Below are 115,343 nucleotides of genomic sequence, written 5' to 3'. Positions count from 1 at the left end.
TCCGAGAAGTATAATGTAATTCTGCATTTGGAAACTGCCATTCTGGTAAAAGTGTACGTAACACTTGAGAAACTTCTTTTTCGTGAACAATGGGTAGTAAAAACACTTGCTTTAGTTCATCGTCTTCTTCTTGTCCACTAGCAAGTAACAGCTCAACTGAAACTAATCCAAATAGTTTACGTAATACTTGCTGATTAATTTGCAGACCTTGAATTTTAGTTAAAGGAATTTTTTGTGTTTTACGTTCCAACAAGCCCCTTTCAAGGGTTAGTGTCTCTGGTTGGCGTGTCACACGAAAGCGATAATAAAAAATCATGTGTCTGATGATAGATAATGCTGACACTAAAAGCAACACACTACACCCAACAAGAAGTAACATTAGCCAGCCTGCTTGCAAAAATTGTTCTCCTACTGTCAATAACCACGTTGACCAACTAGCAGGTATAATCTGATCGACAAAAGCTAGAATTGCAAAAAAGGTAGCAAAAATACTTAGATTTGTTAAACTAAATACTAAAATTTGACTAGTTGTTACCTCGTAAACATTTATTTTCCTTGCTTCTCTCTGCTGATGGCGCAGTTCTTCTAATTGTTGAACGACTGTTTCTGGAACAGCAGTTAAAATCGCTTCTGCCTCTGTACTACTTCCGCCAGCTGTTTCAATCGTTATACGAACCACATGGAATGGTTTAAAGAAAAACCATTGTTGTTGCTTAAGCGTCTGGATACGCTCATAGGGAATAACTGTCTCTTTTTTATTCAAAACTCCTGTATAAACAATTAATGAATCGGTGGTCAATTGATAATAACGAGTTGCATATTGTAAACTAGCAACTCCACTTATTAATACAAACAATCCTATACTTAAATAAATCAAGGATACTTCACGCCAACCGACTAACGCTAAAATAATTGGTACAACGAAATTTTTTAATTGCTGAAAGAACTCTATAATCCATGAAAGTGGGTGATAACGTTGCTTTTTAGACATCTTCTTTTGCCACCTTTACCAATGCAATAATTTGATTTCTTAATTCTTGCGCTTCTTCAATGTCTAATCCTGCAATATGATGAGTAGTTGCTGCAGTATGAATTCTTAATTCAATCAAGTTTTCTTTTCGTAAAAATGGACCTTGCTCTGTTTCTATATGTTGAATACGATTAATCGGTACAAAAGTTGTCGAGCGAAAAAAATAGCCCTTTTGAAAAGCCAAATCTTCATTCGTAATTTCATAGCGATTAAAAGTATAACGATATGGTATCAGAATCAAGCTGATAATGGTGTGAATCATAATAAGACTGACACCACTAACACTAGCAATCAACCAATAGTTATTCCAAAAATCTAGCCAGTTTAAAATAAACCCACAACTAACAATACCCACTAGCAGAATGCTAGTCGTTACAAAAATAGTTTTACGCCAAACTCGTTTAATACGTAGAGGTAATTGTTTGGATAATAACACGTACATTTTTCCACCTACTTTTTATCATACATGCCACTTGGCCAATTTCTTTTCTATTAGTTCATTCATGGAATAGGTCGCATATAAATTGCCGTCATTGGTTCCACCTTGCATTCGTTTAGTGGAGAAAAGATGTCCGGCTTCTTCATAGACGTAATGTTCGACTGATTTAGCACGAATGGCATTCGTTGCCAACATCTGGCCCATTTGCGCACTGGGCCAAAATAAATCTTCTTTTCCTGAAAAAAGTAAGAGATTTCCTTTGAAAGTGGAGCTGTCAATTCTAGCTTCTGGCACTTGACGATTCGCTGTAAATTCATAGTCAAACATTTCTTTTAATAATGAACTTTTCCCGAAGTATTCTTTGAGTTTCATCCGCCAAGTAAAGCGGATAGTAGGTAACGGTTTGCCATGTAAAGTCCAAGCTGGTTGATAATCTTCTCCGGGATAAATAAATGCTGTTGGAGCTACTAACACAAGATTAGATACCACTTGGAAATGGTTTGCTAAGATAAAGGCTAATTCTGCACCACGTGATGCACCGACAATTGTCAGTGGATAAGAAGCCTCAAATTGTTCTGCAAATTGAATGACATGTGAAAAAAACTCTAACGGTACATGCGCCAATTTGGGAGGTAAAGATTCTTTGCCAAAGTAATAAATCGCTAAAACACGGTAACCTTTTTCGGCAATTTGATAGGCTTGTTCAAAGAGACATTCTCCTTCTGCCGTACCTAACGTAATGACTACGCCACGACGACTTTTCTCAGGTATAAAACAGTAACCTCGCACCGATTGATACGCTAATTTTTTGATTTCGACTTCCATTACACAAACCCCTTTAAACCCCACATTTTTAAACAACCGTTTTCATTTTATCAAATAACAAAGCCTTCTCGCAAGCTCTTCTCAAAGAAACAAAAAAACAGAGAATTTCTCCTCAAATTTTTTGTTTTTTTAAAATATTTCGCCCGATGATTGCTAATAATATACTGTTTGCTACAATCATGTAAAATAGCATATGATAGTTTCCACTCGTATCAATTAACCAACCTAGTAGAACTGGCACTTGACCACCAATCATATAACCAAAAGCCTGAATCATTCCCGTCCACACACTCGCTTCGCTTGGGGTCTTTGTATAAGTTAAGGGTAATAACATAGCAATTGGGAAATAGCCACCTGTACCTATCGCAAAGAAGCAAACAGCAAGCATAGCCGCGCTTAGATTGGAAATGGATAGAAAAAAAGCACCGCTAAGCATTGCCACCGAACACAAATATATCCAAAACTTCGGATTTCCTGTCCGATCCATTAATGCAGGAATCAAAAAACTGCAAGTCATTTGCACTGTAGTAAATGCTGTTAATAAAAAAACACTGTGATTGGATAAAACGACAGTATTGCGGAAAAATTCTGCAATCCACGTTAAAATACTATAAAACATGCCCGATTGTAAGGCGAAAAAAGCCACCATTTTCCAAGCTTGTAAATTTGCTAATGGAAATTTTACAGCAGTCACAGTTTGAATCGTTTCATCTTGTTTTTCTTTCGGTGAAAAAACAAGCCACAAAACAGCAATCACTACTGCCAACACTCCCCAAATGCCCAAAGCATTGGCCCACTCTCCTTCAAACCAACTTGTCATTTGAGGGACCATTCCGGAGGCAACCACTGACCCTAAGCCCATAGCTAAGGAATAAACCCCGATTAATAAACCTGCATGATTAGGAAATTCTTCTTTAATAAAACCCGATACTAATGGTCCAATAATCGCTACTGAAAAGCCAATAATAAATGCTGTACTCACTAAACCAATATATCCTGAAAAAAGCATGCGACTTAAGGTAGCCAAGCCTAAAATGAGTAAAAGTAAAAAAATACTCTGTCGTCGTCCAAAAATTTGTTGGACACGTCCAATGCCAAATGCAAATAATCCCATACAAAAAACGGGAATACTCGGTAGCAGACTCGCTTGAACATTGCTGATCGCTAAACTAGCTTTGATTTGGTTCATCACTGGTGGCACACTAGAAATTCCTAGACGTAAATTAAATGCTACAATAAAAATAAGCGCACTATTTTTTAAATATCCACGCATAATTACTCCTTTCGATTCATTCATCCTTGAATTTCAAGAAAATTCAAATTTTTTTATGTCTAGTATACCACAAAGAAACACTAGAATCTTAGCCAACTCTGATTCTAGTGTTTCTTTTTTAATACTCAATTACTGTTAAACTCCGTTGAAACTCTTCTAATAAATGACTTTCTTTGTAGCGATTAAAATCATCTTGATTTTTTCTCAACACGCCGCGCATTTTAGTTGGATTAAAGACTTCTGCCAATTGATTATTTAAAACAAACTCTCTCGTTAATTGCCATTCAAAATAATAACCAAACGGGCGGCAATGGTAATTGGTTGCCCCGATTAATTGGCTACCAAAACGACGATGCGTATGTCCAAAAATAACGTGTTCGATATTAGTAAATTCATTGAGCGTTTCACCAAATGCTTTTGAACCTAAAAAAGCATTCAAATGATTCCAACGAGCATATTTGCCTGTGTGTTGTACGATAAAATTTTCTTGCGGCACAAAATGTGTAGCTAAAACAATTTGTTTGTCTTTAGGAATGGTAGTTAAGACTTGATACAAACGCTCGCAAACGCGTTGGCTAATTTCTGGATCCGTTCCTTGACGTTGAATCATGCGATCATACCAAAACAAATTCTTTAAGCGAATGATTTCTTGTGTATCTTCCATATCTGAAAATTGATAATCGTACCAACCGTTTACACCTATTAAAATTTTTTGTTCCGATAAATCTAAGGTCTTAAAATTTAAAAAGAATGGATTCGCAAAATCCTCAAAATCTTGTTCTTGCGCAATATCCGCCATTTCATGATTGCCCCAATGAAACGTCGTAGGCATTGCTTCATTAAAGAAATCCACTACTGCCAAAGCGCGGTCTACTTTATTTGCGGTGTCACCGGCTAAATGCAAATGCGAAATCTGCTGCTCTTTTAAATAATTACGTAATTGGGCTAAATTCTCTATGCTTAGATGGTTGATATCAGCATGAAGATCCGTTACGATAGCTAATTTGTTCATTTATTTTTCCTTCTTTTAACTCAATTCGTTTCATCGGTACGTTGGCAGCTAACACCCCACTATCAGAGACTAGTTGCATCCGTTGATAGGCAGATTCAATACTGATTTTTGTTTCATTATCTAAATAGCGCTCAGAAGTTGATTTGATGTAAACTATTCCTAGTTCCGTCTCTACACGGTCATCATAAACAGCTAGTTCTGACTCAGGAAACTCTTTTGGTACAAATAATACGCGAAAATTAGGATATAACTGACAAGAGGCACCTGCTTCTACAAATGGTCCAATGGCGTCTTCAAAGTCTAATAAAATACGGTCACCTTCTTGACGAATCGCATTCATTTTTTCTTGAGCTTCTCTTGTTACCTGCAGTTTCATTTTTGTCGCCCCTTTCTTTGTTAAGCACTGGTAAAATTCCAGTTCCTTACTATAAGTATACGTCAAAATGAGTCTTCTTGGGTAGATTACGCTTCTACTGTTCTTTGGCCTTTTGCCACTGACTTTTCGTGATACCATATGTCACTATATCACTCACTTTGCCATAAATTTTTTTTGCTTCATAAATTGTGCTTTCTTTCGTCATGCCAATTTTTTCCATCACACGACCAGATTTAGGATTTTTTAAATCATGGACTGCAAAAATTCGGATCAACTGGAGTTTTTCAAAACCTAAAGCTAACAGAACATGCGCTGCTTCAGGAACCAAGCCTTGTCCCCAATAAGTTTTATTAAGGGTATAACCGATTTCAGCAGTACCTTCTTTTATATTTACTCGTAAATCAATCGTCCCAATCATTTTATGATTTTCTTTCAGCTCTAGCGCAAATTTTCCAAATGGATCAGCCATGAAAACAGACGCAATAATGGTTCGTGTTTCTTCAATTGTTTGATGAGTGGGGAAAACAAAAGTTGTCGTTTCTTCATCGCTCGCATATTCAAACATATCTTTCGCATCGGCTAAAGTTAGCGGACGTAAGCATAAACGCTCCGTCTCCAACACTTGATTTTCTGCAAAAACGACATAATGATTTTCTATTTGTTCCATGTGCTCGCCTCCTTGGTAATTTCTCTATTATAACGTATTTTATAAAAGGTACAACTGCTTGTGAATAAAACAACTTATTTTTAGGTTCTATGTTATAATAGACGAAACTAAATGCTTAGGAGGATGATGATGACCGACGAACTTCAAAAACACCTGGATAATGGTCTCTACGGCGTGCCATTACTCAAACCCGATGAGCAACGAAAATATTTAGGTACCTTTCGTGAGCGTTGCTATCTTAGTATGACCATTTCCCAAATGACCAAGCAACAAAATGAAGACTATCTCCGTAAACATCTGAAAGAGTATCCCAACAGCAAGATTTTAATTAACGGAAAAGTACCAGAAACAGTTCAACAGACGTATATTCAATTAGCCATGCAAGCGAATCTGCCGTTCACTGTTGTCGCTACAGCAGACCCTTATCAAAACGACAGGATTGGTTTACTGGTTGTTGCTAAAACAGCAGTCAACGAACAAACCATTGATATAGAAAAAAAAGTTACTGTTGCCCCTAGCCAAAAACAAGCAGCACCGAAGAAAGAAACATTTTGGCACAAACTTTTTCGTTAAAAGGAGGAATTGGTTATGTCCACACCATCATACAATGAATTAAAAAAGGAATTGGTTACTGCACTTGATATCCACATTGATTTATTAAAAGACACGTCCTTAATTGAACCTGAACATTTAGACGGTATTATGTTTATGATGCGTAGCTTTGGTTTCATGCTTGATCGTGCACCAAAAGTCTTGCTTGAAGAAGATCCTGAAGAAATGAATTTCTTAATGTTTCAATATTATAGTTTATTGAGTGAATTGAAACATAACTTGCTTTTAAATTATCCAAACACTACCTTGCAAAACCGACCATTAATTGACATTGTGCAAATTTTCCCGACAACCTATGAAAAAGATATGAAATTGTGGTGGGAACAATTAACAGGGTTGCACGTTGATGACAGCAAACAAACAATGTCTTTAGATATTGACTAAAAAAGAAAGCCGAATGCTCAAGCATTCGGCTTTCTTTTTATGGTTGATTATAAAGGAACAATTTCTAACCAAGCTTTATAATAATCCATGGTTTTTCCATTTCCTTCAGAGGCAGTAGCTAAATAACTAGCAATTACGCCTTTAATCGAAAAACCTTGTGCGTTCATAGCATTTTTATGTTCAATAAAATTATTTGAATCAAAGTTTTCGGCATCACAGGTTAATAAACACGTCACATAAAGAGGTGTTTGTTTCGGTTCACTTTTCCAAATTTCCTTCTTAGACGACTCCCCACTTACAGCTAACCCCATTTGAAATAATTCCTCTTCTTTTTCCTTATACAAAACAAAATTAGCTAGTTGTTGCAATTGAATTTGCATATCTTCGGCATTTAGAAGGTCAAACGGCACAATTTTTTTTATATTTATGGGTTCTTTTTCATATTGTTTCTCTTGTAAATGAAATAAGCTTTCTAGTTGTTCTTTTCTGCGAGCAATGCCGCGAAACTTTTTTTTGAGATGTTGTAATTCTTGTTGAACCTCGACTTCGGTATCTTCCAAAAGCGAATAGATTTCTTCTGGGCGCAAGCGATTAAAATTTTTCATTTTTTGAATCGGAATATTTAGATTGCGATAGAAAACGACATCTAATAATTCAATAATCGTTTGAATAGTATATTCTCGATAATCATTTTCATCATTGCGCTTCGCAGAAAAGATTTCCTTTTCTTCCCAGTAACGAATGGTTGATGTGGGGATTTGAAATAATTTTGCGATTTCTCCGATGGTATAGGTTTTTTCTTCCATAATGCACCGCCTTTTTCTTTTTAGTACAATGATAAAACTTTTCTCATTGACATTCAAGCTACTTGAAGGTTTAGAATAAAACTTGCGATTCTTGAAACGCTCCTCCTGCTTGATTTATTTCCTGATTTTCAAGCAATTACTAAAAAGAAAGAGAGTACTCACAATGAAACATCTAATATTATTTTTTTCAAAAAACAAAAAATTGAGTCTTTTAACCCTACTCAGTTTAATTATTCAAGTGTTAGGAACGTTAGCTGTTCCTTTTTTAATTGGTGAGCTTATCGATAGTGGTATTGCTTCCAACAATTATTCCTTAGTGATGAAAATCGGGGGGCAAATGCTAGCTGTCGCGTTAGCTGGTAGTGCTGCGGCGATTTACGGTAGTTATTTATCTGCCCGATTAGCTGCCTTATACGGCTATGAACTAAGACGTAATTTTTATCATAAAATTCAACTGTTATCGATTCAAGATGTGGAATCGTTTAATATCTCAAGCTTATTAACTCGAATGATGAACGACGTGACCAATATTCAACGTTCGATGGTAATGGCATTACAGTTGATTATTCCAGCTCCTATTATTTGTCTATTCGCCGTAGTGATGACAGCGATTCATTCACCTAAATTAGCTAGCATTCCTCTTTTGGCGATTGTCTTATATTTGCTTTCCGTGAACTATTTATTGAAAAAAGGCTTACCATTATCCCGCGAAATTCAAATTCGTTTAGATAAAATGATGGTGAAACTTAGAGAATTTTTCAACGGCATGATGATGATTCGAGCATTTGATAAGCAACATGTAGAAGAAACAAAACTCAATCAACGTTTTACAGATTATGCAGATAGCATGATTCGGGTGAATAAAATTTTTGCCTTCTTAACTCCAATTGCTTATTTATTAATGGGTTTGGTTTTTTCTTTAATTATTTGGTTTGGTGGTCTTCTAGTCGGCAGTGGACAGTTGCAAATTGGTGTTGTGACTGCGGTGATTGAATATTCTGTCCTGACCTTAGCTTATCTAATTGTGGCGGCAATGGTGATTGTCACTCTGCCTCGTTCCTTGGCTTCTCTGAATCGGGTGAATGAGGTGCTGGAAACAACACCAGAAATAATCACACAGGCAGATTCAGCAGCACCTTCTATCCAAGAGGGTGCGCCTTTTGTCCGTTTTCAACACGTAACTTTCGCTTATAACGGTGCTGAACCTGTGTTAAATGATATTTCTTTTGATATTTTGAAAGGAAAAACCACAGCGATTGTCGGCGGCACTGGTTCAGGTAAAAGTACCATTGCGAAAGTCCTACTCCATTTAACTACGATTCAAAAAGGACACATACTTATTGACGGACAAGAGTTAAAAACGATTCCGCAAGCCGACTTAATTCATAAAATTAGCTACGTCCCACAAAAAGCCTTTCTTTTTAGTGGCACAATCGCCAGTAATTTAAAAATGGGCTACGCTTCTGCTACAGATGAAATGATGGCGCAGGCTCTGGAAATTGCTCAAGCCACAGACTTCGTGTCTCAGCAAGATCAAGGTATTCATAGTTTTGTTGCCCAAGGAGGAACAAATTTTTCTGGGGGTCAAAAACAACGCTTGAGTATTGCTAGAGCGTTAGTCAAACCAGCACAACTTTATATTTTTGACGACAGTTTTTCAGCTCTTGACTATCAAACAGACGCTTTATTACGTCATTCTTTAGCAACGCAGATGCCTGAAGCAACTTTTTTAATTGTCGCACAACGATTAAGTACGATTAAAGATGCCGACCGAATTATTGTTCTAGATGAAGGTCGGATTGTTGGTCAAGGAACACATGAAGAGTTGTTAAAAAACAATCAAACCTATCAAGAATTCGCATTTTCTCAGGGAATAGATTTTAAAGGAGGAAACTCAGATGGAGATGACTCAAAAACATGGGAGTTTTAAACGCTTCGTTACTTTTATTAAGCCAGAACGGAAATATTTCTATCTTTTAGCTATTTGTAGTTTAATTAGTAATACTCTGGTGACAGTGATGCCGTTAATTATGGCTGTTGCCATTGATAATTTATTAGCGACGATTCAACGCGCATCGAGCACGCTAACTTTTTCGACAATCAAAGGGGTCTTGGGCTTCCCTGTGCTTATTTTGCTAGGAATTGCGATTATCAGTGCGATTTTTTCTTATTTGCAAGAAAAGATGATGGCCTCGCTCAGTGAGCAAATCACCTTACGTTTACGAAAAGAAATCTCACAAAAATTTAAAGTGCTCCCGATGTCCTTTTTTGATACACATCAAGTAGGAGATATTCTAAGTCGTACAACGAATGATATTAACCGCATTTCTGAAGTGCTTCTAACAGGAATTAATCAGTTATTTTCTTCGGTTGTCAATATTTCCTTAGGTCTAGCAATGTTGTTTTATATAGATTTGAAATTAACCGGGATTATCTTGTTGGTTATTGCTCTAGCTACGCTGGTAACAGGCTGGATTGCCAATAAAAACAAAATTTTAGCGGATAAAAATCAAGTTGAATTAGGAAATTTAAACAATCAAGTTGAAGAATTTTTCTCTGGGAATTTAGAAATAAAAGCCTTCCACAATCAACAATTGACAGCTGACATGCTTGATAAAACAAATAGACAGCATGCACAAGCCTTTCAAAATTCACAATTTTTTGACTTTGCGATTTATCCTGCGGTTCGTTTCATTAACCAACTCGCTTTTATTGTCAGTGCCATTCTTGGTGCGGGTATGGTCATTCAAGGATCGATGACCATCGGGATTATTCAAGCTTATCTTCAATACGTGAATCAAGTGTCTGAGCCTATCACTAATTTTTCTTATGTCATTAATGCCATTCAAAGCGCCATGGCATCCTTGGACCGAGTGTTAGTGATTTTAGACCAACCAGAAGAAATCCCTGACAGTAACCATACAAATAAACTGAAATATCCGCAAGGTCAAATCACCTTTGAACATGTCCAATTTGGTTATACGCCAGATAAATTATTAATGAACGATATCAGTTTTGAAGCCCAACCGAATAAAATGATTGCGATTGTAGGTCCAACTGGTGCGGGTAAAACAACTTTGGTCAATTTACTGATGCGTTTTTATGAAATTAACGGTGGTAAAATTATGTTTGACGGTCATGATATTACAACATTATCTCGTAAAGAATTACGCTCTATGTTTGGAATGGTTCTTCAAAATACTTGGTTATTTGAAGGCACTGTCGCGGAGAATATTGCTTATGGCAAAAAAGAAGCGACACGAGAAGAAATCATCGACGTTGCCAAAATGGCACAATGTGACCACTTTATTCGAACGTTACCAGAGGGCTATGACACAATCATTTCTAGTGAGAATGGCTCCCTATCACAAGGGCAACAACAATTATTAACGATTGCTCGAGTGATTTTAGCCAATCCGCCAGTGGTTATTTTAGATGAAGCAACATCCAGCGTAGATACGCGTACAGAAGTCGAAATCCAAACAGCTATGCAACGCATAACTGAAAATCGAACGAGCTTTGTGATTGCTCATCGTCTATCAACCATTGAAAAAGCCGATTTAATTTTAGTCATGGCCCAAGGCACGATTGTTGAACAAGGTAATCATGCGGAATTACTTCAACAGAATGGACTATATGCACAGCTTCATCAAAGCCAGTTTAAAGAATAACGGTGAAAATGACACACAATAAAAAGTCGATCGTTCATGAGCAGATGAACGACCGACTTTTTTACATTACTTCAGGAAATAATAAATTTAAGACATCCATCGTTAAACGACGACTTTGGCCTTGATACGAATACATATGCATGTGCATCGCTGGATTAAAGTTTGCTTCAATAATACCGTACGCTCCGGGCTCATCTGCTGGACGATTTTTATCAGGAATAATTAAATCAATCCCGCAAATCACTGCACCTAACGCCTCGACTGCTGCTGCCGCAACCTTTTGATAATCTTCTGGAATCTCTTTCGTCATATCAATGGAGTCGCCACCCGTACTAATATTGGAATTTTCGCGTAGATACACGATTGTTCCTGCTTGTGGAATCGAATCCACGGTGTAGCCTTGCGCTTTTAACATCAACTTTTCAATATTTCCTAGTTGAATCAATTCCAATGGTGCCCGGTGATCTGTTCCACGCAATGGGTCTTCATTTTTCTTTGCTACTAATTCAGTAATAGTATGAATACCATCCCCTTGGACGTTGGCTGGGACACGAAGCATGATGGCCTTCGTTTCACCATCTAACACAAAGAAACGATATTCCGTACCAGGTAAAAATTCTTCAACTAAAATTGAATGATCTTCTGAAAAAGCAATATCCACTGCTTCTTGATAATCTTCAAAGGAAGCTCCTTCTTTAAAAATAGAAATGCCTAGCCCATAATTTGTTGTTTTCGGTTTTACGACAAAACCTTGCTCAGCAAATTCAGCATAGCCTTGCAAAGCAGTTGCTTTGTCATCAAATTCACGACCAGCGGGCACACGGTAGCCCGCATTGGCTAAAACTTTTTTAGTAACGGTTTTATTTGCCATAATTAACGGCACGATATAGTTATCTTTACTCGTCATGTTGGCATTTTTGACGTATTCAACCTTATCGCCTACTTTTAATTTCAGGAATTGGTCGCTTTCATCAAGCACTTCGACTTGAATGCCTTTTTGAATCGCGTCAAAAAGTAAAATTTGTGTCGACAATTCCATTTCACGGAAACCAGCTAATTGATAAGGACGTTCCCACGCATAGTCATGATATTGTTTGCCATGAGTGACTGCTAATTCTTTTTGACTCGTTTGTTGACTAGCTAGATATAATTTCCCAGCTAGGGTTTTTGCAGGATCATCCAGTTGTTCTTCCAAATCAGCAAGTAAATTTTCTGATACAGGAAGGGCTAATTTATCAATAAATGCAGCAAATTCAGCAAGCAATTCACGGGCTTCTTCGATAAAAATAGTAGGTTGAAGTGGATGTTCTAAAGAAACGATTTTTTCTTTTTCGTCTCCTTGTGCTACCCATTCATCGGCATCGTTGCCTTCATCTTTCCACAATAGGAAGAGTAAAAAGACATGTAAAAATTCCACTTGCAGTTCGCTAATACCGTATTTTTCAAAAGGATTTAAATCGATATTTCGTAATTCAATATAACGGATACCCGCTGAGGCTAAATCAGCAACTTTTTTCCCGCCACGCAAACGAACTGGTGCATAAAATTCTTTTTCTTCTGATAATTTGCCCTCTTCTACCATGCGGTCAATATCGGCTAAATAATCTTGAATCGTCGCATAAGTGACTTGTACATCTTCATGGTTTTTATAACCGTAGACACTGTTCCGAATGCTGCGTACGGGCTCATTTGGTCCTTTTTCATCAACGAAATAACGAGCTTCACTAGTGGGTGTTGCTCCAAAGAAATACGTGATTAACCAACGATAGTGTAAATAATTGCGTGTTACTTTTAAATAAATGTCAGTTTTAAATTGTTGATAATCGGTTACTTCCTTTTGTGCTTCAAATAATTTTCTGATTAACGCATCTCCAAATTCAAAATTAAAATGAATACCACTGACCATCTGTTTACGACGACCATACGTCTTTGCCAAATAGCGACGATATAAAACATCTTCAAAATTTTCCAATTTTGCGATGATAATGTCTTCATCTTTTTCTGGTAATGCTGGTGGCATGCTTAATGGCCACAACATTTCTTCATTATTCATTGAACGATACGTAACATCGTGAATAGCTGCTAAATAGCGAAATAGTTCTGGAATGCTTTCTGTCACAGGTGTAATCAATTCCATTTGTGTCTCAGCAAAATCCGTCTGAATATAGGGATGGTGTGTGCGATTCCCCAAAGTATTCGGATAATCTGTCGTAACTAAATCACCTGTTACGGTCACACGTTGACTTTCTTTCTCCATTCCATAACGGACTTTTAATAAATACGGTTGGAGTTCTTGTTTTTCTAAAATTTGTTGAATATTCATCAGTAAGTTTCCCTTCTTTCAAACAAGGTATTATCCGTATTATATCAACAACTGAAAAGACTTGCTTACTTTTTGTCTCTTTTTCTAAAAATTTTCAAGCAAAAAAGACAGCCGAATCTTCAGCTGTCTTTTTCTCAATATTCTTCTTGTAAAAGTTCTTTGAATAAACCGACAACAAAATCATTCGGGTTAAATGGCTCTAAGTCGTCAATGCCTTCCCCTAGACCCACAAGTTTTACTGGCAAGTGCAATTCATTACGAATAGCTAACACAATTCCACCTTTTGCTGTGCCATCTAGTTTGGTTAAAACTAAACCAGTCACATCCGTTGTTTCTTTGAATTGTTTGGCTTGTGTCATTGCATTTTGTCCCGTTGTTGCATCCAAAACAAGCAATACCTCATGAGGTGCTTCTGGGTCAACTCGTTGAATAATCCGTTTGATTTTATCTAATTCGTTCATCAAGTTCACTTTGTTCTGCAAACGACCAGCCGTATCCACTAATAAAACATCGGCATGCTCTTCTTTGGCACGTTGCATCGCATCAAACACAACTGCTGCCGGGTCACCACCAGCTTTGCCACGGACAACTTCGACTTGTGCGCGTTCGCCCCACACAACCAACTGATCAATCGCCCCAGCTCGGAACGTATCCGCGGCTGCTAATAGAACTTTTTTGCCTTCTAAGCGATATTGATTGGCTAATTTCCCAATACTTGTCGTTTTACCTACCCCATTTACACCGACAAATAAGAAAACAGATAAGCCATTTGTTTGTAGATTTAATTCATTGACTTCATTTAAGCCTTCTTCTTCGTATAAATCGACTAGTTTTTCGATAATTGCATTTTGAACGGCTGCTGGTTTTTTAGCATTCCGTAACTTCACCTCTTGGCGTAATTCATCAGCAATTCTCATCGACGTTTCGAAACCAACATCGGCACCAATCAACGTTTCTTCGACTTCTTCAAAGAAATCTTCGTCTACTGAACGGAAGTTAGCAAACAATTCATTCATCCGTTGTTTAAATGTTTTACGAGTTTTTGCTAAACCTTTGTTGTATTTTTCTTGCGTGTCAATCGATTCTGAAACTGGTTCAGACGCTGTCACTTCTGATATTTCTTCTTCACTGATTTCAATTGGTTCTGGGACAACTTCCGTAACTTCCTCGATAGTCGCCTCAACTTCTTCGACTTCAGCTTCTTCGATTTCTGTTTCCGTTATTTCTTGAGTCTCTTCAACCACGAGATCCTCAGCGTCTTCTTCGACTTGATCAACTTCTTCAATTTCTTCAACTTCTGATTCTTGCTCTTTTTCTTTGTCACGAATAAAGGCGCTCTTAATCTTATCAAATAACCCCATATTTTTTCACTCCTTATCGTAATACGTATTTTTCAACGACTTTAGCAACGCCGTCTTCTTCATTTGAATCGGTCACAACATCCGCAATCTCTTTCACGCGTGGAATCGCATTTGCCATCGCTACACCAATTCCGGCATATTCAATCATTGGTAAATCATTTTCTTCATCACCAATACACATTACCTCTTCTTGCTCAATGCCTAAATCTTTTGCCAGTAAAGAAATACCATATGCTTTGGTAATTCCTTTTGGCATAAATTCCAATAAATTGTCACGTGTTTTAATGACTTCATATTGCTCACGGACAGTAGCGGGAATTTTTTGAATTTGCTCATCAAGATAGTCTTTATGATACCCAACGACCACTTTATTATACAATCGGTCTGCTGGTAATTCGGCTACTTTCGCTGTTTCACGATGCAATAATGGTGACAACTCTGGATACAACGTTTTATGATTTTTTGACGGATCTAAAATAATCACCGTATCATGTGATAATACATCCATCGGTAAATCTAATTCTTCGGCTAAAGCAACGAGCGATTGAACATCAGATACTTCCAATGTTGCGCGTTCCATCACTTCACCTGTATCATTTTTTTGGACTAACCCGCCATTAAAAGTGATGCTATAATCTCCCTCATCTTGTAACTCTAACTCGTGTAAAAACGGTTCAATCGCACGTAAAGGACGACCCGTACACAAGACAACTTTGATACCTTGTGCTTTCGCTTGCTGTAAGGCTTGTTTATTACGCTCTGAAATACGTTTTTTTCCATCAAGTAACGTTCCATCTAAATCAATTGCAATTAACTTAATCATCAGTATCTCCTTCTACGCTGTTGTAATTTTCCCATCATCAGTCACATCTTCTAGACGTACTGAAACAATTTTTGATACACCCGATTCTTCCATTGTCACACCATATAATACATTGGCCGCTTCCATCGTCCCTTTGCGGTGAGTAACGACAATAAACTGCGTGTCGTTTTGGAAGGTTTGTAAATAATGACCAAAACGCATGACATTGGCTTCATCAAGCGCGGCTTCTACTTCATCTAATACACAAAACGGCACTGGTCGCACTTGAATAATAGAAAAAAGCAAAGCAATCGCTGTTAAGGCTCGTTCACCACCAGAAAGTAAGCTTAGATTTTGTAGTTTCTTTCCTGGTGGTTGGGCTTCAATTTCAATGCCGGTATTTAATAAGTCGGTTGGATCTGTTAAAACTAATTCAGCACGTCCGCCACCAAACATATTGGGAAAAACGACTTTAAATTTCTGACGAATGCCTTCGAATACTTCTTTAAAGCGTGTTTTTACTTCTTCGTCCATTTCTGACATTGTATCAAATAATTGATCTTTTGCCGCTAATAAATCATCGCGTTGACTCGTTAAAAATTCATGGCGTTCTTTGACTTGTTGGTATAACTCAATTGCATTTAAGTTAACAGGTCCTAAGTTATCAATTCGGCGACGTAAGCCTTGAATTTCTTGCTTCATTTCAGCACTTTTTTCGACAGCTGGATATTTAAATTCGGCTGCTTCAAATGTTAAATGATACTCTTCTTGCAAATAATGCAGACGATTATCAAGCAAAATCTCCGCTCGATTTTTTTCTACTTCAACTTTGGTTTTTAAACTCATCGTTTCTTTTTGCTCAATATTTAATTGGCTCAATTGCTCATCTTTATTGGTGATTTCTTGTTGGAGACGATAGCGCTCTTCGCGTGTTGCTTGCAATTCTTCCTGTAGGGTTGCTTTGCTTGCTCGTAGCTTGTCTACTTGTTTTTGTAAAGATTCTTCGGTCATTTCATGATCAGAAAAGTCCATTGATAAAGCGGCAATTTGTCGTTCCAGTGATTGTTGACGTATGGTTTGTTCCTCAATTGTTTGATTAATTGCGACAATTTTTTGTTGCAGATGACTCGCTTGTTCTTTATTAACAGCAAATTCTGCTTTCAAGGTGGTTAGTTCTTGACTAAGATTGGCACGTTTTTCTTCAATTAAGTCTTCTTGGGCGCCTAATTCTTGAATTTCCGCATTGATTGTCGTCAATTGTTTTTCAACCGTTGCTTGGCGTGCTGTCAACTCGTCTTTTTGCTCATCATAATCTTCGAAAAATGCTTGAACTTCGCGGTTTTCAAAAGCAAAAATCTGTTGTTCTTTTTTCAAACGTTCCAGTTCGGTTTGAACATGTTGTTGTTTGTTTAACAGCTCTTGTTCTTTGATTCGTGCTGTTTCGCCTATCTCACGTAATTCTTCCAAACGAGCTTGGGCTTCATTTGCTGCCAGCTCAAATTGTCGGACTTGCTTTTCAGTCACTTGTAAACGTTGATCTAGTTGTTCGGCTTGTTCTTTTAATTGATTTAATTCATTCGTTTGACCAAACAAATTACTTTGATTGCCTCGTTTGGTTGCGCCACCAGTCATTGAACCACCTGCATTCATCACATCACCATCTAAAGAAACTATTCGATAACGGTAGTGTAACGTACGAGCTAAGGCGTTGGCACTTTCTAAATCTTCGGCAATTAAAATGGGACCTAATAAATTTTCAATAATCATTTGCACGTTCTCAGGATACGTCACTAATTCGCTAGCAACACCCACAAAGCCGGTGACTGTTTCAGCTTGACGGCGGACTGCTTCAGAAATAATCCGTGATTTAATCGTCGTCATTGGTAAAAAGGTCGCACGACCACCTCGATGTTGTTTTAAAAACGTAATTCCTGTTCGAGCGTCACGTTCATTTTCAACGACAATGTGTTGCGCTGCGCCACCTAATGCTGTTTCAATAGCTAAAGCATACGTGTTAGGCACTTCAATTAGTTCTGCAACTGCACCTACAATGCCCGCTAGCTCTTGTTTATGTTGCAAGACTAGACGAACACCTTGATAAAACCCCGTATAATTATCTTGAATGTCTTGCAAACTCTTTTGACGAGCTTTCACTTGCTGCAAATCATTCATTAACTGATACATTTTCTTTTGGGCTTCTGCAAAATGTTGTTGATTCAATTGAATTTTTTCTTTGGTTTGAACGTAAGTGCTACGTTGTTCGGTTAATTGTTGTTGCGCTGTTGTTAGTTCTTGTGTCAACTGTTTTAGTTGTTGCTCTTTGGCTGTCACATCGGCACTAATTGTTTGTTGTTTGGCCAATCCATTTTGGTTTTTCGCCATTTCTTGCTGGTATTGTCGATCTAAATATTTTAATTCATTCCCAATATTAGCTTGTTCTTGCATCGCGTCAACGTATTGTCCACGCAATTCAGCGATGACTTCTTTGGTTGATTTTTGATATTTCGACAATTCAGCTTCCGCTTCCGTAATACGTTTTTCCATCTGTTGGACTTGTCCATTTTTTTGTGACAATTCCGTAATCAACTGCGTTTTGTCTTCTTCTAACTCGCTGATTTTTTCAGAAACTTCTTCAAAATTCTCTTGGTATTCTTGGCTACTTTTTTGCGTATGCTTTGAGCGTTCCAACAAAACTTCTTGTTGCCCTTCTGCTTGTTTTAACGCTTCGACTACGCGTAAATGCTTCTGATTACCATCTTCTAGCGTTTGGTCTAAGGTACTTCGACGCAAGCGCCATGCCTGTAATTGGGTTTCTTCCGCATGAATTGACTGCGCAATTGTTTCTAATTGTTCATTCAATTGGTCAAATTGGGCTTGCGTATCATCCCAAACGGCTTTTGCTTCCTTCATTTCTGCTACAGTATACGCAACATCCACTTGCGTAAATTGTTCTTTTAATTCCAGGTAAAGCTTTGCTGTTTTACTTTGCTCTTCCAATGGCGCGAGCTGGTCTTCCAGTTCATAAACAATGTCTTGTACACGACTTAAATTATCTTCCGTTTCAAATAATTTTTGCTCTGCTTGTCTTTTACGTTGTTTATACTTTAATACACCGGCTGCTTCTTCAAAAATCCCGCGACGATCTTCTGGCTTACTACTAAAAATTGCTTCCACTTTCCCTTGTGAAATAATGGAAAAGGACTCCTTCCCTAAGCCAGAGTCCATAAATAATTCTTGAATGTCTCTTAAACGACAACTTTGTTTATTTAAGAAAAAATCACTTTCTCCACTCCGACGTAAGCGACGTGTGACACTAATCTCGCTGTAATCTACGGGTAGATAGTTATCTGTATTGTCTAAAACAACGGTAACTTCTGCGATATTTAATGGCTTACGCGAGTCTGAACCGGCAAAAATAATATCTGGCATTTTTCCGCCACGTAGATTTTTGGCCGATTGCTCACCTAATACCCAACGAATCGCTTCGGTGATGTTGCTTTTTCCACTTCCATTTGGTCCTACGACAGCTGTCACACTGTTTTCAAAATCAATGACTGTTCGATCAGCAAATGATTTAAAGCCAGCTATCTCAATTCGTTTTAAATACACCTAATTTCCTCACTCATTCTTCTAAATGCGTTAGCGCATTGGCCGCTGCATCTTGTTCTGCTAATTTTTTTGATTTTCCGTGACCTTTACCAATCAATTGACCATCACAAAAAACTTCTGTCCAAAACAAACGTTCATGTGCTGGACCTTCTTCTTTAACAAGTCGATAGTCGATTAAAACATCACCTGAACGTTGTAAGACTTCTTGCAAACGGGTCTTATGATCCATCTCATGTGAAAAAGCACCTGCTTTTACTTTAGGAAACACAATTTTGCCTAAAAATTCATGCACTGCTTTTAATCCTTGATCTAAATACAATGCGCCTAAAAATGATTCAAACAAATCACATAACAGTGACGGACGCTTGCGTCCACCAGAATTTTCTTCTCCTTTACCAAGACGAATATAGCGGTCAAAATGACATTCCTTAGCAAATTTAGCTAAACTATCTTCTCGGACAATTGCTGCACGTAGTTTGGTTAATCGCCCTTCTGGTACAGTTGGAAATTGATTGTACAAAAAGCGTGAAACCAGTAATTCTAAGACGGCATCGCCTAAAAATTCCAAGCGTTCATTATCGGATAGTTGTAAATTACGGTGCTCATTCACATAAGATGAATGGGTAAATGCCTGTTCCAGTAAACTAACATCCCGAAACACAATGTTAAACTTTTCTTTTAGTTCGTTGATTAACTGATTATCCATTCGTTCCATTCCTTTATTCTTTTTATTCACACTGTTTCATTATACTGTTTTTTCCCTAATTAGGAAACGATTGACGTACAATCAAGTAGAAAACTTTGGGAAAATTTAGTGCTTTATCATAAAAGCGATGACTCACAAGCACCGTCCTTTGATTACTAGCATCTCCCTATAATAGAGGAAGTCAACGCCCAACAAAATAAATTCAATCTTGTTGTGAATCACCCTCGCTTGCTTCCATATAAAAACACCTCTGTTGCATGCAACAGAGGTGTTTCATTCACTACTAATTCCCACAGATTGATTTATCGTTTTTCAGCTGTCACGCCTAAATCAGCATAAACGTAATGATCTAAGTCACGAGAAATGTCATAACCTGTCACCCGTTCAGATACCGGAACGACTTCATACGCGTAGGTTGTTGGAATAACGTATGCTTCATCAAAAACATAGGCTTGCCAATCGCTATAAAGTTGTTTAGCTTTAGCTGGATCAAGGGCTTCTGTGCTTGAAAGTGCATTTAACAATTCTTCATTTTTTTCTGAGACAAAGCGGGTATAGTTGAATGCGCCGTTTTCACTGTATAAACCAGTTGGATTTGGATCGAATCCTGTTGACCAACCTGCTTGGTACATATCAATTTTCGGATCATCGTTTTCTAACATTTCATAAAACGAGTTCACTTCAATTAAACGCCCTGAGGTTAATTCCACGTCCAAACCAACTTCTGACCATTGTTGGATATAATATTCAGCTAATGCTTGCGCAGTATCCCCACCGTCACGGAAAGCAAAATTAATTTTAAATGGGTTACCTTCTGGATCTTCACGAATACCATCATCATTGATATCTTTATATCCCGCTTGATCCAATAGTTCATTCGCTTTTTCTGGATTGTACGTAAATCCTTCAAAAGTATCGTCATGCAACGAAGTAAATGCTGGAACGATTAATGAATTTGCACGAACTTGCAGACCATTGTACAGCTGAGTTGCAATGGTTTCATTATCAATCGCATAACCAATCGCCTGTCGCAGTTCTTTGTTTGCCATTTTAGCTTCGGGATTATATTTATTTTTAGACGCTTCCGCATCCCAATAACCTAGCTTAAAGCCAATGTAGCTATAAGAGGTTTGTTGTTGTCCTAAAATGTCATAGCCTTCTGAATTTTGCCAAGAAGTATATTCAGCTGTTTGCATCCCCACATAAATATCGTATTCTTTTGCAGCAATCGAAGCGGTGGCAGAAGCGGTGGGTACTTTTTTCATGACAATTTTATCTAATTTTGGTTGTTCACCATAATAATATTTATTTGGTAAAAATTCTACAGATTCACCCGGAATAACTTTGCTCACATAATAAGGACCAAACGTCACTGGATTTTTACGAACAGCATCGGATGCTTCCATGTCTTTTACGGGAATATCTTCAAATACATGTTTTGGCATCACTGAACTCCATACACTACCGCCACCTTGTAGCATGGAAGGAGTAAATTCTTTGTACGTAATCACGACTTCTTTGTCATTGATTTTTTCAATTCCTGAAATAGTCTCTGCTTTGCCGTCATGGAATTCTTCAATGCCTACGATATTACGAATATTGTTGTTATAACGCACACCATCGTAATCTTTGTCAGCAATGACTTCATAGGTAAAGATAATGTCATCGGCAGTCACATCTTCGCCGTCATTCCATTTTAAATTGTCTCGTAAGGTTAAACGAACTTGTTTTTGCTTTTCATCAAATTTTATGGCAGCTGCGCCATCACGTACACGTAAATCTTCGTCATAAGTAAACAATGGCTCATCGGCTGGTTCAAAGAAACTTGAATCCAAGGTATTTGTCGCAAATGTTCTTGAAAAAATCCCTGTAAAATCATTTGAAGAAACTTGTGCGATTTCTAATGTTTGCCCTGCAATCGCTTCTCCTTTGTTTTTGACAGCAGGTGAAAATTTATGTTCTTTCTTTTCTTCTGTAGGTTGCGTTTCATCAATTTTATTGCTACAAGCAGCCAGTGTCAGGGAAAAACCAGCTACTGTGATTAAACCAATCACTATTTTTTTCTTCATTTATGTGTCCTCCTTATTTTAGCCTAAACGCTGACGAGCATCTGCAGAGCGTTTCAATGCTTGACCGACATAGTTGATACTTAGCATTAATACCAGGATTAAGAGTGAGGCTGGCACCCAAATCCATGGACGATTTGCCAAGGTTTCTGAGTTATTCGCATATGCCGTTAAAGTCCCCAAACTTGGTGTTTTTGATGGTAAGCCAAAGCCTAAGAACGTTAAACTTGTTTCAATTCCGATATTTGCTGCAAAATTCATCGTTAAATTCGTGATAATTAACGAACTGACATTGGGCAATAATTCACGGAAAATAATTTTAAAATCAGATGATCCTAATGTTTTTGATGCACTAATATAGTCTCGTCTTGATTCAGATAGCGTTTTTGCACGAAACAATCGTGCTTTACCGACCCAATAAAAGGCCGACATAATCCAAACCAGCGTTAACGCATTGTAACGAGGTACAATTGTCACTAACACAATGATAATTAACATAATTGGTAAAATCATAATAAAGTCGACAATTCGCATAATGATACTATCGATAATTCCACCGTAATAACCGGCAATCAAACCGACAAACACACCGATAATCGAGGTAATGATTGTAATCGAAAATCCAATGAAGATGGAATTACGTGCACCAAAAACTAATAAACCAAATATATCACGACCCCCTTCATCTGTCCCCAAAAAATATTTGTGTCCTGTCATTGAACTATCTCCTGGGCGGGCAAAACGATCTAAAATATTAATTTTGGTTATAACATTTTGATCTAAAATCATTGCACCAATGAAGGCAAATAATAAAATGATAATGAGTACTGTTAACGAAAACATCGCCAATTGATCTTTTTTAAATTCTCGAGCAATCATCCGGATTCCCATGGGCGGAATAGACACTGCTTCTTGTTGCTCTGTTTGTTCTATTGACATACGTGACTTTCCTCCCATTTTATTGTACTCGTATTCGTGGATCGACAATACTCATGATAATATCTGATAACAACGTGCCAATTAACGTTGCTAATCCAAACAATAAGATTAAGGCAGTAATGACTGAATAATCACGTTGATTAATACTAGAAATAAATAAATTCCCGATTCCTGGATAACTAAAAATTTGTTCAATCATCACTGAACCAGCAATCAAACCTGTGATTTCATAACCTAAAGTCGAGATAATTGGTAACGACGCATTACGAAAAATATGGTGATTAAAGACTTTCCCAGTGGGTACGCCTTTCGAATGGGCTGTCCGCACATAATCCATCTGCTTCGCATCAATTACTTCGCTACGCAAATATTGAATTGTGACGGCCGTTCCTAATAACGCTTGAACAATTGCTGGTAAAATCACATGGTAGAGCTGACTCATGAAATAGCCAAATGTTCTCGGAACCGCATTGATGGAAACACTGCCACTTGTTGGGAACCACCCCAATTTAAAACCAAAAATATAGACCATTAATAACGCCAACACAAACGTCGGTATGGCAAAACTAATAAAATTATAAACCACAACGGCTTTATCAAACCAAGAATTTTGATACCGACCTGCATACAATCCTAGAGGAATCGCAAGTGCATACGTTAAAATCACTGAAATCACTGATAAACGAAGCGTATTACCGATACGTTGTCCAATAACTGTCGTCACCTCATATTTATACATATAACTAATCCCAAAATCGCCGTGTAATGCATTATTAATCCAGCGGAAGTATTGAATATACCATGGATCGTAAAAACCAGCTGCTTGACGTAATTCTTCCAAACGCGCAGGATCAGTTGATGGGTCAATCAATCCGGTAAAAGGATCTCCTGGCATCATTTTAGCTAATACAAAAATTAACAAACTTAAAATAATGACTTGAGGAATCATCAAAAGTAAGCGACGTAAAATGGTTTTCCACATTAGTTGACACCTCCATTAATTAACGCGACTTGATGAGTCGGTGTATACTCAACTAAATCGTAGACCCGGCCATTTTCATCATAATAATCTTTTTGATGGAGCTGGTATTCTTGTTCGACTGCACGACGCTGTGCTTTATGTATCTCGCGATTACGAACATCAATTTGTGGAATGGCAGACAATAACCGTTTTGTGTAAATGTGTTGTGGCTGATTATAGATATCTTCCCGTGTTCCAATCTCAACAAAACGTCCTTTATACATAATTGCAATCGTGTCACACATATGTTTCACTACCCCTAAATCGTGTGAAATAAATAAATAACTTAATTTGTATTCTTCTTGAATTCGTTTCATAAAATTTAAGACTTGAGCTTGTACGGATAAATCTAAGGCGGAAACAGGTTCATCCGCCACGATTAGTTTAGGATTCGATGCAACTGCGCGTGCGATTCCTAATCGTTGGCGTTGCCCTCCTGAAAATTCATGTGGATATCTATAAAGAGCATCTTCTGGCATGCCAACTATATCCAACAGTTCTTTCACACGTTTTTTCTCTTCTTGGTCGCTTAATCGTTCAAAATTGCGTAACGGTTCTGCGATAATATCTAAGACTCGTTTTTTAGGATTTAAACTAGACATGGAATCTTGAAAAATCATTTGCACGTCTTTATTGTAATTCATCTTTTTACGAACAGCGGATTTTGTAATATCTTGTCCGTCATAAATAATTGACCCGCTGGTTACTTTTTCCAAACCAACAATCGCTTTCCCTATTGTAGATTTCCCTGAACCTGATTCCCCAACTAAACCATACGTTTTTCCTTTTTCAATCGTAAAATCCACGCCATCAACTGCATAGACATGGTCGGTTACTAAATTAAAAAAACCACTGCGAATAGGATAATGAATTTTCAGATCGTTGATTGTAATTAATTCTGACATATATCCGACTCCTCGTCTTTAAAATGGAAATGTTGGTAGCAAGTACAACGAACAAAATGCTCGGGTGCTACTTCATGCAACGTTGGATTTTGTTCGTGGGCATCTTCTGGAATCCATGGAATACGTGGAGCAAAGCGACAGCCCACTCGTTCCATATTTTTCAACGATGGGACGACGCCATCAATCACGTGTAAATCAGCTTCGGTTTCTTCTTGCGGGATCGATTGCAACAATGACCGTGTATAGGGATGTTTCGGGTTATCAAATAATTCTTCTGCGCTAGCAACTTCAACGAATTGCCCGCCATACATCACAGCTACCCGATCAGCCATTTCAGCTACAACACCTAAATCATGCGTAATTAAGATAATGCCTGCTTCTGTTTCTTTTTGTAAATCTGTCAATACGTCTAAAATTTGAGCTTGAATCGTTACATCTAAGGCAGTTGTTGGTTCATCCGCAATAATAATTGGCGGTTTACACGCAATGGCAATCGCAATAATCACTCGTTGGCGCATGCCTCCTGATAATTCATACGGGTATTGGCGACTTACTCGTTTGGGATTAGGAATACCGACTTGTCCCAACAATTCTAATACACGCGCTTGACGTTCTTCAGCGTTCATTGCGGTATGGTAAGACAAACCTTCTTCAATTTGGTCTTCAATGCGCATTAAAGGGTTTAATGCTGATAATGGGTCTTGAAAAATCATGCCCATGTCATTGCCACGAATTTTGTTATAAAGTGTTTCGTTAAGATTGGCTAAATTCAAGTCTTGATAAATAATGTCGCCCGTAATTTTTGTTTTTAACGGATCATGCAACCCCATAATAGTCGTTGCTAGAGTGCTTTTTCCACAACCAGATTCACCTACAATCGCTAAAATTTCGTTACGGTTTAACGTAAATGACACATCATCTACAGCATCAAAATAGTCATCTCTGATTCGGAAACTAGTATGCAGATTGTGAACATCTAGTAATTGTTTCTCTTCTGACAAGCTATTTCCCCTCTCTTCATCTAAAAATTATGATTGAATCAAAAATCAGTGAATGTTCCCTTTAGCAAGAAAATCCTTTTATTTTTCACAACCATATCAAATTCTTAGTAATTATATAGAACGTATTTTTTATTTGCAAGCAGCACCCTAAACGCTCAAAATGCAAAAAGAAGATGATTAAATGTTTGAACATTCAATCACCTTCACCAAGTTATTAAGCTAAATGGGTTGCAATATAATCTACTGCTGCACCGACTGTTTGGATTTGTTCTGCATCTTCATCAGAAATCTCTGTACCAAACTCTTCTTCCAATTCTAACACAAATTCCATTACACTAATAGAATCGGCATTTAAATCATCTTTAATACTAGTGGCATCCGTTACTTGATTGGGATCCACTTCAAAGTGATTTGCGATTACATTGGCTACTTTTGTAAATACTTCCTCACGCGTCAATTGCATTCACCTCCACGCTTTTGACCAAAGTCTAAAAAGAGCTACGCCATATTTTACGACTTTCTTCGGCATTTGTCTAGCTTTTTTGCATTTTCATGACAAAGATTTCATTATGATTACACAAAAAAGCGTTATTCTGAGACTTTTTCTTCAAATTGATGGACTAATTTACCCACCACATCTGTCGCAAGCATTGTATGAATTTGGCGAATGGTTGTTGCCACAGCTTCAGGACCTGTAGAGCCATGCGTTTTAACAACGGGTGCTTTTAAGCCAAATAATACGGCACCACCATATTTGGCATAATCCATCTCATCTTTTAAGCCGCTTAATGCATCTTTTAATAATAAAGCGCCTAATTTGCCTTTAACGCCTGCACCTAAAATGGCTTGTTTTAACAGACTCATAATGTTCATCGCTGTTCCTTCGATTGATTTTAACACAGCATTTCCAGTAAAACCATCTGTCACCACCACATCAGCCACGCCGTTTAGCAATTCACGAGCTTCTACGTTTCCTACAAAATGAATCGCAGGTTCGTGACTCAACAACTCAAAAGCTTTTTTCGTCACTTCACTACCTTTGGTATCTTCTGTCCCATTATTTAATAAAGCCACTCGTGGTTTAGTTATGTTACGCACATTTTGTGCATAAAAAGAACCTAAGATACCATATTGAAGTAAATGCTCTGCTTTGTTTTCAGCATTGGCACCTAAATCTAACATGTCGAAGGCACCTTCTTGACCAATTACTGGCATTGTGGACATTAAACCAGGACGTTCAATACCTTTGATTCGTCCGACAATAAACAGTCCGGCTGCTAACAATGCTCCTGTATTGCCTGCTGAAAAAATCGCATCTGCTTCTCCAGCTTTGACTGCTTGAGCTGCTAAGACCATTGAGGCTTGTTTTTTACGACGAATCGCTTTGACTGGTTCATCGTCACTATTAATTTTTTCATCAGTATGGATAATTGTGATGTTCGTTTCATCCGTTATATATTTTCTAATTTCAGCTTCTTTTCCGTAAAGTAAAAACTCGATATCGGAAAATTCTTTTTTCGCTAACATGACACCTTCTACAATGGCTTGAGGGGCATTGTCGCCACCCATGGCATCAACAGCAATTTTCATGTGTGTAGCACTCCTTCCTTTATTCGTTACCTAGTATATCATACTGTTTAATCAAAAAATTGATTTTCGCCCTCTTTTTCTAAGTAGTTGGCTAGAGCTGTATACTCAGGTAAAATTTCCCATTGTTCCATTTTCCAGAGTGCTTGTGCTTCTTTACGTGCCACTTCTAAAATGTGTGCATCTGTTACTAAATCGGCGGCCGCAAATTCCGGTAAACCTGATTGACGGAAACCGAAAACTTCTCCTGGACCACGTAATTCCAAATCTTTTTCGCTAACGACAAATCCATTTGTCGTTTCAGTCATAATTTTCATGCGTTCTTTCCCAGTGTCATTTTTAGGATTGGCTACTAAAACACAATAAGACGCTTCTGCTCCTCGACCGACACGACCACGCAATTGATGCAACTGAGCCAGCCCAAAACGATCGGCATCGATAATTAACATCATCGTGGCATTGGGAACGTTAACGCCGACTTCAATAACTGTTGTCGATACCAAGACTTGACTTTCATTGTTTTTAAACGTCTCCATAATTTCATCTTTTTCACTATTTTTCATCTTCCCATGTAAAAGACTGACGTTAAATTTTGGCGCAAAATATTCCTGCAATTCTTCATAAATAGCCACTGCATTTTGCACATCTAACATTTCAGATTCCTCAATTAAAGGACAAATCACATACATTTGATGACCGGCATTGAGTTCTTGGTACGACCATTCTAAGACTTTGTCTAATTGTGGCGGACGAATCCAACGTGTTTCCACGGGAATACGACCAGCTGGCATTTCATCAATAATTGAAACGTCCATTTCTCCGTAAGCTGTGATAGCTAAGGTTCTGGGAATGGGGGTTGCTGTCATAAACAAGACATCTGGTTGAAAACCTTTTTCCCGTAAAACTCGTCGTTGGTTCACACCAAAACGATGTTGTTCATCTGTGATGACTAATCCCAAATTCGCAAAATCAACCCCTTCTTGAATTAACGCATGGGTTCCTACAATCACGTCGATTTCTCCCTTAACTAAATCAGCTAAAATTTCTCGCCGTTCTTTCGTTTTGGTAGAGCCCGTTAATAAAGCCACTCGGACTTCAGCAACGTCAAAAAGCTGCTGTAAGCTTTCCATATGTTGTTGGGCTAAAATTTCTGTTGGTACCATTAATGCTCCTTGAAAACCTGCTGTGACGGTTGCATATAAAGCAATGGCCGCTACAACTGTTTTTCCGCTTCCTACATCTCCTTGAAGCAAACGTTGCATATGTTTGGGGCTTCGTAAATCACGACAAATTTCATTGGTCACACGTTTTTGAGCATTGGTTAATTCAAATGGCAGACCTTGCGTAAAAGTTTTCAAGCGCTCAATATCATACAAAACCGCAATGCCATTGGTTTCGGCTTTTTCCGCTTTTTTCAAACCTTGAATTTTCATTTGGAATAAGAAAAATTCTTCAAACACCACGCGACGTTTTGCTTGATGATGCTGTTCTGGATTTAATGGAAAGTGCATTGCATACATTGCTTCTTTTTTGACAGTAAGCGGTATTTATCAATTAAAGATACAGGTAAATTTTCTTCAATAGCCTCGCCGAATTGATCAAATGCTTTGGTAATTAAATCAATTAATGTCGTCTGTCGAATGGCTTTATTCACGTGATAAATCGGCGCAAAATCTCCTTCACTGTTACTCCCAAGAATTTTCATTCCTGTTAATGTTTTACGCTTCGCATCCCATTTTCCATAAACAGCAATATCTTCTGACACCACGATTTTATCTTTTAAATAGGGTTGATTAAAAAATGATACACTGAACACATCACGATCTTGCATCATGCGAAATTGCAACCGTGTTTTTTTATAGCCAAAACGGCTAACTACTGGTGGTGAAACAACCAGTCCTTTAATCGTCACTTTTTCTTGATCTTGAATTTCTGTGAGTCGTCGTTCTTGAATATCATCATAACGAAAAGGATAGTACGCCATTAAATCGCCTACCGTATCAATCCCTAAATCGGCTAAATCTTGTGCACGTTTTTCACCAACTCCAGCTAATACGCGAACAGATTCTTGTAACATCGTACTTCCTCCTTTCTTCTAAAAAAAGCTTGGTCCAAAGTGAATTGACCAAGCTTTTTTTAGTTTATTGCGCACTCACTAAGTAATTATACGCAAAGTGACTATGTTTATTCTGCTGAGAATAAATATGGATAAACTGGTTGATCGCCAGTGTGAATTTCAATTTCTAAATCTCCATCGATTTCAAGCAGCGCTTTTTCCATTTTTTCAGCGTCTTCTTGTGAACCTTCTTCACCAATGATAATAGTAATGATTTCTGTATCTTCGTTCATCATTTTTTCTAACGTTTCCATCGAAACAGTAAATGAATCATCTTTTGATACCACAATCTTGCCATCAATCATCCCTAAAAAGTCGCCTTTTTTAATTTCGATGCCATCAATGGAAGTATCACGAATCGCATGTGTAATTGAACCACTTACAACGCTATCTAACATTTCTGTCATTGCTGCTTTATTTTCATCTAAGGATACTTGATCATTAAAGGCTAACATTGCTGTCATTCCTTGAGAAATCGTACGAGATGGTACAACGACTACTGGGATTTCAGCAACTTCTGCTGCTTGATCTGCCGCCATGAAAATATTTTTATTGTTTGGTAATACGATGACTTGATCTGCATTCACTTCAGAAATAGCTTTTAAGATATCTTCTGTACTTGGATTCATTGTTTGGCCACCGCTGATAACATAAGAAGCACCTAGACTTGTAAACAATTCTTGCACACCACTACCTGCTGCAATCGCAATAATTGCATATGGCGTACGTGGTTTGGCTTGAGGCGCATCATTTTCTAAAATTGTTTCGTGTTGCAGACGCATGTTGTCTACTTTTATTTTCACTAATGAACCAAATTTTTGACCGTAATTCATTACTTCACCAGGGTATTCTGTATGCACGTGTACTTTGATAATTTCATCATCATTGACAACTAATAAAGAATCACCTAATTCATTTAAGTAGTTACGGAACGTTTCATAGTCAAATTCGCTTTCAACAGTTGGTCCTTCACCAATTTTCACCATGATTTCTGTACAATAGCCAAAGGTAATATCTTCAGTAGATAATTGCCCTTGCACGCTACGGTGATGCTCAGCATTGACCATTTCTTCCATTGCAGCTGGTGTGACAAAATTTTCTTCTACAACATATTCACCATTTAAAACACTTAAAAAGCCTTCATAGATGAACAATAGTCCTTGACCACCACTATCGACAACCCCAACTTCTTTTAAAACAGGTAATAAATCAGGCGTTTTGGCTAAGGCACGTTTTGCACCAGTTACTACTGCTGTCATCACTTCTACACAGTCGTCGGTTTCAGCAGCTTTTTTCTCACCAAATTCTGCTGCTACACGAGCAACAGTCAAAATTGTTCCTTCAACAGGTTTCATAACTGCTTTGTAAGCAGTCTCCACACCATGTGTAAATGCTTTTGCCAAATCTTCGGCAGTCAATGTATCCACTGTAGGGATTTGTTTGGCAAATCCACGGAATAATTGAGATAAGATAACGCCAGAGTTTCCACGCGCTCCCATTAACAAGCCTTTTGATAAATGGTTCGCTAGTTCTCCAACTTTCTCAGAAGTTGAATCGGCTACAGCTTTTGCTCCACTTGTCATTGATAAGTTCATATTCGTACCAGTATCACCATCGGGAACTGGGAATACGTTTAATGAATTGACGAATTCTGCATTTGTTTGTAGACGATTGGCGCCAGCTTGAACCATTTCTTGGAACTGCCCTGCGCTAATATTCGTTACTTTCACTGATAAATCCTCCTTAAGATCAACCGCTGAATACTCAGCTTGTTGTCTGCCTACTAATCAGGCAATACACGTACACCTTGAACAAATACGTTCACTGAATTTGCAACAACGCCTAACATTGTTTCGAGATTGTATTTTACTTTTTCTTGAACATTGCGTGATACTTCTGAAATCTTTGTTCCATAGCTCACGATTGTATACACATCAACCGCAATGCCATTTTCTTCTTGACGTACAACGACGCCTCGAGCGTAATTTTCTTTACGTAAAATTTCATTGATATTATCTTTGATTTGATTTTTACTTGCCATACCTACAATTCCGAAGACATCCGTTGCAGCACCACCGACAACCGTTGCGATTACCTCGTTCGTAATTTCAATTGTTCCAGATGACGTTTTAATTTTTACAGCCATGATAAAGCCTCCTTAACAGACTATTGGTCTATTTTCTTCTACAATATTCTAACATAGCTACCCTACAATTAAAAGAAGAGCGCTGTTAAATGGATATGGACAATACATCCATTAAAAAATAGCTTTATAACCTTGTTTAATTTACAATGTTCTTACAAAAAAGTCAATGAATGAAAGAAAATATACTTGCAAAGAAATGAAAATTGTGATAAATTCATACAGTATGAGCCGATTTTTAGCGCTCCAACATCAAGGCAAAGGAGGAAATAAACAATGGCAAAAGTTTGCTACTTTACTGGTCGTAAAACATCAAGTGGTAATAACCGTTCTCACGCAATGAATGCTTCAAAACGTACTGTTAAACCTAACTTGCAAAAAGTTCGCGTATTAATCGACGGAAAACCTAAAAAAGTTTGGGTTTCAACTCGTGCTTTGAAATCTGGAAAAGTTGAGCGCGTTTAATTAAACACAATTGACCAACCGTTCGACTACGAGCGGTTTTTTTCTATCCTAAAAAGCAAGGCAGATAAACGATTGCTCGTTTATCTGCCTTGCTTTTTTGTTTCCTCCTGTACAGTTCGATATGACAAGTTTGCGATAAGATGTTATCATTATAATTAGAAACACAAATAAATACAGGAGGTTATGTTATGGAAGGTTTATTACTTGCCATTGGATTTCTCGGGATTGTCTGTGCCCTCTTAACTCGGTGGACAAAAACAGGAACTCTTGTCACTCTTGTCAGTTTCTACTTTTATTTCGATGTCGTTGGAATCGAAAATTGGGTGCCTTTAATTCTGTTTACACTAGGATTACTCCTAATCGTATTCGAAATCTTAATTCCCGGTTTTGGCTTTGTGGGCCTACTCGGTACTGCCTTAGTCATCGGTGGCTTATATTATACGATTGGTGATATTTTCCAAACTATTCGCGATTTAAGCATGTCAGTAGTAATCTCAACTGCTGTGATTGTCTATCTAGTTCGTCGTGGATATTCATTAACCGGAATCAATAAACTGGTTTTGAATACCAACTTACAAACGCAAAACGAAGAAAAAGCAGAAGAAAACAAAATTGTTTTACAACCCGGTTTAGTCGGTGTTGCTCAGACGCCCTTGCGTCCTTCAGGCAAAGCAACATTTGGTGGAGCCGATAGTCCAACTTACGATGTTTTAAGTACAGAAGGACTCATTTCAATAAATTCACCCATTGTCATCGAAAAAATTCAAGGAACAAAAATTTTAGTCAGAAGTTACAAACAGAAAGGTGATGAATAGTATGTATATTTCAGATACTGGAAGTAGTTATATCGGTCTAGTTATTTTAGCTGTGGTCATTTTATTTGCCCTTGCGCTATTTTTACGCTTTGTACCGGTAGGATTATGGATTACCGCTTATTTTTCAGGGGTAAAAGTGAGCATTGGAACATTAATTGGGATGCGCTTAAGAAGAGTCAATCCACAAAAAATTATCCAACCTCTAATCAAAGCAACTAAAGCCGGCTTAATCTTATCCACAAACGAATTAGAAGCCCATTTCTTAGCAGGTGGTAATGTCAATCGAGTAATCGATGCATTAATCGCTTCGCAACGTGCCAATATCGATTTGGAATTTGAACAAGCTGCCGCAATTGATTTGGCAGGTCGCGATGTATTTGAAGCCGTGCAAGTATCGGTTAATCCAAAAGTTATCGAAACACCAAAAATTGCAGCTGTAGCCAAAAACGGAATTGAAATTGTCGTAAAAGCGAAAGTAACTGTTCGTGCCAATATTGAACGCCTAGTCGGTGGTGCAGGTGAAGATACTATCATCGCCCGAGTTGGTGAAGGGATTGTTACAACGGTAGGGTCTTCTGCCAAACATTCAGATGTATTGGAAAATCCTGATTCGATTTCTAAAACTGTTTTGAAAAAAGGCTTAGATTCTGGAACTGCCTTTGAAATTCTATCCATTGATATTGCCGATGTTGATGTCGGTCGTAACATCGGTGCCGAATTGCAAACTGACCAATCAGAAGCTGATAAAAATATTGCCCAGGCTAAAGCCGAAGAACGTCGCTCAATGGCGGTTGCCCAAGAACAAGAAATGCGTGCTGAAGTTCAAAAAATGCGTGCAAAAGTTGTGGAAGCCGAAGCTGAAGTTCCATTGGCAATGGCAGAAGCATTACGCAGTGGTAATTTAGGCGTGATGGATTACTATAAAATGCAAAACATCAACGCAGATACTGAAATGAGAGCCGCAATTTCTGAACAAGCAGAGCAACCAGACGAAGAAGCGTGATCGTTATGTATGCTATCTTTGCGTTAATCATTCAATTTATTTTTAGCTTCGGACCGTTACTTTTAATTATCTTGCTGGTTGCTCTAGCTAGAAAATCCAAGCAAGAGCAACGAAAAAAACAGCAACGTCAAAGTGGACAAATTACCCGCGCTGGTCAACAGCCTGCCAAAAAAACATCTAGTAAAGGTTTTATGCAACAAATAAAAGATGAATTTCAGGCGGCCTATCAAGAAGAACAACAAAAACAACAACGAAATAAACATACGGTTCAAAAGCGGCATATGCTGACAGCAGAAGAAAAAGCAAAACAAGAACAAACAAAGCAACGCCTGCAACAAGCACAGCAACAAAAACAACGGCCAGCGTCACAGGTACGTGTCCAACAACCAGTTGCGACTAAAACACGTCCGACAGCTGTAACCAAAACGAAGCAAACTAAAAAAGAAACAACAGTCTTACCTAAAAAACAACTTGTAAATGCGATGATTTACAAAGAAATTTTAGATAAACCACTCGCCTTACGCGAAAAACACTAAGCAAAGGATTTTTTCCTTTGCTTTTTTATCACCTTCAATTGGAAACCTTTACATTTACAGCGTATAATAAAATAAAGCATGCTATTAATTGTAGAGGAGTGAGAAAATGAAAAAGAATATTTGGGGATTCATTATTATAGTGGCATTGATTTGTGGAGGAATCTTTTTATATTTGTCGTCCACACCCAAAGAATCAATCGATGTCACACGCTTGCCAAGTGAACAAGTAACCGTTTTTACGTATGAAATAAAGCGACCGAAAGATCAAGATATCTATCTTAATGATCGTTATTTCGGAAGCGAGAGCGAAACTCCACGTTTGGATACAGTCTCTTTTGTTGGTTACAAAGAACAAATCTATCACTTAACTTTCACAACAAGTGAAGACTACAAATCTTTATCGATTCGTCTAGCAAAAGCAGACACAGGTGAACCTTACACAGAAACCACGCACAACATTGAAGATGATCCCTTTAGTTATGTCGCTTTTCTCCCCTTTGAAAAAGTCAAACCCGATAATGTTATTGGTGTGGTTGTCTCGACTAAAAATCCTGAAACCCTCGAAAAAATGCAAAAAAATCCCGAAAAAGCCCGAAATTATATCAAAAAATATGACCGCATCTACCAACAAGTGGTCGTAATCAACTAACAAATCCCCATGGAAAAAGGATTCCATGGGGATTTCGTTACAATAAATGCACCTGATCTTGTTCATCATAATAAAATTCGGATAATGAATCATCTACAAAAATTTGATACATCTCTAAAAAATCTTCGGCTAAAACATAGTTGGTCAAGTCTGCTTTTTCAATCCAAAAAACCGCCCCTTCACGTGATGCTTGCAGCTCTCCCGTAGCCTTCGCGCGATAAAATAACACAACATATCGCTCTTGTTGTTTGGTTTGGAATTGTTTCACGCCACATAAAAGAGGTTGAGTAATCACGAGTCCCGTTTCTTCATGGACTTCCCGAATAACCGATTCACAAAACGATTCTGCCTTTTCGACATGACCACCCGGAAAAGTCACGCCTGGCCAATCGGGTTTTTGACGATCTTGAATCAAAATCTGTCCCTTTTCATTTTCAATCATACACATATTGGTAAATATTGCTTGCTCTGCTCGTGACATGGTAAACTCCTTTCATTTTTTGTATCGTAACATATATTTTTTTATAAAAAAATAGCTTTATCACAGCTATTTTTGCTACTTATTTTGATTCTATGTTACACTTAAAGCAAAAATTTTATTCCATGTTAGGAGGCAATTTTCTTGGCAACGATCAAAGCGTTTTGTAAACAAAATAAAACCTACATGCTCGCAAGCTTCTTTATTCCCTTGCTACTTATGGCAATTATCTATTTGACCATTGGTATTTTCCCTGGGAGTAGTCGAAGTGTATTAGCCAGCGATGCATTTTCGCAATTTTCTAATTTCCATGCAAGTTTTCGAAATGTTTTACTAGGAAAACAAAGTATTTTTTATACGTGGCATGCTTCCTTAGGGTTGAATTATCTTGCATTGGTTTCTTATTATCTCGGTGGATTTTTCACACCATTAGTGATTTTATTCCCCAATCAATGGATGCCTGATGCCTTATATTTCTTGACTTTAATCAAAATTGGCAGTGCTGGCTTAGCTTTTTGGTTTTACGCTAAGCATACGTTTAAATTGCATCAATGGCACTATGTGACATTAGCTGTTTGTTATGCGCTTATGTCTTTTGTTACTGCTCATTCAGAATTAATTATGTGGTTGGACGCATTTGTCTATCTACCCTTAATTATCTGGGGAATTAATCGCTTATTAGATGATGGAAAACCTAAATTATTATTTATTAGTTATTTCATGCTCTTTTTCTCTAGTTTTTATATGGGCTTTATGATTGGTATTTTTTCCGTTCTGTATTTCCTTGCTCGCTTATTTAGTCAATGGTCTACTTATAAAAAACGAATTATTCCGTATGGGGTTACGTCACTCTTAGCTGGTGGCGCGGCAATGATTATTATTTTACCAGCAATCTTAGACTTACGAACAAATGGTGAAGAGCTAACACAAATCACCACGTTTAAAACTGCTGCGACCAATTGGTTAGATTTTTTTGTTAAAAATATGATTGGTGTTTATGACAATACAAAATATGGTTCCATTCCATTTATTTTTGTGGGCTTACTTCCATTAATGTTTTGTACCCTTTATTTTGTCTCACGCGCTATTCCTTGGAAAAACAAACTATTGTACCTAGGAATATTTGCCGTCTTAATGGCAAGTTTCTATATCACACCTTTAAATTTATTTTGGCATGGCATGCATGCACCAAATATGTTCTTATTCCGTTATGCGTATCTGTTATCTTTTTTAATTGTGATGCTTGCTGGATACGGTTGGGAACAATTTAAAGTAAAAGATCGTGGAACGATGTTAGGTATTTTATTAACATGGATGGTAATTTTTGGGTTAACTTATGGCTTTATTCCTGAAGATAGTTACGACTACCTCACGCTCACTTCTTTTGTTTTAACAATGGTCTTTTTAATTGTTTATAGCTTAGTCATTGCTTTTTATCAAAAAGGCTTATTTACCAAAAAACGCTTTGCTTTATTTACATTGCTATTTGTTTCTTTGGAAATGGCATTAAACACAAATGGCATGGTTCATGGGATATTAGATGATTGGAATTATGCTTCTCGTAGTTTATATACGGAACCCTTTAAAGATATTAAAACTTTAGTTACTCAAACAAAAAAAGAAAATGATGGTTTTTACCGCTTAGAAAATCTTGATCCTGTATCGTCAAATGATAGTATCAATTATGGTTACAATGGGATTGGTTTGTTTTCTTCGATTCGTAATCGCCACTCGTCCAGTTACTTAAATCAACTTGGTTTTCGTTCACGAGGAACGAATTTAAACATTCGTTATCCAAATAATACCGTATTAATGGATAGTTTAATGGCAGTGAAATATAATATTGCCAAACAAGCTGTCGACAAATACGGCTTTAATGAAGTGGCAACAAGCGGTTCTTACAAACTCTATGAAAATCAAAATGCCTTACCATTAGCCTTTTTAGCTAATCCAGCAAGTAATGAAATTGAGCAATATGAAAATGATAATTTAGGTAGCCAAACGAATTTACTAAATGGATTAACGGATTTAAATGAGCAGTATTTCCACTTTTATCCAATTACTCGCATTGGCACTAAAAATACAAAAGTTACCGAGCAAGGCAACCATACAAAATTTTCTGAAGAAACAACAAATGTTGCCAAAGAGGTAACGTGGCAAGTGAGCGTTCCTGCTCATTCACAAGCCTATTTAAGTTTGTATCCTACTAATTTTTCACAGTTAGAAAGTTCAACTGCCACCATTACGGTCAATGGTGAATCGCGAAAAACGCAAATTGGTATTAATGGACAATACTATAATTTAGGATATTATGATGTACCAACCACCGTTGAATTTACGGCTAGTTTTTATGGAACGAAAGAAATTTCTTTCCAACATCCTCAAGTTGTGACTTTAGATACACAAGCATATCAACGGGCTATTGATACTCTTCAGCAACAAAGCATTGAGATGAGCACCGGTAAACGCAGTGCAAAAGGAACAATCACGACAAACAAAGAGCAACAACTGATTACGACTATTCCTTATGATAAAGGTTGGCGTGCTACTTTAGATGGCAAAAAAGTGGCTATCGAAGCTTTCCAAGAAGCATTTATCAGCTTAAAAGTCCCTAAAGGAACCCACGAAATCAAATTAACTTACCTACCACCGGGATTCTTAGCAGGTACTTTCTTATTTATTAGTTGTATTGGTTTGTTCATTCTCTTTGAACGTTATTATACAAAAAAACGAACAGAGCGATAAGAGCTCCATTCGTTTTCAAGGATTGTGACATAAGTAAACACAGGATAAAACGATCCGAATGATTTAGAGTGAATAGCGCTAATTCTGGTGAATTTGCGACGAAAGCCTGCTAGACTACAGGTACTCTCTCTATCGTTCGGATCGTTCACTGTTCAATCGACTGATATTCCAACTACTTTTTTATTGATAACTTAATGCACGTAAGGATTCATCCATCTTTTCGGCTGCTAAACGACCTTCCCGAATTCCCCAGATAACTAGACTAGGACCACGTCTTGCATCGCCAGCGACCATTACACGTTCGTTATTTGTTGTATAATCATCATAAATTTCCTCCACATCAAACGCATCAAACAAGGCGTTTTCTGGACCTAAAAAACCCATCGCAAGTAAAACTAAATCTGCTTTCAAAACTTTTTTAGTCCCTTCAATTGGTTGGAAATTTTGTCCAACTTTTACTGTTTCAATGGCAATTAATTGTCCACGTTCTGCGCCAATAAAAGCACTTGTCGAAGTAGCATAAGTTGTAAGTGGTTCTTGGTATAAAAATTCGGCTTCTTCTTGTCCGTAGCCTTTGCGACTGGTCATTGGATATTCAGGCCACGGATTGCTCGCTTGGCGTTGCCCAGGTAATTCTGGCGTGATTTCTAACTGGCGCACCGATGCAGCTCCTTGTCGAACTGCTGATCCAATACAATCGTTTCCTGTATCACCTCCACCAATCACGATGACATGTTTCCCTTCCAATTTACGACTCGTTGCTTGTTTCCCATGTTTTAGCACATCTCTTGTTGCTTCGGTTAAATAATCGACAGCAAAGCGAACACCTTCTAGCTCTCGTCCTGGAATTTTCAAATCACGCGGAACACTTGCACCAGTGGCAAGGAGAACACGATCATAACTGTCTTGTAATTCTTCTGCTGAAATATCCCGACCAATTTCTGTATTCGCAATAAATTCAATACCTAACTCTGCCATCAAATCAATACGCCGCTGCACAATATCTTTATCTAATTTCATATTAGGAATGCCATACATCAATAAGCCACCAAAGCGATCACTACGTTCATAAACCGTAACTTGGTGCCCTAGTTGATTTAAACGCCAAGCAGCCGACAATCCTGCAGGTCCACTCCCAACCACGGCTACTTTAAAGCCTGTTTTTGATTCTGTCGGTAAACCAGACTCTCTTACCCAGTCATTTTCAAAAGCCGTATCAATGATAAATCGTTCATTGTCGTGAATGGCTACTCCATCCCCATTCAGAGCTTCCGTGCAGCCTTTCTCACAAGGTGCAGGACAGACACGTCCGGTCATTTCTGGCAATGGATTGGTACGTGCAAGACGCTCAAATGCCGCTTTATATCGGCCTTGATAAACTAGATCGTTCCACTCTGGAATCAGATTATCATTGGGACAACCAGAAACTGCGCGTTGTCCCCCATAAAAGGAGCCTGTATGACAAAAAGGAATACCACAATTCATACAACGTGCGGCTTGTTCCTGACGCTCTTCTTCTGGTAGCGGTGTTTGTAATTCATGCCAATCGAAAATTCGTTCCTCCACCTCACGATACGGATTTTCTTTTTTTGGATATTTTAAGAAACCAAATGGATCTGCCATTTTCACTCACTCCTTCCCGACTGGAATCGATAATTGAGCACCGACAACTGCTTCAAAAGCTTTGGCTAGCACTTCTTCTTCTGCAAAACCTGCACGACGCATTTCATTGGTTGCTGCAACCATACGATGGTATTCACGTGGATATACTTTCACAAAATGTTGACTTGTTGTTTCCCAGTCTTGTAAAATTTCTGCGGCTTTCAAAGAATCAGTATATTGGAAATGATTCTCAAGCAATTTTTTCAATTGATTGTCGTCTTCGGTTTCGCCAATACGATACAATTCCACCATTTCTAAATTACATTTTTCTGCAAATTGATTTTCCGGATCATAAACGTAAGCCACCCCACCAGACATTCCTGCACCAAAATTTCGACCAGTTTTTCCTAAGATAACGACTGTTCCACCAGTCATATATTCACAACCATGGTCACCTACGCCTTCAACCACGACGTTTGCTCCACTATTTCTGACACAGAATCGTTCGCCTGCAAAACCTCTGAAATAAGCTTCACCGCGATTGGCACCAAAACAAGCGACGTTCCCAACAATCGTTGAATTTTCGACATCATAGCTTGCATCTTCTGGTGGAACGATAATCAAACGTCCGCCACTCAAGCCTTTAGCTACATAATCATTCGCTTCTCCAATGAGTTTCAATTCCATTCCTTGCACAGTAAATGCACCAAAACTCTGACCTGCAATTCCTGTATAAGTGTAACGTAGCAATCCTGGTTTCAAGGTATAGTTACCAAATCGTTCGGCAATCCAACCGCCCATTCGTGCGCCGACTGTCCGTTGCACGTTATTGATTGACTGTTGGACATTCGTTGGCTGTTCAAACTCAATAGCAGCTTGCGCATAGGTATCTAATTCTTTCCATTGACGTTTCTCTAAAAACGGATCAACCGTCTTGCGAGCAATCCCTAATTCGTGACCAATCATGTTCGAAAAGTCTAATGATTTGGCTTTCCCTTTCGCAACAAAACGTGGCACTAGGCATTCCCCATGACCAATCATTTCATCAATGGTTTTAAAACCTAACTCTGCCATGACCTCCCGTAAATCTTCTGCCAAATACATCATCATATTGACAATATGCTCTGGTTTTCCGACAAAGAATTTCCGTAAAGCAGGATTTTGAGTCGCAATCCCGACTGGACAAGTATTTAAACTACACACGCGCATCATCACACAGCCAATTGCAACCAGTGGCAATGAAGCAAAACTGTATTCTTCTGCTCCTAACAAAGCTGCAACCGCAATATCACGACCAGTCATTAATTTCCCATCAGTTTCTAAAGTCATTCGTTGGCGCAAGTTATTCATCAGTAAGGTTTGGTGTGCCTCGGCTAATCCCATTTCCCAAGGAAGTCCCGCATCCCGAACGGCTGTCCGAGGAGAAGCGCCTGTTCCACCATCATAGCCGGAAATGACCACCACATCTGCACCTGCTTTAACAACACCTGTCGCAATCGTTCCGACGCCTGTACTAGAAACCAATTTCACATTGATTTTGGCATAGGGATTGACTGTTTTTAAGTCATAAATTAATTGCGCCAAATCTTCAATCGAATAAATATCATGATGCGGTGGTGGCGAAATCAATTGGACGCCTGGCGTAGAACCACGGATTTCAGCAACCCATGGAAAAGCTTTATTAGCAGGTAATTGTCCGCCTTCTCCTGGTTTTGCACCTTGCGCCATTTTAATTTGTAATTCTTCGGCATTCATCAGATATTCTGTATTTACGCCAAACCGGCCTGATGCAACTTGTTTAATTTTACTATTATAATTTTTACCATTTGGTTGCACCTTGAAACGCTCACGATGCTCGCCACCCTCGCCACAATTTGATTTTGCCCCGATATTATTCATCGCTTCTGCAATACATTTATGTGCTTCTTCACTTAAAGAACCATACGACATCGCACCAACTTTAAAACGTTTAACAATCGTTGTGGCTGGTTCTACTTCATCTAGCGCAATTGAAGTTCTGGATTTTTTAAACATCCACATTGAACGTAATGTCGTGGGATTTTCTAAGGCTTCATTATCCATTTGTGTGGCATATTTTTTATATAATGAATAGTCATTAGTACGAACTGCTTTTTGGAAATTATAAATCGTCGTGGGATTATATAAATGATGTTCGCCATCCGCCTTATATTGGAAACTGCCTCCAGATGGTAAATAATCCCGATGCTTTTCACCAAAAGCTAATTCATAGCGTAAACTATATTCTTTTTCAATTTGTGCTAATGATAATCCACCAATTCGCGAAGCCGTTCCTGTGAAATATTGATCAGTTACTTCCTTAGAAATACCTACTACTTCAAATAATTGGGCACCATGATAACCTGCAACTGTCGAAATTCCCATCCGTGACATAATTTTAATGATGCCTTTTTCACACGCTTTGCGATAGTTTTCAACTTTATCCTTCAAGTCAAAATATTCTAACGTGGCATAGGCACCGTATGGATGAATACCGCTAGCACCATATCCAATCAGCGTGGCATAATGATGAATTTCGCAAACTTCTGCCGTATCTACCACAATGGATGCTTTGGCACCTTTTCTTTGTCTGACTAAATAATTGTAAAGACCAGAAACGGCTAATAAAATAGGAATTGGCCGTTTGCCTTTCGTAGCATTTCTATCGGATAAAATCAGAATAGTTGCCCCTTGATCAATTTTTGCTTCTGCTTCTCTAAATAAAGCATCTAAGGCATGATACAAACCATTTTGTTTTGTCTCTGAATAATCGTATAAAATCGATTGCGTCACTGTTTTTTGATGTTTTTGCTTTAATTGCTGAATTTTAAAAAAATCACTAGTCGTTAAAATTGGACTTTCAATTTTTAATTTCCGACAATTTTGTGGATGGTCTTTTTCAATTTCGCCATCACAACCTAAAAACAACTCGGTACCGATAACCATCTTCTCGCGAATTGCATCAATCGGCGGATTTGTGACTTGGGCAAATTGCTGTTTAAAATAAGTAAATAACGATTGTGGTTGCTCACTTAATACTGCTAGTGGCGAATCAAATCCCATTGAAACGACCGGCTCCTCTCCCTCTTCTGCCATGGGAATAATCAAGGTCCGAATCATCTCATCGGTATAGCCAAACATTTTCCATAACATCAACATGTCGTCTTCGGTATAGGTGCTTTTTTCCTCTACATCGGTTAATGATTCTAAAGAAAGTAAATGTTTGGTTAACCATTTACGATAAGGATAAGCTTTCGCATATTGCTCTTTGATTTCATTATTATGATGAATTTCCCCTGTCGTTGTATCAACTAAAAACATATTAGCCGGACCCAGCACCCCTTTTTCAATAATCGTAGCTGCTGGTAAATCAACTACACCAGACTCTGAAGCTACGACAACTAATCCTTCTTCAGTAATCCAATACCTCGATGGGCGTAATCCATTGCGATCTAACGTGGCACCAACCATTTTTCCATCCGTAAAACACAAAGCAGCCGGTCCATCCCACGGGGTCATGAAACTTGCATTGTATTCATTAAAAGCGGTTAGCTCCTCTGATAAATTTGCCGTTTTTGACCAAGCTTCTGGTACCATCATCATTAAAGATTGCGGAATGTCTCGCCCGTTGCGATACAAATATTCTAAACAATTTTCCAATTTAGCTGAATCAGAATTTTCTTCGTCGTACATTTCTATTTGATGACTGTGCATCCAGTTTTCGGCACCACGTAACGTATTGATTTCACCATTGTGTGCTAAGAAGCGAAACGGTTGCGCTCGATTCCAACTTGGAAAAGTATTCGTCGAGAAACGTGAATGAGTTAAAGCAATACTTGTCTCCATTTCTGAATCTTGTAAATCTGTGAAAAATAATCCGACTTGATAGGCATGCAACATCCCCTTATAAACAATCGTTTGGCTGGATAAACTACAAATCGATAACTCGTCAGCTTGATAACTTTTTTCGAGGCTTCTTCGCAAATGGTATAGTTGGTCTTCGAACTGTCTACCTGCATTTACATCGATTGGTTTTTCAATAAATAATTGAACAAAGCTTGGCATGACTTTTTGTGCTCCAGGTCCACATTGATAAAAGGCGTAAGGTACCTCTCTTTCCAACAACACTCGAAATCCTGCAGCTGAAATATCTTTTACCATTGATTGTTGCAATGAATGTTTTTCTTCTTTATCTTTAGGTAAAAACAACATAGCTACTGCATATTCTGATTGTTTCGGTAAATGGACGCCTAACTTCAAGGCTTCTTTACGAAAGAAACGATCCGGCATAGCCATTAGAATACCCGCACCATCGCCTGTATCAGCTTCGGCGCCTGTTCCCCCGCGATGATTCATTCGTTCCAACATCATCAAGGCATAATCGATTAATTTTCTTGAAGCTTTTCCATCTCTTTGAGCAATAAATCCCATCCCACAAGCATCTTTTTCAAAGCTGGGACGATACATTGTTTGTTTCATCATTTCATTTTTCATGGAGCCACCTTCTTCTGAATATTCTGAAAAACAGTCGTGAAAACGTTTCGTTCTTTTCGTTATGTAAGATTATATCACATCATTTTTTAATAAAACAAGAAATTTCATATTAAAATCAATGAGAATCATTATCATTTTTAAAAAAATATTGATTTATGTTACATTTTCTAACATAAATGATTGACAAGTAAAAAAATAATTGGTATAGTTCCAATATAAATTGAACGGAACGAACTGAAACGAGGAAAACCAACTTTTTCAGTGACTTCCTTCAACTTACACTTAATAGATGATAATGAATAAAAGGATGGGATAATATGACCAAAACGAGCAATACCGTAGCCGAAATTAAAGAAATTGCCAAAAAAGAAAATGTCCGCTTTTTACGTTTGATGTTTACCGATATTCTTGGTGTCATAAAAAATGTAGAAGTTCCAATCAGTCAATTAGATAAGGTATTGGAAAATAAGATGATGTTCGACGGCTCTTCAATTGAGGGCTTCGTACGTATTGAAGAAAGTGATATGTATCTTTATCCAGATTTAGCCACATGGATGATTTTCCCATGGGAAAGCGAACATGGAAAAGTTGCCCGATTAATTTGTGATATCTACAATCCTGATGGTACACCATTTGCTGGAGATCCCCGTGGCAATTTAAAACGTGCACTTGCAGATATGGAAGCTCTTGGTTTCACTTCCTTTAACTTAGGTCCTGAACCAGAATTTTTCTTATTTAAATTAGATGAACATGGCGAAATTACGACAGATTTAAACGACCAAGGCGGTTATTTTGATTTTGCTCCGACCGATTTAGGCGAAAACTGCCGTCGTGATATTGTATTAGAATTAGAAAGTTTAGGTTTTGAAGTAGAAGCCTCCCACCATGAAGTAGCTCCCGGACAACACGAAATTGACTTTAAATACGCAAATGTTTTAGAAGCTTGCGATAACATTCAAACATTTAAACTAGTGGTTAAAACGATTGCTAGAAAACACGGACTACACGCAACCTTTATGCCAAAACCTTTATACGGCATTAATGGCTCTGGGATGCACTGTAACATGTCATTATTTAAAGGCGAGGAAAATGCCTTCTATGATCCAGAAAACGAGATGGAGCTAAGTGCTACTGCCTATCATTTCCTTGCTGGTTTATTAGAACATGCCCGTGCCTATACTGCCATTTGTAACCCAACAGTGAACTCTTACAAACGTTTAGTTCCAGGATATGAAGCACCCGTTTATGTTGCATGGTCAGGTAGAAACCGTTCACCATTAATTCGTGTACCAGAATCACGTGGTCTATCTACACGTTTAGAATTACGTTCTGTAGACCCTTCTGCTAACCCATATTTAGCAATGGCAGCTTTACTACAAGCTGGACTAGATGGTATAAAACAAGAACTAACGCCAACTCCAGCGGTTAACAGCAACATCTATGTCATGAATGAAGACGAACGCGCAGCAGCTAAAATTTCTGACTTACCTTCAACTTTACACAATGCTTTAAAAGAATTACGTAAAGATGACGTTATTAAAGATGCCTTAGGTGATCATATTTTCAATAATTTCTTAGTTTCAAAACGTTTTGAATGGGATGCCTACAAACAATCTGTTTCAGAATGGGAAAGAGAACAATATTTAGAACTTTATTAAACAAAAAAAGGGTTCAGAAATCATTATTGATTTCTGAGCCCTTTTTAATAACGTACTTCTTTTAAATAAAGTCCTTCTGGATGCGCTGTTGGACCAGCTAAATTACGATCTTTTCCTGCAATAATTGCAGGAATACTATCAGCTGGCATTCGATCATTGCCAATTTTCAAAAGCGTACCTACCATAATACGGATCATTTTATATAAAAAACCATCTCCACGGAAAGTGAATACTAACTCATCCCCCATTTCATTGACCCTGACATTCGCTTCATAAATTGTTCTAGTTTTGTCTTCTACTGAACTGCCAGTTGCACAAAACGATGTAAAATCATGTGTACCTAAAAAATCTGGTAACGCCCGTTCAATTTTTGCCACATCAATCGCATACGGGAAATAACTCGCATAAAAACGACGAAATGGACTACGAGGTTTGCCAATGTCGACACGAAACTCATAGATTTTCTCCTTCACTAAATAGCGTGAATGGAAATCTTCAGCCACCAATTCGACTGATTTTACAGCGACATCATCTGGCGTTTGGGTATCTAAGCCAAAACGCATTTTTTCTAGCGGACGTTCATACGGAAAGTCAAAATGAATCACTTGGCCTAACGCATGTACGCCAGCATCTGTACGACCAGAACCATGTATTTCTATTCGTTGATTTGCCATTTTTGTCAATGTTTTTTCTACTTCTTCTTGAACCGTACGTCCAGAAGATTGACGTTGAAAACCATTAAAATTTGTTCCATCATAGGCAATAATTGCTTTATATCGAACCATGTTTTTCTTTCCTCCAAAGTAGTATAGCGTAGCATTTTAACAACAAAATATCCGAATTATAGTGAGGTTACTAGGCATCTCTTCTATAATTCGGGTATTTTTCACTTCTATTTATACTATCATTTATTAGTTTCTTAAATAAATCAATCCCACAGTAACAAACACATAAACAATTACTGTGATGGTATCTCGAGTATGCCAATGCAACACACGATATTTACTGCGACCTTCGCCACCTTGGTAACCACGTGCTTCCATGGCTGTCGCTAAGTCGTCCGCTCGATTAAAACTACTTACAAACAACGGAATCAACAATGGTACCACAGCTTTCATTTTTTGAACTAAATTCCCTTCACCAAAATCAACGCCTCGCGCACGTTGCGCATTCATGATTTTTTCTGTCTCATCCATTAAAGTTGGTACAAAGCGTAAAGCAATGGACAGCATTAACGAAATTTCATGAACAGGAAACTTAATAGCTTTTAATGGTCGCAAGATATATTCTATTGCATCCGATAGTTCTAAAGGTGGTGTCGTTAAAGTTAAGAGCGTGGACATAAAAATAATTAAGACGAAACGGCAAAAAATGAAAATCCCATTTTGAACGCCGTATTCCGTCAAACGAAAAATTCCCCATTGCCAGTAAATCTGTCCGCCACTTGTAAAAAACATTTGCAGGGCGACTGTAAACAGAATCAACCATAAAAGTGGTCGCACACCACGTAAAAAGAAACCAAAATCAACTTTTGATAAAAAGACACAAAACAAAGTAAATACCGATAAAAACAGATAACTTTGCCAATTATTTGCAAAGAAGATAATTCCAATAAAATAAAAACTCATTAATAATTTAGTTCGTGGATCTAAACGATGAATTAATGAATCCCCTGGAATATAACGACCTAAAATCAGTTTATTCATCATGAGCAAGTCCTCCTTGCGCTAAAAGAGCATCTGCTAAGGCTTCTGCTGTTAGTGGTAATGTTTCAAAGGTGATGCCTTTCGCAATTAAACGTTGCGCGAATTCAGCGGCAGTTGGGACACCTAATTGTTTTTCTTGTAACCAAGCAACATCTTGAAAAACTTCTTCAGGCGTTCCACGTTTCACGATTTTACCTTTTTCTAAAACATATACATAATCTGCAAAATTAGCAACATCATCCATTAAATGCGTTACTAAGATAATGGTAATATTTTTTTCTTGATGCAAACGTTCAAACATTTCCATCATTTCTTTACGTCCTTGAGGATCTAATCCCGCCGTTGGTTCATCTAGGACCAATACTTCTGGTTCCATTGCTAAAACGCCAGCAATCGCTACTCGACGCATTTGTCCGCCAGACAAATCAAAAGGTGAACGCTCCAAATAACTTTCGTCCAAACCAACTAATTTTAGATTTTCTTTCGCTAAAATTTTCGCTTCTTCTTCTGAAACACCAAAATTCTTTGGACCAAAAGCAATATCTTTTTCAACCGTTTCTTCAAAAAGTTGCGCTTCGGGAAATTGGAAAACAATGCCTACTTTTTTACGAATAGGTTTTAAATTTTTATTGTTTGTTTCAGGGGTAATTTCACGATCACCAATCCATACTTTTCCTGAAGTGGGTTTCAACAATGCATTCAAATGCTGCAATAAGGTCGACTTTCCACTACCTGTATGGCCCACTAGTGCAGTATAAGAACCTTCTTTAATATCTAAATCAATATCAAATAAAACTCGTTGCTCAAAAGGTGATTTTGGTTGATAAGTAAAATTTACTTTTTCAAAATGGATGTCCATAGCCAATCCACCATCCCTTCTTCAGTCAAATAGTTTTGTGGCACATCAACACCACGTTGTTTCAACGATTGCTTTAGTTTTTCTGGGAAAGGCAAATCTAATCCCATTTCAACTAATTTTGGTCCAGCAGAAAAAATTTTTTCTGGCGTTCCTTCATCTACTAGTTGCCCTTGACGCATCACTAAAACACGATTTGCATTTGCCGCCTCGTCAATATCATGCGTAATAGAAAGAACGGTCAAATTATTTTCTTCCTTAATCTTTTTAATGGTCGCAATAACTTCTTCACGACCTTCTGGATCTAACATACTGGTAGCTTCATCTAAAATAATAATATCTGGACGTAAAGCCACTACGCCAGCAATCGCTACTCGTTGTTTTTGACCACCAGATAAACGAACAGGTTCCTTAGTGGCAAACTCAGACATCCGAACTTGTTCAAGTGCGTTTTTTACACGTTCAATCATTTCATCACGCGGTACGCCTTGATTTTCCATTCCAAATGCCACATCATCTTCAACCGTAGCACCCACAAATTGGTTATCAGGATTTTGAAACACCATTCCTACCATTTTGCGGACAGACCAAATATTTTCTTCATTTAATTCTTTCGATCCAACTTTCACTGAACCACTTTCAGGAAGTAATAAGCCATTAATTGTTTTTGCTAGGGTTGATTTGCCTGAACCATTGTGACCAATAATTGCCACCCATTCGCCTTGGTTAATCGATAGCGAAACATCTTCTAAAGCCGGACGAGCATCCGTTCGTTGATATTTGAATGTAAGATTATTTAATTCAATAATAGGTTTCATAGGTACTCCTTTGTATTAAACTTTTATCAAAAAATTTAGTTTGTTTTTCATGTCATACATCATTGCGATTTCATACAGTCACTGATTAATCGTGTCTTGCGAGCACTATTGCTTCAATCTGATTCTAACTAACACTACCAAAAAACAAGGTAGATTTCAATTATTCTGAAGATTTTCATGGAAAATGTCGATTTTTTTCATCCTCCATCAGGTCAAGGTGTCTTGACAGTTAATCGAGGATAAAAAAAAACACTTTATGATGAGTGCATACCCCCTGAAAATCTTCCTTCCAGGGGGTAGCGCCGAGCTAGACTCGGAGGTTTCCCTCCAACATCATAACACTCTTAAAGTTCATCTACAAAGTGATGCTAAACGGTGACCCGTTTATTAAGTGTGATTTTAAACTAGTTCTAGGATAACCATTGGTGCAGCATCTCCGCGTCTTGGTTCTGTCTTCAAGATACGTGTGTAGCCACCTTGGCGATCTGCATAACGAGGAGCGATATCGCTAAATAGCTTTTGTAAAGCTGATTCGATAACGATTTCTTCGTTTTCTTCACGTACACTTGCTACTTCATTACGAACGAATGCAGCAGCTTGGCGACGTGCATGTAAATCACCGCGTTTTCCTAGAGTGATCATTTTTTCTGCAGTTGAGCGAACTTCTTTCGCACGAGCTTCCGTCGTCACGATGCGTTCGTTAATGATTAAATCAGTTGTTAAATCACGCAACATCGCTTTACGTTGGCTAGATGTGCGTCCTAGTTTACGATAACTCACGTGGTTTCCCTCCTTCGTAAAAATTAATCGTCTTTACGTAAGCCTAAACCTAGATCATGTAATTTTGCTTTTACTTCTTCTAGAGATTTACGGCCTAAATTACGTACTTTGATCATTTCTGGTTCAGATTTATTTGTTAATTCTTGTACAGTATTAATTCCTGCACGTTTTAGACAGTTATATGAACGAACTGATAAGTCTAATTCTTCAATAGTCATTTCTAACATTTTCTCTTTTTGAGTTTCTTCTTTTTCAACCATGATTTCAGCGTTTTTCGCTTCATCAGTTAGGTTAACAAAGATATCTAAATGTTCAGTCATGATTTTTGCGGCTAAACTCATTGCATCTAATGGCTCAATTGAACCATCTGTCCAAATTTCCATCGTTAATTTGTCGAAATCATCACGACGACCAACACGAGTATTTTCTACTTGGTAGTTAACACGACGTACAGGTGTATAGATTGAATCAACTGGAAGAACACCAATCGGCATATCTTCTTTTTTATTTTCGTCTGCTTGAACATATCCACGACCTGGTCTAACAGTTAAACGCGCATGGAAAGTTGTTCCTTCAGAAACTGTACAAATGTACATATCTTTATTAAGGATTTCTACATCACTATCAACGATAATATCGCCGGCAGTTACTGTAGCTGGTCCAGTAATATCGATTTCAAGGGTCTTTTCTTCTTCACCGTACATTTTTAATGCAAGACCTTTGATATTCAAGATGATTTGAGCGACGTCTTCTCGAACACCCTTAACAGTTGAGAACTCGTGTAATACTCCATCAATTTGAATATTAGTGATTGCTGCACCTGGTAGAGAAGATAACAAAATGCGACGTAGGGAATTTCCTAGAGTAGTTCCGTAGCCTCTTTCTAGAGGTTCAACGATGAACTTTCCATAATCTTTCTCTTCATCAATTTTTGCAATTCTTGGTTTTTCGAATTCAATCATTCTTATCTCTTACCCCTTTCAAAACGAAAAGTGTCTTGTTCAATGACGTAATTATTGAAACTCAAAATGAGCGGCACTCATTAAACACGACGGCGTTTTGGAGGGCGGCATCCATTATGAGGAACTGGAGTCACGTCACGAATTGCAGTCACTTCCAAACCTGCTGCTTGTAATGAACGAATTGCTGCTTCACGTCCTGAACCAGGACCTTTAACAGTTACCTCTACAGTTCTTAATCCGTGTTCCATTGCTGCTTTTGTTGCAGTTTCTGCTGCCATTTGAGCTGCAAAAGGTGTTGATTTTCTGCTTCCTCTGAATCCTAATGCACCAGCTGACGACCATGCTAACGCGTTACCATGAGTATCAGTGATCATCACAATTGTATTGTTGAATGTTGAGTGGATATGCGCGATACCTGCTTCAATATTCTTTTTCACACGGCGTTTACGACTCACTTTTTTTGCTGCCATGAAGTTTTAACCTCCTTCACTTAGGAATTATTTTTTCTTGCCTGCTACTGTTTTAGACGGGCCTTTACGAGTACGTGCATTGTTTTTCGTGTTTTGTCCACGAACTGGCAATCCACGACGATGACGGATCCCACGGTATGAACCGATTTCCATCAAACGTTTGATGTTTAGGTTAACTTCACGACGTAAGTCACCTTCAACTTTTAATTTATCAATTTCCGCACGGATAGCGTCTGTCTGTTCATTCGTTAAATCACGAACACGAACGTCTTCAGAAACGCCAGCATCTGCTAGAACTTGTTTCGCAGTCGTGTTACCAATACCATAGATATAAGTAAGAGAAACGACTACACGTTTATCACGAGGAATATCTACTCCTGCAATACGAGCCATATCTTGTTACACCTCCGATTATCCTTGACGTTGTTTATGTTTTGGATTTGCTGGGCAAATCACCATAACGCGCCCATTACGACGAATTACTTTACAATGTTCACACATTGGTTTTACTGATGGTCTTACTTTCATGATAATACCTCCTGTGGTTTTACGGAGTACAATTATTTAAAACGATAAGTAATACGGCCACGGTTCAAGTCGTACGGTGATAGTTCAACTGTCACCTTGTCTCCAGGTAAGATGCGAATGTAGTGCATTCTAATTTTACCAGAAACAGTAGCAAGAACTTGGTGTCCATTTTCCAATTCGACTTTAAACATTGCATTCGGCAAAGTTTCGACGACTGTACCTTCGACTTCAATCATATCTTCTTTTGCCACGCACAGTACCTCCTTGTACTTGTTTCGCATTTTCACACGATAAAATGGCGGAAACCAGTGTTCCCACCTTAGATTCTCAAAACAGTCTTCTAATTTCTTAGAAGTCGGACTGATACATTTTAGCATAATATATCATACTTAGCAAGAGAAAGTTACCAAATTGCAAGTCGGATGCGGGCAATCGATCGTTACTCGATGATATTTTTTACATCTGCAAATACAGCATCGATTTCACGATTACCATCAATTGACTGCAATAAACCTTTTTCTTTGTAATATGCTAAGATTGGTTCACTACTTTTCACATTGATAGCTAGACGATTTTTGACCGTCTCAGGCTTATCATCTTCTCGTTGATAGAAGTCATGTCCGCCACAACGATCACAAGTACCTTCTACTTTTGTAGGGTTAAATACTTTATGATAAGTTGCACCGCAATCACGGCAAATATAGCGTCCTGCTAGACGATCAACAAGAATTTCTTCAGGGACATGAATTTCGATGACGGCATCAATTTCTTTTCCAAGGTCTTTCAACATTTGATCTAGCGCTTCTGCTTGATCTAATGTACGAGGGAAACCATCTAATAAGAAACCTTTGTCTGTATCTGATTCAGCTAAACGTTCTTTTACAATTCCGTTTGTCACTTCATCAGGTACTAATTCACCTTTGTCCATGTATGATTTTGCTTCCAGGCCAAGAGCTGTTTCATTGGCCATTGCGGCACGAAACATGTCGCCCGTTGAAATATGCGGAATGTTGTACTCAGCAATAATACGTTCTGCTTGAGTGCCTTTCCCAGCACCGGGTAGTCCCATTAAAATGAGGTTCATTTTAACTCCTCCTGTAAGTTTCTGAATAGTGTTGAGGAAATCCTCAACACCTCATAAAACTTTAATTGATGAAACCAGTATATTTACGTTTTAGCATTAGACCTTCTAACTGTTTCGCAGTTTCTAAGGCTACACCAATAACGATTAACAAACTTGTTCCTCCCAAACCAATTGATTGTGGTAAGTTCCAAATCATTTGTGCCAAAATAGGCAATAATGCAACGAGTCCTAAGAATAGAGCCCCGACAGTACTTAAACGCATCAATAGTTTTGAGACGTATTCTTCTGTTCCTTTACCTGGACGAACACTTGGAATATAGCTACCTTGTTTTTGCAAGTTTTCAGCTAATTTTTCCGGATTCACCTGAACAAAGGCATAGAAGAACGTGAATCCAACGATTAATGTTGTATATAAAATTGCCCCAGGGACAGTATTATAATTAAAAACCGTTTGGACTACATCAAACCAAGCTTCACCTTGGAATGAACCGAATGCTTGTAAGATAGCATTTGGTGTTGTGATAAAAGAGCTTGCGAAGATAACTGGAATAACCCCAGCAGCATTTACTTTCAATGGAAGGTAACTGCTTGTTGGTGCGCCAGCTACTCGTTTGGTATATTGAATCGGGATTTTACGTTCTGCTTGTTGGAAATATGTCACAAAGGTAACAATTGCCAAGACTGCAATCACTAGAATCACCATAAATATGATGGATTTCCATAAATCAGACGAATCAATATTAATAAAGTAGTCTTCAATTAATCCTTTAATATCAACTGGTAAACGTGAAATGATACCTGCAAAGATAATCATTGATACACCATTACCAATTCCTTTGTCCGTAATTTGCTCTCCTAACCAAGTGACAAACATTGTCCCTGTAGTTAAGATGATACCAATTAGCACATATGTTGCTGCATTGGCAGTTGGCAAAAATCCGAACTGAGTCCACATTTGAAATCCTGCAGTTAACGCCATCGATTGTAAAAATCCTAAGACTAATGTCAAATAGCGTGTTGCTTGATTCAATTTCTTACGACCCACTTCCCCTTGTTTTGACCATTCAACGAATTTCGGTACAATATCCATTTGCATCAATTGAACGATAATTGACGCAGTGATATATGGCGAAACCCCCATGGAAAAAATAGAGAAACGTTGCATGGCACTACCACTTACCAAATCAAGCATATTCAAGAAAGGTAAGCTAGAGATAGCTTGCAACTTAGTAACATCTACGCCTGGCACAGTAATATGTGTACCTAGACGAAAGACGAATAAAATCATAATAGTGAATAAAATTCTTGATCTAATATCCTTTACTTTAAAAGCATCCTTTAAAAGTTTTAACATTAGATCACCTCGATTGATCCACCAGCAGCAACGATTGCTTCTTCAGCTGCTTTAGAGAATTTAGCTGCTTTAACAGTTAATTTCTTAGTTAATTCACCGTTTCCTAACACTTTGATTCCAGCTTTTTCGTTTTTAACTAATCCAGCTTCAACTAAAGTTACAGGAGTTACTTCAGTTCCGTCTTCAAAGCGATTTAGAAGGTCAAGGTTAATTACTGCATATTCTTTACGGTTAACATTAGTGAATCCGCGTTTTGGTAAGCGACGGAACAATGGTGTTTGTCCCCCCTCAAAACCTAGACGAACTCCACCACCTGAACGAGCTTTTTGACCTTTTTGTCCACGTCCAGCTGTTTTACCATTACCAGATGATGTACCACGACCTACACGGTTACGCACGTGACGTGATCCTTCTGCAGATTTTAATTCATGAAGTTTCATGGTTTGGCACCTCCTTAATCAAAGTAAATCTATCAAATTGATACTTAAATTTCTTCTACGTCCACTAAATGAGCTACAGTGTTAACCATACCTTTGATTGCATCATTAGCAGGTTTAACAACAGTACTGTTCACTTTACCTAGACCTAACGCTTTAACAGTATCGCGTTGGTTTTGAGGACGTCCGATAACACTGCGTTTTAAAGTAATTTTTAATTCAGCCATTATTTTTGTCCTCCTTAACCGATTAATTCTTCAACTGATTTACCGCGAAGTGCTGCCACTTCTTCAGCGCGTTTTAATTGTTTTAATCCTTCAACAGTTGCGCGAACAACATTGATAGGAGTGTTTGAGCCTAGAGATTTAGATGTGATATCAGCTACCCCAGCTAACTCCAATACGGCACGAACAGGTCCACCAGCGGCTACCCCAGAACCTTCTACAGCAGGTTTCATTAAGATACGTCCGCCACCGAATACACCGATAACTTCGTGTGGGATTGAAGAACCAACCATTGGTACTTCAATTAAGTTTTTCTTAGCGTCTTCAACTGCTTTACGGATTGCTTCTGGAACTTCTTGAGCTTTACCAGTACCAAATCCTACGTGTCCGTTTTTGTCACCGACAACAACTAAAGCTGCGAAACGTAAACGACGTCCACCTTTAACAACTTTTGTTACGCGGTTAATCGCAACAACGCGGTCTTCTAATTCCAAGTGTTTTGGATCAATATAAACCATGAATGGTGTTCCTCCTTCTTCTAAAATTCTAGTCCATTTTCGCGAGCTGCTTCAGCTAAAGCTGCTACACGGCCATGGTAAAGGTATCCACCACGGTCAAAGACTACTTCTTTAATACCTTTTGCTGCTGCACGTTCTGCTACTAATTTACCAACAGCTTGTGCTTGTTCAACTTTTGTTCCACCTGAAATTTCTTTATCCAAGGCAGAGGCACTTGCTAGCGTCACACCCGCTACGTCATCAATTACTTGCGCGTAGATGTTTTTGTTAGAACGGAAAACGTTCAAGCGTGGGCACTCAGCAGTACCAGAGATTTTGTTACGTACACGTTTATGTCTTTTTTGACGTGTTTTATTTTTATCTGGTTTTGTAATCACAATTGTCACCTCTTTATTTTTGCTAGCCTAAGCTGCGAATCGTAAACCCTGTTTACGATTATTTACCAGTTTTACCTTCTTTACGGCGTACGAATTCACCAACATAGCGAATACCTTTGCCTTTATAAGGTTCTGGAGGACGAACGCCACGAATGTTAGCTGCAAATTCGCCAACCATTTCTTTGCTTGTTCCTGATACAACGATAGAAGTATTAGAAGGAACTTCAACTGTAACTCCAGCTGGTGCGTTCATTTCTACTGGATTTGAATAACCAACGTTCAATACAAGTTTTGAACCTTGTAATTGAGCACGGTACCCAACCCCGATAAGTTCTAATCCTTTTTTGAAACCTTCGCTTACGCCAACAACCATGTTATTGAAGTTTGCACGAGTTGTTCCGTGGATTGTTTTCATTTCTTTGCTGTCATTTGGACGAGTGAAAGTTACTTCGTTTCCTTCGATATTCATTTTAATATCTGAAGAAAAAGTACGAGTTAATTCACCTTTAGGTCCTTTAACTGTAACGTCATTTCCTTCTTGCTTGACTTCAACACCAGCAGGAAGAACGACTACTTTATTACCGATACGACTCACGTAGAGACACCTCCTTGTGTATTATTTTAAATTACCATACATAAGCGACAACTTCGCCGCCAACATTTTTAACTCGAGCTTCTTTATCAGTGATAACACCTTCAGAAGTTGAGATGATTGCAATACCTAAACCGTTTAATACTCTTGGTACTTCGTCAGCTTTAACATAAGCACGTAGACCTGGTTTAGAAATACGTTTCAAGTTAGTGATAACACGTTCACCATTTTTTCCATATTTTAGGAAAACACGGATCACGCCTTGTTTGTCATCTTCGATATATTCAACATCACGGATGAAACCTTCTTTTTTCAAGATTTCAGCGATGTCACGTTTGATTTTTGAAGCAGGCACTTCTAATACATCGTGTTTTACCATGTTGGCATTACGGATGCGAGTTAGAAAATCTGCAATTGGATCTGTCATGACCATTAGATGATTTACCTCCTTTATGCGAGTTTACTTGTTTACCAGCTAGCTTTCTTCACGCCGGGAATTTGACCTTTATAGGCAAGTTCGCGGAAGCAAATACGGCAAAGTTTAAATTTACGATAAACTGAATGTGGACGTCCGCAACGTTCGCAACGTGTGTATTCTTGTGTTGAGTGTTTTGCTGGGCGTTTATTTTTAGCAATCATTGATTTTTTAGCCACGTAGTTCGCCTCCTTTTTTTATTTTTGGAATGGCATGCCTAATTGCGTTAACAATTCACGAGATTCTTCATCTGTGTTGGCAGTAGTTACAATAACGATATCCATCCCACGTACTTTGTCTACCAAATCGTAATCAACTTCTGGGAAGATTAATTGTTCTTTGATACCTAATGTATAGTTACCACGTCCGTCGAACGCTTTTTTACTTACACCATGGAAGTCACGTACACGTGGTAATGAAACTGATACTAATTTATCTAAAAATTCGTACATTCTTTCTCCACGTAGAGTAACTTTACAACCGATTGGCATTCCTTCACGTAAGCGGAAGCCAGCGATTGATTTTTTAGCTTTAGTAATCAATGGTTTTTGACCAGAGATTAATGCTAATTCTTCAACAGCTTTATCTAAGTTTTTAGCGTTAGATACTGCATCACCCACACCCATGTTGATAACAATTTTGTCAACTTTTGGTGCTTGCATTACAGAACTATATTCAAATTTTTCCATTAATGATGGAACAACTTCTTTTGTATACTTTTCTTTAAGGCGGTTCATTCAGTAAGCCCCTCCTTCCTTAATTTGATTATTTATCGATAACTTCTCCGGTTTTCTTAGAAACACGGACTTTTTTGCCGTCAACTTCTTTGTAGCTAACACGTGTAGCTTCACCGTTAGATGGATCAATCACCATCACGTTAGAAACATGAATTGGCGCTTCAACTTCAACGATTCCGCCTTGAGGAGCAGCTTGAGAAGGTTTTTGGTGTTTTTTCATGATGTTAACACCTTCAACAACGACTTTATCTTTTTTAGGTAAAGCTTCTAATACAATACCTTCTTTGTTTTTGTCTTTACCAGTGATAACTTTAACTTTATCGCCTTTTTTAACAAACATTACTGTTTCGCACCTCCTTTGATAATGAATAACAATTATAATACTTCTGGTGCTAGGGAAACGATCTTCATGAAGTTGCCTTCGCGTAGTTCACGAGCAACTGGACCGAAGATACGAGTTCCACGTGGGCTCTTATCGTCACGGATAATAACCGCAGCATTTTCATCAAATTTAATGTAAGAACCGTCTGCACGACGAGCGCCTGATTTCGTACGAACAATAACTGCTTTAACTACGTCACCTTTTTTAACAACTCCACCTGGCGTTGCTTGTTTAACCGTAGCAACAATTACGTCACCGATATTGGCAGTTTTACGACCTGAGCCACCAAGGACTTTGATCGTTAGAATTTCGCGTGCGCCTGAGTTGTCAGCGACTCTTAAACGACTTTCTTGTTGGATCACGATGTGTATCCTCCTTTCAGATTTTGGAAATTCAATCTATATAGGAAAATCTCGTGTGATTAAATAATCACTGCCTTTTCAACAATCTCTACTAGACGGAAACGTTTCGTAGCTGATAATGGACGAGTTTCCATAACTTTCACGATATCGCCAACTTTTGCTTCGTTGTTTTCATCGTGTGCTTTGTATTTCTTAGAATATTTCATGCGTTTACCGTAGATAGGGTGGTTTTTCTTAGTTTCAACTACTACTGTAATTGTTTTATCCATTTTGTCGGATACCACGCGACCTTGATAAACTTTGCGTTGATTTCTTTCTTCAGTCATACGCTAAATGGCCTCCTTCCACTATTACTTTGCTTGTTCACGCAAAACTGTTTTGATGCGTGCAATCGATTTACGTACTTCTTGGATACGTGCAGTGTTTTCTAGTTGACCTGTAGCTAATTGGAATCTTAAGTTAAACAATTCTTCTTTTAATTGTTTTTCTTGATCTAGCATTTCGGCAGTGGTTAATTCTCTGATTTCTTTAACCTTCATTCGATTCACCACCCATTTCTTCACGTTTTACGATTTTAGTTTTCATTGGTAATTTGTGTGAAGCAAGACGTAATGCTTCGCGAGCTACTTCTTCAGATACGCCAGCAATTTCAAACATGATTTTTCCACGTTTAACTGGTGCTACCCATCCTTCAGGAGCCCCTTTACCTTTACCCATACGAACCCCAATGGCTTTACTTGTATAAGATTTGTGAGGGAAAATTTTAATCCACACTTTCCCGCCACGTTTCATGTAACGAGTCATTGCGATACGAGAAGCTTCGATTTGGCGGTTTGTAATCCAATGAGATTCAACAGCTTGTAAGCCGTATTCACCAAAAGCTACTTCTTTACCACCTTTAGCTTCACCACGCATTTTTCCGCGGAATTCGCGACGGTGTTTTACACGTTTAGGTACTAACATGCTTATTTCCCTCCTTTCTCAGTGTTCTTTTTAGTTGGAAGAACTTCTCCACGATAGATCCATACTTTAACACCAAGTTTTCCGTATGTTGTATCTGCTTCTTCCCATGCGTAATCGATGTCCGCACGTAATGTGTGTAAAGGAACAGTTCCTTCAGAGTAACCTTCCGCACGAGCGATATCCGCACCGTTTAAACGTCCTGATACTTGAGTTTTGATTCCTTTAGCGCCAGCGCGCATTGAGCGTTGGATTGCTTGTTTTTGAGCACGACGGAAAGCAACACGATTTTCTAATTGACGTGCAATTCCTTCGCCTACTAATTTAGCGTCTAAATCTGGTTTTTTGATTTCCACAATGTTGATGTGTACTCTCTTACCAGTTAATTTGTTCAATTCTTTTCTTAGGCTTTCGACTTCAGAACCGCCTTTACCGATAACCATACCTGGTCGAGCTGTGTGAATTGAAACGTTCACGCGGTTTGCAGCGCGTTCGATTTCAACTGTTGACACAGCGGCATCAGCAAGTTTAGATGCGATAAATTTGCGAATTCTTAAATCTTCGTGTAGAAAGTCTGCGTAATCTTTCTCAGCATACCATTTTGCATCCCAGTCACGGATGATGCCTACACGCATTCCAATTGGATGTACTTTTTGACCCACTGATTGTCCCTCCTTATTTTTCTGATACAACTACCGTAATATGACTTGTACGTTTGTTGATTGGAGATGCTGAACCTTTCGCGCGAGGACGGAAACGTTTCATTGTTGGTCCTTCGTTTACAAAGGCTTCAGATACTACTAAGTTTTCAACATCTAAGTCAAAGTTATTTTCTGCATTTGCGATTGCTGACATCAATACTTTTTCAATGATTCCAGCAGCTTTGTTCGGTGTGAACTTTAGGATAGCAATTGCTTCAGCAACGCTTTTTCCTCTAATTAAATCGATAACTAGACGTGATTTACGAGGAGAAACGCGGACTGTTTTAGCAGTTGCTTTCGCTGATGTGATTTGTTCTGCCATTTGTATATCCTCCCCTCAAATTAACGTCTTGTTTTCTTATCGTCAGCAACGTGGCCACGATAAGTTCTTGTTGGTGCAAATTCACCTAGTTTATGTCCTACCATGTCTTCTTGGATATAAACTGGCACATGTTTACGTCCATCGTAAACTGCGATGGTAAACCCGATAAAACTTGGGAAGATTGTAGAACGACGAGACCAAGTTCTAATTACTTTTTTCTTTTCAGCGCCTTGTTGTGCTTCGACCTTTTTCATCAAATGATCATCGACAAAAGGTCCTTTCTTTAAACTACGACCCATGGTGAACCTCCTCTCAAAATGTGCAACACATGGTTAATGTAATTATTTATTTTTACGACGAACGATAAGTTTATCTGACTTCGCTTTTTTGCTACGAGTTTTGTAACCAATAGCTGGTTGACCCCAAGGTGATACTGGAGCTGGACGGCCGATAGGAGCTTTACCTTCACCACCACCGTGTGGGTGATCGTTAGGGTTCATTACGCTACCACGTACAGTTGGGCGTTTACGCATCCAACGAGAACGACCTGCTTTACCGATATTGATTAATTCGTGTTGTTCGTTACCAACTGAACCGATTGTTGCACGGCAAGTTGCTAAGATCATACGAACTTCGCCTGAGTTCAAGCGGATCAATACGTATTTTCCTTCTTTACCAAGTACTTGTGCACTTGTACCAGCTGAACGGATTAATTGTCCGCCTTTTCCTGGTTTCATTTCGATGTTGTGGATAACTGTACCTACTGGAATGTTTTCTAGTGGTAATGCGTTACCTACTTTAATATCTGCATCTGGTCCAGAAACGACAGTCATGCCAACTTCCAATCCTTTAGGTGCTAAGATATATGATTTAACTCCATCTTCGTAATGTACTAACGCGATGTTAGCAGAACGGTTTGGATCGTACTCGATAGTTTTAACTAATGCAACTACGTTATCTTTGTTACGTTTGAAGTCGACTAAACGGTATTGACGCTTGTGACCGCCACCTTGGTGACGTACAGTAATGCGACCGTTGTTGTTACGACCTGCATGGTTTTTCAATGGTGCTAATAATGATTTTTCTGGTTTAGAAGCAGTGATTTCTGCAAAATCAGAAGAAGTCATATTACGACGACCATTTGAGGTAGGCTTGTAATGTTTAATTGCCACGTCTTTTTCCCTCCTATTTTATTCTAATTCGTACAGCTTATTCAGCTGAGAAAATTTCGATTTCTTTTGAATCTTCAGTTAAAGTCACAACAGCTTTGCGACGTTTTTTTGTGTATCCCGCATATTTACCCATGCGTTTGAATTTTGGACGCACGTTGATGATGTTTACGTTTTTTACGTCAACACCAAATGCTGCTTCAACAGCTTGTTTTACTAATGTTTTATTTGCGCGAGTGTCCACTTCGAAAGTGTATTTCTTTTCATCCATAGCAAGCATAGATTTTTCAGTGATCACTGGGCGTTTAATTACGTCTAGTAAGTTCATTATGCAAGCACCTCCTCAATTTGAGTAAGAGCAGTTTGAGTTGCTAACACTTTGTTGTTTGAAACAACGTCTAAAACACTTACGTTATTAGCAGCTACTACAGAAACGTTTGGTAAGTTACGAGCAGATAATGCTGCAAAGTCGTTACCTTCTTCTAATACTACTAATACTTTAGAGTCAATAGACAAGTTAGCAAGAACTTGTTTGAATTCTTTTGTTTTTGGTGCATCGAAGCTTAAACCTTCAACAGCTACCAAGTTATTTTCAGCAACTTTTTCTGATAAGACAGATTTAATTGCTAAGCGACGAACTTTTTTAGGAAGTTTGTAGCTGTATGAACGTGGTGTTGGTCCGAAGACAACTCCACCTCCACGCCATTGTGGTGAACGAATTGAACCTTGACGAGCACGACCTGTTCCTTTTTGACGCCATGGTTTACGACCGCCACCGCGAACATCTCCACGGTTTTTAACAGCGTGTGTTCCTTGTCTTAATGAAGCACGTTGCATGATGATTGCATCAAAAACAACTGATTCATTTGGTTCGATTCCGAAAATTTCTTCGTTTAAAGTGATTTCGCCAGCTTGGCTTCCATCTTGTTTAAATAATGCTACATTCGGCATTCCTTAGTTCCTCCTTTCTTCCTATCTACTTATTTAGCTTTCACAGCTGATTTAATTGTAATCAATGATTTTTTCGCTCCAGGAACGTTACCTTTGATAAGGATAACATTACGTTCAGCATCCACACGTACAATTTCCAAGTTTTGGATTGTTACGCGGTTGCCACCCATACGTCCTGCAAGACGTTTGCCTTTAAATACACGGTTAGGTGCAACTGGACCCATTGATCCAGGACGACGATGGTAACGAGAACCGTGAGCCATTGGTCCACGAGATTGTCCGTGACGTTTGATAACGCCTTGGAATCCTTTACCTTTTGTAGTTCCTGTTACGTCAACGATGTCTCCAGCTTGGAATACGTCAACTTTAATTTCTGATCCTACTTCTAAGCTCTCTAGCTCAACATCCTTGAATTCGCGAATGAAGCGCTTAGGAGCCGTGTTTGCTTTTGCAACATGACCTTTCGCAGGTTTGTTACTTAAAACTTCACGTAAATCTTGGTAACCTACTTGAACTGCTTCGTAACCATCGTTTTCAACTGTTTTAAGTTGTAAAACAACGTTTGGAGTAGCTTCAACTACAGTTACTGGAATTAATTCACCTGATTCTGTGAAGATTTGAGTCATTCCCACTTTTTTCCCTAAGATTCCTTTGGTCATGATTACACCTCCAGTTAATTATTATAGTTTGATTTCGATGTTAACACCTGATGGTAAGTCTAGCTTCATTAAAGCGTCAACTGTTTTTGGTGTTGGGTTCACAATGTCGATTAGACGTTTGTGTGTACGCATTTCGAATTGTTCGCGTGAATCTTTGTATTTATGTGTTGCACGGATGATTGTATATAGACTGCGCTCTGTTGGCAATGGAATTGGACCTGAGATAGTAGCTCCAGTTCTTTTTGCAGTTTCTACGATTTTATCCGCTGATTGGTCTAAAATACGGTGTTCATACGCTTTTAAACGGATACGAATTTTTTGTTTTGCCATTTATTTTCCCTCCTTCGTCTATTTTGAAAAGTAGACATAGCTCCACGAAAATTTTCCGTCACGCTCGTCCATGGCAAAGCGTCCGGGCGTGTCGCAACCTCTCGTTTCGTAGCCGGCAGATTTTTTCTCTACCACTGTGTGTAACATACTCTTTCATATGCAGCACCTCAATGAGTATATTATATCTACACTAGAATAGCAAGCATTTTATTCAATAAATTTTATTTTTTTCTGAAAATAATAGCAAAACTGTTTTCAAACAAAAAAGACCGTGTTGAACAATCAACATGGTCTTTTCGTTTATTGAACAAATCTTTGTCTAAAGGTTCGATCCAACGCTTTTTTCAATGGGAAGTATAAGAACGATACAATTAATGCTGTTAAGCAAACATTAATGACTGTTGCAGGTAACTTAATGGCTGCTGCTGTAATTGCTGGAACGAAATCCATCCCTAAGAACATTTGGCGTACCGTATTTTTGGCTTGCGTCATAAGTAACTTTGCAACGCCTGTTCCTGCAGCAATAACTAAGATTTGCCAAACATGCGTCGGATTCTTTTTAAATAGAAGAAACAGACCATAAGCAGCAGCTCCCACAATAAAACTTTCAAAGATAAAATACGGTGCTTCACTAGCATAACCATTCAATATATCAAAAATGGCAAAACCTAAACCTCCTGCTAGCGAACCTTTGACGTATCCCAAATATAAAACGGATAACAATAATACAGCATTCCCTAAATGAACAAACGCGCCTGTCGGCAACGGAATTTTAATCATCGTTCCAATAACCGTTAACGCAGTAAACAAAGCGACGAGCACGATTGTTTGAATATTGGTATTTTTCATTTCGATTCCTCCATTCTATTTTCTGCTTGATTATACGCTCCATGCCAGACATGTCCCACGTAAGGGTTAATGCGGACACCTTGTTCGATGGCTTTAGCAACGAATTTCTTGGCTAGGATAACGGCTTCTTTGGCAGAGTAACCTTTTGCCAAACCTGCCGTAATTGCCGCAGCAAAGGTACAGCCCGCACCATGATTGCAATCGGTCGGAATCAATTCGTTTTCCAAGACAGTAAATTCTTTCCCATCATAAAATATGTCGATGGCTTGATCTAGTCCTAAACGATGTCCACCTTTGACAACAACGTGCTTAGCACCTAGCTGATGAATAATTGTCGCTGCTTGTTTCATATCTTCAATAGAAGTTAAATCGCCCATACCAGATAAAATCCCTGCTTCTACTAAGTTAGGTGTCGTCACATATGCTTTTGGCAATAAGTATTGTTTAATTCCGACAACACTTTTTGGTTGTAAAATTTGAGCTGTTCCTTTGCAAGCAATAACGGGATCAATGACAACATGTTGCACATGATGCTTTTCAATAAATTCACTGGCTACCTGAATATTTTTTTCATTGCCCATCATCCCGGTTTTCAACGCATCAATAGTTCCTCCAGCAAAAACGGAAATCAATTGTTTGCGTAATACCTCTTCGGATAATTCAGTCACTTCATGCGACCAACCATTTTCTGGATCCATTGTAACGATAGATGTCATACTAGAAAAACCAAAAACACCGTATTCTTCAAATGTTTTTAAGTCAGCTTGTAAGCCCGCTCCACCTGTTGAATCTGATCCAGCAATTGTTACTACTTTTTTCATACACTCACCCCTTGTGTTTTTTAGTATAACGAATGCTACACTTGACGAAAACAGCCAATTGGCTTATTTTTAAACCAACCAATTTAAAAGGAGTAAGCCGATGTGGAAAATTAATAAACAAGACAAGACCCCTTTATACCAACAAATCACGTCTCAAATCATCCAAGCCATTCAACAAGGACAACTCATGCCTGGCGATAAACTTCCGCCTGAAAGACAGCTTTCTCAATTATATGGTGTCAATCGTTCCACTGTTGTACGAGCTTTAGAAGAACTGGTTAGTTTGGGATGGATTACGCGCAAGCAAGGAAGTGGCACGCGTGTTGCTCAAGGACGTTGGGGAAGTCGCCAGCTGTTGATGAATCAATGGCGTGCGCTACTTTCTAGTCCTTTTTTAAAAGAGGATCCTTATGTTAGCGAGTTGAAGAAAAAGCAGACTCAGATAGGTACGATTGATTTGTATACTGGTGATTTACCTGAAGAATTGATTCCTGATTTTGAATTCCCTGCTATCACGTGGGAACAAGTATTATATGAAGAAAAAAAAATTCATCCCACTGGTTATTTACCTTTGAAAAAGCACTTATTAAATCATTTAGCTGAAGAATTTCATTTACCGATTACTGGTCAGGATTTGTTAATCACTTCTGGCTCAACTCAAGGAATTTTTCTATTAATTCAAGTTTTACTGGATACAGGAAGTTATATGGCCACGGAAGACCCTTCATTTTTGTTCGCCTTACCTTTATTTGCCTCGCTGGGGATTCATTTAGTAGGTATCAAACAGGATGAAGAAGGCATCGACTGTCACGAATTGGAGCAAGCAATTCAAACAAAAAAAATTAAATTGTTGTACCTCAATCCCAACCATCAAAACCCGACTGGTAAAACAATGTCTTTAGCCAGACGTAAAGCAATTGTCGCTTTATGCGAGAAATATCATTTACCCATTATTGAAGATGATGTTTTTAGCGAACTGGGCTTTGACGAAACCTTACCTTCTTTAAAAAGTTTGGCTCCTGATCAGGTAATCTACGTTGGTTCATTGTCCAAATTATTTGGCTCTACTATCAAAATTGGCTGGTTATTAGCACCACAAACGTTAATCACTAGTCTAGCAAGTGCCAAAAAAAGAATGGAAAGTGATACTGACCTCTTCCCACAGTTATTAGCGACAGCCGCTTTAACTTCTAGTGACTATAAACAAAAACAAATCCATTTGTTACACGAGTTACGGCACCGCAGTCAAAATTTTGAAACGCTCATGCAACCATTCGCCTCTGATTGGACGTATATCCCTATCCAAGGTGGCTTATATTATTGGTTAACCTGGCAACATCAAGCGTTGACTAGAAAAGATTGGCAGCTTTTTCTTGAAGAAAATCTCTTAACCGCCCCAGCATTTCTATTTAGCAATGATACAATGTCTGTTAGAATAAATTATACTAGACTCTCTGATGCACAATTATCTATCTTCCAGACAAGTTTGTTGCGCATTACCGAGAAAATTAGAAAGGATGCTGTTTATGAATGAAACAATCAATTTGTTAACAAACCATCGTAGTTACCGCAACTTCGATGGTGATTACCAACTTTCAGATGAAAAATTACAAGCCATTTTAGCGGCTGCACGTCAAGCGCCTTCTTGGATGAACGGCCAAATGTATTCGATTATTGTGATTAGAGATCAAGCGATTCGCCAACAATTAGTGGAATGGAATCCAGGTAATCCCCATATGTTAAACAGTTCTGTCTTTTTATTATTTGTGGCGGATTTAAAACGAACACAACAAATCGCCCAGCAACAAGACGTTCCTTATCCCGTTGACGATGGTTTGCATCCTTTAATTATTGCTACTACTGATACTAGCCTCGCCTTGCAAAATGCGATTATCGCCAGTGAATCACTCGGTTTAGGTGTGGTCCCCGTCGGAAGTGTTCGAAACAATATTGAGGAAATCAGTGACTTATTGCACCTACCTGATTATGTCTATCCTGTCGCAGGATTAAGTATCGGCAAACCAATTGTGGATATGAAAGTGAAACCGCGCTTACCTGAAAAAGCCGTCATTCATTATGATACGTACCAGCCTTATGATGAACAATTGATTGCAGATTACGATGAAACAATGGAAAAATTTGGAGAAGCTCGCGAAACAAAACGTTGGACGAAAAAATTTGCTGACTACTTTAGTCAAAAACCTGCCGAAAACATTGATCATTATTTGAGAAAACAAAAGTTGATTAAATAAAAAGCTTAGGGCGTTAGAATGCCCTAAGCTTTTTCGTACATATGTTCAATGATATTTTCTTGTTTTCTAACAAGCGTATAACTGTTTTCAGCATCAATAAAAATAAATTGTTTGCTTTTTAAGAAAGTAAAAATAGTTCCTAGCATTTTTCGTTCTTTTGAGTTCACACGATAATAGCCCCGTAAATCGAGTTCAATCACTTCTTTTTTACGTGTAGTTACTTGTAGATAAAATGGTTCACGTAATGTTTGATGCATACGAGGTGTATAACCGTTCCAACTAATCGCTACTTTTGTCGGGTTAAGCTTATATTTTTTAAAACAAACGTTGATTTCTGTTATTTCGTTATAGGCAATAAATGCTGTTTTTCGCAAACCTAGTATTCCAAAAATTGGTAAAATAAATTGTTCCAATCCATTTAATTGCGACATTATCTTAGTATGGAAAATAGGATACGAGATACCTTTTTTCTCTAATGTCCAATAACTGTAATACGTTTTGTAATCATACGGCAAACAGTACGTCAAAAAGACGTAAAAGAGTGTAGCTACAAACAAACTGATTAAAATCATACTCAAAGCATCACCAATAGAACGCCATTCCGATATTTCCATCATCAATGAACCTATAAAAAGGGAGACCAAAATTGTTATTAAAATAATGGCGGGTTTCGCACTTTGTGGTTTTCCATAATGCAACGGAAAACTCAAATATGCTTCTCCCGTAATCAATTCATCTAACGAAATATTCAATAAGCCACTTAATAAAATTAAATTATCAATCCCTGGTAAACTCTCCCCATTTTCCCATTTAGACACAGATTGTCGTGAAATATTTAGTTGTTCAGCCAATTGTTGTTGCGATAGCTCATTTTCTTTTCTGAACCGTACAATATTTTGTGCTAATGACATGAAGACATTCCTCCTAAAAACTAATATTTGCTTTTAAGCTTACTAAAACAGCAATATTTTTACACGCACTTATTAGTTGCACCCTAATAAATCAAGGTTTTATTAGAGTCCAACTCGGAAGTTATTCTAGAAAATAAAAACAATTAAGAATTCAAAATGTGAACTCTTAATTGTTTAATTTAGTAACATTTTTAGAAGAACATTCTTACGCTAATTCTTCACTTGTTTCTTGTTCTTCTTTTACAAGACGTGCATCATAAGCTTTCGCAAATGGGAACCAGATAACAAAGGCAGCTAAGGCACATATTACCGCTACTACAGCAGCTTTCCAGTCACCACCTGTACCGATAAATGCACCGATACCGATTGGTGATGGCCAAGGCATTTGTGCAATCATTGGACGAATAAGTTCTAATTTAATCGCAAAGAAAGCAATTGACATCGACGCCATTGGAGCCAAGAAGAATGGTAAAGCTAAGAATGGGTTATAAATGATTGGAACCCCAAAAATTAATGGTTCATTGATATTGAATAAAGCTGGAACGATAGACGCTTTTCCAAGTACAGAAAGTTGTTTTGATTTTGCCATGTAAACTAAGAATAAACAGAATCCTAATGTTGCTCCTGAACCACCGACTGTTACATACGCATTATTAAACTCTCCTGCTAAAGCATAGTTTCCACCTTCAACGTTCGCAACCAAGTTGGTTAAAGCAATTGGGTTGATAAATGAGAAAATAATATTTGCTCCATGAATCCCAACTAGCCATAATGCATGAACTAGGAAATAAATGACCATTAAGCCTAACCATGTATCGGTTAAGTTTGTTACGAATCCAAATGGAATTGAAATCAATTCAAAAATATCTGTTCCTAAAGCAATTAATACACCATTAATAAGAATAACTGCAAATGCTACAACAAATGCTGGAATTAAAGCAGTAAAGGCACGCGCTACACCCAATGGTACTTCTTCAGGCATTTTGATAATCCATTTTTTGGCTACACACAAACGATACAGTTGAACAGCAATAATTGACATAATAATACCAGTGAAAATCCCCACTGTACCTAGACGAGCGGGTCCATCGCCACCAATAGCCCAACCGTTGACAATAACAGCTTCTGCATCATTGACACGTGTCATCACACCATCTTCAAAAACAAGTTGCGGAATTGCCATAAAGAATGCAAACATCGATAATAATGCCCCACTCATTGGCGCCATATCTAACCCATCTTCTTCAGCAATAATTTTTGTGTATTCATAACCTAATACGATACAGAAGTACAATGCTAAAATCCCCATTGTCGTGCTATTAGCTAACATATACAAATCACTGAATTTGAAGAAAGTTGCATTAAAGAATCCTTCTAGTACTGGAAACGTTAAGGGTAATACATTTAAAACTAAAAACATTGATCCCACGATTGTAAATGGAATTGTCGCCATCCCTGCACCCATGATTGCTCGTACAATTTTATATTGGGCAATTTTACCCATAGGTCCCATGATCGCTTTTTCCAAAAAAGAAAATAGTTTGCTTTGTTCTTCCATTTTTTCCACTCCTCTTATTTCATTTCTTTTTCAAATTCCTGAATATAGTGATAATGTTTATCTTTCTGTTGATCAATTGCTTGCATACGTTTAAGGCACGCAAAAGAAATCAAACTTCCGATTGCTAAAATACCAGAAATCATTACGCGTGCTTTCATTGTTGTTTCTAAAAACGGAAAGAAAGATGAATAGCCGATGCCAGTCACTGCGATGAGTATCATCAATGCATTTACGCTTAACTGAATATAGTGATATATACGGTTGTAATGCAATTTTTTGGACTCATATTCTTTTGCGCCATACAATTTCACATGTTCTGCCACTGCCATTAGACTAAATACAATCAAAAATCCTGGTAAAAGGGCTGTTATCTTGCCACCTAACACAAGACCTAGCGCCCAATACAAATTGGTAAAAAAGAACAACGCTAACATATAACGTAATAATAAATAGCGATTATATCTGAAATTTTTGACAGCTGCCTCTTTTTTATATTGTTGTCGCTGTTGCTTTGCGTTTTGTTCCATGATTTCTCACCCTTCTTACCCAAATTTGCGAACGTAATTAACGTCCTCTTTCATACAATGCTAACATCTCCAACGCCACTTCTCGTAAAGTCATGGTCGTCATTAAATGGTCTTGTGCATGGACCATAATCACTTCCATAACAACTTTTTCTCCATTGGCATAGGCCTGTAATAAGCCTGTTTGTGATTTATGAGCCTTGACCAATGATTCATTGGCCGCTTCTAATTTTTCAGCAGCTTCTTCAAATTTATCTGCACGCATTGCTTGGAAACCTTCATGAACCAACGTGCGTGCATCTCCGCTGTATAAAATAATTTCAAAAGCAATCTCTTGTAATTTATCAGACTCCATGTTTCTTCCTCCTTTTATAAATAGTTCATAAAAATCCCCATAAATTCCTCAAATGTTTGAGAAGCAATCAACGAATGACTAAATGTTTCATCTTCCAAAATTGGTACAAACATTTGGTTAATTTTATCAATCGGTACACAACGTGCTTTATCTGGTAAAGACAAAAAGACCAATTTAACAGATGGATGTTCCGCATCCCAGAAAATCCCTTCAGGGGCGATTGCCACAGCAACATAAGCTTGCTCTGTGACGGGTTCAATCGGATGTGGTACTGCTAATGTTTGTGAAAAGGCCACAGAACTATACGTTTCACGTAATTGTAGCTGTTTGGTTAATTGCTCAGTAATTGGTCGTCCTTCCACATCTTCTACACGAGCAATCAATTGTGTTATAACGCTTTCTTTTTCGCTTTTAGTTGGTAAATAGACAAATAATTCTTTTGAAAAACATTGTTCCAATAATGTGAGTTGCTGTTTTTTTGCTTCGCCATTCAATAACATTGTTTGGCTATTCACACGTTGAAGCCCTTTATGTTTTGATAATTCATGATTGATCCGTTGAATATCTTTTTCATCTAGAAAAACACTTACATGCACAATAGGAATGTTATATCCAGCCATTGGCAACGTAATGGATGAAATAATTAAATCAACATCACCCAATTTTTGATTAGACAACTCATAATACCCAATAACGGAAGTAATCATAATTTTCGAACTGAATTCATGTTCTAAACGAATTTTCAACATTTGCGAACTTCCTAATCCTGTCGCACAAATGACTAACACTCGCGCTTTTTGATTATTGAAAAAGCGCTCAACTGCAGCAGTCAAATGAATTGTCACATACGCCCATTCTTCTTCAGTAACTTGGTATTTTTTAAATACCGGCATCTCTGAAAAATACTGAATTGTTCTATCAAATAATTGCGAATATTTTTGTTTAATCTCACCTAACAATGGATTTTTAATACTCGTATCATTTTGTAGTCGTAACAATAATGGTGTAAAGTGCATCATTAAACCATTAATTAACGTCGCATCCTGTTGAAATTGAAAGCCTGTTTTTTTATCTAATTTTGCTAACGTGTCAATTAATTGATGTTTAATTTCAGATTCACTGTAATCTGTTTTTTTCAAGACTTTGCTTGTGGATAAACGATTACGTAAGTGCATTGAAATATAGGTAGCTTCTTCTTTAGGAAATTCAATCCCCATGCTTTGCTTGATTCGTTGAATGATATTCAGTGCTGTTTGATATTCCTTAGAGTTTTCTGAAATCAAAAGATGGCTTTGTTCAATTTGAAAACCCGTTTGTAGTCGTTTGATAGCTAATCCGATATGCAATACAATGTTATAAATAATAAAATCCGACAGTTTCAACTGTGACTCTCGACATTCATCGAGCACGATAATTACGATTTCTTCAATACTAATTCCCTCAAGTAAATCTGTATACATCGAAAATGTATATAAATTATCGTGCAGGTGATTCATGAAAAAGTAACTCATCATAAAATGTCGTTTGTTTTGCTCATCGCCCACAATATAAATGCCTACGCCTGCTTTACTTTTGACTTCAAGTTTATAAGGTTTTAACATTTTTTTCATTTCCACAATATCATTAGAAATTGTGGAACGAGAGACAAATAACTCACTCGCTAGGTCATCTACACGTGCTTCATTTTGTTCAAAAAATAACCGCTGTAAGATGAAATATTGTCGATCTTCCGACTCATGGATAGTGGTGGCATCGCGTACCAATGATACATCTTGAACTTCTTGATGATAGAATTGTTGAAACTGTTGATCGTCAGTTACCAACAACCGATACCCTTGTCCTTGTTTCGCCTCTAGATGAGCGCCATTTTTTTCTAATATATCCCCAACTAAATGTAAATATTTCCTAGCAGTTCGATCAGATATATAAAGTTCGGAAGCAACTTCCTGACTGGTGGTGTACACGTGACGATTGGCAAAAAGTAATTTGATTATTGATAGTTCCTTTTGATTCAACATTTTCTCGCGACCTTTAACTGTTAAATATTTTCTTCAACCACAGCAGCAAGTTTTTGAATCCCCATTGGAATTGGAACATATGCTTGTGGCGGAATATTTACAATCGGTTTATTGGTTTTATCAGCAGCCTTTTTCAAATTATCAAAATACATTTTGGTTTGTGGGCTAACTAAATATAAATCATATTCATCTTTCGCAATTGTGCTTGCACCTTGTGAAGCCGAAGTTGCATCTAATTCAATTTCTTTTCCTTTACTTGCAAAAAACTCTGTTGTTTTTTTAGCAATTACTGAAGAAGACATGCCTCCAGCACAGATGATTAACGCTTTTTTCATACTCTTTTCCTCCTAAAAGTTCATTTATTTTTTACTTTTATACAGCCATCGTCTTCACATATCATACCATTTATAAAAAATGATTTAACTAATGATTGTGTTTAGACACCCCTGACTACTTTTGTATCATAACATAAAACGCTTTCATTTTAGAATAGAGGTTATTTCCGTATCGATACGGAAATAAGATACAAAAAAACTCTCCAAACTATAAATAGTTTGGAGAGTTTGGAAAGCAGTTATCAAATTAAGCTTTGATTTCGCTAACAACGCCTGAACCAACAGTACGTCCGCCTTCACGAATAGAGAAACGAGTTCCGTCTTCGATAGCGATTGGGTGGATTAATTCAACGTCGATAGTTACGTTGTCACCAGGCATTACCATTTCAGTACCTTCGCGTAATTCTACAACACCAGTTACGTCAGTTGTACGGAAGTAGAATTGAGGACGGTAGTTAGTGAAGAATGGAGTATGACGTCCACCTTCTTCTTTAGTTAAAACGTAAACTTCAGCTACGAATTTTGTATGAGGAGTGATTGTTCCTGGTTTAGCTAATACTTGTCCACGTTGGATGTCTTCACGAGCAACCCCACGTAATAAAGCACCGATGTTATCGCCTGCTTCAGCGTAGTCTAATAATTTACGGAACATTTCAACACCTGTTACAGTAGTTTGAGCTGTTTCTTCGTCGATACCAACGATTTCTACAACGTCACCAACGCGAACTTGTCCACGTTCAACACGACCTGTAGCAACAGTACCACGACCAGTGATTGAGAATACGTCCTCAACTGGCATCATGAATGGTTTTTCAGTATCACGTTCTGGAGTTGGGATATATTCGTCAACTGCAGCCATTAATTCGAAGATTTTTTCTTCGTAAACTGGATCGCCTTCTAAAGCTTTCAAAGCAGAACCTGCAATAACTGGAGTGTCATCGCCTGGGAAATCGTATTCTGATAATAAGTCACGAACTTCCATTTCTACTAATTCTAATAATTCTTCATCATCAACCATATCCATTTTGTTTAAGAATACAACGATGTAAGGAACACCTACGTTACGAGATAATAAGATGTGTTCACGAGTTTGAGGCATAGGACCATCAGCAGCAGATACTACTAAGATCGCGCCGTCCATTTGAGCAGCACCAGTGATCATGTTTTTAACATAGTCCGCGTGTCCTGGGCAGTCCACGTGAGCATAGTGACGAGTTTCAGTTTCATACTCAACGTGTGCAGTTGAGATAGTGATTCCGCGTTCGCGCTCTTCTGGAGCACCATCGATTTGGTCGTAAGCAGAAGCTTGTGCCAAACCTTTTTTAGCTAAAACAGTTGTAATTGCAGCTGTTAATGTAGTTTTACCATGGTCAACGTGTCCGATAGTACCAATGTTTACATGGGCTTTAGAACGGTCAAATTTTTCTTTTGCCATTTTAAATGTTCCTCCTAAAAATGCGTTTTTATTTTATATTTGATAGGTAAGGAATCCATAAGATTCCTTGCCCATATCATCGTAATACATTGTACACGAAATGCTCCAAAAAATATAGTTATTTGGATAAATTCATCGAATCAATTAAGATTATCCAGCGTTTCCGCCATTTTTCTTAATAATTTCTTCTTGAATTGATTTCGGTACATCTTCATAGTGGTCAAATACCATCATGAATGTTCCACGTCCTTGAGTTGAAGAACGTAGAGTTGTTGCGTAACCAAACATTTCAGATAACGGCACCATTGCGTTAACGATCTGTGAGTTACCATGTGCTTCCATACCTTCTACACGTCCACGACGAGCAGTAACGTGACCCATCACATCTCCTAAATAATCTTCAGGAACTGTGATTGTTACTTTCATCATAGGTTCTAGAATTGCAGGTTGTGCTTTTTTAGCAGCAGCGCGCAATGCCATAGAAGCAGCAACACGGAAGGCAGTTTCATTTGAATCGACATCATGGTAAGAACCATCATAAAGTTTAGCTTTGATATCAACTAATGGATAACCAGCTAATACACCGTTTTCCATTGATTCTTCTAAACCTTTTTCAACTGCAGGAATGTATTCACGAGGAACCACACCACCGACAATTGCGTTTTCGAATTCAAAACCTGCTCCTTCTTCGTTAGGTGTAAATTCAATCCATACGTGACCGTATTGACCTTTACCACCTGATTGACGTACAAATTTACCTTCAGCTTGAGTGCCTGCGCGGAATGTTTCGCGGTATGATACTTGTGGTGCACCCACGTTCGCATCAACTTTGAATTCACGACGCATACGGTCAACTAGGACGTCTAAGTGAAGTTCACCCATACCTGCGATAACTGTTTCACCAGTTTCAACGTTAGTTGTTACGCGGAATGATGGATCTTCTTCAGCAAGTTTTTGTAAAGCAACACCCATTTTATCTTGGTCAGCTTTTGATTTAGGCTCAACAGCAACTTCGATAACTGGTTCTGGGAATTCAATTGATTCTAAGATAACTGGATCTTTTTCATCACATAATGTATCCCCTGTAGTTGTATCTTTCAAACCAACAGCTGCAGCGATATCTCCAGAATAAACTGTTTGAATTTCTTCACGAGTGTTCGCATGCATTTGTAGGATACGTCCGATACGTTCGCGTTTGCCTTTTGATGCATTCAATACGTATGATCCAGAGTTAAGTACGCCAGAGTATACACGGAAGAATGTCAAACGACCTACGAATGGGTCAGTCATAACTTTAAATGCTAATGAAGCAAATGGTGCCTCATCAGATGATGGGCGTTCAGTTTCTTCATCAGTTTTAGGGTTAATCCCGTTGATTGCAGGTACATCAGTTGGTGCTGGCAAGTAGTCAATAACTGCATCCAACATCAATTGTACACCTTTATTTTTGAAGGCTGATCCACACATTACTGGGAAGAAATCAACCGTTAATGTCGCTTTACGAATACCAGCTTTTAATTCTTCTTCAGTGATTTCTTCACCGTCTAAGAATTTCATCATTAAATCTTCGTCTGTATCTGCTACAGCTTCGATTAATTTTTCGCGCCATTCTTCAGCTTGTTCAACGTACTCAGCAGGAATCTCAGTTTCTTCGATTTCTGTACCTAAGTCATTTGTATAGATTTCAGCTTTCATTTTCACAAGGTCAATAATTCCTGTGAAGTCGTCTTCTGCACCAATTGGTAATTGGATTGGATGTGCATTTGCTTGCAAGCGGTCATGCAATGTAGATACTGAATACAAGAAGTCAGCACCGATTTTATCCATTTTATTACAGAAAACAACACGTGGTACACGGTAATCAGTCGCTTGACGCCAAACTGTTTCTGTTTGTGGTTCTACACCTGATTGTGAGTCCAATACAGTTACAGCACCGTCAAGTACACGTAGAGAACGTTGTACTTCAATTGTGAAGTCCACGTGTCCTGGTGTATCGATGATATTTACACGGTTACCTTTCCATTGCGCAGTTGTCGCAGCAGAAGTAATCGTAATTCCACGTTCTTGCTCTTGTTCCATCCAGTCCATTTGTGAAGCTCCTTCATGAGTTTCACCAATTTTATGGATACGACCAGTGTAATACAAGATACGTTCAGTTGTCGTTGTTTTACCAGCATCAACGTGGGCCATGATACCAATATTACGAGTGTTTTCTAAAGAAAATTCTCTTGCCATTGTGGGATTGTTCTCCTCTCTAATTGTTGTCACAATACATACTACCTAAAAAAGTAGCTTGTATCTTACCAACGATAGTGTGCAAATGCACGGTTAGCTTCTGCCATTTTATGAGTGTCTTCACGTTTTTTAACTGAAGCACCAGTATTGTTAGCAGCATCCATGATTTCTTTAGCTAGACGTTCTTCCATTGTGTGTTCTCCACGCAAACGAGCGTAGTTAACAACCCAACGTAGACCTAAAGTTGTACGACGTTCAGGACGAACTTCAACTGGTACTTGATAGTTAGAACCCCCAACACGACGAGCTTTTACTTCTAATACAGGCATAATGTTTTTCATTGCTTGTTCGAAAACTTCCAATGGATCATTGCCTGTAGATTCTTTAATAATATCAAATGAGTTGTAGATGATATTCGCAGCAACTCCACGTTTACCGTCAACCATTACGCGGTTGATTAAACGAGTTACTAATTTTGAGTTATAAATAGGATCTGGTAATACATCACGTTTTGCAACAGGACCTTTACGAGGCATCCGTAACTCCTCCTTCCGAAATTGGTTTTATTTAAATAGTCGTTTTAGTTTGTAGAATAAAATTAAGCTTTTGGTCGTTTAGTACCATATTTAGAACGAGATTGTTTACGGTCGTTTACACCAGCCGTATCCAAAGCACCACGAACGATATGATAACGTACCCCTGGTAAGTCTTTTACACGTCCACCGCGTAATAATACAACACTGTGTTCTTGTAAGTTATGTCCAATACCTGGGATATAAGCTGTAACTTCAATCAAGTTAGACAAACGAACACGTGCATATTTACGTAAAGCCGAGTTCGGTTTTTTAGGTGTCATTGTTCCGACACGAGTAGCTACCCCACGTTTTTGAGGTGAGCTCACGTTTGTTTGAGCTTTTTTGAAACTATTATATCCTTTGTTCAATGCAGGTGAATTTGATTTTTCAACCTTGGATTTACGAGGTTTACGTACTAATTGGTTAATTGTAGGCATTCCTTGTTTTCCTCCTTCCTTGATTCGCTGTTTAGTTCCACACATCCAGGTGGTTCTTTTTTGGCGATAAAAAATAATGCAATAACATGCATCTTTATCAGATTGTACTTTTACTACAGTCAGCACGTCTCTATCCAGAGACCTGTTCATAAAGCACCTTCGATAGAATATCATGGATTTTCTATAGTGTCAACGATATTCATTTAATTTTTTTCAATTAATTTTATTTTGTGTTACCTATCATTTTATGACTAAGAATTATATAATATATAGAAGAAATAATAATTTAAAGGTGGCGAATAGTTTGAATTTAAAACAAATGGTAGGCGTCGAAGCAGCAAATTATGTCAAAGACGGAATGGTCGTGGGACTGGGAACTGGTTCAACTGCTTATTACATGATTGAAGAATTAGGTCGACGCGTCAATGAAGAGCAATTATCAATTGTTGGGGTCCCTACTTCCTCTGCTTCTCGTAAACAAGCCTTAGAATTGGGTATTCCGGTAAAAACAATTGATGAAGTCACTTGCGTAGATGTAACAATTGATGGTGCGGATGAAATTAGTGCTGATTTTCAAGGAATTAAAGGTGGCGGTGCGGCACTTTTATTTGAAAAAGTGGTAGCTTCTTATTCTGATCAAGTCATTTGGATTGTTGACGAATCTAAAATGGTGGATAAATTAGGTAAATTTCCTTTACCTGTGGAAGTTGTCCCATATGGTGAAGAACAACTTTTTCGAATTTTTAAAGAAAAGGGCTATCGTCCAACATTTCGAATGGAAAACGAAACAGAGAAGAAAATCACAGATTGCGGGCATTCAATTATCGATTTGCATTTAGATGTCATTGAAGATCCCTTTACTTTAAATGAAGAATTAAATCAATTGGTTGGCGTTGTGGAACATGGGTTATTTTTAAATATGGTTGATACAATAATTATTGGTGAAGAAAATGGTCCTAAGAAGGTAACAGTTGTTCGTTAGGCAAGAACGCTTTTTTGTGAAATTAGGGGTATCTATTTAACCTAGTTTATGATATTCTTCTTATTATTTATTTTCTAAAAAAAATGGGATGGGATGAAAAAATGAAAATATTTGGGTATATCCGTACAACAATTACGGATGAAGATCCTCAACCGCAAATGACGAGTTTACAAGAATTCGGCTGTTCAGAAATTTTCCATGAAGATTATTTGAACTCGGAATCTATTTCACTTGATGAAATACTCGATCAAATGGAACCTGGCGATGCCTTGGTTGTTGATCAGCTTTATCGTCTAGGAAAGTCTACAAGGCAATTAGCAGATTTAATGCTACGCTTCCAAACGAACCATTTTGATTTGGTCTGTTTAACAGATACGATCGATACTCGTGATTCTTCTGGGAAATTATATTTCCAATGGATGAATCAAATGGCCTCAATGGAACGCGCTTTGCTAAAAGAACGTACGCTACTCGGCTTAAGTCGCGCACGAGAAAAAGGAAAAATTGGTGGTCGACCAAAAATCGACGCTGAAACAGTTCACAAAATTCGATTCTTATTTTTCGAAAAGAAAGAATCAATCCAAACAATCGCTACAACCTGTCAAGTATCGATTGGAACATGTTACAAATACATTCATTTATCTGAGAGTGAAATTGCAACTTTACTACAAAAATAAGCCAATTCAATTAAAATTCTATACAAAATTACGGGAAAACTTTGAAAAAGAACTTATTTTCAAGGTTTTCCCGTAATTTTTTGTCTAGAAAAAAAACTAGACTCAAAAAGAAATCTTTTCAAGTCTAGTTCAACTAGGTCTATTTAACTAAGCTTCTACCAGTCATTTCAGCAGGTAAATCAATAGCTAACAAATCTAACATTGTTGGCGCTAAATCTGCTAAACGACCATCTGTTCTTAATTCAGCATTTTCTTTGGTTACGATAACTGGAACTGGTACCGTTGTATGAGCTGTATGCGGATTACCATTTTCATCCATTAAAGTTTCAGAGTTTCCGTGGTCTGCTGTGATAATGGCGAAACCTTCTTTTCCTAAAATAGTTTCAACCACACGACCTAAACATTCATCTACAGCTTCAATTGCTTTCACTGTTGGTTCAACCATTCCTGAATGTCCAACCATATCTGGATTAGCAAAGTTTAAGATGATTGCTTCAAATTTATCGTCGTTAATCGCATTTACCAACGCATCGGTTACTTCATAGATACTCATTTCTGGTTGCAAGTCATAGGTTGCAACTTTTGGTGAGTCAATCAAAATACGTTCTTCTGTGCCAAATACAGTATTTGATCCACCATTAAAGAAGAAAGTAACGTGTGGATATTTTTCTGTTTCTGCAATACGTAATTGGTTGATATTGTTTTTATCCAACACTTCACCTAAGACGTTATCTAATGAAATTGGAGCAAAAACAACTTCTGTATCCAGTTTATCTGAATATTGAGTCATAGTCACTAATTTCACGTTTTGTGGTGTTTCTCCACGGTCAAAGAATTCCCATTCTTTTTCAGTTAATGCTTGTGACATTTGTAATGCACGGTCTGGACGGAAGTTAAAGAATAATACACCGTCATTATCGTTAATTGTTGCGACTGGTTGGTCATTTTCAACAATCACTGTTGGTAATAAGAATTCATCCGTTACGCCAGCTGCATAGCTTTTTTCAACAACATCCACTGCATCTGTTGATTTTTCACCTTCACCATGAATCACAACATCATAGTATTTTTGTACTCGTTCCCAGCGTTTATCGCGGTCCATTGCATAATATCTTCCTGAGATTGAAGCAATTTTTCCATGACCTAATTCGTCAAGTTTAGCTTGCAATTGTTTTACATAATTGATACCTGATGTTGGTGATACATCACGACCATCCAAGATTACGTCAACAAAAGCCGGGATGTCATGTTTTTTAGCTTCTTCTAATAAGGCAAATAGATGGTTAATATGACTGTGAACGCCGCCATCAGAAACTAAGCCCATCAAATGTAAGTTAGAGTTATTTTTTTTCACGAAATCAAATAAGTCTAACAAAGCTTTTTCTTGTGCAAACTCGCCATCAAGGATTGACTTATCAATACGAGTTAGACTTTGATAAACAATTCGTCCAGCACCAATGTTGGTATGTCCTACTTCAGAGTTTCCCATTTGTCCTTCTGGAAGACCTACATCTAAACCAGAAGCTTTTAATGTGCTATGAGGATATTTACTCCAATACTTATCGAAATTCGGTGTATCAGCCAATGCCACAGCGTTACCGACTGTTTCATCTCTTAGGCCAAATCCATCTAAAATCATTAAAATTACAGGTTTCTTGTCCATTCTGTTATTCCTACTTTCCATTACTAATTCAAAAACTTTACTAATAGACACGCGTCAATCTATCATAACGATGATGCCGTTACCAAATAGATAGTTACTGAGAGCAAACAATGTTTTATCTTACACAAAGTTCATTCAGCCCTATCATAATAACATTAAATAGTTTTTTAGTAAAACCCAATATGAATATCTTTAGACCAATGATTTACAGTATTATTGGAAATTTAACTCACAACGGGTGTATAATAAATATGGAATGGAAATTTCAGAAATCATATGAATAAAGGAGAGGGTTTTATGCCAAAATTAGTTTTTTCACGTCATGGATTAAGTGAATGGAACAAGTTAGACCAGTTCACTGGTTGGGAAGATGTTGATTTGGCTCCTGAGGGTGTCGAAGAAGCAATAGAAGGTGGCCGTAAAATCAAGGAAGCTGGAATCGAATTTGATATTGCCTATACTTCTGTTTTAACACGTGCCATCAAAACTTGTAACTACATCCTAGAATACTCAGATCAATTATGGGTACCGACAATCAAATCATGGCGCTTAAACGAACGTCACTATGGTGCACTACAAGGTTTAAATAAACAAGCCACTCGTGATAAGTACGGAGACGAGCAAGTTCTTATTTGGCGTCGTTCTTACGATACTTTGCCTCCATTATCAGATGCAAAACCAGACCGTCGCTATGCACATTTAGATCCTCGCACCGTTCCTGGTGGCGAAAATCTAAAAGTCACTTTAGAACGTGCCTTACCATTTTGGGAAGATGAGATTGCTCCTGCATTATTAGATGGTAAAACCGTTTTAGTTGCTGCCCACGGGAACTCATTACGCGCATTAGCAAAACACATTGAAGGTATTTCTGATGACGATATTATGGGACTTGAAATTCCAACAGGTAAACCACTTGTTTATGAACTAAATGATGATTTATCTGTAATCGAAAAATATTATCTATAAGAAAAAACAATCCGAGCTAGAAACGATTCTCTTGCAGTTCAGCAAGTTTTCGTCCTAGCTCGGATCGTTTTTTTAGATGAACGTTGAAGGTTTACGTGCTGCTTGATAGATTTGGACAACGTCTGCTTGTTGTAACGGAACAAAGGCTGCTTTGCTGATGGTGCTATGAGCCACTGCTTGTTGTGCCATCTGTTCAAAGTCCTTTTCTGTTTCAATACCCACTTCTGGCAACGTCATCGGCACCCCATTTGCTAAGAAAAAGTCATACAAAGCCTGCATCCCTTTTTTCGCTGCTACTTCTTGATTCGTTTCTTGAATTCCCCAAACCTCTTTTGCAAAACGTGCAAATTTAGGAAGTGTGGTTTCATTCAAAATATGTGCCATCCAGCGCGGTGTTAAAATTGCTAAGCCAATTCCATGCGTAATATCATAAAATGCACTTAGTTCATGTTCCATCGCATGACAAGACCACGTCCCAGTTTTACCACTTCCCGTTAAACCATTTAACGCTAACGTACTTGCCCACATTAAATTCGCTCTTGCATCATAATTATCAGGTTCTTTCAATGCAATTGGCAAATTATGAATAACTGTTTTCATCAAACCTTCTGCAACACCGTCTTGAACATCTGTTCCAGGAGTTGCATTAAAATAATTTTCCATTAAATGACTAAAAATATCCGCTGAACCAGCAGCTGTTTGATACGCATTCACTGTAAAAGTATTGGTTGGATCTAAGAAAGAAACTTTCGGTAAAAGATTTTTGCCGCCCATTCCTAACTTTTGTTGCGTTTGCATATTGGAAATGACACCACCACGATTCATCTCACTACCTGTTGCTGCTAAAGTTAAAATGGTGACAATCGGAATGGCTGGTCCATTATATTGACGTTGCAATACAAGATTTTCCCACAAATCACCTTCAACAAACGCTCCAGCTGCAATTGCTTTACTACAGTCAATCACCGAACCCCCACCAACAGCTAAAATAACATCAATTTGGTGCTCTCTACATAATTGCGCACCTTTTGTAACAGTTTCGATGCGTGGGTTCGGTTCCACCCCTGCTAATTCAATCACTGTATAACCATCTAGTGTATTCATCACTTTTTCATACAAGCCATTTTTCTTAACACTTCCTCCACCATAGACCAACAGAACATTTTTACCAAAAGAATGTAACACTTCTGGTAGTTCTCCTAAACGTTCTTTGCCAAAGCGAATATCTGTCTCTACATGAAAATTAAAATTTTCCATCACGATTCCTCCAATAGTTTAAATAACAATTAAGCAAAAAAGATTGAAGTGAATCACCTCAATCTTTTTTTATTTAATGAATAGCCGTTTCTAAACCAACTTTAATCATATCATCAAATGTGGTTTGACGCTCTTCTGGTGTTGTTTCTTCACCTGTAATAATATGATCGCTAACTGTACAGATAGCTAAGGTTTGGACATGGAATTTCGCTCCAAGATAATACAAAGCTGCAGCTTCCATTTCAACACCCATCACACCTAGTTCTGCTAATTTCAATGTTTCAGTCATATCATCTTTATAAAAACTATCTTCAGATAAGATATTACCGACATGCGTAGTAAAGCCATTTTCTTGTGCAATTTCATATGCCGTTTTTAATAATTGAAAATCAGCAATCGGTGCAAAATGGAATTGATTAAAGTTTTTTTGAATAATTGAGGAACTGGTTACTGCTCCTTGCGCAATCACTAAATCACGTACATGAACATCTGTGGAAATCGCTCCACAAGTTCCGACACGAATCAATTTTTTAACATCGTAGGAATTAATTAGCTCATGTGCATAAATAGTTGCGGAAGGCATTCCCATTCCTGTTCCTTGTACAGAAACACGTTCGCCTTTATAAACACCTGTATAACCTAACATCCCACGTACATTGTTATAACAAATCGGATCTTCTAAAAATGTTTCTGCAATATATTTGGCACGTAAGGGATCACCAGGAAGTAAAATTTTATCAGCAATTTCACCTGGTTTTGCTTCGATATGAACGCTCATTTTTTTCGCTCCTTTTTATAAAACTGCTAATGTTTCTTTGATTAATTCTTTAAATTCAGCTTTGACACGTTCTGTTGTTTCCACTACTTCTGCATGATTTAAAGTCGCTTGCATGCCGGCTGCTAAGTTCGTAATACATGAAATACCTAAAACTTTTAAGCCACTGTGTGTCGCAACAATCACTTCTGGTACTGTTGACATTCCTACAGCATCGGCACCGATGACACGAGACATCCGAATTTCAGCTGGTGTTTCATAAGTTGGACCTGACCATCCCATGTAAACACCTTCTTTTAGATGTAGACCTTTTTTCGTACCAACTTCTTTGGCAAGCTCACGGTATGCTGGTGTATACGCATTACTCATATCAGGGAAACGTGGACCCATTTCGTCCGCATTTTCACCGATTAATGGATTGTCACCTGTGTAATTGATGTGATCTGTAATTAACATCAAATCACCTGGTTCAAAGGTTTCATTCACACCGCCGCATGCATTCGTTACAATCATTGAATGAGCTTTTAAGGCTGCCATCACACGTACAGGATAAGTCACTGTTTGCATTGAATGACCTTCATAGTAATGGAAACGTCCTTGCATCGCTAAGACTTTTTTACCAGCTAGCGTACCATAAACTAATTGTCCCGCATGACCCACAACTGTTGATACTGGGAAATATGGAATTTCAGCATACGGAATAACAACTGCTTCTTCAATTTCATCCGCTAGTTCACCTAAACCTGATCCTAAAATCAACCCAAATTCTACATCTTTTACCCCTTTTTCTTGAAGAAAAGCTGTTGTCTCTGTTAATTGTTCTTGTAATTTTGTCATATTGTCACTCCTATTTTAAGTTGTTTAAGAAACTTTCGCCATTTTCAGTGGCTGGTACGCCAAAATTCTCAGCAATTGTAGCTGAAATATCTGCATAAAATCCTTGCGGTAATTTTCCTTGTCCAGCAAATTTTTTACTAAATACAAGCAATGGCACATATTCTCTTGTATGGTCAGTTCCCGCAAAAGTTGGATCATTGCCATGGTCAGCAGTAATCATTAACAAATCATCTTCTGCCATTGCATCTAAAATTTCTGGAATACGTCCATCGAAATCTTCAATAGCACGTGCGTAGCCTTCCACATCACGACGATGGCCATACAATGCGTCAAAGTCTACAAGGTTGGTAAAGCTTAAACCTGTAAAGTCTTTTTGCATCACTTCCAATAATTTATCCACACCATCCATGTTGTCTTTTGTCCGAACAAATTCCGTAATTCCTTGACCATTGAAAATGTCATTAATTTTACCAACAGCAATGACATCTTTGTCATTATCTTTCAATGAATCTAAAACAGTCTTACCAAATGGATCTAACGCATAATCATGACGATTACTGGTGCGTTGGAAGTTACCTGGTTCTCCTAGATAAGGACGTGCAATAATTCGGCCGATCATGTAGGGTTCATCTTTGGTAATTTCACGGGTGTATTCACAAATACGATACAACTCTTCTAATGGAATAATCTCTTCATGCGCTGCAATTTGCAAGACTGGATCGGCAGATGTATAGACAATTAAATCGCCAGTTTCCATTTGATGTTTTCCGTAGTCATCGATAACAGCAGTACCCGAATAAGGTAAATTACACACAATTTTGCGACCAGAAAAATCTTCAATTTGTTTTAATAATTCTTCTGGAAATCCTTCTGGAAATACACGGAATGGTTTTTGAATATTTAAGCCCATAATTTCCCAATGACCGGTCATGGTATCTTTACCGACTGAAATTTCTTCTAGTTTTGTTGCATAGCCTTGATGGTCTTCAACATTTTTGACACCTTCTAAAGGGCGAATGGTTCCTAGACCTAATTGCTCTAAGTGCGGAATTGTTAGTCCAGCTTCTTTGGCAATATGACCTAAAGTATCGGCTCCTTTGTCATTGAATTTGTCTGCATCGGGCGCTTCGCCAATTCCAACAGAATCCATCACGATTAAATGTACTCGTTTAAACATTTTTTCAACCTGCTTTCCTCAAACTAATTTCATTTCTATCATATACTACTTTTCTATTTATTTTAACCAAGAAGGGCAGAACGAAGCCATTTACGCCCTTCGCCCCACCCTTCTTGATGAAAAGTTATTTTGATTTGATATAATTCTTTCCGCCTGCTTTTGGTCCAGATGCTTTTCCTAAGAAAAGTACTAAAACAATTACAGTTAATAAATATGGCGCAATTTGTAATAAGACTGGAGGAATAGATGAAATCACCGGTAATTGAGCACCAATAATACTTAAACTTTGGGCAAAACCAAAGAATAACGCTGCTCCCATTGCACCAAGTGGATTCCATTTACCAAAAATCATGGCCGCCATTGAGATAAACCCTTGCCCTACAATTGTTCCTGCTGAGAAGTTTCCTGAGATTGATTGGGCAAAGATTGCGCCACCCATACCACCTAACAAACCAGAAATTAATACGCCAGCATAACGGAACTTGTACACGTTAATTCCTAAGGTATCAGCTGCTTGAGGATTTTCCCCAACTGAACGCAAACGCAAACCAAAACGTGTTTTATAAATAATGTACCAAGCTAATACAGCAACTAAAATAGCTAGATAAGCGGGTAAAAAGGTGTTTTTAAAGAAAATCGTCCCAATGATTGGGATATCTTTTAAAATCGGGAATGAGAAATATCCTAAGTTGTAACTGATATTGTCTGTTTGTCCTTTTTGATAAAGCACTTTAATCAAGAAGACTCCTAACGCTGGAGCCATCAAGTTAACTACCGTACCACTAATAATATGGTCTGCACGAAAACTAATCGTTGCGACTGCATGTAATAGTGAAAAAAGAACGCCGACACCACCACCGACTAAAATAGCGACCCATGGTGTCCATGCACCCAACTGATCTGCCATTGAAAGGTTAAAGACGACGGCACTAAACGCACCCATAACCATAATTCCTTCTAAACCTACATTGACAATCCCACTACGCTCTGAAAAAGTACCACCTAATGCAGTCAAAATCAAAGGCGTTGAATAAACCAAGGTAGATGTTAAGATTAATGCAATTAAACCTACTGTTGACATTATAATTCGCCCCCTTCTTGACTTTGATCATTTGGTGCCGTTTCAATTGTTTTTACGATTTCTTCTTGTTTTTTATCTGGTAAAATTTTCGCCATCGCTAAACGAATAACAAAGTTAATACCTACAAAGAAAATAATCAAGGCAATCGATACATTTACAATTTCAAATGGAATTTCAGCAATTGTTTGCATTCCTAAACCACCAATTTTCAAAATACTGAATAAAATTGCTGATAAGAAAATACCTATCGCAGAGCCAGCACCTAATAAGGAAACCGCCATTCCATCAAATCCGATTGCTAATGAAGTTGTTTGTACGAAGAAGTTTTGATAAGTTCCTAAACCTTCCACAACCCCACCTAAACCAGCTAATCCACCAGAAATAATCATTGATAAAATGATTGTTCGTTTACTACTCATCCCAGCATATTCTGAAGCAAATGGATTTAAACCTACAGAACGAATTTCAAAACCAAGCGTTGTTTTCTTCATTAGGAACCATACAAGAACTAACATAATCAACGCAAGGAACAATCCACCACTAACACGCGAACCTCCAAAGAACTGGGTTAACCAAGGAATACGTAAACTTGCATTTTGTGTAATTGCATTTGTTGAATCCAAGCTTGAACGGAAACTTTCTGGCATGACATCTTGTAATAAGAAGGTACTTGTATATAACAAAATATAGTTCATCATGATCGTTACGATAACTTCACTTGTGCCAAAGAATGCACGTAAGATACCAGGAATAGCTGCTGCAACTGCTCCTGCTGCTGCTCCTAAGATCACGCATAATGGTAATAAAACCATTTTTGGTAGATCTGGGAATGCTAAAGCTGTCCAAACGCTGACAATCCAACCACATAATGCTTGTCCAGATAACCCGATGTTGAAAAAGCCGGCTGAGTTTGCCACAGAAAACCCTAAGGCTGTAAAAATTAATGGTGTTGCTTGACGTAATGTTTCACCAATTCCACGCTGTGTACCTAATGCAGCATTTAACATTGAACGGTAACCGACAATTGGATTATATCCAAAGGCAGCCATAATAATCGCGCCTAAAACTAAGCCCATTACAACTGATAAAATTGGCACTAATAAATTACGAATTTTTTCATTGCGATCATTCATTTGTTGCCACCTCCTGTTGCGCTAATTCTGCTCTTGCTTTTTCAAGTGAATAGCCAGCCATCAGTAGCCCTAATTCTTGCTCACTTGTTTCTTCTGGTTTCACCACACCCACGATTTGACCATCGTGAATCACGGCAATTTTATCTGAAACATTCATGATTTCTTCTAATTCAAAACTAATTAGCAAGACTGCTTTAAAGCGATCGCGTTGTTCAATCAAACGTTTATGAATAAATTCAATCGCACCAACGTCTAATCCACGTGTCGGGTTTGCTACAATTAATAAATCAGGATCACGTGTAATTTCGCGTGCAATAATTGCTTTTTGTTGATTCCCACCAGATAATGCTTTGGCTGGTACGACTTCGTTTACCGTACGGACGTCAAATTCTTTAATCAAATCTTCTGCATGATAATTAATTTCAGAATAATTCAAAACACCCATTTTGCTAAATGGTTCTTGATAATACGTTTGTAAAGCGATATTTTCAGCTAAAGTCATATCTAAAACCAAGCCATATTTGTGACGGTCTTCTGGTACGTGACCTAAACCCGATTCAGTAATTTTACGTGGACGTAAATTGGTAATATCTTTATCTGATAAAATGACTTTACCACTTTCCACTTTACGTAATCCGGTGATGGCTTGAATTAGCTCTGACTGACCATTTCCATCAATCCCAGCGATCCCAACGACTTCACCTGCGCGAACTTCTAGATTTAAGTTTTTAACTGCTTCCACGCCACGATTTTCTTTAACGACTAAACCTTGGACTGATAATACTAATTCTTGTGGATCAGCAGGTTTTTTCTCTGTTTTAAAGGATACAGAACGCCCAACCATCATGTCAGCTAATTGTTGTGAAGACACATCTTTCACATCGACCGTGCCAATTCCTTGTCCTCGACGAATAACTGTACAGCGATCAGCAACTGATTTAATTTCATCTAGTTTATGTGTAATTAAGATGATTGATTTTCCTTCACGAACTAACCCACGCATAATTTCAATTAACTCATCAATTTCTTGCGGAGTTAATACCGCAGTAGGTTCGTCAAAGATTAAAATATCTGCCCCGCGGTACAACGTTTTTAGAATTTCTACACGTTGCTGCATTCCAACTGAAATATCTCGAATATACGCATCTGGATCAACGGATAAACCATATTGTTCAGAAACTTTTTTAATTTCTTCACGGGCTTTTTTACGATCCAATTTCCCTAAACGGCTAGGCTCATTTCCTAGAATAATATTTTCTGTCACCGTAAAGGCATCGACTAACATAAAGTGCTGATGAACCATTCCGATTCCTAATTGATTGGCTTTTGTCGGACTAGAAATACTCACGACATTCCCGTTCATTAAGATTTCGCCAGAAGTTGGCTCTAATAAACCTGATAAGACATTCATTAACGTGGACTTTCCAGCCCCATTTTCGCCAAGTAATGCATGAATTTCACCTTTTCGAATCTGCAAATTGATTTGATCATTTGCTTTAAACGTTCCAAAACTTTTGGTGATATTGCGCATTTCTATGGCAAATTTTTCTTCTGTCACAATTCTCACATCCCTTTTCAAGTAACCTGGTACAATAACAATCAATAATCGCTAATAAAATTAGAGAGTTTGTTCTCTCAAAAGAACTTTTTACTAAAAAAAGCTCTTTTGAAAGAAAAAACAGAAGACAATCACCCCCTACGTTTAAAGGCGATGATCGATTCTTCATGATTTTTAAGGTTTTTCTGGTACGTCAATTTCGCCAGAAACAATTTTTTCCTTCGCTTGTTCAACCGCAGTTTTTGCTTCATCCGATAAGTTGCCTTCTGTTAAGTCAACACCATCTTCTTTCAAGCCATACGCTTGATGTTCGCCACCAGGAAATTCACCGTCTAATGCTTTTTGTGCCAAGTCATGCGCAACAGTTCCTACACCTTTTAACGTTGAAGTTAATGTGAAATTTTCTGTTTGCCCATCTTTTTGGTAGTCACCTTCACTTGATTGGTCACTATCTACTCCAATGACCCAAACCTTATCACTACCTGCTTCGTTACGTGCTTTAGCTTCTTGGAAAATCCCACTTCCAGTACCACCTGAGGCATGATAGATAACATCCGCGCCTTGACCATACATCCCTTGTGCAATTGAGCGTCCACGATCGGGTGCATCAAAATCACCAGCATATTGATTTTCAACAGTAATTTCTTTTCCTAAATCTTTTGCAGCTGCTTTTACGCCAGCATTGTAACCAGCCTCAAAACGACCGATTACTTCGCCTTTAATTCCACCAACAAAACCAACTTTATCTGTTTTTGTTGTATAGGCTGCTGCAACTCCTGCTAGATAGGCAGCTTCGTGATCTTTAAAGGTAACCGATGCTACATTAGGTAAGTCAATCACTTCATCAACCATGACAAAATTCGTCTCTGGATTCGCTGTTGCTTGCTCTTCAATCGCTGGTGCTAGACGGTAACCAATTCCAAAAATAGTATTGAAACCAGCATTTAAGGCTTGATCAATATTTGGTACATAGTCTGCTTCATTGTTTGATTGGAAATATTGATAGCCATTATTTCCACGAGAAAAACCATTATCTTCTCCCCATGCTTCAAATCCTTCCCAAGCGGCTTGGTTAAATGAACGATCATCCACACCACCAGCATTCGTAATTAATGCGATTGTTGCTGCTGGTTTGTCTTTATCCGCAGATGCTTCTGTTTTGTTATCACCACAAGCTCCTAATAACAAGCCACCGACTATTGCTAAAGCACTTAAACTAAATAATTTTGTTTTTCTCATTGTTTTGTATATCCCCCTGTAGACTTGAACATCAGTCATTCTTTGTTTTATAAAACAAAGAATGACTGAATGAATTTAAAATTAAGGTTTTTCTGGCACTTCAATTTCACCAGCAATAATTTGTTCTTTCGCTTTCTCAACAGCAGCTTTTGCTTCGTCAGATAATTGACCTTCTGTTAAGCCCACGCCATCTTCTTTCAAGCCATACACTTCATGTTCTCCACCAGGGAAGTTACCTTCAAGTGCTTTTTGCGCCAAGTCTTTTGATACTGATCCCACACCTTTTAATGTAGAAGTTAATGTAAAGTTCTCATCTTTTCCATCTTTTTTGTAATCACCATCAGCTGTTTGGTCACGGTCTACTCCGATTACCCAAACTTTTTCATCACCAGATTCGTTACGAGCTTTTGCTTCTTGGAAGACACCGTTTCCTGTACCACCTGACGCATGGAAGATAATATCTGCACCTTGTGCATACATCCCTTGTGCAATTGAACGACCTTTATCCGGCGCAGCAAAATCACCAGCATATTGGTTTTTCACTTCGACTTCTTTATTTAATTCTTTAGCAGCAGCTTCCACACCAGCATTAAAACCAGCTTCAAAACGGTCGATAACTTCCCCTTCAACACCACCAATAAAACCAACTGTTCCAGTTTCTGTTGTGTATGCAGCAGCGATTCCGGCTAAGTAAGAAGCTTCATGATCTTTAAATGTTGCTGAAGCAACGTTTGGTAAATCAATAACTTCATCGACAATAACAAAGTTTGTATCTGGGTTTAATTCTGCTTGTTCTTTAATCGCAGGTTGTAGTTTATAACCAATACCAAAAATTGTATTGAAACCAGCATTTAAGGCTTGGTCAATATTTGGTACATAATCAGATTCATTTGCAGATTGGAAATATTGGTAGCCATTCGCACCACGAGAGAAACCATTTTCATCGCCCCACTCTTTGAAACCTTCCCAAGCTGATTGGTTAAATGAACGGTCATCTACCCCACCTGTATCGGTAATTAACGCAATTGTAGCTGCGGGTTTGTCTCCTGAATTCCCTCCGTCAGACCCATCTGTACCTGCACTATTTCCTCCGTTACCACATGCACCTAACAACAAAGCGCTCGCCATTGCTACAGCACCAAAACTAAATAATTTTGCTTTTTTCATCTGTATAAAGCCCCCTACTAAAATAGTTTTATTTTCAACAGTCACTGACTGTTAATTCTTATAAATCTTTGTTCGTGAAAGAATACGGTAATAACTCTCCCACAGTTGTTTCTTTGGTTACACCATCATCACCGACCAACGTTACGGGCATATCCGATTGGCAAAACTCAGCAATTACTTGACGACAAGCGCCACATGGTGCAATTGGTTCTGGTGTATGTCCGGCTACCACTAAATGTTGAAATTCTCGTTCACCTTCAGAAATAGCTTTAAAAATTGCTGTCCGTTCCGCACAGTTGCTTAATCCATACGACGCATTTTCAATGTTTAGCCCTTGATAAACTTTCCCATCTTTTGTGACTAAGCAGGCACCCACTGGAAAGTGTGAATACGGTACATACGCTTTATCTAACGCATCGATGGCCGTTTGAATCCAATCTTCTTTTGCTTTCATTTGCCACCTCTTAATAGCCTGTGCCATTTGCTCCTGAAATAATTGCCACACTAGCACTTGTTCCCAGACGGCTTGCGCCCGCTTCTACCATTGCTAAGGCTTGCGCTTCGTTGTGGATACCGCCTGAAGCTTTGACACCCATTTCTGGTCCCACTGTTTCACGCATTAAACGAACATCATTCACATCCGCTCCACCAGTCGAAAAGCCGGTAGATGTTTTAACAAAATCTGCTCCTGCTGCTTTAGCTAATTCACAAGCTCTGACAATCTCTTCATCTGTTAAAAGACATGTTTCAAGAATAACTTTCACTAACGCACGATCTTTTGCAGCAGTAACTACGCCAGCAATATCATTTTGTACCGCTTCGTAATCTCCTGATTTTAATTGACCGACAGAGATAACCATATCGACTTCATCAGCGCCATTTTTAATCGCATCTTCTGTTTCAAAAACTTTGGTTGCGGTAGTCGATGCTCCTAATGGAAAGCCAATAACTGTGCAAACAGAAACAGGTTCGCCTTTTAATTCCTCTGCTGCTAATGAAACCCATACTGGATTCACACAAACAGAATAAAAATGATATTTTTTCGCTTCTTCAATAATGCGTAATACTTCTGATTTTGGAGTATCTGCTTTTAAGATAGTGTGGTCCATCATTCGGTTTAATTCCATCTTTTTACACGTCCTATTCTGTAATAATTTCATGAATTAACGGAGGTTCTTCTCCGGTTTCACCAATTTCAATATATTGCTCTAATAATGCTGTTACTTCTTCAATATCTTCGGTGTTACTATAAATTGTTAACAATGCTTCGCCTTCTTGAATTTCTTCGCCAACTTTTTTATGCAGTTTTAAACCAACCGCATAATCAATTGCATCTTCTTTTGTCCGACGACCAGCACCTAACATCATTGCTGCAATCCCTAACTCATTAGCAACTAATTTAGTGACTACCCCGGTTTTCTTCGCTGGGAAAGCAATTTCATATTTTGCTGTTAATAAACGTTCTGGTTTATCAATAACTGATACATCGCCACCTTGATTGTGAATCATCTCTTTGAATTTTTCTAACGCAGCACCAGAATCCAAAGCTTTTTCTAATAATTGACGAGCTTCTGCCAACGTTTCAGCTTTTTTCGCTAAAACAACCATTTGGCTTCCTAAGGCATAACACATTTCCACTAAATCTTCTGGACCTTTTCCTTGCAGCGTTTCGATTGCCTCAACTACTTCTAAACTATTACCAATGGCTTCTCCCAAAGGTTGTGACATATCAGAAATCACAGCCATCGTCTGACGATTGGCTAATTTTCCAATGCGAACCATTGTGTGTGCTAAGCGACGTGCGTCATCTAAGTTTTTCATAAAGGCACCATCACCAGTTGTTACATCTAAAACAATTGCGTCAGCACCTGCCGCAATCTTTTTACTCATAATCGAACTTGCAATTAACGGAATCGAATTTACTGTAGCAGTCACATCACGTAACGCATATAACTTCTTATCTGCAGGTGCTAAATTACCAGATTGTCCGATGACCGCCACTTGGCTTTCGTTGACGAGTTCAATAAATCGTTCTTCTGATAATTCAATTTGGAAACCTGGAATTGCTTCCAATTTATCCAAGGTGCCTCCTGTATAACCTAATCCACGTCCAGACATTTTTGCTACTGGCACGCCTACACTTGCAACAAGCGGTGCTAAGATTAACGTCGTAGTGTCTCCAACGCCACCTGTTGAATGTTTGTCCACTTTAATACCATCAATTGATGACAAGTCAATTACTTCACCGGAATTAGCCATGGCTAACGTCAATGCCGTAATCTCTTCATCCGTCATGTCCTCATAAAAAATCGCCATGAGCAAGGCACTCACTTGGTAGTCAGGTATTCGATTCTCGGTATATTCAGTCACAATATATTGAATCTCTTCTTCTGACAATGTGCCCCCATCGCGTTTTTTTTCTATCAAATCCACCATTCGCATAGACTTGAACCTCACTTCCTGCATCTCATCTATTATACAATACTTTTTCATCAGGTAAAACACTTTAGTAAACTGTTTTACTTGATACTAACATTTTTTGAAACCCTTTTCAAAAACAAGAATACATGACTACAAATGAATTGTCAAACGTAAACTTAAGCCTTTTCTTTTTCCTTTAGTTTACGCTTGAAATATCCTTCACGCTCTCACGAATTATTAATTTTGTATCAAAAATTTTATTAGGAATTCGTCTTTCTGGAAACTCAATTGCATCCACCAAGAATTTCGCTGCTGTAAACCCAATCTCAAAGGTTGGTTGCATCACAGTAGTTAACGGTGGTGTCGTGTATGCCGATAGCTTCAAACCATCGAAACCGACTACCGAAATATCGTCAGGCACCTTTTTTCCTTGTTCATAAATTGCTTGATAACAGCCAATCGCCATTGCATCATTGCCACAGAAAATGGCCGTGATATCTTTTGAACGTAGTAATTCCTTCGCGGCTAAGTAACCACCTGCAACCGTTAATTCGCCATCCACAACCCATTGACGTTTAAACATGATCTCAGCATCCTTCAACGCATGGCGATAACCATTATAACGTTCTTCTAACTGATAATAGCCCGTCTTTTCTTTCAATAAACCGATATTACGATGGCCTTGCGAAATCAAATAATTAACAGCTTGATACGCACCTTCGTATTCTTTTACAATCAAACGGCCAGCTTCACGTTGGTTAATTCCACGATCAATCAAAATCATGGGCATCTTATTATAAAAAGAATGTTGCACGCCAACTTCTTCTGGTAATTGATTTGGTGTTGCTAAGAGAATACCATCTACTGCGCGATGTGCTAATTGTTTTAACAGTTGTTGTTCCTTTTCCAAACTGTGATGCGAATTGCACAAAATTAGCATGTAGCCTAAGGGATTCATATAGCTTTCAGCGCCTTCTACAATTTTTGAAAAGAAAAAATCCGTGACATCAGGAACAATCATGCCTATCGTTTTGGAGTGACGTGTGATTAAATTCGAAGCAAAAAAATCTGGTTTGTATTGATGTTCATTCACAATATCTAAGACTTTTTTTCGCGTAGCGTCACTAAAGCGACTTCCTTTGTTATTCAAGATTTGTGAGACAGTGGTAACCGAAACACCCGCCATTTCTGCAATTTGTCGAATCGTTAGCTTCATGTTCTACTCCTTTCATTCATATTCTCAAGCTCAGTTTAGCAAAATTTTCAAAAAAAAACGACAATCAATTGCGATTGCCGTTATATTTTTTACTCTTCTTTCACACTTTGAATAATGTAATAACCTTTATCTTTTTTGATAATCGTAGCATTGCCAAAGGTATCTTCCATTTTCTTTTGTGCACTTGGCGCGCCTTGTTTCTTCTGAATCACAATTGTTAACGTTCCGCCCATATGCAAACGAGGATGGGCTTCGGTTAGAATTTCATGAACGACTTGTTTGCCCGCACGAATTGGTGGATTGCTTAAAATGGCAGCATATTTTTCATGATGTAATGTTTCATAGATATATGACGTATGAATGTCAACAGTCTCAATATGATTACGCGTTGCATTGCGTTGTGCTAACTCAACTGCCCGTTCATTTACGTCAACCATTTCAACTAGGCGTCCACTGGCATACGCCAAAGACAAGCCAATGGGTCCATAGCCACAGCCTAAATCTAAAATAGATCCCTCTGGCAATTCATCCCATTCAAATGCATCAATTAATACACGTGAACCATAGTCAACGGTATCTCTGGAAAAAACACCACTGTCCGTTACAAAATGAAATTTTTTTCCTTTTAATTCAAAATACCATTCTTCAAAATCATGTGCCGTATCTGGTTTTTGACTATAATAATGATTACTCATGTTTTCCCTCTTTTATCGTCTGTTTTCTTCCATCATACCGAAAAAATCTTTCTTGTAAACTATCTTTTCTTTTCTGCAAGAGAATTTTTTCTTTTTCATGACTTCTTCTGTAAGACCTTCTCTTTTTATGTTACACTATTTTCGAGTGATTGAAGGAGGTTTCTGATGAAGGAACAGATGAATTACTATCAAATTCCTCGTGAAGAATGGCAAGGTTTTTATACTAGAGAACATATGCCCTTAACGCAAGAAGAATTAGATAATATCAAAAGTTTAAATGACCGCATCTCCATGCAAGATGTAGAAGATGTTTATATTCCTTTATGCCACATGATTCATCTATATATGAAAGAATTTGAGTCGTTGACGTTAAGTAAGGGACTTTTTTTACATCGCTATGTCAAAGTTCCGCCATTTATTATTGGTATTGCTGGGAGCGTTGCGGTAGGAAAAAGCACGACCGCACGTTTGGTGCAAACATTATTAGCCCGTTTATTTCCACGACACAGCGTTCAATTAATCACAACAGATGGTTTCTTGTATCCTAATCGTATCTTGTCTGAACGTGGCTTGATGGAGCGCAAAGGGTTCCCTGAAAGTTATGATATGGAGCGTTTGATTCAATTTTTAAATAGTGTAAAATCGGGAGAAAATAATTTACAAATTCCCACTTACTCTCATCAAGTATATGATATTGTAGAGGGTGAATTTGAAACGATTTCGCAACCAGATATTCTGATTGTTGAAGGAATTAATGTCTTGCAGTTACCCGCAAATCAACAGATTTATGTCAGTGACTTCTTTGACTTTTCAATTTTTGTGGACGCTGCGCCAAAATTAATCGAAACGTGGTACTTAGAACGTTTCGAATCACTCTTAGACACTGCTTTTCAAGAACCAAATAATTATTATTACAAGTTCGCGATTGGTGATCGACAGGATGCTTTGAAAATGGCACAGTCGGTTTGGAAAAATGTCAATCTCAAAAACTTAACAGAATATATTTTACCGACGCGTAGTCGTGCCGATATCATTCTTCATAAAACCGCAAACCATCAGATTGACCAAGTCTTTTTAAGAAAATATTGAAAATCAATCCGTTGTTTTTGCAAATTTCATACGCCTCATTTATCATAAAGGCAGTTCATTTTAGTTTGAAAATTTATTTTTCATAAATCAAATAGAATAGAGGTAATTTATAGTGACAAACGTTGACAACTTGCCAAACGTTGAAAAGATTATCGTCTTGGATTACGGCAGTCAGTATAACCAACTGATTACACGTCGTATCCGCGAATTCGGTGTCTTTTCTGAATTATTGAGCCATCGTATCACTGCTGAAGAAGTGAAAGCAATCAATCCAAAAGGAATCATCTTATCAGGTGGACCAAATAGTGTCTACGACGAAGGTTCTTTTGGTATTGATGAAGAAATTTTTGAGTTAGGGATTCCAGTATTAGGTATTTGCTATGGAATGCAACTAATCACCTACAAATTAGGCGGTAAAGTTGAACCAGCAAAAATAAAGAATACGGAAAAGCAGAATTAGAAATTATTGATGATGCTGCTCATTTATTCGCTAGCACTCCTGAAAAACAAACCGTTTGGATGAGTCATGGTGACTTAGTAACACAAGCACCTGCAGGCTTTGAAACAGTGGCAACAAGTAAAGATTGCCCAATCGCTTCAATCCAAAATAGCGAACGCCAAATGTACGGCGTGCAATTTCATCCAGAAGTCCGTCATTCTGAATACGGCAATGATTTACTAAAACACTTTGCATTAGATGTTTGTCAATGTACAGGCGACTGGAGCATGGAAAACTTCATCGATATGAAAATTGAAGAAATCCGTCAAACTGTTGGCGATAAAAAAGTATTGCTAGGTTTATCTGGCGGTGTTGATTCTTCTGTTGTGGGTGTATTACTTCAAAAAGCTATCGGCGACCAATTAACTTGTATCTTTGTTGACCACGGGTTATTGCGTAAAGGCGAAGCAGAACAAGTCATGGAAATGTTAGGTGGCAAATTTGGCTTAAACATCGTAAAAGTCGATGCACATGATCGTTTCTTATCAAAATTAGCTGGCGTTTCTGATCCAGAAGAAAAACGTAAAATCATTGGTAACGAATTTGTGTACGTCTTTGACGACGAAGCAACAAAAATTGCCAGCGACGGCAGTGTTGCTTTCTTAGCACAAGGTACGTTGTATACAGACATCATTGAATCTGGTACTGAAACAGCACAAACAATTAAATCTCACCATAATGTAGGTGGATTACCAGAAGACATGCAATTTGCTTTAATTGAACCTCTTGATACATTATTTAAAGACGAAGTTCGTGCATTAGGTACTGAATTAGGTATGCCAGACTCTATCGTATGGCGCCAACCATTCCCAGGTCCTGGTTTAGGTATCCGTGTATTGGGCGAAATCACGGAAGAAAAATTAGAAATCGTACGTGACTCGGACGCTATCTTGCGTGAAGAAATTGCCGCAGCCGGCTTAGACCGTGACATCTGGCAATACTTCACAGTCTTACCAGGTATCCGTTCAGTTGGTGTAATGGGCGATGGCCGTACCTACGACTACACAGTTGGTATCCGTGCCGTAACGTCAATCGATGGGATGACCGCTGACTTTGCTCGTGTCCCTTGGGATGTCTTGCAAAAAATCTCTGTCCGTATCGTAAACGAAGTCGCACACGTAAACCGCATCGTGTATGATATTACGAGCAAACCACCTTCAACAGTGGAGTGGGAATAATTCATAAACATAAATTGAACGATATATCTTACTTTAACAGCTTTTCAGTTAGTGTAAAAAGATAACTATCAATCAAAAATAAAATAGATTCCCGCAAAGAAAATTCTTAGCGGGGATTTTTTTATTTTCTTTGTTTAATTGATTGGAATATTTTAGGCTTATAGGAGGTATAAGTATGGGAACACATACCATAATTACAGAAAGATTGATTTTAAGGAAATTTGAATTGAATGACGCTATTCAGATGTATAATAACTGGGCTTCAAATAAAAAAGTAACTCATTTCCTTACTTGGGCACCACATTCAAATATTGCTTCAGTCGAAAAAAGCATCTCCAAAAGATTGCTAAAATATTCTGATCCTAATTTTTTTGACTGGGGTATCGAACTTTCTGTTAGCAAGACATTGATTGGATCTATCACAGTTACACACTACAATAAAGAAGAAAATATCATGGAAATTGGGTATGTAATTGGTGAACAGTGGTGGTCTAACGGGTATACGACAGAAGCACTTACAGCAGTTGTTACATATCTATTTGAGAATACGGTTGTAAAAAAAATAGAAGGATTTCATGATCCAATGAATCCACAGTCTGGGCGAGTATTAAAAAAAAGTGGTTTCGAATATGAGGGAATTGTATACAAAGAATTTTCAGATAATTTAAACTGTAAAAAATGCCAGTATTCGATATATAAAAATATTTAAGCTCCAATACAAAGATTGGCTAACAACTTGCACTAGTAATTCATGTACTATGCAGTAGATTCTTGACCTCGTTATTTTTGAATGAATCTAAAGTTTTATCTTCATTCAAAAACTAATTATGGATTAAAAATGATGTTCTGATAATCCCCTAATAAGGGTGTTGTTCTTATCCTTAAAATAACAGAACCGATAGTCATATTATTTCTCTTTGAAATGGTTATTCATGATTTTGTCCTCCCATTAGCGCTAGTTTGGATGCCAATTATAGCGTAAAAAGAGAGACTGAGAAACTTTGTAACACAACCAAAAAACGTGATGTTCTATGGTGTTTTTTGAAATTTACAATAATTCAATCTGAGTTTATGCATTTTCATTACTAAAGCCCTTCTGATTTCATTTATTCAGAATCTATTTGTGACAAATGCGATTATATTCTGATTTTTCACGCTTGCTTTTTCTTTTTATTTGTCAATTTTAAACGTATATCTTGTTTGATAATTTACTACTTCCTCTTTTTTCAACAAAGGTGTTTTAAATTGTGATTCATTGACTGCATTAGGGAAATATTGCGTTTCTAAACAAAGGCCTTCTCGGAAACGATAAACCGCTGCTTCTTTGCCTAAAGTATGTGACATAAAGTTGCCTGTGTAAAATTGGACTCCTGGTAGATTTGTCGTTGCTTCCATCACAATCCCACTTTGATCTCCTGTCAAGCGAGCAAAGTCTTTCGTAAGATTATCTAACACAAAATTATGATCGTATCCTTTCGCATAAACGAGTTGACTATATGCTTGATCAATCTCTTCTCCAATTGTTTTTTCTACTCTAAAGTCCATTGGGGTCTGTTCAACTGAAAGAATTTCACCTGTCGGAATTGCTTGGCTGTCTTTCATTGGTGTAAAGTGGCTCGCCTGTAACTGCAGACGATGATTTATAATTGTTCCGCTATTGTGTCCATTCAAATTAAAATAACTATGATTGGTTGGATTCAATATTGTATCCTTAGAAGAACTTCCTTGATACGTAATCACTATTGAATTTTCTGTTAATTGGTAGCTCACATCTAAAGTCAACTCCCCTGGATAGCCTTGATCGCCATCTGGACTAATCAGGCTAAATGTAATCTTATTATTGATTTCATCTACTGTTTTAACATCCCAAACTCTTAATTGATACCCAGCTTTTCCACTATGCAGATTGTTTTCTCCATCATTTTTAGCCAATTGATACACTACTCCATCTAATTCAAAACAAGCATTTGCAATTCGATTCGCATTGCGGCCAATCGTTGAACCTAAATACAAATCATCGTTTGCCTCATATCCTTCAACAGTATCAAAGCCTAAAACGACATCTCTCACTGTGCCTTCTTTATCTGGAACCCATAGATTGGTTAAGACGGCCCCGATATTACTAACGGTCATTTTTAATCCATTTTCATTTTCAAACGTATATAAAAAAACAGCTTCTCCTGTTTTTGTTACACCAAATTTTTCCTGATTCACTTGCTTTGTCCTCTTTTCTTTCAATTTAAAAGTAAAAAATCTAGGAGTACTTAGTTAAGTACTCCTATTTTTTATTTAATTACAACACTTTACTACCCTACCACTTATTCTACAGTAATAGTCATTTCTGGTGTCAAAGATAGCTTGCCTAAATTTTCTATTCCTTCAGGTAAGCTAACTTCACCTTTAATAACCATCTTTCCTGATGATACGTCTTCTGGCAGTTGCCAATAAACAGCAACTTTCACGTTTTCTTCTGGTACACTTTTTGACGTAATTATCCCAATCTCTTCAGGTAAAGACCATTCAGTTGATTTTTGATCTTTTTTAACCGTTTTGTCAACTAAATCTTCTGACGCAAAACCGATAAAGTTATCAACATCCACTGCTCCTGATGGTACTGGTTGTGGTGTAACAGTTGGTCCATGAACCTCTAGAACTGTCTCTCCCCTTTCATTTTCAGTAAATCTCATACGATCAATCGCAAATTCTCTGGGATCAGTGTTCCAAATTGATTCGTGTCGGTGATAGATCATGAACATTTCTTCGCCATCTGGTGACGTTGCCACTGCATGATGTCCTGCTCCAGGAACAAATGAATTAGATTGCATAATTGGATTTTGTTCATATTTTTCAAATGGTCCTAGTGGGTTAGTGCTTGTTGCATACCCTGCTCCATACATCGGGCTTTCAAAATGAGAACCTGAGTAAGTTAAATAATAGATACCATCTTTCTTTAACATATAAGGACCTTCATTAATACTAGCCATATCTAATTCCCATGGTTGTGAAGGAACTAAAATTTCTGTAAGTGTACTCTCATTAATTGACATCATATCATCATTTAATTTAGCACCCCAAATAACATTTCCTTCATTAAAACGAACAAAGTACAAATAATATTTTCCATCATCATCTTTAAAGGCATGTGCATCAATTTCATTGATATCTTCATGTATCGGACTGATTTTGATTTGCTTAAAAGGCCCCAATGGTGAATCAGCAACTGCTACACAAAGATGCTCATTTGCTGTGTAGTACATATAATATTTTCCATCACGCTCAATCATATCCGGTGCCCAGAAACCATTTGTTCCCCAGTTATCTTCACCCATACTCATTGCCATGCCTTTGTCTGTCCAATTAACCATATCTGTGGAAGTAAATACTTTGATTCCACCAACATTTCTACCGGCTGTAGTCGGATATAAATAATACGTCCCATCCACAAATAAAATATCTGGATCTGCTACTTCGGATAAGAGAGCATTAGTGTATGTAGCTCCCTCATGCTCTGATTCCTGATATGAAACAATTGACATTTTGTCAAAAATTGCTTGACTGAAGTGATTATAAACACCGATTTGGCCATTAACGTAATCTTCATTGATGATATCTATCTGAGGATAACTATTCTCTGTTTCATTTACAAAGCCTTGAATATGATTTCCTACTACTTTTATGGTTAATTTATAGACATTATCATATTCAAAATACATTTTCTTTGTAGCAATTTCAATCCAAGAATCTTCTTCAGTATTTGATTTACCTAGAACAACCTGTTGTTTTTCGACATCAATTCCAAAGTAATAGCCACCATAACCATCGCCATTATCTTTAAGATTTTGGATACGAAACAACACTCCTGCTTCTGCATTAGTATTTTCTTTTTGTTTTTCTGATTTGCTGACTTTTACTTCTAAATCAAATTGAAAATCATCATATTCTTCTTTTTTCAAGATTGCTTTATTCTCAATGTCGTTCAACGTTATCACTCCTTCCTTTACAAATCCGTCATTATCCCCTTCACTCTGATAAAATGTCCAATTTTTAGAGTTAGTGATATTTGTATTTTTTCCTGACAAAACTAGAGTAGTCGCTACGAAAAGAGAAATTCCAGCAGTTAATAAGAGACCGCCCCAAATTATAATTTTTTTCACATCCACCATCCTTTCTATACAAAATAGCATGTATCTTTGACTATATAACGATAAGACAAGCTGTGTAGATAATTTCTCTGTTGTTAAGTTATGAATCATCTTGAATGATTAACTTTTTTCCGCATGCATTGTTCAGAATAATCTACAGATACTTCTCCACGTTCTTACTCTACAGTACGAACATGAAATTGATCATTAATTTCTTTAATTTTACTTAAATCACATTTAGGTTGGCGATTATAAGTCAACAAGCCATTAATCTCTTGCTCCACATCTGTGATTTGAGTATAACAATAACCCCAAAGCGCTTTAGAAGCGTACACTGCATGCATAATTCGACCATATTCAGATAGAAACTCTTCTTTAGACGTCGCTGAAGTATAGCCCCATCCTGGTTGTCCAGAAACATCAAAACCAATTCCTCCAAACTCAGTCAATAAGATTGGTTGTCCTTTATAAGAGAAACCATCCGCAAAAATTGGCCAAGCAGTTGATCGATTATGAAGTAGTGCTTCTTTACTATGCAAGCTTTCTTTAAAGTATTCATATTTTGCTTTCTCATTTTCTTGACCATGAGCATAGTTATGAATAGCGACGATATCAGTATCTGTTGCTGCCCATCCATCATTAGAAATAACTAAACGTGTTGTATCCAATGAATGAATGTAATGGAAAATCGCTTGAGAGAAATGTTGTTGTTGACGATCAAACGATATATTTGGAACGCCCCAGCTTTCATTAACTGGCACCCAAGTAATGATTGATGGGTGATTGTAGTCACGATTAATTGAATCTGTCCACTCAATCATCAAACGTTCAACTGCTTTATTTGTATAAACAGCTGGTGCTGCACACTCTCCCCACACAATGAAACCAAGTTTGTCTGCCCAGTATAAGAAACGTGGATCCTCCATCTTTTGATGTTTACGACAGCCATTAAAGCCCATTTCTTTTGATAGTTGAATATCTTTAATAAAGTCTTCATCAGAAGGCGCTGTTAATAATCCTGTTGGCCAATATCCTTGATCCAAAACTAGTTTTTGATAGTACGGCTTATTATTTAAAAAGATCATTCCGTCGATAGCATGTACTTTTCTCATACCAAAATAAGAAGCTACACTATCCTTACTTTGCTCTTCTTCTTTCAATTCTAACTTAAGGTCAAACAAATTAGGTGTTTCTGGTGTCCATGAATATCCTTCATGATGGTAGTTTTGCCTAAAGATATGATCTTGATATAATTCAACCTCAAAAATCACTTTATTAGCAGTCAAATTTACTTGTCCGCTTGCAATCAATTGATCTTTAAAATTAATAGTATAAGCCAATGCACTTTGATTAGTAAATTGACTAATTTCTGCTTCAATTTCGATCTTTCCTTCATCAAAATGTGGTGTCAGTTTAACATTTTGGATATGTTGTTCATTCACTACCTCACACCAAACTGTCTGCCAAATACCCGTAGAATTTGTATACCAGATACCTGCAGATTCATCTTCCCAAAATTGTTTTCCACGAGGAATTGTTTCATCACAATGGGAATCAAATGCTCGAACACTTACCTGTTGTTGTCCTGAAGGATTCAAAAATGGTGTAATGTCCATTTCAAAAGAAGTATGTCCACCAATATGGTGACAAACGTGTTGACCATTCAAATAGATATCTGACTCATAATCCACAGCCCCAAAATGAAGTAAGATACGTTCATTTTCTTTTGCTGAAACTTCAAAATCACGTTGATACCAAACAATATCATGTGGTGTTCTGTCTTCGATACCACTTTCTTTACTTTGATAAACATAAGGAACTACAATTGTTTGGTCATACGGTTCTGAAGTTGCAAACCAGCCTTCAGTCATTCCTTCATTTTTATCATCAAAAGCAAATTTCCATTGTCCATTTAAATTAATCCATTGTTTACGCTCAAATTGAGGTCTTGGGTATTCATTTCTTGCCATGTGCTTAACTCCTACTCTCTTATTCAGTTTACTTTCAAACTTTTATTTTTAGCTAATAAAATAATTGTAGCTGTCATTCCTATAGCAACACTTACAAAATCTAAAATAATATACGATAGAATTGATTCGAAGAGTAGAAAAAAGCCAACCTGCCAATGAACTTGATTATCTTTAATATAACGTTTACTTAACAATAAATTAATGATTCCAAGTGCCATCAAAAGACTTCCAAATCCTGTAATAATTAGCATATACCCACTAGGATATACTGCTGGCTTCAAGCCAAGCAGACCACTTCCACTTTGGAAAATTCCATAATAAATAATGGTAATCAATCCATCAATAATTTGCCAAATTCCCATGATTTTAATTAAAAGACGCTCTTGTTTTCTACTCAATCTTTATCAACCTTTCACGCCACCTGATAATGACATTGATTCTAAGAAATATTTTTGTGCAAATAAATAAATAATAAATGTTGGAATAATCGCAATCAAAGCACCTGCCATCAAGAGTGTTGGTTTCGATTGATACATTCCTTGTAATAATTGTAAGCCGGAAGTAATCGGCATTTTTTCGATATCGTTAAAAATAATAGATGGCCATAAGAAATCATTCCATGAACCAGTAAAGGTAAATAAAGTGATAACTGTTAAAATTGGTTTGATTAAAGGTAAAATAATTTTCCGGAAAATTATTAGTTCACTAGCACCATCTATTTGGGCTGCTTCATCATAATCTTTAGGAATATTGTCCATAAATTGTTTAACTAAAAAGATATTCATTGCTCCAGCTGCCCCTGGAACAATCATTGCCCAAGGCGTATTAACCCATCCAAGCATATCCACAATTTTGTAAAGCGGAATTAAGTTTACAACACCTGGAAACATCATCGTTGCCAATAAAAAAGTAAAAATTTTATCTCTACCTTTAAATTGCAAACGACTATAGGCAAAAGCAGATAAAGAAACAACAAATAACACTAATAAAGTATTCATTGTTGCAATAAACAATGAATTGAAGAACCAACGAACTAAAGGTGTACTTGTGTTATCCATCAATAGTTCTTGATAATTGGCTAATACCCAATCAATAGGTAATAAACGTGCACCTTCTCTTAATAACTCTGATTGTGACTTAAAGGATGTAAAGATACCATATAATAAGGGAACGATCCAAACTACGGCCATTACTAATAAGAAAACAGAAGCAACAATTTTTGATGTTTGTCTTTTTTTCATCGTTTTCCCTCCTAATTTTTCGTTCTCAAAAATTTAAATTGAATAGCTGATACAATCATGATGCAAATTCCTAAAACAATTGCCATTGCTGAAGCAATGCCTGCAATTGATTGTCCAGACCCAAATGCATTTTGTTGGATGTACATTAAAAGAACTCGAGTACCATCACTTGGACCGCCACCTGTTAGCATAAGTGGTTGTCCATATACATTAAATTGAGCAATTGTTGTCACTACCAGAGTGTACAAAATTTGTCCTTTTATAGACGGTAAAGTAATTTTAAAGAATTTTTGTAACGAAGAAGCACCATCAATATCTGCCGCTTCATAGTAATCTTGAGGAATTCCATTTAAAGCAGCCTGATAAATAATCATATTTCCTCCGATTGTCCACCAAATGGTTACTACAACTAGTGTAACCCAAGCATAAGGCATTGTACTTGTTAATGGGATAGAGGTACCCAACAACTTATTGACTGGTCCGTAAGTAACATTAAACATCAATGTCCAAATAATAACTACAGCAGAGATAGCAAATAAACTTGGCATATAAAAAAGAGATTGAAAAAATTTCCCTAATTTAGGCTTTGTATTCAAAGCTACGGCAATTAATAACGGGACCATGATACAAAATGGAACAACAAAAATAACAAATTTAAATGTATTTGTTAAACCAGTTCTTAGTTGTGTATAAAAAATAGAATCTTGATTAGTAAAAATTTCTTGATAGTTTGCCAATCCAACAAAATTAGGACTTGAAACAAGATCCCAATCTGTAAACGAAATATAGATTCCAAAAACAACAGGAATCAAAAAAAATATTGAAAAAATAACCAAGTGTGGCGCAATAAACAGCCATGGAAAAACTTTGCTTTGAGCTTGATTTCCTTTTTTCTTTTTTTGTGATAGAGACATGTATTCTCAATCCTTCCCATTTATATGAGAGAGGAGCTCTAAAAAACTTCCTCTCTCATGAGTAGATTTATTTATTAGAATTATCTTTTGCAACTTTATCTGCTACTTCTTTTTGCATAGATGGAGCAAAATCACTCACTTCTGCTTTACCAAAAATAACATCTAAAGCATGTGCATCCATATATTCAGACACATAACCATTATATTTATAGTCGAAGATTGTTAAAGTTTCTTGCATAGCTGGATCATTGATAAACATCGATTGTGGCATTTCTAAATATTCATCGTTGTTTAACAAATCAAGTGTTGCTGGATTTTGTCCTGCTTTTGCCCATTCTAGTGAGTTCGTTCGTACCCACTCTAAGAAATCCATAATTCCTTTGGTTTTTTCGTCTGAACGATTTTCGTTTTTGAACATTACAAATTGATGTGAAGAAGACCAGTTGACTGCTTTGCTTAAATCATCGGAAATTTGTGGTGCATTTGTCAATCCCCAATCAAATTGCGCTTCATTTACATCATTTCTCATCCAAATTCCTTCTGGATAAAACATTACTTTACCAGCTACAAACAATTGATAAGGATCTTCTCCATCTTTTGTAGTGATTCCGCTATCATATAGTTCTTTCCATAATGCAATAGAATCTTCCATCGCTGAATTATCAAGTGTTGGGTCGATTCCATCTGAACTTAATTCGCCACCATGTTGTTTATATAAAGAAAGAAGAATTGGTTTCATCCATGTAACACCCAAAGCTGAAACATCATCTTTTTGAGCTTTTTCTCCTGCTTCTTTAATTTCGTCATAAGTAATAATATTGTCATCAAGAGCATTAGGAGTATACTTTTCAACTAATTCCTTGTTGTAATAAGTACCTGATGTATGAATATCAAGTGGAACTGAATAACGTGATCCATCAAGATCTCCAATATTCCACGACTCTGGTACATAGTTTTCTGCTTTAATTTCTGGATAATCAGTCAAAGCATCATCGTACGCTTGTAGCATATCATTATCTTTGTATTGCTTGATTCGTTCAGCATGAATAATATTTAAGTCTGGTATATTTTTACCAGAGTTAACAACTGTAGGGATTTTAGTATACATATCCCCTTCTTTCATAGAAACATTTTTCACTTTAAATTCTGGATTGGTTTTATTATACTCATCAACCATCGCTTTGATATTTGATCCATCTGGTCCAGTAAAAGGATTCCAAAAAACAATTTCATTACTTCCGCCTTTTGATGAACCTGATGATTTTGAATCATCTGATGAATTCCCGCATCCGGCAAGTATACTCACACATACTCCTACCATCAAAACAATACTTGCAAATTTTTTTACACGCATTTCCAGTCCCCCTGTTATTACTTTTTAGTTAACGACAACATAATATATTTTTAACTAAATAGTAATTTGTTTTTTATTTATTAATTCCACATATAAATTAACACCTAGTGTAAGCGATGTCAATATTGTTTTGTAGCTAAAAATCAAAAACAACTTTACAGTTAAACCTTTTTTCGTTATAATCCAATTGTGCCTTTTATATAAACTAAAAAGTTAACGGAGGTTTTGACATGGAACTTGATTTGAGTAAAGAATCTAGACTAGTTTTCCAAGCCTTAGCTAGTGAAACAAGATTAAAAATTATTCGGTTTCTCGGAAATCAAAAAAAAAGCATCGGGGACATTGCAGATTATTTAAAAATTAGTAAAGCAATTACCACTCGTCATATACAACAAATGGAAGATTGTGGACTCTTAGGTTCAGAACGCGGCATAAATGAACATAGAAATAAAAAAATAGTTTATCTAAAAGTCGATAATATTCATATTAAATTTCCCAAAAAAGTCTACTCAGAATTTCAATTGCATTCTACTGATTTAAAAATTGGTCACTTTACAGATTTTTCAGTTAAGCCAACTTGCGGATTAGCAACTGTAAAAGAGATTGTTGGAAAATCAGATGAACCAAAATATTTCTTAGATACAAATCGTGTGGATGCTGCCTTATTGTGGTTTAGTGAAGGTTTTGTAGAATACAAAATTCCTAATTTGCTTCGCGATAACGAAGTACCTGAGATGCTTGAAATCAGTTTTGAAATCGCTTCAGAATTTCCGATTTCAAATAATATTTGGCCTAGTGACATTTCAATTTTCATCAATGATATCAAAGTAGCTACATATACTGTACCAGGAAATTTTTCTGATACGCGCGGACGCTATACGCCAAGATGGTGGAACGATCATTTTAGTCAATACGGCTTGTTAAAACATATTCGTATTAATAAATTAGATACAGGCATCGATGGAGAAAAATACTCCACCGTTACGATTGACAGTCTAAAATTACACGATCATCCTTTAATGAAATTACGTTTTGAAATTGAAGAAGATGCAAAAAACAAGGGTGGTCTTACTTTATTCGGTCAAGGATTTGGTAATCATGATCAAAATATTTTAATTAATACCTACTATTCAAGCTAAACGGACAAACAAACTTTATTTGCTAACACAAAACAATTGATTTCTTCACTTAACCGTGTATCCTTCTAACTATAAAAAGGATACACGGTTAAGTTGAGCTTTTATTTATGGATTTGAGTCAGCATCTTGGATACATTTTAGTAGAGATAGTTAAGCCATTTTTCTACCTCAATCGCTTTATACTGACTGCCTAAACCAACATGTAGAATCATCCCTTCAGGAATGTTACAACGTTGTTTTGTTTGATTGGCTCTATTTTTTTACTTTTCAAACCAATCATAGGAATCGTCATTCCTTTTTTAGCATATAATTCCATCAATGAAGGACACCTAGATTGGAAAACAACTATTAGTTCTTCTCCACCAAAAAAAGCAGAGATGGATTTATGAGGCAATAGTTCAGAAAGTATAGGAATGAGCGCTTCTGTCTTCTCATATATGGTATCCTCTGAATCTTTATTTGACTGAAATTTTTTTGCACCATTTTTAAAATCCATTTATCGCCATATTTCAGGCATTTAGTTTTCCATTTTCTCCTATCTATAATTGAATGCTCCTCGTACAAATACCAACAATACATTCTCTCTTACGTTGGCAAAAATAAAAAGAACCCTTTTACGAGTTCTAAAAATTTCTTTTATTTCCGTAATCAACTCTTCAAACAAATAGTTCTCTAAAATATCAGTCACAACACTTTCAACTATTACAGTATTTTTATGTTGAATTTCATAAAGTGTTTGACGTAAAACAAATTTAATCGTTGCTTCAACTATCTACCAATCAACACTCCCATTGATATTTTTTCAAATCCACATACCCTGTGTCTTTCAAAAAAACACCTTCATTATGTAGTAACTCGGCTTGTTCAGTCCATCCTGGAACCAATCGGCCGGCATGATTCACTACCCGATGGCAAGGGTATTTCCCATAATATTCAGCCATGCTAAGGACTCTGCCGACAAGTCTGGCATTTTTGTCTCTACCAATCAAACTAGCTATTTGCCCGTATGTAGCAACACAGCCCTTGGGTATTTCTTCTACAGCAGAAAGAACTTCATAAATTAAGTCTTCATTTAAGACACTCTTCATAGATATGCCCCCTTTTAGTGTACTAAGAATCTGTTTGACATTTATTGTAAACTTTTATATTATCTATGCGACCTAACACATACAACAATGGATAGGATTCTAATTTATAAAGATAATAGAAACCTATCCATTTTTTAATATACACTCTCATTTAATTCTTTCTATATTTTTTTACAACTCATCATATTTTGAATTACTTCCAAAGCTTTTATTTACTGGATACTTTTGATTATTCTTCTCTAATTTTTTAGCAATGATATCATCTAAATCCATATTTAAATTATCTGCTAGCATGTACGAATAAATTAAGACATCTGCTAATTCCTCTTCGATTCGTTCTCTTTTACTATCTATGACCTCTTCTGATGATTTCCATTGAAAAAGCTCTAATAATTCGGAGGCTTCCAGTGAAATAGAAATCGCTAAGTCTTTTTCATTATGAAATTGACGCCAATTACGGTCATCGCGAAATTGATTAATTTTCTTCAAACTTGATTCTTTCATATTTTTCCGGCTCCATTCTTTGCTTCCATTAACTTTGCCTGTAACGCTTCATCTACCGCATACAAATACAAACCGTTTACTCCTCTCGTTAATAGGACGTTCAATTCATTTTTAAGTAATGTATCGGATAAATAAATTTTTTCATCTTTTAGCGTTCTTTGTTGTGTTGCCTTTTTATTCTTGCTTGCGGAACGATCAAAAACAATTTTTCCATCACGATACTTAACAGATGGTCCAATGATGACACCTGCATAATTCAAATCAAAACCTTGAATGGTGAATGTAGAACCTACCTCACCAATAGTCTGTTCTTGCTCTGCCCAAGCTAGTTTTCTATTTTTTCGTTTTAATTTCTTAGATGGTGGTAATTGCAAATTCCATGGTAACGAAAAATCACCAATCGAAACATCCCAATAATCTCTATCATTAGGCTTTTTCTTATCGATATATTCCCAATCAAACGTCGCTAACATACGTGAAATACCGAAACTTTGATTCTTTGCTTTTCTTTTAATTGCTTGAAACATTTTTTCTGGAGAATCAAATACTCTTAGTTCATAATTTTCATCTTCTGGAATATTTTTTATCTCTTGTTGGTCTATTAAATGACGAATCCAATCCACAGTTTGTTCATTCCCATTTATTCGCATTTGATTTTCTAAATGTATATAGTTACCATAAAGATTCGCTTGATTCACAATATAGCCCAATTCCTCTTCAGCCCAATACTGTTCTCTTGAAAGAACTTGATTATTGTCAAAAACAGCTACTACAACTTTGGCACGTGCTAACAAATCGTTTAATTGATTTTGACCTCGATAAGACTGTTTTCCTTGTGTCCAAAGTAAATGTGCTTCATCAACAATAATAACATCTGCTTTTTCTTCTTCAGAATACTTATTAATAAACGAGGTCGGTTTGCCAACTTTATTTGATTGTTTTGATGAAATACCTAATTTTTCAGCTATTTGCTGATAAACTTTTAATTGTTGTTCATGATTAACAAGCAAATACTGTGAACTGCCTTTTAAGATAAGATTGTCACTCTTTTCATCAGCTAACTGAAACAAATCATAAAATAAGCTACTCATTAATACCGTCTTACCTGAACCTGCTTCTCCCCCAACTAATATTAATTGTCCAGTTCTGTTACGATTCAATGCTTCTTCAATTTTTAAAATGATTTGATCTTTAGCTTCAAATTGTTCTTTAGATAATTTATGAAAAGGAGAAGCTTTAAATAAAGCAGAATCTTGGATTACACGTTCTAGAGGAAAAAGCTCTTTATTATTTTGCTGCAATTTCCGCCAAATTTTCGAGAAAATTTCTTCCATTTTATCAGAAGAAAAATATTCTTGTTGCTGGTTTGTTCTACGATTGTGTATATATTGTACAGCGTCTACACTTGATAAATATTGCATTAGTTTGTTTTCAATATCTAAGGTCAAAGATTTATTAAAATGATCATGTCCAATAACAAACATCCTTGCACTTTTGGAAGAAGCAAATTTTTGCCAATCCTCTCTTGTCTGTAAATCATTTGATAGATGTTCCAACGTTCGACGTTTAATGTTGGTCGTTTCTCCTATGTAGATAGAGTAATTATTTTTTTGTTCTAGATCATTTACAATATACACAGTTGGATAACGCAAAAGGTATTTTTCATGCTCTTCATTTAAAATTTTTGTTTCTAAATTCAATATTTCATCTTTTGTATATTCAAAATCATAGATAATCGGTGAAGATCCACTTTTCAAGAGACCACTTCCTTTCCCAAACTTGATTAATTTAATCATACACTTGTACAGACTCAGTTTAAAGTGCATAATAAAAAAACTCTAGAAACCTTTGAATTTAAGGGTTTCTAGAGTTTTTTTCTAGCATTATGAATCATACAACCTATCGTTAATTTATCTCTCGATTATACAAAATACCTTCATCAGATAAATCGATAATTTTTAGGCGTTCTGTTCGTTTGACAAATACACTTTTGTAACGTTTTTGTCCAGTATCTGTTGAAAAAAAGAGTACTCTTTTATTGGGATTATCTGTTTCTATGTTTAGTTGTAAATCTGATACGTCTATTGTTTTCTCTATGATGGGTGCTTCTTCAAACTCTTCTAGGGCATTTTGTTGTGATGAGGCTGAAGATTCAGTAGTTGCGGTAGATTCTTCAATAAGGGAAGTTGCTTCAATACTTGTTGAAGCTGTTGTTTCTACAGATTGCGCATCTTCTGAAACTTCGGAACGTTGACACCCCGCCAAAATTAATAATGTAGCAAAGCCAAATACAACTATTCTTATTTTTTTCATTTATTCTCCTCCTCTTTCTTTTCTAGGCTAACATATTCATTGAGGCTCTCCAATGTTTTCCTTTTAGAATGAGAATTTCGTAAAAAAGTTATGAATAGCTTTCGCCCTTTAATTATTTTTTAAGTCTGATTAGGTAATGTTTGGATATGTTTTTTGATTTTCTTAATTGCCCAATCGTAATGACTAGAAGTTACCGAAACGCAATAGCTACCTAGAGAAGTATTACCTGTCCATTTTAAAGCTTCTTTAGCAAACAATTCGTCATTTGAAAAAGAATGTATTAATTTCATGATATCTACGTGGCTTTGTTCAAGTAGTTCTTTTGCATGATGGTAAGAAGTCTGTTGATGTTTCTCCAAAAATTCAATATTCATCTTCGGATATGTTCGCCAATTATAAGGCTCAGGTAAAAATGATACGCCTTGTCCTTGTTTATTATTCGCCACCCAGTTGAGGAGCAGTTGGTGCCATTCATACAAATGAATCAGAACATCTCGCAAATTTTTATCACGTTGCCAATGCGTTGCTTGTTGTTTTTCTAAAAATGCCTTATCAAAGTTGAATGTTCGCTCCAATTCTAGCTCTGTCATAGAATGTAGTAATTTTTCTAATTCAGAAAATTTCTGATTAGATCCTGTTACTAAATCAACTTTAGTTGTTGGTCTACTCATCTTAGCACTCTCTTTCATTGAATTTTTTGGCTAATCAATGCCAATGATTAAGCTTGGGTAATGATTCATCCAACCATGCCTGCACATCTGCCTCCTCTAAATGATAGTGAGTTGCCATAGTTGGTACTAGAAAATCCATTAAATTCTGCATGGAATCGTAGACAAATTCTCCCTTGCTGTAACACCATTTACAATATTCCT

Annotated in this window: 118 protein-coding genes and 2 pseudogenes (2 of these 120 only partly in view); 20 read left to right on the top strand and 100 right to left on the bottom strand. The window is 37.4% G+C overall.

The window, feature by feature from the left end; all coding sequences use genetic code 11:
* The 7 genes from DOK78_RS03860 to DOK78_RS03830 all read right to left on the bottom strand — a co-directional run.
* Positions 1 to 991, bottom strand: partial view of a PH domain-containing protein gene (locus DOK78_RS03860; protein WP_207942164.1) — the 5' portion only. Its footprint begins 395 nt before the window's first position; only the first 991 of its 1,386 coding nucleotides appear in the window; it begins with the start codon at positions 989 to 991; the stop codon falls past the left edge of the window.
* Positions 984 to 1,472 (bottom strand): PH domain-containing protein, encoded by a 489-nt coding sequence (locus DOK78_RS03855; protein ID WP_207942165.1) that lies wholly within the window; start codon positions 1,470 to 1,472, stop codon positions 984 to 986. The genes DOK78_RS03860 and DOK78_RS03855 overlap by 8 nt, the downstream gene beginning before the upstream one ends.
* A gap of 18 nt (positions 1,473 to 1,490) precedes the next feature.
* Entirely contained in the window at positions 1,491 to 2,294 is an 804-nt protein-coding gene (locus tag DOK78_RS03850; RefSeq protein WP_207942166.1) for an acyl-CoA thioester hydrolase/BAAT C-terminal domain-containing protein, read from the bottom strand.
* Between the two features lie 112 nt (positions 2,295 to 2,406).
* Positions 2,407 to 3,567, bottom strand: a complete 1,161-nt coding sequence (locus tag DOK78_RS03845; protein ID WP_207942167.1) for a CynX/NimT family MFS transporter — start codon at positions 3,565 to 3,567, stop codon at positions 2,407 to 2,409.
* Between the two features lie 118 nt (positions 3,568 to 3,685).
* Positions 3,686 to 4,579, bottom strand: a complete 894-nt coding sequence (locus DOK78_RS03840; RefSeq protein WP_207942168.1) for a metallophosphoesterase — start codon at positions 4,577 to 4,579, stop codon at positions 3,686 to 3,688.
* On the bottom strand, positions 4,542 to 4,955 hold the full coding sequence (locus DOK78_RS03835) for an iron-sulfur cluster biosynthesis family protein (protein ID WP_207942169.1): 414 nt from the start codon (positions 4,953 to 4,955) through the stop codon (positions 4,542 to 4,544). The genes DOK78_RS03840 and DOK78_RS03835 overlap by 38 nt, the downstream gene beginning before the upstream one ends.
* A 94-nt stretch (positions 4,956 to 5,049) precedes the next feature.
* Positions 5,050 to 5,622: a GNAT family N-acetyltransferase gene (locus DOK78_RS03830; protein WP_207942170.1), complete on the bottom strand. Its 573-nt coding sequence runs from the start codon at positions 5,620 to 5,622 to the stop codon at positions 5,050 to 5,052.
* Positions 5,623 to 5,748: 126 nt separating this feature from the next.
* On the opposite strand from DOK78_RS03830, the gene DOK78_RS03825 reads away from it, so the two are divergent.
* Positions 5,749 to 6,195: a YueI family protein gene (locus DOK78_RS03825; RefSeq protein ID WP_207942309.1), complete on the top strand. Its 447-nt coding sequence runs from the start codon at positions 5,749 to 5,751 to the stop codon at positions 6,193 to 6,195.
* A 15-nt stretch (positions 6,196 to 6,210) separates the two neighbouring features.
* On the top strand, positions 6,211 to 6,618 hold the full coding sequence (locus DOK78_RS03820; RefSeq protein WP_207942171.1) for a hypothetical protein: 408 nt from the start codon (positions 6,211 to 6,213) through the stop codon (positions 6,616 to 6,618).
* Positions 6,619 to 6,665: 47 nt separating this feature from the next.
* On the opposite strand, the gene DOK78_RS03815 is transcribed toward DOK78_RS03820, so the two are convergent.
* Positions 6,666 to 7,424 carry a MerR family transcriptional regulator gene (locus tag DOK78_RS03815; RefSeq protein ID WP_207942172.1) on the bottom strand — a complete coding sequence of 253 codons (759 nt, stop codon included), beginning with the start codon at positions 7,422 to 7,424 and terminating at the stop codon, positions 6,666 to 6,668.
* 163 nt (positions 7,425 to 7,587) lie between these two features.
* Here DOK78_RS03815 and DOK78_RS03810 point away from each other — a divergent pair, with 163 nt between their 5' ends.
* Positions 7,588 to 9,354: an ABC transporter ATP-binding protein gene (locus tag DOK78_RS03810; RefSeq protein ID WP_207942173.1), complete on the top strand. Its 1,767-nt coding sequence runs from the start codon at positions 7,588 to 7,590 to the stop codon at positions 9,352 to 9,354.
* Positions 9,323 to 11,095, top strand: a complete 1,773-nt coding sequence (locus tag DOK78_RS03805) for an ABC transporter ATP-binding protein (protein ID WP_207942174.1) — start codon at positions 9,323 to 9,325, stop codon at positions 11,093 to 11,095. The genes DOK78_RS03810 and DOK78_RS03805 overlap by 32 nt, the downstream gene beginning before the upstream one ends.
* Before the next feature lie 61 nt (positions 11,096 to 11,156).
* Here DOK78_RS03805 and gshAB read toward each other — a convergent pair whose 3' ends face one another.
* From gshAB to DOK78_RS03730, 15 genes and pseudogenes are all read right to left on the bottom strand, one after another.
* Positions 11,157 to 13,418 carry a bifunctional glutamate--cysteine ligase GshA/glutathione synthetase GshB gene (gene gshAB, locus DOK78_RS03800; RefSeq protein ID WP_207942175.1) on the bottom strand — a complete coding sequence of 754 codons (2,262 nt, stop codon included), beginning with the start codon at positions 13,416 to 13,418 and terminating at the stop codon, positions 11,157 to 11,159.
* Between the two features lie 134 nt (positions 13,419 to 13,552).
* The gene (gene ftsY / locus DOK78_RS03795) at positions 13,553 to 14,779 is read right to left on the bottom strand and encodes a signal recognition particle-docking protein FtsY (RefSeq protein WP_207942176.1); all 1,227 of its coding nucleotides are present in this window, start codon (positions 14,777 to 14,779) and stop codon (positions 13,553 to 13,555) included.
* 13 nt (positions 14,780 to 14,792) lie between these two features.
* Positions 14,793 to 15,602, bottom strand: coding sequence for a Cof-type HAD-IIB family hydrolase (locus tag DOK78_RS03790; protein ID WP_207942177.1), 810 nt, complete (start codon positions 15,600 to 15,602; stop codon positions 14,793 to 14,795).
* Positions 15,603 to 15,614: 12 nt separating this feature from the next.
* Positions 15,615 to 19,190: a chromosome segregation protein SMC gene (smc, locus tag DOK78_RS03785; RefSeq protein WP_207942178.1), complete on the bottom strand. Its 3,576-nt coding sequence runs from the start codon at positions 19,188 to 19,190 to the stop codon at positions 15,615 to 15,617.
* Positions 19,191 to 19,203: 13 nt separating this feature from the next.
* Positions 19,204 to 19,896 (bottom strand): ribonuclease III, encoded by a 693-nt coding sequence (rnc, locus tag DOK78_RS03780; protein ID WP_207942179.1) that lies wholly within the window; start codon positions 19,894 to 19,896, stop codon positions 19,204 to 19,206.
* A gap of 302 nt (positions 19,897 to 20,198) precedes the next feature.
* Positions 20,199 to 21,965, bottom strand: coding sequence for an oligopeptide ABC transporter substrate-binding protein (locus tag DOK78_RS03775; protein ID WP_207942180.1), 1,767 nt, complete (start codon positions 21,963 to 21,965; stop codon positions 20,199 to 20,201).
* An 18-nt stretch (positions 21,966 to 21,983) separates the two neighbouring features.
* The gene (locus tag DOK78_RS03770) at positions 21,984 to 22,901 is read right to left on the bottom strand and encodes an ABC transporter permease (protein ID WP_207942181.1); all 918 of its coding nucleotides are present in this window, start codon (positions 22,899 to 22,901) and stop codon (positions 21,984 to 21,986) included.
* A 19-nt stretch (positions 22,902 to 22,920) separates the two neighbouring features.
* Positions 22,921 to 23,883: an oligopeptide ABC transporter permease gene (gene opp4B, locus DOK78_RS03765; RefSeq protein WP_207942182.1), complete on the bottom strand. Its 963-nt coding sequence runs from the start codon at positions 23,881 to 23,883 to the stop codon at positions 22,921 to 22,923.
* Positions 23,883 to 24,827, bottom strand: coding sequence for an ABC transporter ATP-binding protein (locus DOK78_RS03760; RefSeq protein ID WP_207942183.1), 945 nt, complete (start codon positions 24,825 to 24,827; stop codon positions 23,883 to 23,885). The genes opp4B and DOK78_RS03760 overlap by 1 nt, the downstream gene beginning before the upstream one ends.
* Complete coding sequence (locus DOK78_RS03755) at positions 24,815 to 25,828, bottom strand: ABC transporter ATP-binding protein (RefSeq protein ID WP_207942184.1); 1,014 nt, start codon at positions 25,826 to 25,828, stop codon at positions 24,815 to 24,817. The genes DOK78_RS03760 and DOK78_RS03755 overlap by 13 nt, the downstream gene beginning before the upstream one ends.
* A gap of 214 nt (positions 25,829 to 26,042) precedes the next feature.
* Positions 26,043 to 26,285, bottom strand: a complete 243-nt coding sequence (gene acpP / locus DOK78_RS03750; RefSeq protein WP_016176251.1) for an acyl carrier protein — start codon at positions 26,283 to 26,285, stop codon at positions 26,043 to 26,045.
* 131 nt (positions 26,286 to 26,416) lie between these two features.
* Entirely contained in the window at positions 26,417 to 27,418 is a 1,002-nt protein-coding gene (gene plsX, locus DOK78_RS03745) for a phosphate acyltransferase PlsX (RefSeq protein WP_207942185.1), read from the bottom strand.
* A gap of 47 nt (positions 27,419 to 27,465) precedes the next feature.
* Positions 27,466 to 29,492, bottom strand: a pseudogene (recG, locus tag DOK78_RS03740) (ATP-dependent DNA helicase RecG).
* Positions 29,493 to 29,599: 107 nt separating this feature from the next.
* On the bottom strand, positions 29,600 to 31,261 hold the full coding sequence (locus tag DOK78_RS03735) for a DAK2 domain-containing protein (protein WP_207942187.1): 1,662 nt from the start codon (positions 31,259 to 31,261) through the stop codon (positions 29,600 to 29,602).
* 53 nt (positions 31,262 to 31,314) lie between these two features.
* Entirely contained in the window at positions 31,315 to 31,677 is a 363-nt protein-coding gene (locus DOK78_RS03730; protein ID WP_016176255.1) for an Asp23/Gls24 family envelope stress response protein, read from the bottom strand.
* A 273-nt stretch (positions 31,678 to 31,950) separates the two neighbouring features.
* On the opposite strand from DOK78_RS03730, the gene rpmB reads away from it, so the two are divergent.
* The 5 genes from rpmB (at position 31,951) to DOK78_RS03705 (ending at position 35,142) form a co-directional block, all read left to right on the top strand.
* Positions 31,951 to 32,139, top strand: a complete 189-nt coding sequence (gene rpmB, locus DOK78_RS03725) for a 50S ribosomal protein L28 (RefSeq protein ID WP_016176256.1) — start codon at positions 31,951 to 31,953, stop codon at positions 32,137 to 32,139.
* 188 nt (positions 32,140 to 32,327) lie between these two features.
* Positions 32,328 to 32,954 carry a hydrolase gene (locus DOK78_RS03720; RefSeq protein ID WP_207942188.1) on the top strand — a complete coding sequence of 209 codons (627 nt, stop codon included), beginning with the start codon at positions 32,328 to 32,330 and terminating at the stop codon, positions 32,952 to 32,954.
* Position 32,955: 1 nt separating this feature from the next.
* Positions 32,956 to 33,957: a flotillin-like protein FloA gene (floA, locus tag DOK78_RS03715; protein ID WP_243430709.1), complete on the top strand. Its 1,002-nt coding sequence runs from the start codon at positions 32,956 to 32,958 to the stop codon at positions 33,955 to 33,957.
* Positions 33,958 to 33,962: 5 nt separating this feature from the next.
* Positions 33,963 to 34,493: a hypothetical protein gene (locus DOK78_RS03710; RefSeq protein ID WP_243430710.1), complete on the top strand. Its 531-nt coding sequence runs from the start codon at positions 33,963 to 33,965 to the stop codon at positions 34,491 to 34,493.
* A gap of 106 nt (positions 34,494 to 34,599) precedes the next feature.
* Positions 34,600 to 35,142 (top strand): hypothetical protein, encoded by a 543-nt coding sequence (locus DOK78_RS03705; RefSeq protein ID WP_207942190.1) that lies wholly within the window; start codon positions 34,600 to 34,602, stop codon positions 35,140 to 35,142.
* A 37-nt stretch (positions 35,143 to 35,179) separates the two neighbouring features.
* On the opposite strand, the gene DOK78_RS03700 is transcribed toward DOK78_RS03705, so the two are convergent.
* A complete protein-coding gene (locus DOK78_RS03700) occupies positions 35,180 to 35,623 on the bottom strand; it encodes an 8-oxo-dGTP diphosphatase (RefSeq protein WP_207942191.1) in 444 nt (147 codons plus the stop codon).
* Between the two features lie 183 nt (positions 35,624 to 35,806).
* On the opposite strand from DOK78_RS03700, the gene DOK78_RS03695 reads away from it, so the two are divergent.
* A complete protein-coding gene (locus tag DOK78_RS03695; protein WP_243430726.1) occupies positions 35,807 to 38,365 on the top strand; it encodes a YfhO family protein in 2,559 nt (852 codons plus the stop codon).
* Positions 38,366 to 38,545: 180 nt separating this feature from the next.
* Here the strand turns inward: DOK78_RS03695 and DOK78_RS03690 are convergent, their stop codons facing one another.
* Together DOK78_RS03690 and gltB are read right to left on the bottom strand one after the other, a co-directional pair.
* A complete protein-coding gene (locus DOK78_RS03690; RefSeq protein ID WP_207942193.1) occupies positions 38,546 to 39,988 on the bottom strand; it encodes a glutamate synthase subunit beta in 1,443 nt (480 codons plus the stop codon).
* 6 nt (positions 39,989 to 39,994) lie between these two features.
* Positions 39,995 to 44,479, bottom strand: a complete 4,485-nt coding sequence (gltB, locus tag DOK78_RS03685; protein ID WP_207942194.1) for a glutamate synthase large subunit — start codon at positions 44,477 to 44,479, stop codon at positions 39,995 to 39,997.
* Positions 44,480 to 44,796: 317 nt separating this feature from the next.
* On the opposite strand from gltB, the gene glnA reads away from it, so the two are divergent.
* On the top strand, positions 44,797 to 46,137 hold the full coding sequence (gene glnA, locus DOK78_RS03680; RefSeq protein ID WP_207942195.1) for a type I glutamate--ammonia ligase: 1,341 nt from the start codon (positions 44,797 to 44,799) through the stop codon (positions 46,135 to 46,137).
* Between the two features lie 44 nt (positions 46,138 to 46,181).
* Here the strand turns inward: glnA and truA are convergent, their stop codons facing one another.
* From truA to thiD, 35 genes are all read right to left on the bottom strand, one after another.
* Positions 46,182 to 46,922: a tRNA pseudouridine(38-40) synthase TruA gene (truA, locus tag DOK78_RS03675; RefSeq protein ID WP_207942196.1), complete on the bottom strand. Its 741-nt coding sequence runs from the start codon at positions 46,920 to 46,922 to the stop codon at positions 46,182 to 46,184.
* A 126-nt stretch (positions 46,923 to 47,048) separates the two neighbouring features.
* On the bottom strand, positions 47,049 to 47,846 hold the full coding sequence (locus DOK78_RS03670; protein WP_207942197.1) for an energy-coupling factor transporter transmembrane component T family protein: 798 nt from the start codon (positions 47,844 to 47,846) through the stop codon (positions 47,049 to 47,051).
* A complete protein-coding gene (locus DOK78_RS03665) occupies positions 47,836 to 48,702 on the bottom strand; it encodes an energy-coupling factor ABC transporter ATP-binding protein (RefSeq protein ID WP_207942198.1) in 867 nt (288 codons plus the stop codon). Before DOK78_RS03665 ends, DOK78_RS03670 begins: the two co-directional genes overlap by 11 nt.
* Complete coding sequence (locus DOK78_RS03660) at positions 48,678 to 49,517, bottom strand: energy-coupling factor ABC transporter ATP-binding protein (protein ID WP_207942199.1); 840 nt, start codon at positions 49,515 to 49,517, stop codon at positions 48,678 to 48,680. Before DOK78_RS03660 ends, DOK78_RS03665 begins: the two co-directional genes overlap by 25 nt.
* 399 nt (positions 49,518 to 49,916) lie before the next feature.
* Positions 49,917 to 50,297, bottom strand: coding sequence for a 50S ribosomal protein L17 (gene rplQ / locus DOK78_RS03655; protein ID WP_016176270.1), 381 nt, complete (start codon positions 50,295 to 50,297; stop codon positions 49,917 to 49,919).
* A 23-nt stretch (positions 50,298 to 50,320) separates the two neighbouring features.
* Entirely contained in the window at positions 50,321 to 51,259 is a 939-nt protein-coding gene (locus tag DOK78_RS03650; RefSeq protein ID WP_016176271.1) for a DNA-directed RNA polymerase subunit alpha, read from the bottom strand.
* Positions 51,260 to 51,339: 80 nt separating this feature from the next.
* Positions 51,340 to 51,729: a 30S ribosomal protein S11 gene (rpsK, locus tag DOK78_RS03645; protein ID WP_016176272.1), complete on the bottom strand. Its 390-nt coding sequence runs from the start codon at positions 51,727 to 51,729 to the stop codon at positions 51,340 to 51,342.
* Between the two features lie 27 nt (positions 51,730 to 51,756).
* On the bottom strand, positions 51,757 to 52,122 hold the full coding sequence (gene rpsM / locus DOK78_RS03640) for a 30S ribosomal protein S13 (RefSeq protein WP_016176273.1): 366 nt from the start codon (positions 52,120 to 52,122) through the stop codon (positions 51,757 to 51,759).
* 18 nt (positions 52,123 to 52,140) lie between these two features.
* On the bottom strand, positions 52,141 to 52,257 hold the full coding sequence (gene rpmJ, locus DOK78_RS03635) for a 50S ribosomal protein L36 (protein ID WP_010742772.1): 117 nt from the start codon (positions 52,255 to 52,257) through the stop codon (positions 52,141 to 52,143).
* Between the two features lie 32 nt (positions 52,258 to 52,289).
* A complete protein-coding gene (gene infA, locus DOK78_RS03630; RefSeq protein WP_002288695.1) occupies positions 52,290 to 52,508 on the bottom strand; it encodes a translation initiation factor IF-1 in 219 nt (72 codons plus the stop codon).
* 188 nt (positions 52,509 to 52,696) lie between these two features.
* The gene (locus tag DOK78_RS03625; RefSeq protein WP_207942200.1) at positions 52,697 to 53,341 is read right to left on the bottom strand and encodes an adenylate kinase; all 645 of its coding nucleotides are present in this window, start codon (positions 53,339 to 53,341) and stop codon (positions 52,697 to 52,699) included.
* 61 nt (positions 53,342 to 53,402) lie between these two features.
* Positions 53,403 to 54,695 carry a preprotein translocase subunit SecY gene (gene secY, locus DOK78_RS03620; protein ID WP_207942201.1) on the bottom strand — a complete coding sequence of 431 codons (1,293 nt, stop codon included), beginning with the start codon at positions 54,693 to 54,695 and terminating at the stop codon, positions 53,403 to 53,405.
* Positions 54,695 to 55,135 (bottom strand): 50S ribosomal protein L15, encoded by a 441-nt coding sequence (rplO, locus tag DOK78_RS03615; RefSeq protein ID WP_016176276.1) that lies wholly within the window; start codon positions 55,133 to 55,135, stop codon positions 54,695 to 54,697. Before rplO ends, secY begins: the two co-directional genes overlap by 1 nt.
* 44 nt (positions 55,136 to 55,179) lie before the next feature.
* Positions 55,180 to 55,359, bottom strand: coding sequence for a 50S ribosomal protein L30 (gene rpmD, locus DOK78_RS03610; RefSeq protein ID WP_016176277.1), 180 nt, complete (start codon positions 55,357 to 55,359; stop codon positions 55,180 to 55,182).
* A gap of 14 nt (positions 55,360 to 55,373) precedes the next feature.
* Positions 55,374 to 55,874 carry a 30S ribosomal protein S5 gene (gene rpsE, locus DOK78_RS03605; RefSeq protein ID WP_207942202.1) on the bottom strand — a complete coding sequence of 167 codons (501 nt, stop codon included), beginning with the start codon at positions 55,872 to 55,874 and terminating at the stop codon, positions 55,374 to 55,376.
* Positions 55,875 to 55,894: 20 nt separating this feature from the next.
* The gene (gene rplR, locus DOK78_RS03600) at positions 55,895 to 56,251 is read right to left on the bottom strand and encodes a 50S ribosomal protein L18 (RefSeq protein WP_207942203.1); all 357 of its coding nucleotides are present in this window, start codon (positions 56,249 to 56,251) and stop codon (positions 55,895 to 55,897) included.
* A gap of 58 nt (positions 56,252 to 56,309) precedes the next feature.
* Positions 56,310 to 56,846, bottom strand: coding sequence for a 50S ribosomal protein L6 (gene rplF / locus DOK78_RS03595; protein ID WP_207942204.1), 537 nt, complete (start codon positions 56,844 to 56,846; stop codon positions 56,310 to 56,312).
* Positions 56,847 to 56,877: 31 nt separating this feature from the next.
* A complete protein-coding gene (rpsH, locus tag DOK78_RS03590; protein WP_207942205.1) occupies positions 56,878 to 57,276 on the bottom strand; it encodes a 30S ribosomal protein S8 in 399 nt (132 codons plus the stop codon).
* Positions 57,277 to 57,311: 35 nt separating this feature from the next.
* Complete coding sequence (locus DOK78_RS03585; protein WP_007207616.1) at positions 57,312 to 57,497, bottom strand: type Z 30S ribosomal protein S14; 186 nt, start codon at positions 57,495 to 57,497, stop codon at positions 57,312 to 57,314.
* An 18-nt stretch (positions 57,498 to 57,515) separates the two neighbouring features.
* The gene (gene rplE / locus DOK78_RS03580; RefSeq protein WP_016176282.1) at positions 57,516 to 58,055 is read right to left on the bottom strand and encodes a 50S ribosomal protein L5; all 540 of its coding nucleotides are present in this window, start codon (positions 58,053 to 58,055) and stop codon (positions 57,516 to 57,518) included.
* A gap of 28 nt (positions 58,056 to 58,083) precedes the next feature.
* On the bottom strand, positions 58,084 to 58,395 hold the full coding sequence (gene rplX, locus DOK78_RS03575) for a 50S ribosomal protein L24 (RefSeq protein WP_207942206.1): 312 nt from the start codon (positions 58,393 to 58,395) through the stop codon (positions 58,084 to 58,086).
* Between the two features lie 35 nt (positions 58,396 to 58,430).
* Positions 58,431 to 58,799 (bottom strand): 50S ribosomal protein L14, encoded by a 369-nt coding sequence (rplN, locus tag DOK78_RS03570; protein ID WP_016176284.1) that lies wholly within the window; start codon positions 58,797 to 58,799, stop codon positions 58,431 to 58,433.
* Between the two features lie 59 nt (positions 58,800 to 58,858).
* Entirely contained in the window at positions 58,859 to 59,125 is a 267-nt protein-coding gene (rpsQ, locus tag DOK78_RS03565) for a 30S ribosomal protein S17 (protein WP_016176285.1), read from the bottom strand.
* 24 nt (positions 59,126 to 59,149) lie between these two features.
* On the bottom strand, positions 59,150 to 59,338 hold the full coding sequence (gene rpmC / locus DOK78_RS03560) for a 50S ribosomal protein L29 (protein WP_016176286.1): 189 nt from the start codon (positions 59,336 to 59,338) through the stop codon (positions 59,150 to 59,152).
* Positions 59,328 to 59,762 carry a 50S ribosomal protein L16 gene (gene rplP / locus DOK78_RS03555; protein WP_010734464.1) on the bottom strand — a complete coding sequence of 145 codons (435 nt, stop codon included), beginning with the start codon at positions 59,760 to 59,762 and terminating at the stop codon, positions 59,328 to 59,330. Before rplP ends, rpmC begins: the two co-directional genes overlap by 11 nt.
* Positions 59,763 to 59,764: 2 nt before the next feature.
* Entirely contained in the window at positions 59,765 to 60,421 is a 657-nt protein-coding gene (gene rpsC, locus DOK78_RS03550) for a 30S ribosomal protein S3 (RefSeq protein ID WP_016176287.1), read from the bottom strand.
* A gap of 13 nt (positions 60,422 to 60,434) precedes the next feature.
* Positions 60,435 to 60,782 carry a 50S ribosomal protein L22 gene (rplV, locus tag DOK78_RS03545; RefSeq protein ID WP_207942207.1) on the bottom strand — a complete coding sequence of 116 codons (348 nt, stop codon included), beginning with the start codon at positions 60,780 to 60,782 and terminating at the stop codon, positions 60,435 to 60,437.
* Positions 60,783 to 60,802: 20 nt separating this feature from the next.
* Positions 60,803 to 61,081 (bottom strand): 30S ribosomal protein S19, encoded by a 279-nt coding sequence (gene rpsS / locus DOK78_RS03540; protein ID WP_016176289.1) that lies wholly within the window; start codon positions 61,079 to 61,081, stop codon positions 60,803 to 60,805.
* Between the two features lie 42 nt (positions 61,082 to 61,123).
* Positions 61,124 to 61,954, bottom strand: coding sequence for a 50S ribosomal protein L2 (gene rplB / locus DOK78_RS03535; protein WP_016176290.1), 831 nt, complete (start codon positions 61,952 to 61,954; stop codon positions 61,124 to 61,126).
* Positions 61,955 to 61,991: 37 nt separating this feature from the next.
* The gene (locus DOK78_RS03530) at positions 61,992 to 62,279 is read right to left on the bottom strand and encodes a 50S ribosomal protein L23 (RefSeq protein WP_207942208.1); all 288 of its coding nucleotides are present in this window, start codon (positions 62,277 to 62,279) and stop codon (positions 61,992 to 61,994) included.
* Positions 62,279 to 62,902 (bottom strand): 50S ribosomal protein L4, encoded by a 624-nt coding sequence (rplD, locus tag DOK78_RS03525; RefSeq protein WP_207942209.1) that lies wholly within the window; start codon positions 62,900 to 62,902, stop codon positions 62,279 to 62,281. Before rplD ends, DOK78_RS03530 begins: the two co-directional genes overlap by 1 nt.
* 29 nt (positions 62,903 to 62,931) lie before the next feature.
* A complete protein-coding gene (rplC, locus tag DOK78_RS03520) occupies positions 62,932 to 63,561 on the bottom strand; it encodes a 50S ribosomal protein L3 (protein WP_207942210.1) in 630 nt (209 codons plus the stop codon).
* 21 nt (positions 63,562 to 63,582) lie between these two features.
* Entirely contained in the window at positions 63,583 to 63,891 is a 309-nt protein-coding gene (gene rpsJ / locus DOK78_RS03515; RefSeq protein ID WP_016176294.1) for a 30S ribosomal protein S10, read from the bottom strand.
* Positions 63,892 to 64,191: 300 nt separating this feature from the next.
* Positions 64,192 to 64,740 carry an ECF transporter S component gene (locus tag DOK78_RS03510; RefSeq protein WP_207942211.1) on the bottom strand — a complete coding sequence of 183 codons (549 nt, stop codon included), beginning with the start codon at positions 64,738 to 64,740 and terminating at the stop codon, positions 64,192 to 64,194.
* A complete protein-coding gene (gene thiD / locus DOK78_RS03505) occupies positions 64,737 to 65,561 on the bottom strand; it encodes a bifunctional hydroxymethylpyrimidine kinase/phosphomethylpyrimidine kinase (protein ID WP_207942212.1) in 825 nt (274 codons plus the stop codon). Before thiD ends, DOK78_RS03510 begins: the two co-directional genes overlap by 4 nt.
* Positions 65,562 to 65,661: 100 nt before the next feature.
* On the opposite strand from thiD, the gene DOK78_RS03500 reads away from it, so the two are divergent.
* On the top strand, positions 65,662 to 67,095 hold the full coding sequence (locus DOK78_RS03500; RefSeq protein WP_207942213.1) for a PLP-dependent aminotransferase family protein: 1,434 nt from the start codon (positions 65,662 to 65,664) through the stop codon (positions 67,093 to 67,095).
* Entirely contained in the window at positions 67,088 to 67,813 is a 726-nt protein-coding gene (locus DOK78_RS03495; protein WP_207942214.1) for an NADPH-dependent oxidoreductase, read from the top strand. Before DOK78_RS03500 ends, DOK78_RS03495 begins: the two co-directional genes overlap by 8 nt.
* 23 nt (positions 67,814 to 67,836) lie before the next feature.
* On the opposite strand, the gene DOK78_RS03490 is transcribed toward DOK78_RS03495, so the two are convergent.
* The 10 genes from DOK78_RS03490 to rpsL all read right to left on the bottom strand — a co-directional run bounded on the left by DOK78_RS03490 (position 67,837) and on the right by rpsL (position 78,196).
* The gene (locus tag DOK78_RS03490; RefSeq protein ID WP_207942215.1) at positions 67,837 to 68,724 is read right to left on the bottom strand and encodes a helix-turn-helix domain-containing protein; all 888 of its coding nucleotides are present in this window, start codon (positions 68,722 to 68,724) and stop codon (positions 67,837 to 67,839) included.
* 205 nt (positions 68,725 to 68,929) lie between these two features.
* A complete protein-coding gene (gene celB, locus DOK78_RS03485; protein ID WP_207942216.1) occupies positions 68,930 to 70,282 on the bottom strand; it encodes a PTS cellobiose transporter subunit IIC in 1,353 nt (450 codons plus the stop codon).
* 14 nt (positions 70,283 to 70,296) lie between these two features.
* Entirely contained in the window at positions 70,297 to 70,809 is a 513-nt protein-coding gene (locus DOK78_RS03480) for a hypothetical protein (protein ID WP_207942217.1), read from the bottom strand.
* Positions 70,810 to 70,846: 37 nt separating this feature from the next.
* The gene (locus tag DOK78_RS03475) at positions 70,847 to 71,161 is read right to left on the bottom strand and encodes a PTS cellobiose transporter subunit IIA (protein WP_207942218.1); all 315 of its coding nucleotides are present in this window, start codon (positions 71,159 to 71,161) and stop codon (positions 70,847 to 70,849) included.
* A gap of 14 nt (positions 71,162 to 71,175) precedes the next feature.
* The gene (locus DOK78_RS03470; protein ID WP_207942219.1) at positions 71,176 to 73,179 is read right to left on the bottom strand and encodes a BglG family transcription antiterminator; all 2,004 of its coding nucleotides are present in this window, start codon (positions 73,177 to 73,179) and stop codon (positions 71,176 to 71,178) included.
* Positions 73,180 to 73,199: 20 nt separating this feature from the next.
* Positions 73,200 to 73,514: a PTS cellobiose transporter subunit IIB gene (locus DOK78_RS03465; protein ID WP_207942220.1), complete on the bottom strand. Its 315-nt coding sequence runs from the start codon at positions 73,512 to 73,514 to the stop codon at positions 73,200 to 73,202.
* A gap of 247 nt (positions 73,515 to 73,761) precedes the next feature.
* The gene (tuf, locus tag DOK78_RS03460) at positions 73,762 to 74,949 is read right to left on the bottom strand and encodes an elongation factor Tu (RefSeq protein WP_207942221.1); all 1,188 of its coding nucleotides are present in this window, start codon (positions 74,947 to 74,949) and stop codon (positions 73,762 to 73,764) included.
* Positions 74,950 to 75,099: 150 nt separating this feature from the next.
* Positions 75,100 to 77,184 carry an elongation factor G gene (gene fusA / locus DOK78_RS03455; protein ID WP_207942222.1) on the bottom strand — a complete coding sequence of 695 codons (2,085 nt, stop codon included), beginning with the start codon at positions 77,182 to 77,184 and terminating at the stop codon, positions 75,100 to 75,102.
* Positions 77,185 to 77,249: 65 nt separating this feature from the next.
* Positions 77,250 to 77,720, bottom strand: coding sequence for a 30S ribosomal protein S7 (gene rpsG, locus DOK78_RS03450; RefSeq protein ID WP_016176308.1), 471 nt, complete (start codon positions 77,718 to 77,720; stop codon positions 77,250 to 77,252).
* Positions 77,721 to 77,782: 62 nt separating this feature from the next.
* On the bottom strand, positions 77,783 to 78,196 hold the full coding sequence (rpsL, locus tag DOK78_RS03445) for a 30S ribosomal protein S12 (protein ID WP_016176309.1): 414 nt from the start codon (positions 78,194 to 78,196) through the stop codon (positions 77,783 to 77,785).
* Between the two features lie 304 nt (positions 78,197 to 78,500).
* On the opposite strand from rpsL, the gene rpiA reads away from it, so the two are divergent.
* Both rpiA and DOK78_RS03435 read left to right on the top strand, forming a co-directional pair.
* The gene (gene rpiA / locus DOK78_RS03440) at positions 78,501 to 79,178 is read left to right on the top strand and encodes a ribose-5-phosphate isomerase RpiA (protein WP_207942223.1); all 678 of its coding nucleotides are present in this window, start codon (positions 78,501 to 78,503) and stop codon (positions 79,176 to 79,178) included.
* A 101-nt stretch (positions 79,179 to 79,279) separates the two neighbouring features.
* Positions 79,280 to 79,855, top strand: coding sequence for a recombinase family protein (locus tag DOK78_RS03435; RefSeq protein ID WP_207942224.1), 576 nt, complete (start codon positions 79,280 to 79,282; stop codon positions 79,853 to 79,855).
* A 139-nt stretch (positions 79,856 to 79,994) separates the two neighbouring features.
* Here DOK78_RS03435 and gpmI read toward each other — a convergent pair whose 3' ends face one another.
* Positions 79,995 to 81,518 carry a 2,3-bisphosphoglycerate-independent phosphoglycerate mutase gene (gene gpmI, locus DOK78_RS03430; RefSeq protein WP_207942225.1) on the bottom strand — a complete coding sequence of 508 codons (1,524 nt, stop codon included), beginning with the start codon at positions 81,516 to 81,518 and terminating at the stop codon, positions 79,995 to 79,997.
* A gap of 297 nt (positions 81,519 to 81,815) precedes the next feature.
* On the opposite strand from gpmI, the gene gpmA reads away from it, so the two are divergent.
* On the top strand, positions 81,816 to 82,484 hold the full coding sequence (gpmA, locus tag DOK78_RS03425) for a 2,3-diphosphoglycerate-dependent phosphoglycerate mutase (protein WP_016176313.1): 669 nt from the start codon (positions 81,816 to 81,818) through the stop codon (positions 82,482 to 82,484).
* A 72-nt stretch (positions 82,485 to 82,556) separates the two neighbouring features.
* On the opposite strand, the gene DOK78_RS03420 is transcribed toward gpmA, so the two are convergent.
* The 14 genes from DOK78_RS03420 to DOK78_RS03355 form a co-directional block, all read right to left on the bottom strand.
* Positions 82,557 to 83,741 carry an iron-containing alcohol dehydrogenase gene (locus DOK78_RS03420; RefSeq protein WP_207942226.1) on the bottom strand — a complete coding sequence of 395 codons (1,185 nt, stop codon included), beginning with the start codon at positions 83,739 to 83,741 and terminating at the stop codon, positions 82,557 to 82,559.
* A gap of 73 nt (positions 83,742 to 83,814) precedes the next feature.
* A complete protein-coding gene (deoD, locus tag DOK78_RS03415; RefSeq protein WP_207942227.1) occupies positions 83,815 to 84,519 on the bottom strand; it encodes a purine-nucleoside phosphorylase in 705 nt (234 codons plus the stop codon).
* 15 nt (positions 84,520 to 84,534) lie between these two features.
* Positions 84,535 to 85,353, bottom strand: a complete 819-nt coding sequence (locus tag DOK78_RS03410) for a purine-nucleoside phosphorylase (RefSeq protein ID WP_207942228.1) — start codon at positions 85,351 to 85,353, stop codon at positions 84,535 to 84,537.
* A 10-nt stretch (positions 85,354 to 85,363) separates the two neighbouring features.
* On the bottom strand, positions 85,364 to 86,530 hold the full coding sequence (deoB, locus tag DOK78_RS03405; RefSeq protein ID WP_207942229.1) for a phosphopentomutase: 1,167 nt from the start codon (positions 86,528 to 86,530) through the stop codon (positions 85,364 to 85,366).
* Between the two features lie 124 nt (positions 86,531 to 86,654).
* Positions 86,655 to 87,611, bottom strand: a complete 957-nt coding sequence (locus DOK78_RS03400; protein ID WP_207942230.1) for an ABC transporter permease — start codon at positions 87,609 to 87,611, stop codon at positions 86,655 to 86,657.
* Positions 87,611 to 88,744, bottom strand: coding sequence for an ABC transporter permease (locus DOK78_RS03395; protein ID WP_207942231.1), 1,134 nt, complete (start codon positions 88,742 to 88,744; stop codon positions 87,611 to 87,613). Before DOK78_RS03395 ends, DOK78_RS03400 begins: the two co-directional genes overlap by 1 nt.
* A complete protein-coding gene (locus DOK78_RS03390; protein ID WP_207942311.1) occupies positions 88,737 to 90,275 on the bottom strand; it encodes an ABC transporter ATP-binding protein in 1,539 nt (512 codons plus the stop codon). Before DOK78_RS03390 ends, DOK78_RS03395 begins: the two co-directional genes overlap by 8 nt.
* 201 nt (positions 90,276 to 90,476) lie before the next feature.
* On the bottom strand, positions 90,477 to 91,541 hold the full coding sequence (locus DOK78_RS03385) for a BMP family lipoprotein (protein WP_207942232.1): 1,065 nt from the start codon (positions 91,539 to 91,541) through the stop codon (positions 90,477 to 90,479).
* A gap of 81 nt (positions 91,542 to 91,622) precedes the next feature.
* On the bottom strand, positions 91,623 to 92,708 hold the full coding sequence (locus DOK78_RS03380) for a BMP family lipoprotein (protein WP_016176322.1): 1,086 nt from the start codon (positions 92,706 to 92,708) through the stop codon (positions 91,623 to 91,625).
* Between the two features lie 58 nt (positions 92,709 to 92,766).
* Positions 92,767 to 93,162 carry a cytidine deaminase gene (locus DOK78_RS03375; protein WP_207942233.1) on the bottom strand — a complete coding sequence of 132 codons (396 nt, stop codon included), beginning with the start codon at positions 93,160 to 93,162 and terminating at the stop codon, positions 92,767 to 92,769.
* A 10-nt stretch (positions 93,163 to 93,172) separates the two neighbouring features.
* Positions 93,173 to 93,835, bottom strand: a complete 663-nt coding sequence (gene deoC / locus DOK78_RS03370) for a deoxyribose-phosphate aldolase (protein ID WP_207942234.1) — start codon at positions 93,833 to 93,835, stop codon at positions 93,173 to 93,175.
* Between the two features lie 13 nt (positions 93,836 to 93,848).
* Entirely contained in the window at positions 93,849 to 95,150 is a 1,302-nt protein-coding gene (locus DOK78_RS03365; protein ID WP_207942235.1) for a pyrimidine-nucleoside phosphorylase, read from the bottom strand.
* A 175-nt stretch (positions 95,151 to 95,325) separates the two neighbouring features.
* Complete coding sequence (locus DOK78_RS03360; RefSeq protein WP_207942236.1) at positions 95,326 to 96,345, bottom strand: LacI family DNA-binding transcriptional regulator; 1,020 nt, start codon at positions 96,343 to 96,345, stop codon at positions 95,326 to 95,328.
* An 89-nt stretch (positions 96,346 to 96,434) separates the two neighbouring features.
* Positions 96,435 to 97,040 carry a class I SAM-dependent methyltransferase gene (locus tag DOK78_RS03355; protein WP_207942237.1) on the bottom strand — a complete coding sequence of 202 codons (606 nt, stop codon included), beginning with the start codon at positions 97,038 to 97,040 and terminating at the stop codon, positions 96,435 to 96,437.
* A 165-nt stretch (positions 97,041 to 97,205) separates the two neighbouring features.
* Here DOK78_RS03355 and coaA point away from each other — a divergent pair, with 165 nt between their 5' ends.
* The 3 genes and pseudogenes from coaA (at position 97,206) to DOK78_RS03340 (ending at position 100,515) form a co-directional block, all read left to right on the top strand.
* The gene (gene coaA, locus DOK78_RS03350; RefSeq protein WP_207942238.1) at positions 97,206 to 98,129 is read left to right on the top strand and encodes a type I pantothenate kinase; all 924 of its coding nucleotides are present in this window, start codon (positions 97,206 to 97,208) and stop codon (positions 98,127 to 98,129) included.
* A 112-nt stretch (positions 98,130 to 98,241) separates the two neighbouring features.
* Positions 98,242 to 99,806: pseudogene (gene guaA / locus DOK78_RS03345) on the top strand (glutamine-hydrolyzing GMP synthase).
* A 175-nt stretch (positions 99,807 to 99,981) separates the two neighbouring features.
* A complete protein-coding gene (locus DOK78_RS03340; protein WP_207942240.1) occupies positions 99,982 to 100,515 on the top strand; it encodes a GNAT family N-acetyltransferase in 534 nt (177 codons plus the stop codon).
* Between the two features lie 461 nt (positions 100,516 to 100,976).
* Here DOK78_RS03340 and DOK78_RS03335 read toward each other — a convergent pair whose 3' ends face one another.
* The 7 genes from DOK78_RS03335 to DOK78_RS03305 form a co-directional block, all read right to left on the bottom strand.
* Positions 100,977 to 102,020 carry a galactose-1-epimerase gene (locus tag DOK78_RS03335; RefSeq protein WP_207942241.1) on the bottom strand — a complete coding sequence of 348 codons (1,044 nt, stop codon included), beginning with the start codon at positions 102,018 to 102,020 and terminating at the stop codon, positions 100,977 to 100,979.
* A gap of 104 nt (positions 102,021 to 102,124) precedes the next feature.
* Positions 102,125 to 103,960, bottom strand: a complete 1,836-nt coding sequence (locus tag DOK78_RS03330; protein ID WP_207942242.1) for a family 43 glycosylhydrolase — start codon at positions 103,958 to 103,960, stop codon at positions 102,125 to 102,127.
* Positions 103,961 to 104,124: 164 nt separating this feature from the next.
* The gene (locus DOK78_RS03325; protein ID WP_207942243.1) at positions 104,125 to 105,918 is read right to left on the bottom strand and encodes a glycoside hydrolase family 2 protein; all 1,794 of its coding nucleotides are present in this window, start codon (positions 105,916 to 105,918) and stop codon (positions 104,125 to 104,127) included.
* Between the two features lie 23 nt (positions 105,919 to 105,941).
* Entirely contained in the window at positions 105,942 to 106,316 is a 375-nt protein-coding gene (locus DOK78_RS03320) for a hypothetical protein (RefSeq protein ID WP_207942244.1), read from the bottom strand.
* A 6-nt stretch (positions 106,317 to 106,322) separates the two neighbouring features.
* A complete protein-coding gene (locus DOK78_RS03315; RefSeq protein WP_207942245.1) occupies positions 106,323 to 107,159 on the bottom strand; it encodes a carbohydrate ABC transporter permease in 837 nt (278 codons plus the stop codon).
* 11 nt (positions 107,160 to 107,170) lie between these two features.
* On the bottom strand, positions 107,171 to 108,073 hold the full coding sequence (locus DOK78_RS03310; RefSeq protein WP_207942246.1) for a carbohydrate ABC transporter permease: 903 nt from the start codon (positions 108,071 to 108,073) through the stop codon (positions 107,171 to 107,173).
* Positions 108,074 to 108,140: 67 nt separating this feature from the next.
* Positions 108,141 to 109,427 carry an extracellular solute-binding protein gene (locus tag DOK78_RS03305; protein ID WP_207942247.1) on the bottom strand — a complete coding sequence of 429 codons (1,287 nt, stop codon included), beginning with the start codon at positions 109,425 to 109,427 and terminating at the stop codon, positions 108,141 to 108,143.
* 230 nt (positions 109,428 to 109,657) lie between these two features.
* On the opposite strand from DOK78_RS03305, the gene DOK78_RS03300 reads away from it, so the two are divergent.
* Positions 109,658 to 110,566, top strand: a complete 909-nt coding sequence (locus DOK78_RS03300) for an ArsR/SmtB family transcription factor (RefSeq protein WP_207942248.1) — start codon at positions 109,658 to 109,660, stop codon at positions 110,564 to 110,566.
* A gap of 208 nt (positions 110,567 to 110,774) precedes the next feature.
* On the opposite strand, the gene DOK78_RS03295 is transcribed toward DOK78_RS03300, so the two are convergent.
* The 7 genes from DOK78_RS03295 to DOK78_RS03265 all read right to left on the bottom strand — a co-directional run.
* Positions 110,775 to 111,062 carry a hypothetical protein gene (locus DOK78_RS03295; protein WP_207942249.1) on the bottom strand — a complete coding sequence of 96 codons (288 nt, stop codon included), beginning with the start codon at positions 111,060 to 111,062 and terminating at the stop codon, positions 110,775 to 110,777.
* A 283-nt stretch (positions 111,063 to 111,345) separates the two neighbouring features.
* Positions 111,346 to 111,654, bottom strand: coding sequence for an MGMT family protein (locus tag DOK78_RS03290; RefSeq protein WP_207942250.1), 309 nt, complete (start codon positions 111,652 to 111,654; stop codon positions 111,346 to 111,348).
* Positions 111,655 to 111,825: 171 nt separating this feature from the next.
* Positions 111,826 to 112,158 carry a nucleotide pyrophosphohydrolase gene (locus DOK78_RS03285; protein WP_207942251.1) on the bottom strand — a complete coding sequence of 111 codons (333 nt, stop codon included), beginning with the start codon at positions 112,156 to 112,158 and terminating at the stop codon, positions 111,826 to 111,828.
* On the bottom strand, positions 112,155 to 113,954 hold the full coding sequence (locus tag DOK78_RS03280; protein WP_207942252.1) for a DUF2075 domain-containing protein: 1,800 nt from the start codon (positions 113,952 to 113,954) through the stop codon (positions 112,155 to 112,157). The genes DOK78_RS03285 and DOK78_RS03280 overlap by 4 nt, the downstream gene beginning before the upstream one ends.
* A 109-nt stretch (positions 113,955 to 114,063) precedes the next feature.
* Positions 114,064 to 114,471, bottom strand: a complete 408-nt coding sequence (locus DOK78_RS03275) for a hypothetical protein (RefSeq protein WP_207942253.1) — start codon at positions 114,469 to 114,471, stop codon at positions 114,064 to 114,066.
* Positions 114,472 to 114,590: 119 nt separating this feature from the next.
* Complete coding sequence (locus DOK78_RS03270) at positions 114,591 to 115,142, bottom strand: ClbS/DfsB family four-helix bundle protein (protein ID WP_207942254.1); 552 nt, start codon at positions 115,140 to 115,142, stop codon at positions 114,591 to 114,593.
* Between the two features lie 34 nt (positions 115,143 to 115,176).
* Positions 115,177 to 115,343 carry the end of a zinc ribbon domain-containing protein gene (locus DOK78_RS03265; RefSeq protein WP_243430711.1) on the bottom strand. Its footprint extends 280 nt past the window's final position, so the window shows 167 of its 447 coding nt (coding positions 281-447); its start codon lies off the right edge, out of view; the stop codon is at positions 115,177 to 115,179.

It is taken from the genome of Enterococcus sp. DIV2402 (assembly GCF_017426705.2).
GTDB lineage: Bacteria > Bacillota > Bacilli > Lactobacillales > Enterococcaceae > Enterococcus_F > Enterococcus_F lowellii.
The sequence above is the reverse complement of the archived record's forward strand: the minus strand, read 5'-3'. Positions and strand labels throughout refer to the sequence as shown.

What these genes read in the sequence shown, in the direction of transcription:
- DOK78_RS03720 (WP_207942188.1), top strand. Translation starts at nt 32,328, where the DNA reads ATGGAAGGTTTATTACTTGCCATTGGATTTCTCGGGATTGTCTGTGCC.
- tuf (WP_207942221.1), bottom strand. Translation starts at nt 74,949, where the DNA reads ATGGCAAAAGAAAAATTTGACCGTTCTAAAGCCCATGTAAACATTGGT.
- DOK78_RS03480 (WP_207942217.1), bottom strand. Translation starts at nt 70,809, where the DNA reads ATGGAACAAAACGCAAAGCAACAGCGACAACAATATAAAAAAGAGGCA.
- DOK78_RS03360 (WP_207942236.1), bottom strand. Translation starts at nt 96,345, where the DNA reads ATGAAGCTAACGATTCGACAAATTGCAGAAATGGCGGGTGTTTCGGTT.
- DOK78_RS03730 (WP_016176255.1), bottom strand. Translation starts at nt 31,677, where the DNA reads ATGGCTGTAAAAATTAAAACGTCATCTGGAACAATTGAAATTACGAAC.
- DOK78_RS03810 (WP_207942173.1), top strand. Translation starts at nt 7,588, where the DNA reads ATGAAACATCTAATATTATTTTTTTCAAAAAACAAAAAATTGAGTCTT.
- DOK78_RS03495 (WP_207942214.1), top strand. Translation starts at nt 67,088, where the DNA reads ATGAATGAAACAATCAATTTGTTAACAAACCATCGTAGTTACCGCAAC.
- DOK78_RS03270 (WP_207942254.1), bottom strand. Translation starts at nt 115,142, where the DNA reads ATGAGTAGACCAACAACTAAAGTTGATTTAGTAACAGGATCTAATCAG.
- DOK78_RS03840 (WP_207942168.1), bottom strand. Translation starts at nt 4,579, where the DNA reads ATGAACAAATTAGCTATCGTAACGGATCTTCATGCTGATATCAACCAT.
- DOK78_RS03420 (WP_207942226.1), bottom strand. Translation starts at nt 83,741, where the DNA reads ATGGAAAATTTTAATTTTCATGTAGAGACAGATATTCGCTTTGGCAAA.
- DOK78_RS03410 (WP_207942228.1), bottom strand. Translation starts at nt 85,353, where the DNA reads ATGACAAAATTACAAGAACAATTAACAGAGACAACAGCTTTTCTTCAA.
- DOK78_RS03770 (WP_207942181.1), bottom strand. Translation starts at nt 22,901, where the DNA reads ATGTCAATAGAACAAACAGAGCAACAAGAAGCAGTGTCTATTCCGCCC.
- DOK78_RS03510 (WP_207942211.1), bottom strand. Translation starts at nt 64,740, where the DNA reads ATGAAAAATACCAATATTCAAACAATCGTGCTCGTCGCTTTGTTTACT.
- secY (WP_207942201.1), bottom strand. Translation starts at nt 54,695, where the DNA reads ATGTTAAAACTTTTAAAGGATGCTTTTAAAGTAAAGGATATTAGATCA.
- rnc (WP_207942179.1), bottom strand. Translation starts at nt 19,896, where the DNA reads ATGGATAATCAGTTAATCAACGAACTAAAAGAAAAGTTTAACATTGTG.
- glnA (WP_207942195.1), top strand. Translation starts at nt 44,797, where the DNA reads ATGACCAAAACGAGCAATACCGTAGCCGAAATTAAAGAAATTGCCAAA.
- DOK78_RS03815 (WP_207942172.1), bottom strand. Translation starts at nt 7,424, where the DNA reads ATGGAAGAAAAAACCTATACCATCGGAGAAATCGCAAAATTATTTCAA.
- DOK78_RS03395 (WP_207942231.1), bottom strand. Translation starts at nt 88,744, where the DNA reads ATGAATGATCGCAATGAAAAAATTCGTAATTTATTAGTGCCAATTTTA.
- rplX (WP_207942206.1), bottom strand. Translation starts at nt 58,395, where the DNA reads ATGTTTGTTAAAAAAGGCGATAAAGTTAAAGTTATCACTGGTAAAGAC.
- rpsH (WP_207942205.1), bottom strand. Translation starts at nt 57,276, where the DNA reads ATGGTCATGACAGATCCAATTGCAGATTTTCTAACTCGCATCCGTAAT.
- DOK78_RS03375 (WP_207942233.1), bottom strand. Translation starts at nt 93,162, where the DNA reads ATGAAAGCAAAAGAAGATTGGATTCAAACGGCCATCGATGCGTTAGAT.
- rpsM (WP_016176273.1), bottom strand. Translation starts at nt 52,122, where the DNA reads ATGGCTCGTATTGCAGGAGTAGATATTCCTCGTGATAAACGTGTAGTC.
- DOK78_RS03805 (WP_207942174.1), top strand. Translation starts at nt 9,323, where the DNA reads ATGGAGATGACTCAAAAACATGGGAGTTTTAAACGCTTCGTTACTTTT.
- DOK78_RS03705 (WP_207942190.1), top strand. Translation starts at nt 34,600, where the DNA reads ATGAAAAAGAATATTTGGGGATTCATTATTATAGTGGCATTGATTTGT.
- rplO (WP_016176276.1), bottom strand. Translation starts at nt 55,135, where the DNA reads ATGAAACTTCATGAATTAAAATCTGCAGAAGGATCACGTCACGTGCGT.
- DOK78_RS03475 (WP_207942218.1), bottom strand. Translation starts at nt 71,161, where the DNA reads ATGGAGTCTGATAAATTACAAGAGATTGCTTTTGAAATTATTTTATAC.
- rpsS (WP_016176289.1), bottom strand. Translation starts at nt 61,081, where the DNA reads ATGGGTCGTAGTTTAAAGAAAGGACCTTTTGTCGATGATCATTTGATG.
- DOK78_RS03530 (WP_207942208.1), bottom strand. Translation starts at nt 62,279, where the DNA reads ATGAACTTACTAGACGTAATTAAACGCCCAGTGATCACTGAAAAATCT.
- DOK78_RS03470 (WP_207942219.1), bottom strand. Translation starts at nt 73,179, where the DNA reads ATGTTGAATCAAAAGGAACTATCAATAATCAAATTACTTTTTGCCAAT.
- rplC (WP_207942210.1), bottom strand. Translation starts at nt 63,561, where the DNA reads ATGACCAAAGGAATCTTAGGGAAAAAAGTGGGAATGACTCAAATCTTC.
- DOK78_RS03695 (WP_243430726.1), top strand. Translation starts at nt 35,807, where the DNA reads ATGCTCGCAAGCTTCTTTATTCCCTTGCTACTTATGGCAATTATCTAT.
- DOK78_RS03670 (WP_207942197.1), bottom strand. Translation starts at nt 47,846, where the DNA reads ATGATGAATAAACTGATTTTAGGTCGTTATATTCCAGGGGATTCATTA.
- DOK78_RS03300 (WP_207942248.1), top strand. Translation starts at nt 109,658, where the DNA reads ATGGAACTTGATTTGAGTAAAGAATCTAGACTAGTTTTCCAAGCCTTA.
- rpmJ (WP_010742772.1), bottom strand. Translation starts at nt 52,257, where the DNA reads ATGAAAGTAAGACCATCAGTAAAACCAATGTGTGAACATTGTAAAGTA.
- rpsG (WP_016176308.1), bottom strand. Translation starts at nt 77,720, where the DNA reads ATGCCTCGTAAAGGTCCTGTTGCAAAACGTGATGTATTACCAGATCCT.
- gpmI (WP_207942225.1), bottom strand. Translation starts at nt 81,518, where the DNA reads ATGGACAAGAAACCTGTAATTTTAATGATTTTAGATGGATTTGGCCTA.
- DOK78_RS03380 (WP_016176322.1), bottom strand. Translation starts at nt 92,708, where the DNA reads ATGAAAAAAGCAAAATTATTTAGTTTTGGTGCTGTAGCAATGGCGAGC.
- rplP (WP_010734464.1), bottom strand. Translation starts at nt 59,762, where the DNA reads ATGTTAGTACCTAAACGTGTAAAACACCGTCGCGAATTCCGCGGAAAA.
- DOK78_RS03650 (WP_016176271.1), bottom strand. Translation starts at nt 51,259, where the DNA reads ATGATTGAATTCGAAAAACCAAGAATTGCAAAAATTGATGAAGAGAAA.
- gpmA (WP_016176313.1), top strand. Translation starts at nt 81,816, where the DNA reads ATGCCAAAATTAGTTTTTTCACGTCATGGATTAAGTGAATGGAACAAG.
- DOK78_RS03850 (WP_207942166.1), bottom strand. Translation starts at nt 2,294, where the DNA reads ATGGAAGTCGAAATCAAAAAATTAGCGTATCAATCGGTGCGAGGTTAC.
- rplD (WP_207942209.1), bottom strand. Translation starts at nt 62,902, where the DNA reads ATGCCGAATGTAGCATTATTTAAACAAGATGGAAGCCAAGCTGGCGAA.
- DOK78_RS03285 (WP_207942251.1), bottom strand. Translation starts at nt 112,158, where the DNA reads ATGAAAGAATCAAGTTTGAAGAAAATTAATCAATTTCGCGATGACCGT.
- DOK78_RS03760 (WP_207942183.1), bottom strand. Translation starts at nt 24,827, where the DNA reads ATGTCAGAATTAATTACAATCAACGATCTGAAAATTCATTATCCTATT.
- DOK78_RS03315 (WP_207942245.1), bottom strand. Translation starts at nt 107,159, where the DNA reads ATGAAAAAAAGACAAACATCAAAAATTGTTGCTTCTGTTTTCTTATTA.
- DOK78_RS03465 (WP_207942220.1), bottom strand. Translation starts at nt 73,514, where the DNA reads ATGAAAAAAGCGTTAATCATCTGTGCTGGAGGCATGTCTTCTTCAGTA.
- DOK78_RS03325 (WP_207942243.1), bottom strand. Translation starts at nt 105,918, where the DNA reads ATGGCAAGAAATGAATACCCAAGACCTCAATTTGAGCGTAAACAATGG.
- DOK78_RS03305 (WP_207942247.1), bottom strand. Translation starts at nt 109,427, where the DNA reads ATGCGTGTAAAAAAATTTGCAAGTATTGTTTTGATGGTAGGAGTATGT.
- DOK78_RS03385 (WP_207942232.1), bottom strand. Translation starts at nt 91,541, where the DNA reads ATGAGAAAAACAAAATTATTTAGTTTAAGTGCTTTAGCAATAGTCGGT.
- DOK78_RS03490 (WP_207942215.1), bottom strand. Translation starts at nt 68,724, where the DNA reads ATGTCATTAGCACAAAATATTGTACGGTTCAGAAAAGAAAATGAGCTA.
- DOK78_RS03625 (WP_207942200.1), bottom strand. Translation starts at nt 53,341, where the DNA reads ATGAACCTCATTTTAATGGGACTACCCGGTGCTGGGAAAGGCACTCAA.
- DOK78_RS03845 (WP_207942167.1), bottom strand. Translation starts at nt 3,567, where the DNA reads ATGCGTGGATATTTAAAAAATAGTGCGCTTATTTTTATTGTAGCATTT.
- coaA (WP_207942238.1), top strand. Translation starts at nt 97,206, where the DNA reads ATGAAGGAACAGATGAATTACTATCAAATTCCTCGTGAAGAATGGCAA.
- DOK78_RS03775 (WP_207942180.1), bottom strand. Translation starts at nt 21,965, where the DNA reads ATGAAGAAAAAAATAGTGATTGGTTTAATCACAGTAGCTGGTTTTTCC.
- DOK78_RS03310 (WP_207942246.1), bottom strand. Translation starts at nt 108,073, where the DNA reads ATGTCTCTATCACAAAAAAAGAAAAAAGGAAATCAAGCTCAAAGCAAA.
- deoB (WP_207942229.1), bottom strand. Translation starts at nt 86,530, where the DNA reads ATGTTTAAACGAGTACATTTAATCGTGATGGATTCTGTTGGAATTGGC.
- DOK78_RS03280 (WP_207942252.1), bottom strand. Translation starts at nt 113,954, where the DNA reads ATGATTAAATTAATCAAGTTTGGGAAAGGAAGTGGTCTCTTGAAAAGT.
- DOK78_RS03660 (WP_207942199.1), bottom strand. Translation starts at nt 49,517, where the DNA reads ATGAAACCTATTATTGAATTAAATAATCTTACATTCAAATATCAACGA.
- gshAB (WP_207942175.1), bottom strand. Translation starts at nt 13,418, where the DNA reads ATGAATATTCAACAAATTTTAGAAAAACAAGAACTCCAACCGTATTTA.
- rpmB (WP_016176256.1), top strand. Translation starts at nt 31,951, where the DNA reads ATGGCAAAAGTTTGCTACTTTACTGGTCGTAAAACATCAAGTGGTAAT.
- DOK78_RS03295 (WP_207942249.1), bottom strand. Translation starts at nt 111,062, where the DNA reads ATGGATTTTAAAAATGGTGCAAAAAAATTTCAGTCAAATAAAGATTCA.
- rpsK (WP_016176272.1), bottom strand. Translation starts at nt 51,729, where the DNA reads ATGGCAGCAAAAAAAGTGAGTCGTAAACGCCGTGTGAAAAAGAATATT.
- DOK78_RS03500 (WP_207942213.1), top strand. Translation starts at nt 65,662, where the DNA reads ATGTGGAAAATTAATAAACAAGACAAGACCCCTTTATACCAACAAATC.
- rpmC (WP_016176286.1), bottom strand. Translation starts at nt 59,338, where the DNA reads ATGAAGGTTAAAGAAATCAGAGAATTAACCACTGCCGAAATGCTAGAT.
- truA (WP_207942196.1), bottom strand. Translation starts at nt 46,922, where the DNA reads ATGGTTCGATATAAAGCAATTATTGCCTATGATGGAACAAATTTTAAT.
- DOK78_RS03665 (WP_207942198.1), bottom strand. Translation starts at nt 48,702, where the DNA reads ATGGACATCCATTTTGAAAAAGTAAATTTTACTTATCAACCAAAATCA.
- DOK78_RS03400 (WP_207942230.1), bottom strand. Translation starts at nt 87,611, where the DNA reads ATGTCAACAGTAGGTTTAATTGCATTAATCTTAACATCTACCTTGGTT.
- DOK78_RS03830 (WP_207942170.1), bottom strand. Translation starts at nt 5,622, where the DNA reads ATGGAACAAATAGAAAATCATTATGTCGTTTTTGCAGAAAATCAAGTG.
- DOK78_RS03690 (WP_207942193.1), bottom strand. Translation starts at nt 39,988, where the DNA reads ATGGCAGATCCATTTGGTTTCTTAAAATATCCAAAAAAAGAAAATCCG.
- rpsE (WP_207942202.1), bottom strand. Translation starts at nt 55,874, where the DNA reads ATGGTTTATATTGATCCAAAACACTTGGAATTAGAAGACCGCGTTGTT.
- rpmD (WP_016176277.1), bottom strand. Translation starts at nt 55,359, where the DNA reads ATGGCTGAATTAAAAATTACTTTAAAACGCAGTGTTATCGGACGTCCT.
- DOK78_RS03340 (WP_207942240.1), top strand. Translation starts at nt 99,982, where the DNA reads ATGGGAACACATACCATAATTACAGAAAGATTGATTTTAAGGAAATTT.
- DOK78_RS03700 (WP_207942191.1), bottom strand. Translation starts at nt 35,623, where the DNA reads ATGTCACGAGCAGAGCAAGCAATATTTACCAATATGTGTATGATTGAA.
- DOK78_RS03710 (WP_243430710.1), top strand. Translation starts at nt 33,963, where the DNA reads ATGTATGCTATCTTTGCGTTAATCATTCAATTTATTTTTAGCTTCGGA.
- opp4B (WP_207942182.1), bottom strand. Translation starts at nt 23,883, where the DNA reads ATGTGGAAAACCATTTTACGTCGCTTACTTTTGATGATTCCTCAAGTC.
- rpsL (WP_016176309.1), bottom strand. Translation starts at nt 78,196, where the DNA reads ATGCCTACAATTAACCAATTAGTACGTAAACCTCGTAAATCCAAGGTT.
- rplV (WP_207942207.1), bottom strand. Translation starts at nt 60,782, where the DNA reads ATGGCAGAACAAATCACATCAGCGAAAGCAACTGCTAAAACAGTCCGC.
- rpsJ (WP_016176294.1), bottom strand. Translation starts at nt 63,891, where the DNA reads ATGGCAAAACAAAAAATTCGTATCCGTTTAAAAGCGTATGAACACCGT.
- DOK78_RS03435 (WP_207942224.1), top strand. Translation starts at nt 79,280, where the DNA reads ATGAAAATATTTGGGTATATCCGTACAACAATTACGGATGAAGATCCT.
- fusA (WP_207942222.1), bottom strand. Translation starts at nt 77,184, where the DNA reads ATGGCAAGAGAATTTTCTTTAGAAAACACTCGTAATATTGGTATCATG.
- DOK78_RS03365 (WP_207942235.1), bottom strand. Translation starts at nt 95,150, where the DNA reads ATGCGAATGGTGGATTTGATAGAAAAAAAACGCGATGGGGGCACATTG.
- rplE (WP_016176282.1), bottom strand. Translation starts at nt 58,055, where the DNA reads ATGAACCGCCTTAAAGAAAAGTATACAAAAGAAGTTGTTCCATCATTA.
- DOK78_RS03820 (WP_207942171.1), top strand. Translation starts at nt 6,211, where the DNA reads ATGTCCACACCATCATACAATGAATTAAAAAAGGAATTGGTTACTGCA.
- DOK78_RS03390 (WP_207942311.1), bottom strand. Translation starts at nt 90,275, where the DNA reads ATGCGCAATATCACCAAAAGTTTTGGAACGTTTAAAGCAAATGATCAA.
- ftsY (WP_207942176.1), bottom strand. Translation starts at nt 14,779, where the DNA reads ATGGGGTTATTTGATAAGATTAAGAGCGCCTTTATTCGTGACAAAGAA.
- thiD (WP_207942212.1), bottom strand. Translation starts at nt 65,561, where the DNA reads ATGAAAAAAGTAGTAACAATTGCTGGATCAGATTCAACAGGTGGAGCG.
- DOK78_RS03275 (WP_207942253.1), bottom strand. Translation starts at nt 114,471, where the DNA reads ATGAAAAAAATAAGAATAGTTGTATTTGGCTTTGCTACATTATTAATT.
- deoD (WP_207942227.1), bottom strand. Translation starts at nt 84,519, where the DNA reads ATGAGCGTTCATATCGAAGCAAAACCAGGTGAAATTGCTGATAAAATT.
- rpsQ (WP_016176285.1), bottom strand. Translation starts at nt 59,125, where the DNA reads ATGACTGAAGAAAGAAATCAACGCAAAGTTTATCAAGGTCGCGTGGTA.
- DOK78_RS03825 (WP_207942309.1), top strand. Translation starts at nt 5,749, where the DNA reads ATGATGACCGACGAACTTCAAAAACACCTGGATAATGGTCTCTACGGC.
- gltB (WP_207942194.1), bottom strand. Translation starts at nt 44,479, where the DNA reads ATGAAAAATGAAATGATGAAACAAACAATGTATCGTCCCAGCTTTGAA.
- floA (WP_243430709.1), top strand. Translation starts at nt 32,956, where the DNA reads ATGTATATTTCAGATACTGGAAGTAGTTATATCGGTCTAGTTATTTTA.
- plsX (WP_207942185.1), bottom strand. Translation starts at nt 27,418, where the DNA reads ATGAAAATTGCTGTTGATGCCATGGGTGGCGACAATGCCCCTCAAGCC.
- celB (WP_207942216.1), bottom strand. Translation starts at nt 70,282, where the DNA reads ATGGAAGAACAAAGCAAACTATTTTCTTTTTTGGAAAAAGCGATCATG.
- DOK78_RS03290 (WP_207942250.1), bottom strand. Translation starts at nt 111,654, where the DNA reads ATGAAGAGTGTCTTAAATGAAGACTTAATTTATGAAGTTCTTTCTGCT.
- DOK78_RS03835 (WP_207942169.1), bottom strand. Translation starts at nt 4,955, where the DNA reads ATGAAACTGCAGGTAACAAGAGAAGCTCAAGAAAAAATGAATGCGATT.
- DOK78_RS03855 (WP_207942165.1), bottom strand. Translation starts at nt 1,472, where the DNA reads ATGTACGTGTTATTATCCAAACAATTACCTCTACGTATTAAACGAGTT.
- deoC (WP_207942234.1), bottom strand. Translation starts at nt 93,835, where the DNA reads ATGGAATTAAACCGAATGATGGACCACACTATCTTAAAAGCAGATACT.
- DOK78_RS03790 (WP_207942177.1), bottom strand. Translation starts at nt 15,602, where the DNA reads ATGATTAAGTTAATTGCAATTGATTTAGATGGAACGTTACTTGATGGA.
- DOK78_RS03355 (WP_207942237.1), bottom strand. Translation starts at nt 97,040, where the DNA reads ATGAGTAATCATTATTATAGTCAAAAACCAGATACGGCACATGATTTT.